This window comes from Solibacillus sp. FSL K6-1126, assembly GCF_038003445.1.
GTDB classification, from domain to species: Bacteria; Bacillota; Bacilli; order Bacillales_A; family Planococcaceae; genus Solibacillus; species Solibacillus silvestris.
Genome location: NZ_JBBOPD010000001.1, coordinates 2304935 through 2420277, shown reverse-complemented (window position 1 = coordinate 2420277; position 115343 = coordinate 2304935). Strand labels below are relative to the sequence as shown.

The following is a 115343-nucleotide window of genomic DNA, read 5'->3' as shown; positions in this document are numbered from 1 at the left end:
CAATTATATGAACATATATTCGAACATCGCCTATGCAATCTTGGCCGTGCTGTTCATTATTTTAGTGGCGATTTATGTTAAAAGGAAAACAAAAAAGAACAGCAACTGATAGGGGTGATTGTACGTGGATACAGTAAATGTAATTGAACTTCATACTGCTCTTTAGTTGCTTCCTATTTTTTGTTATAGTGGTTTATTAATATTATGCAAAGAGGGAAACTTGGTTACTTTTCAATCTACTGTTTTGTAGTTGGAATAGCAGTCATTATTTTAAGGTAAATAAATCTTCTACTCCACTTAAAGGGTGGGGTCAGATTGTCGACAAAAGGCATCGAGAGCCCGTCTCTCGATGCCTTTTGTCATTTCTTTTATCAAATTAGTTCCTGGAATTCTGTAAAAGAGTCTCCTCTTCGAGGAAATATGCCTCTATTAAGCCCCTTGCCAAGTCCATGTGGCAAGTTTCTTCAAATTCATGGCAACAAAAGTAGCATCGCCTGCATTGACAATTTTTTAAGGCCCCTTAAAGTTGTCCATCGCATACCATGCTTTTCTTTCGCATCCGCAAAGACACGCTCAACCGTTTCTTTACGTTTCGCATAGATTGATTTAATTAGGTGGAGGAAATAGTGGAGCTCAAATCGCAGTAGAATTATCAAAGGAAAAAGAAACATACTTAGCAATTAGTAAAAAATTATCCTTTACCTTTAGTGTTTTTAAATAAAAGTATGTACTGGTGGTTAGATCAATTTGGAATATTAAAAGTGAGTTCGAATTCCTTCTTAGGAAAAGTAATTCAAAAAAAGGGAGATCCAATATTTGGATTTGAATTGAGAGAAGCAATTAAGAGAAAAGAAATTTTCCTAATACCTCGGGTAATGAATGGTGTACATAACGAAATTACCTTTAAAGAGTTTATCTATTGAATTCCTATTTAATATTTGCGAGGTATTAAGAAAATATTTGTTGGTAGGCAGGGTTTCTTATTCCACAAAACCAGCTAATAGTTGTCAAGATTTTTCGATAAAAATATTAAATCCTACATGATATACTAAAAAAGGGTACACCAAATAAGCCTTCCTCTTTAAAATTGGAAGGTTTTGTTTAATCTACTTAGATATACTTTTTAAACCGCATTTTGGAAGGTTTCTTTCCTTTTAAGTAGGGCATATATCCAATGTAAAAGCTTATTAGCACATGCAATGATTGCTACTCTAAATGGCTTTCCTTCTTCGCGTTTTTTATCGTAGAACTCTCGTAATTTCTTATTTCTAGGGAGTATTTCATCACTTGTTTTTTGCTTACGTGCATCTCTTATACCGCATTGTACAGCCATAAATAACGCTTGTCTTAACCTGCTGGAACCTCTTTTGGTTATACGATTGATGGAAGCAGTAAATCGACCAGAAGAGTAAACGCTAGGATCTATCCCGGCGAATGCTACTAGCTTTTTAGGATGGTTAAACCGTTCTATCTCTCCAATTTCAGAGATGATTGTTGCCGCAATCTTTTCTCCAACACCAGGGATAGAATGGATTATCTCATATTCTTCAATTTCTTTAGCGAGGGCATCTATTTCTGCTGCTAACTTTGATAGATGCTCTTGATATTGAAGAACAATGTTAATAAACATTCTTAGGTTAAAGATATGGCTTTGATACAAGTTGTTTTGAAATGGATTACGTAATGCAGCCTCTCTCAATTTAATTGCCTTTTCTTTTGCCCATCTTTCTGAACGGGTTGTACATAATTCCGCAATTTTATTAGTAAGTTCTGATTCGCTAACACTTAAAACCTCTTTGGAGGTTGGGAAGATGGATAGAATCTGTAACGAAATTTTTGAATAGAGATTTCCAAAGACACCTCTGTATTCAGGGAAAACCTGATCTAAGATGGACTGTAGCTGTAACTTTGTTTGTGCAGCTGTGCTTGATACTGTTTCTTGTTGTCTAGTGAGATTACGAAGATTTAAGAGTTGTATACCTCTCTTTTTATATGGCTCTAACTCTTCCTTGTAATACAATTCGCATAGATGATAGGCATCAATGGCATCGGTCTTTACCTTGCGTAAATTTGTACTTCTAGCTCGATGAGAGATAAGTGGATTAACAATAATATAGACGTATTGTTGCTCCTCCAAAAATTGAATAACGGGCATATGATATTGACCTGTAGATTCTAAAATAACCGAAGGTTGCTTACCATCAGCCAATTTCTCTACTTCCCTTAGAAATTCTAATAAACTATCTAAACCATCAAGAGTATGTTTAATACTAAAGCTCTTACGATATGGTTTGCCTTTATCTAAAAAGGCTTGAACCTGACTTTCTCCTTTTGAAACATCCAGACCTACGACTGGATTCATAATTACATCTCCTCCTCAAGAATATAAATTAGTCGGTAACCCCTAAAGCTGCTTGTAATGTCATAGGTTCGCTTGTTAAACGGGATCCTTGTCCCAACCAGCTCGAAACATGTTTATACAAGTAGGGGGTGAACAGTTTTGCGGACGGGATCAAGTCCCACGGGCGCTACGTTCTACCCCGACTACCGTTATAATAAGACCTAGACAAAAAAGGTCAACCAGAAAAATCTGGCTAACCTCATATTACGATCGGGCGCTTTCCTTGAATAAGGAAAGGCTCTTTTTGCATTTAAGGGCCCTATTGTTGAACAACACCTAAATATCTATCTAGGTTAAACTTTGAAAAGTTGTAAAAATGTTTCCTTAACGTTGCAGGTTCATATTTTGTTTACAATTATACACTTACAAAGTAGAATATGTGAGGATATAACTTATTTAGGATAAGGAGTTGAATTTTTATGAGTAGTCATAATTGTAACGAACCAGAACCGGATTCTGGTAAAAAGGAAGACATAAATGAACTATTCTGTAGAATTTTGAAAACTGTTAAAAATTCAACTTTGAATGGTATAGATTTTTGACTTCCTGAACAATGAGGAGGTTTTACCAATGTTAAAGATTTACTTATCCAATAAGCAAGGAGTTCTTCAAGAAATAACAAAAATTCAAAATGGGTGTTGGGTTAATTTAATAGCACCAAACGAGCAAGAAATTATTGATATTTCTAGTGAATTGGAAGTACCTTTAGAATTTTTAAAAGATCCGTTGGATGAAGAAGAACGTTCAAGAATTGAAAAAGACGGTGACAACATTCTAATTATTGTGAATGTTCCCTTGGTGTCAAAGGATGAAAATGAAATACCTATCTATGACACGATACCATTGGGAATGATTATAGCCAAAAATTGCTTTGTCACTGTTTGCTTAAAAGACAATCCGATTTTTCATAATTATTCAGATAATAAAGTTAAGAATTTTTTCACTTATAAAAGAACAAGATTTTCATTCCAGATCCTCTATTCAATGGCAACTTCATATCTAAAATATTTAAAACAAATCAGCAAAAAAACAGATGCAATTGAAAAAGAACTACATCAATCCATGAAAAACAAAGAGCTTTTTTCATTACTAAATTTAGAAAAAAGTCTAGTGTATTTTACAACTTCATTAAAATCAAATAATATTGTAATGCAAAAAATGTTGAAAAGCAATTACTTAAAAATGTATGAAGATGATCAGGAATTGTTAGAGGATGTCATTATAGAAAATCAGCAAGCAATTGAAATGGCTGAAACACATACTTCAATATTAAGTGGAATGATGGATGCTTTTGCATCTATTATTTCAAATAATGTAAATATCGTTATGAAGTTCTTAACATCAATTACTATTATTTTGTCTTTACCAACAATGGTTGCGAGTTTTTACGGTATGAACGTTTCAATTCCATTTCAACAATACCCATATTCCTTTTTTATCGCACTCATTATCTCTTTCATTTTATCAAGCTTGACTGCAGTGATATTTTGGAAAAAAAGGTTTTTTTAAACTAAAATCATTGATGAAAGTGTTAGTCCAAAAAGGATTAACACTTTATTTTATTGAATTTATTTTAGTAATAATACAATTGAGTTTAAAAGAAATGAATGATATTTAAATAACTATTAAGAAGGTGTTAATACAGTGATTAACTTCATTGGAATTACGGATGAGAATAATTTGAAAACGGAAATTTCTATAAGCAATATTAATTTTTCTAATTATAAATGGTTTTGGGTGGATTTTAATCAACCAACTGATGAAGAAATAAGACATTTAGCAGATACTTTTAGATTTCATCCGCTTGCTATTGAGGACTGTATACATAGACTTCAACGTCCAAAATTAGATTATTACGATGACTATACTTTTTTTGTTACACATATAGTTCGAGAAGAAGAAAAAAAAATTATAAAAGAAGAATTAAATTTTTTTGTTGGAGTAAATTTCATTGTCACATTCCATCTTAAGCCATCAAAGGAAGTTGATGAGATATGGGAAAGGGTGTTGCAAAAGAACATTGAAAAATGGGACCCCTTTTATGTATTTTATCGAACTTTGGACAAAATTGTAGATAATTACTTTCCAATAATATATAAAATTGAAGATGATTTAGACAAAATTGAAAATAACATAAATCATAAATCGATGAACTTCCTAATGACTGAACTATTCGACACAAGATACATGTTATTAAATCTAATGCATACAGTTAATCCGATGCGGGATTTACTCTACCGTATGTTAAATTCCCATCATTTAATTAAAATAAGTGAAAGAAGAGAATATTTTTCTGATATTTATGACCATCTTTTAAAACTATCAGACACAATTATGTCAGATAGAGAATTAACAGCTGATATAAGAGACAGCTATCTCTCCTTGAATTCACATCAAACAAACAGAGTAATGAAAATTCTGACAATTATAACTTCCATTTTTGCTCCTTTAACATTTATTGCAGGGATTTATGGGATGAACTATGAAAATATGCCTGAATTAACGTGGAAATATGGTTATTTTCTTACGCTTGGACTTATGGGGATAACGGGAATATCAATGTTTATCTGGTTTAAGAGAAGAGGCTGGTTTAAATAATACGCTACTAAAGATTAATTGTTTAAACATTTTTTGATATTCAACAATCGGGCGCTTTTCTTGAATTGAACTGCACCCCAAATGTTAGACACAAATCTATCATTTGGAGGTGCTTTTTATATGACAAGGATTACTTTTGAACAAAAATTGGATACGATTTTTCGTGTTGAAAAAGGTGATGAAGGCATTACTTCAATTGCTAGGTCACTCAATTTCACTAATACTGAATTGATACATTTCTGGATTGGCAAATATAATCTTCATGGACCAGAATCCTTGAAAAAGAGCTATACACGTTATTCTATTGAAGATAAACTATATATACTCAATTATATGAACGAGAATAGGTTGTCTGATATAGAGACTGCAGTACATTTTAATTTGCCTACTCCAGGTACAATAAGAAAATGGCGAATTAGTCTCAAAAATGTGAGTGTGGATACCCTATTTCTTAAGGAAAAGGGGCATAAACAGTTGAAAAAAGACAACTCAAAAAAAGGTAAAAATCAAAACTTTAAAGAGGGTTCATTAGAGGCATTACGAGCAGAGAATGAACAGCTACGTATGGAGAATGCATTTTTAAAAAAGTTGAATTCCTTAGTTCAAGAGAAGGAAAAATTAAAACGAAAGACTTGGCACAAGTAGTATTTGAACTAAGGGATCAATTTAGTATAAAAGATTTAATAAAGTTAGCCGGCATTAAGCGTAGCACTTATTATTATTGGACAAGTCGCTTTGACCAACCTGATAAATATGAGAATATGAAATCGGTGATTTCAACTATATATCACGACCACAAGGGACGGTATGGTTATCGTCGTATAACGTTAGAATTACGCAATCAAGGCTTCCTAATTAATCATAAAACTGTTCAAAGACTTATGAAGGAAATGGGTTTAAAATCGCTTGTACGTATTAAAAAATACCGTTCTTATAAAGGTAATGTAGGTAAAATTGCGCCAAACATTCTTAGTCGTAAATTCATTGCGACAAAACCAAATGAAAAGTGGGTAACGGACATAACTGAATTTCATTTATTTGGTGAAAAGTTATACCTCTCCCCAGTACTAGATTTATTTAATGGTGAAATCATTGCTTATAATATTCAAAGCCGACCTACATATAAACTTGTATCGATAATGTTAGATAAAGCTTTATTTTGCTTATCCGAAGGAGATGCCCCTATCTTACACTCGGATCAAGGTTGGCATTATCAAATGAAAGAATACTCTAATGCCTTAAAACAAAATGACATTACCCAAAGTATGTCTCGTAAGGGGAACTGTTTAGATAATGCAGTAATTGAAAACTTTTTTGGCCTATTAAAATCGGAACTCTTATATATGCAAGAATTTGAAAGTATGAATCACTTCAAGCTTGAACTTGAATTGTATATTGAATATTACAATCACAAACGTATTAAAGGAAAATTAAAAGGATTGAGTCCGGTACAATACCGAATTCAATCCTTCCAAGCTGCTTAACTTAATAATGTCTAACTTTTTGGGGTCACTTCAGAATAAGAAAAGTGCTTTATTCAATTATAGGGCCATATTGTGGAGCAACATTTTTTCTCTAAGGGGAAGGGGATTAGAAAAGGTGTAGATTTATAACGATAAAAGAATGGCTATACAAGTTTTTATGCAAATTAAAGATCCTGCCCAGCAGGTATAAAAGCTACTCTAAAAATGTTTCATTGATATGCATAAAATCTCGTATAAACAATGTTCCAATAAAAAATCGGTTAACGCTGGAACAACAACGTTTACCGATTTTTCGTATATCTCCAAACTTTCATTTGAGGAACGTTATTTAGGTTTAATTTGTATACGTTATAAACCCTTTTTGAACTTAATTTTTATTCTTTAACTCTCAATAATCTTAAACTGTTTAACGTTACAAGCAGTGTTGCGCCCATATCAGCAAATATTGCAATCCATAGCGTTAACCAACCAGGCATAACTAACAGTAACGCTACTAATTTAATTGCTAAGGAGAAGGTAATATTTTGCTTGATAATGACTAAAGCTTTACGGCTTAATTTAATTGTATATGGTAATTTGCTTAGGTCATCAGACATTAATGCGATATCAGCAGTTTCTAACGCTGTATCCGTTCCAGCACCACCCATAGCCACACCAACTGAAGATGCTGCAAGTGCTGGGGCATCGTTGACACCATCTCCAACCATAGCCACACTCTGATGCTTTTCACGAAGTTTTTTAATAAAGTTTAATTTATCCTCTGGCAATAAATCGGCTTTAATATCTGATACACCAACCTGTTTTCCAATGGCTTCTGCTGTTCGTTGATTATCACCAGTAAGTATTACTGTTTCTACTCCCATATGATTCAGTTTACTGATGACTTCTTTTGAGGATTCTCTCATTTCATCTGCAACGGCAATCAACGAAAGAATTTCTTTTTCTGTTCCCAAAACCATTACAGTTTTACCTTGAGTTTGCATACGAGTAATATTTTCTGTAATGGATGTTTCAATACCATTTCGAAGGGTTTCTTCAAACAAATTCGGACTTCCTACATAGTACATTTCATTATTTACTTGGGCTTTAACGCCTTTTCCTGTAATAGATTGGAACTCTTCAACCACGATACCTTTAAAGTTTAACCCTTTTTCTTCAGCTTTTTTCATAATCGCTGAAGCTAATGGATGTTGGGAACCATTTTCGATGGCTGCTGTTATTGTCAATAATTCATTTTCGTTCCCGTCAAATGTTACGATATCTGTTACAGCAGGAACACCTTTCGTAAGAGTTCCTGTTTTATCAAACGCAATCGCTTTTAAGTGTCCAGTTTCTTCTAGATGGATGCCACCTTTGATTAAAACACCCTTTTTAGCAGCATTCCCAATTGCCGTCACAATGGCAACTGGCGTTGAAACAACCAATGCACAAGGACAACCAACCACTAATATTGCTAATCCTTGATAGATCCATTCACTCCAATCTCCACCAAACAGTGGTGGAAGAACTGCAATTAAAGCAGCCAAAATGACAATTGCAGGTGTATAGTATTTCGCAAATTTATCGACAAACGCCTGGGAAGGTGCCCGTTCTGCCTGTGCTTCTTCTACAAGATGAATAATTTTCGAAAGCGTCGTATCTTCAACTCGTTTTGTTACTTTTACTTCAAGCAAGCCTTCTTCGTTTAAGGTTCCCGCAAAAACCTCATCATTTATTGTTTTAGTTACTGGAACACTTTCTCCCGTAATTGCAGCCTGATTTAACGTGGAAGTTCCCTTGATAACGATTCCGTCCATTGCTAATTTTTGACCAGGTTTTACGATCATAATGTCGTTAACTTGAATATCTTCAACATGAACCATCATTTCTTCAGTTCCACGGCGAATTAACGCTTCTTTTGGAGCAATATCCATTAATGATTCAATAGATTGACGAGCCTTATCCATTGAATAACGCTCTAATGCTTCACTAATAGCGAACAGAATGACAACCATTGCCCCTTCGCCCCATTCACCAATCACAGCAGCTCCTAAAATAGCAATCGTCATGAGCGTATTCATATCGAACTTTAATCTGCTTAGATTTTTAAACCCTTTAATGAATAGTGAATATCCACCAATTAAAATAGATGCTGCATAACCGATTGTTGGAAGGATATGTTCTTCTCCATATTGCTCCCCTAAAAACCAACTAATCACAAGCAAAACGACTGAAATATAAACCTTAATATTTTCTTTTTGCTTCCAGAATGGTTCACGTTCCACTTTTTGTTCTTTTTCATCCCGAATCTTTAAATTCTCAAATGCGCCTGCTTTTTCTAGTTCCTCAATTGTTGCATCGCCTTTCACATACACTTTAGATGCACCAAAATTAACCTTTGCATCCTCAACACCTGGCAAACCTTTAACGTTACTTTCAAAAATAGCTGCACAATTTGTACAAGTAAACCCTTGTACACGATAGGTTTTCATTTCTTCTTCTGTTAGTTTGCCTTGTTGCTCAGACATTGACCTTCACCTCTTTCTTATGTGCTAATGCAAGGGTAAACAATTGCTTGATATGGTCATCATCGAGTGAATAAAAGGCTAATTTGCCATCTTTTCGATACTTTACAATCCCTTGCTTATGAAGAGTTCGAAGGTGATGAGAAGCTGTTGCAACAGAAGAACCAATAATATTGGCAACATCACAAACACATAACTCATCATCTTGGCATAAAGCAAAGGAAATTTTTGCTCTATTTTCATCTGCAAGTGCTTTAAACAATTGGGCAACACTAGAAAGGTCTTCTTTTTCTAATTCACCTTGTATTCGATTGACTTTTTCCTCGTCATAACAATAAATTTCACACGTATCTTTTTTACTCATTAATATTACTCCTTCTTATTCAAATATCCATTTGATTATAGTGTACTCCTTTTTCTTTATTATTCAAGTGAATGTTTGAATGAAATAATAAAAAAAGAATTGGACTCTTCCAATTCCCAATAACGTATATTATTTTCCAATATAAGATTCCCAAAGCGATGTTTGGTAATATTGCTGATGATAACCTTATAATGGCATGCGCTTTAATTGAATAATCGCATATCGAAATAATCAAATTCTTTTATAAGAACCAAAATAGATAAGTAAAGAACCAACTGTTTTGATTAAAACTTTGTTTCAAAACAGTTGTTTCTTTCTTTATAAAATCAGCGTTTTGCAACTTATTTTTAATCAAACTTTATTAAATGCTACAAATTCCACTTATTTTTCCCCATATAATTTGGGGGAAAATATGTACAAGTAAAGGTAATATACACTATTATGTTTTTATCCCGATAAATTTAGATGTACAATATACTTTAAAGGGGAAAAAGATTGTTGATAAATTTGACAATGTGAACCCTGATGAAGTAAACAAATCACTCGGTTTAACAGGTAATGAACCTTCCAAACCAACGAATTCAAACACAAAAGGTGATATTTCCAGTGTTGATACAAATGGGAATGGACAAGTGACGATTAAAGAAGCAAAAGCAGCAGGTTTCAGTATGCCGATAACGAGTGATCATTGGTTATATCCCTATATGCACGATGCCGATAAGGACGGTCTTGTAGGGGAGTAAGCTTCCTGGCTCTATCTGCTTGCGGGTACAGGATTTATTGTAAATGTATGTGTTTTATTATGCGCTAATCTATTATTCTCAACTATAGGATTATAAATATAGCCACAAAAGAATATTAAACTGAAGAAATGCTTTAGTCTCTTATTAACCATTGTAAATATTTTGTCAAAAAAAAACACCCCGAAAGTTAGTTTTTATTCTAACTTTCGGGGTGTAGCTTTAATGGTTTAAATTTGGGATATTTTCATTTTTTATTAAGGTGTCACTGTTAAGTCTGCATCTTTTAAATTCGGTGTTTCTGTTAATTCTTCTTTAGAAGATTGTTCCTCAGCTGCTGCATCGCCAGCTCCTTCTGTAATTACTGGTAAATTAATATATAATTTACCTGCAGCTTTTTGACGAGTTTCGTTATTGAAACCATCGATTGCAATTACTTCAATCACTGCACCGTTTGCAACAGTATCAGCAGGAACTGTCCAATAGCCCACATAATGACCATTTCCTTGTTCCATCATTGGTAATTCAGTTGCATTTTGAACTACGTTTGTTAATGGCATATGGATCACAAAAGTAGGTTTTAATCCTGGCTCACTATCAAACTCAATTTTAACTGTCTTACCCGTTGTAATTGTAATGTCTGTAGCTGGTTTTAAGTTTGAAATTATTGGTGCATCGAAATCAGCAGTTACAGTAACTGTCTTAGAAACACTGTTGCCAGCTTTGTCTGTAGCTACTACTGTGATTTCATTCGCTCCATTATCTAGAATAATACGGTGCGAATATTTTCCATTACTAATCTTTGCGTTAAAGCCATTAACAGTTACTGTGTCAATATTTTCATCAGTAATTAAACCTTCTACAGTTACTGTTTCACGATTTACTTTTTCACCATTAGATGGTTTGTCGATTGTTAGTTCAGGAGCTACCGTATCCAAAGTCACTAGAACCGGAGTTGATTCACCTGTTACACGACCATCTAATTTTGAAAGAACTGAAAATTCATTAACGCCTTCAACTAGGTTTGCTTTAATTTCAAATTTGCCATCGTCTCTAACTACTGATGATGTAACTACTTCGCCATTTTGTTTTAACTCAATAGTTGTTGTTGGAGAGGCTGTTCCAGTAATTGTTGTTTCAGGCTCATTTGTAATCGAATTTGTCACTGGAGAAGTGATTACTGGGCCAACTACTTCATAGCTAACGCGTGCGCGAATCATATAGTTTCCTTCGCTTGCAGGAGCTGTAGACCATGCACCTGATACATGCTGATAGCTTCTTGCTGCATTTTTGCCATCTTCATCCGTTGCAAGACCTGGAGTGTTCGGGTTTGCAACTGTTTGGCGGTAAACCATATAGAAGTCATCATTGACAACAATATTATGTTCTGTAAGGTCTACTACTGTCCATTCACCATTTCGAAGAGCCGTTGCATTAATCGGACCAGCTAATTGTTTACCTGGCGTACCGTCTGCACCGGTAGCATCCCAAACTTCAACTGCAAAGGCAGTTCCACCTGGGTTAGGCCATTCAGTTGTCCAAAAACGGAATACACCATCTGTTACAATACCGTTTTCTTTACCTTCAGGAAGAGACATTTTTACTGCCCATGCATTTCCAGCCGCATTGAATGCGCGCGCATTTTCAGGAGTGCCATCATCATAGCCAATTTCTCCACCTGGATATGTGTAGAAAGGTTCAAGAGAAATGCTTAGAGGTGATAATTCACCTGTAAGAGAAACAGGGATTTCTTTTCCATGGTATCCGCGAGCAATTACTTTAAGTGTGTACGAACCTACATATGCTGTAAGGGCAAAGTTACCGTTAGCATCTGTTTGTACAGGAGCGATATTTGCGTCTTCAACTAGAATAACTGTTGCACCTTCAATCGCTTCTCCAGTTGATTCGTCAGTAATTGTACCGCTTATTGTATTTTGTTCAATTTCATCTAATGTGAAATTCGCAGTAGAAGTGCTATCAGCCTCGATTGTGACTGATTGTACTTCTGATGTGAAACCGTAAGCCTCTGCTTTTACATTAAATGTGCCCGTACCATGTGTCAGTTTGTATGAACCGTCTGCAGGGCTTGAGTAAACCGAGCGTCCTGACTCTATTACACTGACTTGTGCGCCTAATGGAAGAAGTGTTGGATTGTTGATTACTTCAATCTCAGGTGCCTTATCTTTTGAAAGTACATCAGGTTTAATTGTCTTTGGATCTACAGCTTCTTTTAATGCATCTTTTTCTTTCCCGTTACCTTTATTGCCATTATTACCGTTGTTGCCATTGGTATTACCTTTATTGCCGTTGTCATTTCCTTTACCATTTCCGTTGCCATTATTATTGTTTTTACCTTTAGAAACTTTACCAGTTTGAGATACGCTAGCTAATGCCACATCATCAATATACCAGCCATCTCGTTGTACACTAGAATCTGAAAATGCATTGAAACTAATATAGATACGTTGTCCAGCATAGTCTGATAAATCAACCTCTGCGTCTAACCAACTATTTGATATACCTTGAACCATTAATAATTGTGTCCAGTTTTCTTGGTCTGTTGACACGAATAAATGTCCATAATCATACGCTCTACCAGAACTAGCTTGTTCGAAGTTATGCCAATGTTTAAATTGTAAATATGAGTTTCCTTCAGGCAGGTCAATTGGAGGTGCAACAAGTGTCGCGTTCATGCTGTTTGCATATGTGCCAGATAAGTTTGTTGCATACACCTTTTCACCTGAGGCAGCATTTCCTGGACCAGATGTTGGTACACCCCAGTCCCAGCTATCATTCGTACCAAATGAGTACCAGCCAATCGGTTGAGTTTCAAAGTTTTCAGAATAACCAACAGTGATCCCTGGTTTTACTTCTACAACGTATTCATCACTATTTACTTCATTGTTACCAAAGTCATTAATTGTCCATTTGTACATAAATGAATTACCAGAAATTAATTCGCCCGGTATAACAACAGCGAATTCACCAGCTTTATGATCGCCCGATTTACGTCCAGCCGGGATTTGTTGCCACGTATTATTTTCATCTTTGTAGTTAAGTAATACTGAGGAAACACTAATATTATCACTTACTGCAACAGTTAAATTTAAATCCATCCCAGCATAAGTTTCATGTGGGGCTGTATGATCGAATTGAGGTGCTTCAGTATCAGTTCCTGCTTTTGTGACTTGACCTTCAAGTGTACCTAATCCTGAAATAATTGAAGAAACAGCTTCATATGCGTCCACTAATCCATAACCATATCCATGGTTAGGTGTAGTAGGGTATTGACTATCTGTTAATGGATTGGCAGTGTCTAGAAGAATCTGTTCCATTTCATCTACTGTTAAATTTGCATTCACTTGACGTAAGAGGGCAGCCACACCTGATACAGCAGGACCGGCCATCGATGTACCATTCCAACCACCTTCATAACCTCCACCCGGAACAGATGAACGAATGTTAACACCAGGAGCAGAAATGTCTGGTTTAGTTTCAGCATAAGGGGAAGGACCACGTAGAGAGAAATTACCAACTAAGTTATTAATGTCCGTTGCGCCTGTAGCAAATGATTCCGGATAGTTGGCTGGTGCAGCAACAGATCCAGCTCCACCTGGATTTGTGAACGTTGTATTACCTGCAGAGAATTCGGGGAAGATTTCTGCTGCACGCCAGTTAATAACAACATCACGGTACCATTCGTCTAATCCAGCCCCACCGCCCCAAGAGTTATTCACGACATCTGGCGCCATATCAACGCGCGGGTTTCCGTTAGCATCTGTAGGTGCTAAAATCCATTGAGCTGCCTCTAATAGATCGGCATCTGTTCCACCGCTTGCAGTGAAAGCTTTAACAGCAATATATTTCGCCCCTGGTGCAACTCCAATTTGATTTGAGCCATTTTGTTCACTACCGACCATTGTACCAGTAACATGTGTCCCATGGTCTACGTCGTCATATGGAGTAGCTCTTCCTGCAGAAGTCGAATCATACCAGCTATAATCATGAGAAACTTCTCCAGTGGCTTTGTTATAGCCGCGGTATTTTTCTTTTAAAGCTGGATGATCCCATTGAACGCCCGTATCAATACTTGCAACTACTGTACCTGAACCATCTATGCCCATTTCCCAAACTTCAGGTGCATTGACCCGTTCAATATTCCACTCAACGTTTGCAACTTCTGCATTTGGGGTTACAGCATTTTCAGTTTTGGTTGTAAAGAGCTGACGTGTTTCATTAGGTAAAATTTTCTCCACTTCTTCGAATGTAGCGATTTTTTCTGCCACTTCCTGAGTTGCTGTAACAGCAATTGCATTTACGATATAAAAGGATGTAATATCTGTTGCATTGCCACTAGCCGCTTCTTGATCAAGGAATTGCATTACTGATTGTTGAGATTCAATAGAAGTCGCCTTTAATTCAGAGACAACAGCAGAACGTTGAATCAACTTTGCATTTAGAGCAGATAAGTTTGATTCATCCGCCTTTTGGCGAGCAGCCTTAGCAACTACGGTAGAATTCGCCTTATCTTTAAATTTGACTAAGAACGTTACTTTGTTCTCCTCTTTGAAATTTTCAAGTAAGCGTTTATTCAATTTTTCGCGTGCAGAACTAAAAGTACCGCTCGAACTCGAATCTCTAAATGATTCATAGAGTTGATTGGAAGTTGTTTGTGCGCTAGCAACACCTGGAGTCAATAAAGAAAATGTCATCGCTGCAGTAGCAAAAATACTAAGTGCTTTTTTAGAATTTTTTTTCTTCCTCATTTGTATTCCTCCTTCGATTTTTAATTCACTTTGTACCTCTAATAGTAATTTGAAGCTGTAGGTTGTACTTTAAGAACAACCTTTCCTCCTTTCTTTATGCTTTTTAGGGTAGAAATTACTAATTTGTGAATTTAAATTCTCTAGATGTAAGTACTATGTTAGATTATCGAAAAAAGTTTGTTTATCGTATTATGTCGAAAATTTTAGATGAAAAATTTTTTGAAGTTAATTGACTATTTTTTTAAGGGGAAAGAGGGCAATGAGACATAGTTGGACAATTATGGTAATCGGTAATAGTAAGGTTTAGCTGATTACTGAGATTTCGTAAAAATAATAAATCATATCTCCCATTTCGAAAAAGGATTAGTTTAACCTATAAAAAGGACAATAGGTCTAAAGGTTAATTTTTTATTTTAGGTTGTAAGAGGGACTTTTTGTTCACTTAACTAATAGTTAAGTATTATTCTTAAGTAGGAAAAGGTGACAAATATTCATCGATTAATTTGTTGGAATGTTCAGTATTTTAATTAAGATAGAGAATTAGTGGTTTAAACATTTAAAAAATAAAGTAATCAAAATGTTATTTCCGACTAATTTATCGATAAATTTGAGGGGGAATAAAGTCTCGTGAGCTATCTGTATATATTTCACTAGTGTTTAGGTTTTAGTTAAAATTTCGCTTTTTTATAATGAAGTTATTTTTTGGAATTGTCGAAATTTGTAAATAGGATACTGGGTATTTCCATTATGTTTTTGTTATAACAAATCAAGTGGAATTGGCGATTAAGAAGAAAGGGATAGGAGGTCTTATTATGGCTAGCCAAAATAAAAAAGCAGAACCAATTCTGCTTTTTTACAACAACATTGTTATCCAGGTAATGTGTAGAACGAATATTCCGCTATATAAGAACATAACGAAAGAAAGGACTATACGCCAAACATTTGTTAACCTTGTAGGGAAATTTGACTTCCATAACAACCAAATTAACCCAGATAAGATAACTTTTGTACCGAGAATCATTAAGGGCGAAAGTGAACTCAACAGGGGATTTGCTTCTTCAATCCATTCGTTGCTGAGTCCCCAAGCTGTACAAATGCCATCAATGAGATTTAATACCATAATGACCAACAACATCCGTTTAATATCAAACAAACGTTTCACTATACGTCACTCTTCGCTCGAATCGCAATCTCTCCTTTTATTCTTTTTCGGTAGCTACAAATTTGCTTCTTACGAACATTCCATCTTTAGATAAGCTTTTACAAAATTGTATATTTTATACTGAATTAATAGATAAAAGATCAACTTCTTCATTTTTACCTATTATTTGTATTTTTTATTATCTATATTCTCCTTGAGTGATGTTTATAGGGCAAAAACGAGCATAAATTGAAAACTTTATGGCTGACCATATTTAGTAATTGTGAAAATAGGGTATATGTAAGATGTAATATAGGGGGAGTAAAGATGAAACTTGAATTTTTAAAAGTTGAAAAAATCGTAGAAACAGATAAAAACAAAATCATTTATATTCCAGCTGGGGGCATCCAGTTTGGTTTTAAAAATAAAATCATTTCTTTAAAGGATCCATTACGAATTGGTATAACACATGGGGGCAGCTTCCTCAATATTGTTCGCTACATCGATTTCGTAGTTTATGATGACCTATCAATCTATACAACAGGTGAGATTAAGCGAGAGAGCTTATTTGGCATCGTAGCGAATGAAGAAGTGCTATTAGCCATCCATAAAGAGCTGACTAAAAGTTGCAAGGAAGTTCCGTCTTTCAAGCCATTGGATGTTAAAGAAATTTTGAGCCGTGAATTTGAAGATGCTCATAAACAGACGAGTTAATTTCGAGATTTATATAATACATAAGTCGGAGCATTTGTTGAGTAAAATGCATAAAAAAAGAAGTAAGATAGCACAATCTATTAAAGAAAACTGAAGCACCGTTTGAAAAAATATTTCCTTCGGTGCTCTTTTATTTTTTTTATTAAAGGATCTTCATATTATTGAGAGCTATTTATAAATATTTGGTAATAAATGGTGTAATATAAAACGAGGGAGTTTTGTTATTGGGGAATCGAATTGAAAGCAAGTGATGAACTAATTGGAGAAATCGATTTGTATGATTTTGACAATTCAACTGGTAACTGTGAGGTATGTTATTCAATTTGTTATAATGGTACATGAACATACATGAAATTTATGCAGCACATAAAACAGATAATCCTGCTTCTGGAAATATTATGAGTAAATCAGGGATGGTGCAAGAAGGCATAATGACAATTTGATTAATCAGTAGCTACTACTAGCAGGTGTATTTTATTTGGTGGATTAGGAATAGCACTATTTTTATTTATTATTAAGGATGCCTTTGCGATATTTTACGGTTTGAATCTTGCCGGTTACTTACAAATAAATAGTCTTATCGTATTTATTCTTGCATTTTTAGTTACTATAATAAAAAAGATAACAGTCTAAAAAAATGGATATATTCAAATGCAGTATGGGTCAAAGATAGAGGAAAGAGGGGGAAGCAGTGCCGTATTGTAAAGTTCGTCAGGCAGAGATTTATTATGAAGATATAGGTGAAGGTAAACCTATTTTAATGATACACGGATTTACACCTGATCACAGACTAATGAGTGGTTGTATGGAGCCAATATTTACTTTAAGAGAAGGATGGCGAAGGATTTATATTGACCTACCTGGAATGGGGTTAACAAAGAATTATAACGATATAAGTAGCTCTGATGATATGTTAAATACGCTTACTGATTTTATCGAAGCTGTACTTCCAAATCAAGAATACATAATTGTAGGAGAATCTTATGGTGGCTATTTAGCAAGTGGACTTATTAGAATGCAAAAGGAACGAATAATTGGAGCGGCATTTATTTGCCCTGTTATCATTCCTCAGCAAGACGTTAGAACGATTGAGAAACATAGAATATTAAGAAGAGATGATGAATTTATCAAAAAATTGTCGAAAGTAGAATTAGTCGACTTTAGCAGCAATCAAGTTGTACTGGATGAATATAATTGGATACGTTATAACAAAGAGATTTTAGCTGGGTGTAAGCTTGCAGATGCACAGTTTTTGGCAAAGATTAAGAACAAATACGAATTTTCATTTAATGTTAATCGGACTATTTTTAACAGACCCAGTTTATTTCTTTTAGGAAAACAAGATTCTTCTGTTGGTTACAAAGATGCAATTAACATAATGGATTATTATCCAAGAGGGTCATTTGCAATATTAGATATTGCAGGCCATAATTTACAAATTGAACAGCCTCAACTATTTAGTTCTTTAGTAAACGAATGGTTAGATAGAACAGAGGAAATATTATAAGAATTTGAAAAAAGCTTGTTCAGATGCAATTTTTTAGAAATAAGTTGTGCCATTCAATAAAAAAAGAGCCTACAAACATTGATATACCAATGCTTATAGGCTTTTAGCAATGTCTCGACAGATCAGTTATTTGTATAAATTGAATATCCATTTACAGCTAAATAAATTAGAGGTAAAAAATTTTTCTTTCACGTATTTTATTTGGCTATTCAGTATCTTGATAAGTATACCCTGGGAATTTAACAACAGCCCATTTCTCTTTACGTAACGAGTCCATTAATTCTGGTCCTACATTTAAGTTGCTACTAACGATTTGTTTAGGGACCAGCGCCATCCATTGTGTTAATGAAATATCCGCATAGTTGGGACTTTTAAATACTTCTATATACCATAGGGTTTCATTGCCTGTGTTCTGAATATAATGTCCATAACAAAAAGGGATGTAGCCTACATCTCCTGCCCTCACATCAAAAGTTCGAGCAACCCCGTTAGCGGCGTATGCTGTCATCCGGCCTTGACCAGACAAGAAATATTGGAATTCATCATTATTTGGATGCCAGTGTAATTCCCTCATAGCTCCTGGTAGAATTTCAACAAGTGCAATTGACATATCCTGTGCAACTGGGAAATTTGTTGAATCTGCAATACGAACTGATCCTCCTGGTGAAAGAATTGGCTCCTGACTAAGCAAACTATGTGTAAAATTTCTTGTACCGAACGGATCTGGAATTGCAACTTCTTCAATAGGTCCTGGAACCTCTCCTTGATAAATATATTTTTCCTGCCTAGGAATATTTCGGAAGGCACTCTCAGGTACCCCAAAATTGGACGATAGAACCTCTTTAGGGGTATGGGCAAACCAGTCGGAAATTGTGAACGTATCTAAATCTGAAAACATACCATTGTCAAACATTAATAAAAATTCACAGCCCTCTTCAAGTCCTTGAATGGAATGGGGAATTCCTGGAGGAAAATACCATAAATCACCCACTCCTACATCGACAATAAAGTTTTTTCCATTCTGATCGACCGCGGTAATTCTTGCTCTTCCTACGGTCATAAAACAAAATTCCACCTCTTTATGCCAATGTAACTCTCTTACACCGCCAGGAGTTAAACGCATATTAACGCCAGCAATCGTTGTCGCAACTGGCAGCTCACGCATCGAAATTTGTCTCGACCAGCCACCATATTTTAAAGTCATATGTGTATCGGAAAAAGAAAAGCGTAGATTCGGCACCGTTCCCGCATCTGTTTCAGGTGGTACAAGCATATTTGGATTTTCTAATGCGCGTAAAATATCACGTGGCCCAGGATCAGTCGCACCGGCTCCGTCTTCCCGAATCGGTTCAGGAATTTCGTCAGCAGTAATCCTGAATTCAAATGGTTCAGACAAACATTTACCTCCTATAAAAGAAGATGCATCATGGCAATTCTATGTTGAAATTAGAGGAAACAGAACTTAGACGCAAAATCAATTCCCTAGAATAAATTTTGGAGATTTAGAAAAACCACTTCAACAATCTGACCCTTTCCTTGAATAAGGAAAGGGTCTTTTTCTATTAAGGGTCAGATTGTTGACTAATATTCTATTATAAATTGTTAATATACGAAGCTCTGGGAATTCTCCTATAAAAAATTCCAAAAGTGTATAATGAGTTTGTTAGAATATTACAATCTGAAACAAGAGCAAGAGGATGTGTCAATGATGTGGGAACAAAAATTAATTGAAACACCTAGTGGGACTTTTGGATATTTTGTAAAGGGAAGCGGTCAGCCACTTGTATAACGCATTATTCCATGGCTTTTTATAAAAATGGTAATTGGTTTGCTTCTTCATTCACGAAACATTATCAAGTATTTTTAATTGATGTCCGAGGTACCGTTAATTCACCTGTCATTGAAGCGGATTCTTGATTACCTGAAGAAAGGATTGACTGATATGCAATGGAGTAAGACTAAATCATTACTTGAAAGTTTTCTCAGTGATAAGTTACAAGGAAGAATCAAAATATACGCAACTGTATATCGGAAATTTCATGATAGTCCAAGCAGAGTCTGGATTTCATTTGATAACAAAGAAATTATAAGTGCATCTGATATTATTTATGAAAAAAAACACGAAGAATTGTATCGTAAGATAAAAAAGGAAGAAAACCTAAAAGACATTCCATTCAACGAAAATTGGTATGTAATGTTCAATTCTCCTGAACGAAAAGAATTATTAACAGCATCTGATAATGTAGAAAAATGGATGATAAACCAAAATATTTTTAACAGTTATCATTTTTATCGATCTTTTATGAAATATAGTTCTTTGACCATTGATGAAGCATTAAATTCCGAAATTATAATAATACGGGCATATGCAATGCTGGATAGAAGGCTAGGTAAAAGAAGGATAAAAAAATTGAACTTTAGCATCGAGGACACTCATCCATTAATTTTAGACTTTTATAAAATACGATGTGACGTTGAAGGAATCTCATTAATAAATAATGAGACTTTATCAAAATTATAAATAGAATCGTAATTGTAATTATTTGTTGGGCTGCTTTTATTGATTTACTTTCATGAGTACAAAAATAATAGAAATAGGGAAGGAGTTTTTACAAAATGCCAATTTCTTTAGTGCCAATTTTAGAATCAGAAAAAACTATTTTAAGAAACCTTTACTCATTGTATCTACATGATCTTTCAAAGTTCTCTTCAATGATTGACCTTGGAATAGACGGTTCTTTCAAATATGAAAGCCTGGATAAATTCTGGTACATTGATGGAATTTCACCGTATTTTATTAAATTGGAGGAGAGTATTATAGGTTTTATCTTACTATTGGAACGGCCGTTTTTGACTGAGGAGAATGATTTAGGGATAAATGATTTTTTTATAATTAATAAGTACAAGGGGAAAGGAGTAGCAGCAAAATTATTTGAAGCGAAACAAGGACAATATTTTGTGATACAAGTTATTGAAAATAAACGTGCTGTTTCATTTTGGAGAAATTTATATATTGAATTAAACATTAACATTACTGAAAAACAAGAATTAATTGATGGTGAGCAATGTTTAATTCAAACATTTAAGATATGAATCATTAAACGTATCGGCTAATAACACACAATAATCTCATTGAAATAGGGTAACAGATTTAGACTAGCGGAATAGGTAGTCGTCCCTTTTTAAAGATATCGATAGTTAAATCCGACTGCACAATCATAAAATATAGGTTTTCTCCGTCTGAACCTGCTGCACCTTCTCCATTATAATAACTAAACTTGCCCTCTCTAACTGTTTCAGCCTCAGCCCTTTGAAGGGGCTGAGGTGGAATTGGCTCCAATATTATGTGATAGGTAGATCTCCAGGTTCTGGAATTTTACTTTATGATAGTATCAGAGATGAAAAACCGAATACAAACGGTTTCAGTACTTCGCTTGGCTCATTAACTTTAAATATATAAGAAATTGGCGCACCAAAGACCTTATTTTCAAAAATGGATATGAGAATTGTTCGTTCATTAAAATCTATTTGTCTAAGTCAAAATCCTCTTTTGGAATAAAAATGCCACTGCATGTGTTCGATTTGACGTATTTGTTTTTGACATGACACTTTTAATATATTGTTTAATGGTCGTTTCACTAATTTCTAATAGGTGGGCGATTTGTTTTGAACTATAACCAAACGCAACGCATTTCATGACCTCAAATTCTCTTTTGGATAGTTTGATTTCATTGTTTTCTACATAGCATGGATGATTAAATAACATTTCTCCTACTTGACTACTAAATAAATTTGCTTCCATTAATAATTGAGGGTCAAAGTTTTTATGGAAATGGGTACCCAAAAAGTATCCAACAACTACATGATTAAAAGTAATCGGCACAACCAAGAGTGAATTTTGGTTTTCAGCGATAATATATTTTCTTGGGATATTTAAATGAAAATCATTGCTTTCAAAATATTGCGCACTTTTCTTTTGGATTGCCTCAAAAATGGCTGGAATCGTGGTTACATCATCACGAATGGATGAAATACATTTAAATTCATTTGTATTAGCACAGACAATACCTTCCGCTAAATGATCAATGGGAGAATATCGGAAAAGCATTGTTTCTTCTATTGAAAAGGTCGATAGGAAACATTCTATTATCATTTTAATTTTTTTATCTACGTTTTCTACGGAATTGATTTTAGCTAAGTTTTGTTCCCAAGTATTCCTTCCAATCACCAAAAAGAGCACCCCTTTTATATAAAAACGGTTTATTAGTTTTATATATGCTTCCCATACTCCGAAAAATCATAAAAAATCCATTCTTCGCCTAAAAGTATATATTATTTTCCCTAAAAGTAGGAATATCTATTAAACCGAGCAGCGAATAAAATAAAAGTGTCTTAAATTTTTATGTGAGAAAAGGGAGGAATTAAAATGGCAAATTTAACTGAACAAGCAAAACAATATTTAGAGAGCTTTTACAGTGGGCCGAAAATGGAATCTTTTAATCCGGTGGAATTGAAGGCAATTATGGCACAATCTCCAGTACCCCCTCATAATAATCTACCAAGCATTCATCAAACAGAAGATCGTTTTATTAAAGCAAAAGATGGTGAAGAAATTAGACTTCGCGTTTATACACCAGAAGGAGAGGGTCCCTTCCCGGCACTTGTATACTATCACGGCGGTGGCTGGGTAATTGGTACTGTTGAGATGTTTGAAGCTGCAAACCGTTTCGTTGCTACAGAAGCTAATGCTGTTGTCGTATCGGTTGATTACCGTTTAGCACCGGAAAATCCATATCCAACTCCAATTGAAGATTGTTACGCTGCACTTGAATGGGTAGCCGAACATGCAACGGATATCAGTGTAGATCCAGCAAAAATTTCAGTTGGGGGCGATAGTGCAGGAGGAAATCTATCTACTGTTATTGCAAAAAAAGCATTGGATAATAAGGGGCCCGCAATCCAATCTCAAGTTCTTATTTATCCAGTAACGAACTTAGAATTTGACACAGATTCATATAATGAATTTGCTCAAGGGTACGGACTTGACCGCGATCTGATGAAATGGTTTGGCATTCACTATGTTGGAAACGAAAAACTATACAATGAGCCAGATGTTTCTCCTTTAAAATATGATTCTGTAAAGGGATTACCTCCTGCAATTATTATTGCTGCAGAAAATGATGTGTTAAAAGACGAAGGGGTCGCTTATGCAGAAAAATTAAAACAAGACGGTGTGAACGTTCAGTATGAATTAATCCCGGGTGTTGTTCATGGTTACTACAGTAATATGGATTTCTTTGCGGATGAAACGAAACAAACGGCACAACTAATTGTCAATTTCATAAACAAAGTCGAACAAAAAGCGTAAAACGAGATTATGGGAACATGGAGGATAAAACTTCCTCAATTCCTTATAAATAAGCATAAACAAAGGAGGATCAAGCTTATGGCAAATCATGTTGATGCAATCGTTATTGGTGCTGGTTTTTCTGGAATTTATATGACGTATAAGTTACGGGAAGAAGGTTTCACGGTTAAAACGCTCGAAAAAGCAGCTGGTGTTGGTGGGGTATGGTTTTTAGCACGTTATCCAGGTGCTCGTTGCGACTCTGATAGTATTTACTACAATTACATTTTCTCAGAGGAACTATATAAAAAATGGTCGTGGTCATCACGTTTTGCAGCTCAAGATGAAATTTTAAGCTATTTAAACTTTGTTGCTGATGAGTTAGACGTGAAAAAAGAAATGCAATTTAATAAAGAAGTAAAGTCCGCTATTTGGGATGAGGATCAAACGAAGTGGCTTGTCACAACAGCACAAGGAGAAGTGTTTACAGCTACTTATTTGATTTCGGGCGTTGGATGTTTATCAACTTCAAGTATTCCGAATTTCCAAGGTCGTGAAAGCTTTAAAGGGGAGAGCTATCACACAGGGAATTGGCCACATACACCAGTCGACTTAAAAGGAAAGCGTGTCGGCGTGATTGGGACAGGCTCAAGTGGTGTGCAATCAATTCCTGTAATTGCCGAAGAAGCGAAGGAAGTCTATGTATTCCAACGTACCCCACAGTATTCCGTTCCAACACGGAATCGTCAATTTACAGAAGAAGAAATCGCTCAATTTAAAGAAGCGTTTTTAGATGCCCGAGAAATTATGTTAAATTCTCCTTCTGGATTACCCATTCCAAGATCGACAAGATCAGTAGTAGATACACCAGAAGAAGAGCGTATCGTAATTTTAGAAGATGCTTGGGAAAAAGGAGGCATGATTTTAAATAATGCCTTCTATGATATTGTCATTGATCCTAAGTCAAATGAATTGGTTTCGGAATTTCTTCGAGGCAAGATTCGTGAAAAAGTGAAAAAATCTGATGTAGTCGAACATTTGCTTCCATATTACTATTACTCAACGAAACGTCCAATTTTAGATACAAATTATCATGATACGTATAATCAAGACCATGTTACATTAGTGAACTTACGACAACAGCCAATTGAGTGTATTACAGAAAACGGTATACAGACTACAGAAAAAGAATATCCACTAGACATTATCGTATTTGCTACAGGCTATGATGCGATGACAGGTACTTTATTAAAACTTGATATTAGAGGACGCAATGGCGTATCGCTGCAGGAAAAATGGGAAAAAGGGGCAAAAGTTGAAACATATTTAGGGCTTGGGCTAGCAGGATTTCCAAACTTCTTCACGATTACTGGTCCACAAAGTCCGTCGGTTTTAACAAATGTACCAACAGCAATCGAACAACACGTGGAATGGATTTCGGATTGTCTGAACTATTTAAGAGAACACAATGTGAAAACAATTGAGCCAACAGTAGAAGCGGAAATACAGTGGAGTAAACAATGTACAGAAATTGCCAATGGTACATTGTTTACTAAAACGGAATCCTGGTATACAGGTTCTAATATCGATGGGAAATCGCGTGACTTCTTAATTTACTTAAATGGTTTAGATAATTATCGTCAACTTTGCAATGAAGTCGCTGAACATGGCTATAAAGGTTACCAATTACAGTACGAAGAAATTAAAGCATAAACAGGGGGAGTATGAATGGTGAATACTACTTTATTGATCAATGAAAAAGTGCAAGTGTTTCTGAAGGGTACTAAAGAAATGTTTATCGATGGGAAGTGGGTTCCTGCAGTTAATGGGACTCTCTATGAATCCATTAATCCAACAACAAATGAAGTCTTAGCCAAAATTTACGAAGGAGATGAACAAGACGTTGATCTTGCAGTAAAAGCAGCAAGACGTGCATTTGAAGGTGGATGGAAAAAAACGGCACCGAGAGAACGCGCTCGACTATTAAACAAATTAGCTGACTTAGTGGAAGAAAACTTGGAAGAAATTACACAACTGGATTCGCTTGAATACGGTGGGACACTCGCTGTAGCAGGGGGCTTTGCGCAAAATGCAGTTCATCATTTGCGTTATTATGCTGGTTGGGCTACAAAACTTTATGGAGAGACAGTCGAATTAACGGGTGGCGGCAATATTCATGCGTATACAAAGCGTGAACCACTTGGTGTATGTGGACAAATTACTTCATGGAACTCCCCGGCATTAGTTGCATGCTGGAAATTAGCAGCACCTCTTGCAGCAGGGAATACCGTTGTATTAAAACCTGCCCAACAAACGTCTTTATCTACATTGTATATTGGTAAGTTAGTAGAGCAAGCTGGATTCCCACCTGGTGTTGTAAATATTGTAACGGGTGCAGGCAGCAAACTTGGTGAAGCCATTACATCTCATCCGGATATCGATAAAATTGGTTTCACTGGTTCGACAGTTGTCGGCAAACGGATTATGGAGAAAGCTTCCGATTCATTGAAAAAAATTACTCTTGAGCTAGGTGGCAAGTCACCAAATATTATTTTCGCAGATGCGGATTTAAATAAAGCGGTTCCTGGTGCCATTACCGCTATTCTGATGAACACCGGGCAAGTATGCGCGGCAGGATCACGATTATATGTGGAACGTTCTGTATATGATGAAGTAAAAGAAAAACTTGTGGAAATTGCCGAAAGCTTTGTATTAGGGAACCCATTAGATCCGAACGCTCAAATGGGACCACTCGTTTCAAAAGCACAAGTTGAAACGGTTGAAAAATATGTTGAACAAGCAAGAAAAGATGGTGCCAATATTTTAACAGGTGGCAAACGACCTGAAAATCCAGAATTAGAAAAAGGCAACTTCTATCTTCCGACGATTATCGAAGGACTTGATGAAAATTGCCAGGCAGTTTATGAAGAAATTTTTGGTCCAGTACTATGCATCCTGCCATTTGATTCGATTGAGGAAGTGATTGAACGTGCCAATTCAACAGAATATGGACTGGCTTCCGGTGTATGGACAACAAACTTACAAACAGCGCACACAATGATTGAATCATTAGATGCAGGTTCCGTTTGGGTCAACGAATATTATTTAACGGATGATAATATCCCACTTACAGGATTTAAACAAAGTGGGGTTGGTTCTGAATTGGGATTAGCAGGGATTGAAGCGTATACAAAAGTAAAAAGTGTTGCCATTAAATTAGGATAAGGGGTGTACACAAATGAAAGCATTAGTAATAGAGGGTGTAAAAAAAGCATTTGTTCAAGAGGTAGCGGACCCAACAGTCGATGAAAATGGTGTCATCGTCAAAGTAAAAGCAAATGGTGTTTGTCGTAGTGACTGGCACTATTGGGCCGGGGACATTCCAATCACACAAAAAATATTAGGACATGAATTTACAGGGATAGTCGAAGAAGTAGGAAAAAATGTAAAGAACTTTAAAAAGGGCGATAACGTAATCGTACCATTCTCCGGCAGTGACGGTACTTGTCCATATTGCCAACAAGGGCATTCAAACCTTTGCAACACTTCATTTATTCCTGGTTCCACTTATGATGGCGGCTATGCAGAATATGTGGGAGTACCATTAGGAGATCGAAATATCATCCATTTACCAGAAGAAATTAGCTTCTTGGATGGTGCAGCATTAGGTTGTCGTTTAATGACTGCTTTCCATGGTATTGTTGATCGAGCAAATGTGGCGCCTGGTGAATGGGTAGTCGTTTATGGGTGTGGTGGTGTTGGGCTTAACGCTATTAATATCGCCTCATCCATTGGTGCTACGGTAATTGGCGTCGACATCAACCCTAAGAATTTAGAACTTGCAAAACAAATGGGTGCACACATTGTCATTAACAGTAAAGAAGTAGATCCAGTAGAAGCGGTAAGAGAAATTACTGGTGGTGGTGCGAACGTTTCAATTGATGCATTAGGTATTGCCGATACTTGTTTAAATGGAATCAATAGCCTGGCGAAACGAGGTCGTCATCTGCAAATAGGTGTAACGACAAAAGTGGAAGGCGGAAAAGTTGCTTTACCTATCGATCAAATGGTCATGCAAGAAATCCAATTTATCGGGACATTGGGAATGCCAAATCATCGTTTTGAATCGTTGCTTCCTTTAGTTAAGCAAGGGAAAATTACACCGGGGAAAATGATCACTGCAGAAATTGCATTATCGGATGTAACGAATATATTCGAGGAAATGAGTAATTTTAATACAACGGGAACGTATATTGTAACGGAATTTAGTAATAGTGCTGTAAGAGTATAAAATATTGACTGCTGATATTGAGGGTTACGCATTATTTTTGTTCTTTTAATAAACAAAAAGGAAGGAACCTGTATTCAGGATTCTTCCTTTTTAAGCATTCTGTAACGGTTATAAAAAAAGATTCAGCTCACTACACTATTTTGTAATTGTTTTGTAACAAATGTAATAGTAAAGCGCTAATTTAATAAGCTTAAAATCTGTCAATAGTTTTTCAGTGGTAGTATAATTTTAGGTTGGCTGATTTTATGAAATTATTAGTTATTAAACCTTTGATTTAACGGAGTTTAGTAGTGAATTGTTACTCCTCCCAGTTTATGGGCCCTTTATTACAACTTTTGTACTGTAACATTGGTGTCGTAGAGGAGGAATACAAAATGAATAAAAAATGGTTAGCAACATCATTATGTGCAGCGACATTATTTGCAACATCTATTACTGCAGCAGATGCAGCAAGTTTAAATATAGAGGTGAAGAGTGTTTCAAATCCTCAAAATGCCCAGGTTATTAAAGGGGATAACATTCAAGGTTTTGGTTTAAAAATAATCGATCCAATCGCCTTATCAAATGGAGAGTTCGATTTAAATAAATTTAAAAGTTTAATTAACAAAACTATTAATAACTCTAAAGATAATAAAGTAGTTGAAGAAGGCAAAGTAGTGCATAAAGAAAAGGCTACAACTAATAAAGAAAACACTAATACTAATAAAGAAACACAAAAAGAATCTACTGATAAAAAAGTAGAAAAAGAGGTTAAGGCACCTCAAACACCTGCAAAAGAGGTTAAGGCACCTCAAACACCTGCAAAAGAAAAAGCTACTCCGGTTACAAATAACAATAATACAAAAGCACCTTCAAGCTCGAAAAACCAACAAGTAGAGGCACCTGTAAAAACACCTTCTAACAATGTTAGTCAATCGGTTTCTGAATTCGAGAAACAAGTAGTAGATTTAACAAATGCAGAACGTGCAAAAGAAGGACTAAAACCGCTTGAAATGCATTCTCCTTTAATGGAAGTAGCTCAGGCAAAATCAGAAGATATGGCGAAAAATAATTATTTTTCACATACTAGCCCAACTTACGGAAGCCCATTTGATCAAATTAAATCTGCAGGAATTTCATACCGTTCTGCAGGAGAAAATATTGCACAAGGTCAAAGAACACCACAACAAGTGGTACAAGCCTGGATGGAATCACCAGGACACCGTCAAAACATCATGAATGCAAATTACACGCATATTGGTGTAGGTTTTGTTGAAAATGGTTACTATTGGACACAACAATTTATTCAACTTTAAACATAAATCACTTTTATTTAGGCTACTTGGCGACCAAATTATTTTGGCGTTAAGTAGTCTAACTTTGTATTAAGGATACCACCAACCGACTTATTACTTCATATAGTTTATTTTTACATAATGAAAATCTCTCGATTTAGATTTGATTGACAATAAAAATTAATACATAACAAATGAGATTTTTTAAATCAGCAAAAAAAATAATTTTGTGTACCAAAAGTATAAATAAGCGATGTATTATAGATACCTGTAATACCCGTTTTATTATGTGTTAGACAGACTTTTTGATTGATTGCTTAAAGGATTAGAGCGCATAACTAACGTAAACCAGACAGCAAACCCCAGATAAACTAATGTCAAAATAGCGAATATGAAATGAAACTGCACAGCCAACTGCCGGATTAGGGCAAAAAAGACAACGACGCAATGCATCAGATTTCCCAATATGACAGGTTTGTTATAGATGCCCCCGATCAGGGCAGAACGTGTAAACCAATTTAACATTGCAAACCCTAAATATAGTCCTCCGATAATTTGCAGCAGAATTAGAGTAATAGGTAAAGGGTCAATCCCTAATATATTTGAAATTTCTTCTGGAATAAAGGTTCCTGCCAACCCCAATAAACCCATCAATACAGCGCTACTACTCAAAAGCCATTTCGTTTTCATTTTATTTCTCCTTTTCATGAATTTTCTAACTAGCAACCAGTGAATTTTAACAAGGAAAGTGTGACTTCAAACCGATAAAAACCGTGAGTCCAGTCCAAAGTAATTTAACAGGCTATCATTAAATGGCATACAAGAGAGATCAAATTGCCTCCGTTTAGATAATCGATGAAAGTTATAGACATTTTGGCTGTAACATCAAATATTAATTTAAAAGAGTTTTTTTATCCATAAAATTGTTTCTCCTCAAAACAGTATTTTATTATATTCGACTAACCTCACTTTTACCTTTATGTAAAGGCTAGCATCAACAAATTTTATCGACACCCTATTGGCTTATGGGTTGCCGCTTTTTATTCTGAGAAAGAAAGTTGGTAAAAGAAAAAGGAGCTTTTAAATTGTTAATGCTTGTTCGAATAGCTAAAAAAGAATTAGCTTAAATAGTTTGAATGAAAAAAATATCGGGCAACTAAGGTATAAGTTAACAAATCAAATTCAAACAAAAAGGAGCATTCATTATGACACAAACTTCGTATAATAATTTATCGACAACAACTGAAAATGATAATAATGGTAAGCTTTTAAGAGGGATGATAATAGGGGCAGTTATTGGTGGTGCGCTTTCAATGCTTGACTCAAATACAAGAAATAAAGTAACTGAGACAACCAAAAATATGAAAGATACGACAATGGATATGTACAGCCAGGTTAAAAACAATCCTACAGAAGTAAAGGATGACTTGCAGGAGCGACTGAAATCGGCTTCTTCCGTCTTAAAAGAAGCAATAAGTGACGCTCAAAAACTTTACGAAAAAGTAAACGAGAACATTATTCTTCCAGTTACTATGGTAAAGGACGAGTCAAGTGAAATTCTTTCCCATGCCAAAGAAGCTACAACTGATTTAAAAGACATCGGCGGGAAAGTCAAAGAAGCCGGCGAAGAAGTGAAGGGAAGCAGTAATGGGTAAAGTCAAGGTCCTTATGTTTAAGATATTTTCATATCAAAGGCAATAGTATTTAATTACTATCAGTAATCTGGACAGTAATAATAGTGCACTTTTTCAGGCCTAATCATTACATTGAGAGATTTAACTAAATGATTTGAATAAATAGTAGCCCTTTACCAGTAAACTTCTGGTAAAGGGCTACTTTGTTAATGCATCAATTTAGTTGTATGAATTGTTATGATCAGCCCTAAAGGGAGACTGTAAATTTATTATTATTTATTGTTGTTTTTGTTTTTCTCGTTAAAGTTGTTGTTGTTGTTGTTGTTGTTGTTGTTTCGGTTAATTTGATTTTGATCATTTAAATTGTCGAAGTTGAAATCTTCACCGAATTCAAATTCATTATTATTGTTCTTATTGATATTGTTATTTCGCTGACGTTTAATATTAAGGTTATTATTTTCCACAGCTGCTCACCTCCTTAACAAAAGTTAGAATGGCTTAAACAGCTATGAAAAATACTTGATATTCAGTTGAAAGTTTTTCTTTCAGCCAGATTCCTTCAGTCATAAAAATTCAAAGGTTAAACTCATTATTACAAGTTAAATCCAGTATAATGAGCTATTTTAATTTTGTATCAAGTATACAAACAAGTGTTCTTGTATAGAATAGATAGTGATAAAACTTTATGACATATTGAACGAAAATCACTTACAAATAGGTGAAGAATAACGATTGGGGGAAATTAAGTTGAGAAAGAAACTGAGTAAAGCGATGCAACTTAACCATATCAAAGAAATTATTTATATAAACAAAAACGACTTGGCGGTAAAGAACAATTTTATTTTTCCACCTAAACGAACAATATATCCATTTTTCAGTAAAGCGAGTGTACTAAATGCATAAAGAATTCATGAAGCTTAGCGATGATATTCACCGGTACATTGTATTAGAATTATTTTTAAAAACACTGGAGCGGGATAGAGAATGCATATCTGAACTAAAAATGAGGGACGTAGTGGAAGAATGGTATGATTCCAAAATCAATGAAACGTTTCATGAATTTAAAAAGTTAAGGGATTTTTTATATAAGCAAGGGTGTAAAATTGAAAAGCAAAAATCTGATGACTTTATGACCTACTATTTTATATTGTTTAGGGGATACGATGAAATAAGAAGCTATGGGAACATTGCATTACGAAACTGGGTGAGCGAGGAGATGAAACGTATATTAGGAATGAAGTATCTAACACCAGCAGATAAAAAATAATAATTTTCAAGCTAAGATCTAGGTTTGAGCGGGAATATACGGATATTTAAAATGTAATACAAATTTTAGGGATATAAAAAAATTTCCCAATAATTTATGTCAAATATTGCCCACTCGAAAATATTACAAATCTTGTTGTAAATAGATGGCCAAATAAAAACTGCACCTCCAATTTAACAATTAAAAGCGACACTTTAATGTAAAAAGAGATGCCTCTTATTTAGAAGCACCTCTTTTCTGTTTTAGCCTTTAAATTTAAGTAATCTAATTGAATTTAATATTACAATTAAAGCAGCGCCAGTATCACTTAATACAGCCATCCAGAGTGTAAGATATCCAGGGAAGATTAATGCTAGAGCTGCGACTTTAATGATGATAGAGAACCAAATATTTTGTTTAATAATCCTTAACGCTTTTTTACTTAACTTCATTGTATGTGGTAGTTTTTCAAGATTATCAGCCATTAAAATAATATCAGCCGTCTCCATAGCAGTATCCGTTCCGGCACCGCCCATTGCAATACCTAAATCGGCTGTTGCGAGTGCAGGAGCATCATTTATTCCGTCACCAACCATTGCTACTTTATGACCTTCATTTTGTAATTGCCTAACCGCATTTACTTTGTCCTCGGGTAATAATTCTGCAAAATATCGGTTAATATTCGATTCGGATGCAATCAATTTTGCTGTTCCTTCATTATCTCCTGTCAACATGACTGTTTGCTTAACGCCGCTTTGTTTTAGTGCGTTTAAGGCAGTTGCAGATGTTTCTCGGATTGTATCAGAAACTGCAATAATCCCCATGATCCTTTGTTGGGTTCCGATGATTACAACAGATTTACCTTTACTTTGGATTTCTTGAACATGAACAAACACATTTTCTAAGGAAACCTGGAGATCTTCGAATAGTTTTAGATTTCCAGCGTAATAGGTTTCTTCTTGAATCGTCGCTTGAACACCTTTCCCTACAATACTCTTAAATGAATCACCATTTTTCGATATGATTCCTTTGTCATTCGCATGATTTACGATTGATTTTGCAATAGGGTGTGTTGAATATTCTTCTAGCGTGAGTGCAATTGAAAGTAATTCCTCTTCTGAATCGTTGAAGGTTTTTATTTCAGTTACTTTCGGTTTCCCTTCAGTCAATGTACCAGTTTTGTCGAATGCAATGGCAGTGATTGCACCTGCTTTTTCAAGGAACGTTCCGCCTTTAATCAAAACACCATTCTTCGCCGCGTTTCCAATTGCTGATACGATGGCAACGGGAGTAGAAATAACTAAAGCACAAGGACAAGCAACAACAAGTAGTTCTAAACCTTTATAAAACCATTCCCCCCAAGCGCCAAGACCCAGTAGTGGTGGAAGTACAATCATGACTAATGCCACAATGAATACAATCGGTGTATAGATACTTGCAAATTTATCAACAAAGGCTTCTGTTGGTGCCTTTTTCTCTTGTGCCTCTTCGACTAATTGAATAATTTTTGATATCGTCGTATCTTCAGCTAGCTTCGTTACCTTAATATCAAGGGAACCGTGTTCGTTAATCGTTCCCGCATAGACAGCATCACCAATCGTTTTATCAACTGGAATTGATTCTCCTGTAATGGGGGCTTGATTAATACTAGATTCTCCAAGAATGATTTCACCATCGAGCGAGATTTTTTCGCCTGGTTTTACAACTATAATATCACCAACGCTAACTTCTTCGACCGATACTTTCGAGATTTTAGTTCCTTCTTTAATCCATGCTTCTGCAGGAGCTAAATCCATTAAATTTCGAATTGAATTTCGCGTACGTTCAATTGAGCGGTTTTGCAGATAGTTCCCTATAGCAAATAACCAAACAACGGTTGCACCTTCAAACCATTCGCCGATAATAGCAGCACCAATAGCTGCAGCAGACATGAGTACATTCATATCCAATGAGCGGCTTTTAATTGCATAGAAAGCGCTTCTAACAGGTTTAGCGCCACTAATCACCATTGCAATAGCATACAGAATGGTCGATAGTAAAGGAGGTAATCCAGTAAATGATCCGATAAATCCAAATCCCAACAATACACCAGACAAAACTACGTAAGTATTGTCGTTAAATTTTTTACTTTCTTGTTCTACGGGGTGCTGTTGGTTATTTCCTAATAATGATGCTTGATAACCAATTTTAGAAACCTCTGAAATAATCTCCTGTACACTATTGGAATGTTCAATTTTCATTTTTCCTGTAGAGAAATTGACGTTTACACTTTTAACCGATGGAAGGGTATTTATATGATTTTCGATACTCTTTGCACAACTACTACAATCCATCCCAATAATATTAAATGTTTTTATATTGTCTTTTTGGTTTAAAGATTCTGCGGAAAAGCCCAGTTTTTTAATTTCTTTTTCTATTGGAAGTAATGCTTCGGCAGTAGTTGCGGAAACCTGCATTTTCCCTGTGCTAAAATTAACCTTAACTTCCTCTATATCCTTAAGTTTACTCAAGCCCTTTTCAATAGTTGCGGCACATGCGCCACAATCCATTCCATGAACACGATATGACATTATTTCTAAAGATAATAAAGATGCTAAATCAGACTTATTAGACTGTTGTTCAAGTGCGCTCGAACAACTCGTATTAGCTGGTCCAGTCGGTGCTTTACTACAACAACCAGCTTCTACTGTTTTTGAACTATTGTTTGAACGACAGCTTTCTTTAGCCAATGTAAACTCCTCCTAATCTATCTGACGATCACAACATGAGATATCATTTTCAACATCTTCAAGAACAGCATCAAACATGCTTAATAACTCTCTTATCTGTTGATTTCGTAAGCTGTAGTAAATGTATTTTCCTTCGTTTCGGCCCACAATAATTCCACAGCCTTTTAAACAAGCGAGGTGTTGTGAGATATTTGACTGATTTCCATTAATTTCTTCTACAATTTGTGAAACTGTTTTTTCTTTAACCTTTATACTTTCAAGAATTTGAATCCTCGTCTTGTTGGAAAATCCATGAATTAATTTAACTTTCATGTCAACATCTATAATTTTCAAAAAATCCCTCCTAAATATTAGTGGAAACGAATACGTTTTAATACCAACATATTAGCTTTTTCTAATATATGTGTCAATTTTTTTCAAACCAATTTTCGACGATATAAAAAAGCAATTAGGGATGGAAAATTCAGAGAAAAATAAAGGAATGAAGAAAATAGAAATGAAAATGTTTAGTAATAAAAATTAAGATCAAAAGTTAATTTTACAGATGCAATTTGGTGTTGGTTACCCCTTGATCATGTTTTTTCTAATAAGGATTCTAATATTTTTTAAAGCTATATTTTAACGGAATTCTGGATATACTAGGGAAGCTGCAGTAGTTGTTTAATTTTTAAATTACAAATTTAAGCTGCTTCAAAATCAGATGATTGGCAAATGAAACCTCCTAGATTTTTTACATAAATAATGAACCTTCACACATTCTATATAGAGGAGGTGTGAATATGGGGAAGAAAGTTTCGAAGGCGAATCATGGAAAGACAGGAGTCGAACTAATAAGTGAAGCATTTGGCATGTCCAAAAACGATAGCGAAGCATTATTAGCACAGGCATCCGAAGTTCAAACTACGGATATTCCTTTTGGGAAAGAAGATGTATATGCAAGGGATAGTACTACAACTACTTTGAACAACTTACATGAAGATAATACATCCGCCATTTTAGATCGAAATGGGCCGAGGTAATTATTGTAAGTGAATCAATTGTGACTTAAGGCAATTCTCCCTTTAGAGTAAGTATAGAACTATACACTTCCTTAACTAAGAGCTGGTACTTTTAGTTTAAGGAAGTTATTATTTTAAAATCTATCGAACTAATTCATATAATGAAATAATGGGGTACCGACTCCGCACACCACATTAAAAGCAGGCATACTCAGCATGTCTGCTTTTTGTGATGCATGAAATCCATTTGAGCTCGAGCCGCTTAAAATATATTCAAACTGCTAAAAAGGAATTACATCGATTTTCAACAAAACCAACTAATAGAAGCTAATCGTTATTTCACAATTGGGCGCAATTCGTTACCGCACCTCAAGAGTAGTTTTTTACTCTAACTTTTGGGGTGCGTACTATCTTGAATTAGGAAAGCGTGTTATGCCTTGCAGAAAGGAGAATGATATATCTATGAAAATATATCCATTTTCTTCTTTTTCCATATTATTTTCCCTGCAAAGCGTAGTATAATAGATTAATTAATGCGAACAAACGTTCAATAATTGCGGTATGCACGAATTCGTTAAGGCAATGCCGGTCTAGATAATACAAAGAAAATTATAATGAATCGCTTTCCCAAAAAAATGGAGGACAACTATGATTGCCTTTTTTCAAAGTTTGACACTGTCTACAAGATTACTTGTGCTAATTTCTGTCTTCTTTTTTACCGCTCTGAATCTGCAGGTCGATTTTTTTACGACGCTCTATGAGCCAATTCGCGCCAACCATGTAGCGATTCACAGTATTCTTGAGGTGGCTAGCATTTTTGTGGCGCTCGCCATTGCGCTTCATGGCTGGATTTCCTTTAGGGAAACGATGTCGGCAAACTGGCTGATGTTTTCGGCGATGTTTGTGGCGGTGGCGGTGCTGGATGCACTGCATACAGTCTCTTTTGAAGGGATGCCGTATTTTATAATTGACAGCAATTCGTTGGTGGCTGCTTGGTTCTGGATTGCTGCACGCTTGACTGAGAGCATCATTTTCTTGGTTGTCGTACTTTTTCCATTAAAAAGCAGAGTGAAGCTATTTGTTCGAAATTACGTTTATCTGCTTGCATTATTGTATGCAGCGTCTGTGGCCTTCTTCATTTTTAAATATTATGCGGACCTGCCGCTTCTTATCGGGGAAAGGGGTCCAACGTCATTGAAGAACGGCTTTGAATATGTAACGATGATTATTCATGGTGCGGTGCTGATTAAAGTGATGTCGAGCAAATTTGACATGAATTTCAGGGACTTTTCCTTTGCTTCGTTTTACTTGATCCTGTCTTCATGGCTTTTTACTTCCTACGAGGCTATAACGGAATATCGGAATATGGCTGGGCATGTTTTTAAAGTACTGGGTTATTACTATTTGCTGAAGCATATATATCACCGTAAAATTGAAAAACCTTATACAGATCTGCATAATTTGAGTGCAAGGCATAAACTTTTACTGAATTCGGTGGCTGAGGGAATCTATGGAATCGACAAGGAAGGCAAGGTGACATTCATCAACGACTCTGCTATAAAGATGCTGGGCTATAGGCAGGAGGAAATTGTGGGCTTGGATTTGCATGATCTCATTCACTGTACCTCCGACGGCCACTGCTTATCAAAAACGGCTTGCCTCGCATGGCAAACGTCCTATGACGGAAAGTCGCGCATCTCAAAGGACCAATTTTTCCAGCATAGGGATGGACATGTGTTCCCTATATCGATGAAAACAGAGCCGATGCTTGAAAATGGAGAGCAGAGGGGGACGGTCATCACTTTTTACGATCTTTCTCGGGAATTGGCTTTTGATGAATTGCAACGGGAGAAAAAGGAAATAGATCTGGAGCTGCAACTGGCCGTTAAACTCCAGGAATCGCTCAGTATGCAGCAACGTAAATGGAAGCTGCTCGAAGATGTTGGTGCGGTGAGCGTTCCTTATCGTGCACTGAATGGCGATTTTTACAGCATCGTGCCGCAGGGCGATTTGCTGATGCTGGCTATTGCCGATATTTCAGGTAAAGGTGTTCCGGCAGCTATACAAAAATCGATGATGGTCTATGCGCTGGAGGATTTCAATAGCCGCTATGAGGAGCCGCATGATGTGCTGACCAGTATGAACAGCTTTGTACATGACTATACGAGCGACTATTCCTTTGTCACTTTGACGATGGCGAACTACAATAAGTCATCCCGGCTTTTTTCCTATTCGACCGGTGGGCATGAGCCGATTATATGGTACAAGGCTGGCATCGATGAATTTATTAATTTGCACACGAGAAACCCTGCGCTTGGCATTATGGCGGACAGCATCTACACGACACACAGTGTGGAGCTTGAGCCAAATGACCTCATTATCCTTTATACAGACGGGGTGACCGAGTGCAAGGAAGACGATGCATCCGATGGGATCGACTTGCTGCATAGAGCAGTAATGAAAGCCGACATTTCGCTGCCAGGGGAATTGCTCGCCAAGCAAGTGTTAGAAAGGGTAAACGAACTGAGGCCATCGGATATTCATGATGACCAAACCATTCTTATATTGAAGGCTTGACCAGGTGCTGTTGCGTACCTGGTTTTTTTCTTTATTGGAATAATAATGCAACGTAAAAGCGGATAAGGCTTGATTCATCGGTGGAGGAATGGTCACGATATTTGAAGAATCGGAGCTGATTTAAGAACTACGAGGGGGTATTCATATCGAAATTCAATCGACTTAGATTTTTACGATCTCTGTCCGGATTTATAATTCGGGCTTACTTTTTATTGTTAATAATATTATAGACTGAAGCTTTTGCATTAATTATATGAAGTTACCCCGCTAATATCTCATTCGAATGAGTGTTGTAATCCAGAAATGTTTATAGGTTCTCAAAACCTAGTAGACTCGTATATAAACCTCTCATTTAAGTTGAATTTTCAAAATTTATTTACAAAGATAGATTTTATGTGTTAACCTAAATTTGTATTTGGTTAACGTAAAAGAGAGGTAGTAATGCTGCTAAATTTTTGGATTGTCGGTACAGATACCGATTAGCAACGGTAGAAGCACCGACAAAAAACCATTTTATCGGCGCAAATATTGTGGGATTATTTCTGATTTATGCAGTTGCTGTACCGTACTTGTATGTGTCATTAAATTTTTGGCTAAATGTAAAAGCCAGCTGGTCACATATTTTGGTAATAGGTTTCTTAAATAGTATTGTAGCGGATTTTTGCTTATCACTACTTGCTGCTTTATTAGCACAGCGACTGTACCCGGTATTCCAAACTGCACGAACATTAAAAATTGTCAGAGTAGAAAAGGAGCATATTTAATGAATTGGTTACAATTGGCGCAAGAAGTTATTGGAGGTAAAGTACTTAATAATGAAGAGGCACTAGCAATTTTAAATAGTGAGGATGATGAGCTATTAAAATTGATGGATGGGGCTTTCGCTATCCGTAAGCATTATTACGGTAAAAAAGTAAAGCTGAATATGATTATGAATGCGAAGAGTGGCTATTGTCCTGAGGATTGTGGCTATTGCTCACAGTCTTCAAAATCAACGGCTCCGATTGAAAAATATCCTTTTATTACAAAGGATGAGATTCTAGAAGGGGCAAAGCGTGCATTTGAAAACAGGATTGGTACATATTGTATCGTAGCAAGTGGACGTGGCCCAACACGGAAAGATGTGAATACAGTAAGTGAAGCGGTGACAGAAATAAAAGATAAATATGGTTTAAAGGTATGTGCATGTTTAGGAATATTAAAGGAAGAGCAGGCGCAGCAATTAAAAGAGGCCGGTGTCGACCGTTATAATCATAATTTAAATACATCCGAGCGCCACCATTCGTACATTACAACATCACATACGTATGAAGATCGTGTAAATACTGTGGAAATTGCTAAAAAGCATGGTATTTCACCTTGCTCTGGAGCGATTGTCGGTATGAAGGAAACAAAAGAGGATGTAGTGGATATTGCAAGAGCGCTTAACAAATTAGATGCGGATTCCATTCCGGTCAATTTCCTGAATGCAATTGATGGTACAAAGTTAGAAGGTACGAAGGAGTTAAATCCTCGCTATTGCCTAAAAGTATTAGCGCTATTTCGCTATATGAATCCTACGAAGGAAATTCGTATTTCAGGTGGTCGTGAGGTGAATCTTGGTTCACTTCAACCACTGGGCATGTATGCAGCCAACAGTATTTTTGTTGGCGACTATTTAACGACAGAAGGGCAAGAAGCAAATAGAGATTATCGTATGTTAGAGGATTTAGGCTTTGAAATTGAGCTATCCAAAAAGCAGGAAGAGGTATTTTGTTCCTGACTTTAATTAGAACCGATTTTTGCTATACGAAAACGAATAATGAAAAGCAAAGTGTCCGATCCTTGATTAGGTTCATAGCTAAAAGTTCTTTAGAACCCCCCGCATAGCAGGGGGGTTCGTTTCCATAATAAAAAAAATCGGTAAACACTGCTACAACAACGTTTACCGATTTTTCTTATGCCCCCAACTTTCATTTAGGAACAAACCCTTTAATAATAGCGTCTGTTTGGTGAAAAAAGTCTTTATGCATTATAGTGAGAAGTATCACATTTAAATATAATCTCATTTGTTACACTGTCTATTTTAAGCAAAGTTAAACTTGTTGGAGGAATAGGTGAAGAAGACCATAAATTTTCAAGCGTATTGTTTTCAAAGAAGTCTAACAGTAATTTAAGGGCAATAGAATGAGAAACTACACAAACAGTTTCGTTAGGATGTTGTTTAACTATGTAGTTTATTGTTTTAACCATTCTTTCTTGCACTTTACTAAAGCATTCTACAGTATTGCTTGAAAAAATATGAGGAGTTTCCCAAAAAGCACTCCATTCTTTCGGGCTTTCCCTTTCGTTTTCATCAAATGTTTTTCCTTCCCAATTTCCAAAAGAAAGTTCTCTTAAAGTATCAGTTTGAATTACTTGCAAAGGTCTTTTCCCTTTAATTATTTCAGCAGTTTTCACAGCCCTATCACTCGTACTTGAATAAATAGCGTCAAATGGTACTTCAGACAGGCTTTGAGCTAATTGTTTTGCCTGTTTTATCCCCTTATCTGTTAAAGATGAGTCCTTCCAGCCTTGCATGAGTTTTTTTGTATTCCACACGGTTTCTCCGTGTCTTGTTAAATATACGAGTGTACTCATTTTTTCCTCCGTTTACTTATTTTCCTTCACAGACATGAACGATTTTAGAATAATGAAAATACAGCCAAAGCGATTTTTGGAAATGATTTTGTTACACTAAAGCAACCATTAGGGTTAATTTAGATAGAAATTCCTCCACTATACCATCCTTTAATAAACTCTTCTAATGAAGATGCAATAATTTTCTGACTACCATCTTCATGATTCCAACCATAAATGTTTTCATTTTGAACTTTCCCATCCACTATTAAATAACCAAATAAATCGCCATTACCTGCATCAACAAAGAATAATAAGTTATCTGGCTTCTTATAGTTTTCATATTCTTCAATATCCCAAACAGATAAATTTTCCCTTACCATTTGATCCGTTGACCAAATATAAGAGTAGTATTCGCCATCTACTCCATTTGTCTCCTTGTATAATTCAGTCAATTTCTTTGGTAATTCAGTGTTTAATTCTTTTTTTATCGAAATTATCTCTTTTTCTGTTGCAGGTGCTTTAAACTGACTGTCTTTTATAATACTGCTCAAATAATTCTTCCACATAACTTAACCTCCATGTTAAAAATCATCTACCCTTTAGCGTTATTCTAGTTTAATTAAGCTGCTTCATCAGTTAAAGTATAACCTTTCCAAAGAGTCGTTTGGTAACATTAATTACAGTCCATTCCCGTTCCCAAAATCGTATTTGGGAACTTCCTTGTATGTATGGTAGAACGGTCTTATTTGGAATAGAAGAGGAATTGTGATATTACTTAAAATAATAATCATTCTTATGATGTTACTGTTAGAATTGATATTCCTTCAGAACAACTTAACGGGAATGGTAAAGAAGATTTGGTTAAGGTAAGAATATCTCCGTACTGTGATAGTGAAAAATAAATAAGCAAATATGTAAACATGAGTTTAAACTAGAAATATTAGAGTACAAACATATATCACAATAAAAATAATTTTCGACAATACTCTTATTTTGATATTCAACAATCGGGCACGATTCTCCAATAAGAAGATCGCGCTTTCCGTAAAGGGCCATATTGTTGAATAATAATCTTTTATGCATAGTACCAAACGACGCTTCAGGAACTTTCAGTATTTCAATTAACGATAGCGTTAGTTTAAGTACATTCTTTCACAATCCATACTTTAACAACTGGAAAATTTATGGAATTTTGTTATGATTTATTGAAGAGCTACACATTATTTATATTCAGTAAAAAAGGGGATATCTTAATGGGAACTAAAATTTTTAACGGCAGGTATATAGCTAATTGTAAGGATAAAGAAATTGTTGTATTTATTATTGGTATGCGTATTAATCATCTATTAAAATTTTGGAAGTGGGTACCAGTTTTTAATGCTATGGGACCTATGGTTAAAGAATTGTATCAAAACCCTCAATGGGGTTTCTTACAAACCGAATTTTTATTTAGTTGGAGAAAAGTAATCTTAGTTCAATATTGGGTAGGATTCGAAGAATTAGTAAACTATGCTCACGGAAAAAATCATTCATATGCTTGGAAAACATACAATAATAAGATTAAAGATAATGGAAGTGTCGGTGTTTTTCACGAAACCTATCAAATAGAAAAAGGTGCTTCTGAAGCAATTTATGTTAATATGCCCAAAACAGGTTTATCTAAAGCTACTGAACACATACCAGTATCTAAAGATACTAATACTGCTCAAAAAAGAATGAATGGCTAATTTGGAATACCGAATAATTATATTAAAAAAGCTGATATTCAATATAATAAAAGCCACGTTTGGTAAATCCTTTTTGTTTATTGTATATGTATAAATCTGATGCCACCTTTATGCAACAATCTGGCGCTTTCCTGGAAAAAGGGAGAGGCCCTTTATTTGAATAAGTGTTCTATATACGGATTCTTGGAGGTACATAATGGAGTTTTATAAAATTAGTAAAGATAGTGGTAAGAAGATTTTTCATTTTAATTCAAATTTTATAATGTCTCGAGTTATTCAAACAGATAAAACAACCAATATTGGATGTATGCACTTAGAGGAAGGTGGCGTTATAGGATATCATCAAGCAGTAGTCCCCCAACTTTTATTAGTAATAGCAGGAGAAGGGTATGTACGTAACGATAAAGATGAGTATTTTAAGGTTCAATCTGGAGATGCGGTGTTTTGGGAAAAAGATGAATGGCATGTGAACCGAATGAATTTGAAAAAGTTATATACTGAAATATTCAATAAAATTGAAGAGGTCACTATATAATTATTTTATCCACGTTACGTACTAGAATTGTATAAATAATATTCTACCTATGTTAACACAATTCCCAACTTCGGATAACTTATTTTAAAGTTCTACTTATAGGAAATGTACAATACGAATTAACAAGGTCTTGAAGCTTTATTTCAATAATAATCTTCAACAATCGGGCGCGATTCTGCAATAAGAATTGTGCTTTGCTCTTTAGTAAGACCCTTTTATGAATAGTGAAATACCTTTTTAACGGTCTATATATTGGGGATGTATGGTAAAACCTAAATAATCGTTAGTAAAGGAGGCGGTATATTATGAAATTCACGAACAAATTAAACGGGGTGCATCTATTTTAAGGGATAAGCGTATAAATCCCCTATAAACTACGTGGATCCTAAAATCCGGAGGTATAAAAGTGATTATTAGAAACTATAGTGTTACTGATGAAACTGGTTGGGTAAGATGCCGTACACTTGCATTTTTACAGACGGCTTATTTTGATAATGTACTAAATAAGAAAGAACACTATCAAAATCCGGCAATTGAGCTAGTCGCAGAGTTAGATGGTCAAATTGTTGGGCTTATTGATGTTGAGTTTGAAAAAGAAGAACGAACAGTTTGCTCTAGAGGAGAAGGATTAGGTGGAATGATTTGGCACATTGCTGTTCATCCAGATTTTTCTCGACAAGGAATAGGGCAACAACTACTCTATGCTGCTGAAACTAAAGCAAAAGAAATGAATATTAATCGTTTTGAGGCGTGGACAAGAGATGATCTTTGGGTTCAAAACTGGTATGAAAAAATGAAATTTAAAATGGTTGATTCCTATTACCACGTTTATTTTGAAGGAAGCGAAATAAAACATACAATTCAAAGTAACATACCTAATCTCTTTTTAGTTAAAACTTTCACTCATTACGTTGGGAACGATATTGACCAATTTAAAAATAATAAACGTGTTCACAAATGTGTTTGTTTTGAAAGATCATTTTAATAAATATTAAGATTCGATAGAGATATATCCTATACTATTCAACAATAGGGCGCGATTCTTCAATGAGAAGATCGCGTTTTTTCATTATAGGGCCATATTGTGGATTAAAAAGCCTTTTATGTAATGTAACCAAAAGCGGGGTGGGAGTATTTATTAAAGGATTTTTTTATATCGAAGTAATATATAATAAGAAATAAATGAAGTGAGGTATTTTCTTGAATTTCAAAGACCTGAAATGGCTAACTATATGGATATTTATTATTAAATCGATGTACCATTTTTTTTTAGCACGTACAGAGGAACCTAGAGCTTACTTAGGATTATTAATGATCATACCGTTACTAATATTTTTGATACAACAAATTGTTATTTGCAATAAAATTGAAATGCAGCAATTTGCAATTAAAAAACCTAAAATTGCTCCACTACTTCTCTCAATTGTTTTACCTATCGTTTTAGGTTTGTTTGTTCATACATATTTCTTTTTAACTAATCAAGGGACATTTTTATTAGCAGAGCCTAAAGAATTATTAATTTTATTAGTACTAGGACTTACTATCACAACGATTTCAGCACTAATAGAAGAAATAATATGGCGTGGCTATTATCACAACAGATTGAGAAAAATCTATTCATTCCATAAAACAGCCTTTATTATCGCCTTAATATGGAGTCTTTGGCATTTTCCAATTGCCCTTTTATATAAAGGTTATACAAATCTTATAATCGGCATAATAAGTTACCTAGTTATTCTTTTTTTCACTTCCTATTTACTATCCTATCTAAGAGAGTGGAGTGGTTCTATCATTCCAGCAACTTTTTTTCATGGTCTAATGAATGTATTTTATTTTACTGATGGTGTTCAAATACATCTATCATTACATACGATCGAATTGACGAAGTGCATCATATTAAGCTTATTTTTCATAGTTATCTATATAAAAATTCAGTATTTTAAACCAGGTATTCGTGGACACTAGATATTTGAAATTACAATTTTGACCCGTTCCCAAAATCGTATTTGGGTAGACAACCACACGAATATGACGATCCCTTATTCAACAAATCGGGAGCGATTCTTCAAAGAGAAGATCACGTTTTTCCGTTATAGGGCCATATTGTTGAATAACTAATTTATAGTGTCACAGGTTTGCAAAAGAAGGATTATTAAACGGCAGTAAAGAAAACCGATAGTGACCAGAAATATTAAAGGAGTAAGCAAAATGAAAAATCTTTTATTAGAATCACACTGTATATTTCCGACATCGGATATATTAAAAACTGCTGAATTTTATGAACAAAAAATGGGATTTAAGGCTGTACGATATTTGGACGCAACCGAACCCCATATATGTTTGTATCGTGATACAACAGAAATTATATTAACTAAGACTAACGGACAAAAAGTAATTCCCAATAGGGATTTATATGGCTACGGGTACGATGCTTACTTTATTACAAAAAATCAAGAGAATCTTCAAAAAGAGCTTATTAATTCTAATGTGAAAATAATCCGTTTATTAAATAATACCGATTACAACAATAAAGAATTTGTAATTGAGGATATAGATAGAAGATGGATAGCATTTGGCATTAAAGTAGATTAAGGCTTATGAAGCGCGGATTTTTAATAATCAGGTGGAAGTATTGAAAAGCAATTTTTCCTTTTCAGTAAACTTGCCATATCGTTAAATTACCTCTGAATTAGCAAACGACGCTTGGAGAATCCAGTAACTTAAAAGTCAGGGAGGATAGTAATAAGATTGAACTTAGAAAAATCACGTTGGAAAACCGACAAAGACAAACTTCTATGAATTAGTGAAAAAAACCAAATTAAATCACAATGTATTTACTCTTAAAGTGAGTGATTCTAATGATGGACCAGAATGGTAAAAGGTTAAGGTTGTTGTTTCATTAAACTAGCTAATAATAGCTGATACTTATTTCACAAAAGGGCGCTATTCTGTATAAGGATTAGCGCTAATTTTTATTATCAAGAAAATAACAATCTCTTTAAAAAAATAACCAATGGTCACTTCGTAAAGTGATCATTGGTTACGCGATTCATTCTTTATCAAATTAAAGTGATTGAATAATATAGTCATTTACAAATGCTTTTATAAAAAATAGCTCATCATCATTAGGAGTTCTGTTATTTTCTAGATTGAAAGATTCTAATGCGTCTTCTAATGAGGAAGAATTAACTGCTTTACTTGCTGCTCTTAAATCTCTCCAAAAAGTCGTCATTTCTTCCATATCACAAATTGATTCATGGCCAAGGAGGAATGCTTCTGCATTATATTTTTGAACATCTTCAATCATCGGTAATAATAATGATTTTTTATAATGGAATAAAGAGTTTTTCGTTGTACCATATACACAATCCCCTAAAAAAATGACTTTCTCATCAGGAACATAAATGATTGTAGCGTCATCAGAATGTGTACTGTTTATTTTTTCAAGTACACATAATTTATTCCCTAAATCGAGCGTTAATGTTTTTTCAAAGATGATGTGTGGAGCGTTTAATTTAAATTGATTTCGATTTGGGATTTCTGTTTGAATAATCTCGATGCATTTATCGCCCATTATTTTAGACTGTTTATACGTTTGGAGTGAACTGTCATCAAATTTGTAACTTTGCCATACATTTAGCAATTCGTTTGTTTGACTATTCACTATAATAGTAGCATCAAATTCATTCATGCCCAGTAAATGATCCCAATGTGCGTGGGTAATTACCACATATTTAATTGGGGGTACATTTAGCTTTTTAATTTCATTTAAAAAATCCTTTGCATGTTGAGTAGAGTTACCACAATCTACAATTAGGCTATATTGTTCTCCACTAACCAGGCCCAAAGTAGGGCGGTCGTTTTCATCTTGATTAGGCATATAATATATATAATCACTGAATTTATTTAACATGTTTTATTTTCCCTCTTTTCTAGGTAGTTGTATGTCGAAGAGGAAATCTACTTGTTTATCGTATATTTAATAAAATAAATTAAGATTTTCTCTCATTATTAGTTTACCACCAGGTTGATACCACATTCCATTTATGGAAAATTATAACACAATTGTTATAATATACAGTAGTATATAATTGAGGATTTATTTGAGTAATAAAATATATCCACACGATATTCATTTATAACACCATTACTTATAAATCTTACCAAAGTTAATTTTTTTACAGTTTATCCCTTCATCAAGTGCGCATTTAAAAATAAACTTTTACTAGTGCGCGATTCTAAGTAATTGGTATGGTATGTGATTAATGGGATATTGGTTGAAGGTTCTATATATTTTGGAAGGAATGATTATCAATGGGTTATAAAGCAGTAGTATTTGATTTAGATGATACCCTTCTTAATAGGGATAATGCTATAGATAATATGTTTCTTATCATTTTAGAAAAGTGTTATGTTGATGTAAAGAATTCTGAAAGAAATCAAATGTTACAGAAATTCAAAGAGTATGATCGAAGAGACTATGGTAAAAGTAATAAAACAAGAGTCTTTGTATCTTTTTTTAATGAATTTCCGCCAAAATATAGACTGCCAAGTAATGATATTCAAGATTTTTGGAATTATAATTTCCCGAATTGTTTTTCAATAAATCAAAGCACTATAAATATGGTAAATATAATAAAGCAACGAGCTAAAGTAGCAATTATAACAAATGGGACAACTCAGAGGCAGAGAGCTAAAATAAATAATACTAAACTAAATAGTTATTTTGAAACAGTAATCATTTCAGAAGAAGTGGGATTTAGCAAACCAGATAAACAAATTTTTGAATTAGCATTAAATAGTCTTAATATGCATCCTGAAGAAGTATTATTTGTTGGAGATGACTTAGAAAAGGATATTAGGGGATGTCAAAGTGCTAATATAAAGGGTATTTGGTACAATCCATTAATGGAAAAGAATCGGACAACTATAAAACCATTTGCAGAAATCCATTCAATTGATAGTTTATTAAGTTATTTTACTTCAGAATCTGATTAGCTAATAGAAGCAGATACTATTCAGCAATCGAACGTGTTTTTAGAGTAACGTAAAATTTAGCTTTATACAGATAAAGGAGCAACAAGTATGGTTAGAGAGAAGCTTAAAATTCTTTTTAATAGTATGGAATGGGTTGGATTTTCAACAAGTCAGCCATGGAGAGCTTATAATGTAAAATTTAATAAATACTTCAATTATCCTGAAAAGGATATACGGGCTGGAACACTTCTTGCTTTTTATGGTATGTTGCAGCAGTGGATAGATGAGTCCAGTTTCGTATTTGGATTTTATGATGATCAAAAAGATGCGATTTTCAGCTTTGAGGAATATATACTAGATTTTCTAAATTACGCAGATGAAATAGCTGAAGAATTTCCCGGTATATATGGTTCAATTGGGTATGCTTTAAAGGATTTAGATAATGAAATAAGATTTGAAGCAAGATTTCCATCAATTAATCCAACAATTTTTGAGGAAATGAGAAAGGCTTTGTACACGGATAAGGTATTAAGTGGAGAATGGGAATCAAAATTCTATGAAGATGCGTTCAAGGAAGTTGGCTTAGGGAGAGAATATATGTAATTCTGTCCAGAAGGAAGGTTCCTAATGAAAAGCTCAAGAATGTTGCTTTATAGCATTATTGAGCTATTATTCTTGTTGAAATATCGAGGGTCACAAAAAACAAATTCAACAATCTGGCGCGATTCTTCCAAAAGAAGATCGCTTTTTTCCGGTATAGGGCCACATTGTTGAATAACGTCCTTATTAAATGAGAAAATACACTTAAACTAAAGCAACAGGTTAATTTAAGAAGATTTTAAGGAGATAGGTGATTAAATGAAATCCAATTATAATTTAAAAGACCCTTCAAAAAAATATATTGATGTTGTAAAGCAAGCTAATTCTTTGTACGGTTTGTTTTCGAGGAAGAAAAAATTAAGAGCGGTAGAGTTTTTTAAGAGTAAATTAAATGACGAAGATTTCGTAGTAGAAGAATTAGCTAGTGGATTTATATTCATAGGCTATTTATATCAAGAAATCAAAGATTATGAATCTGCAGCATTTTACTTTAATAAAGGTTACAGCTTAGGTAAAGATGTTCAATTTCCTTATAACTCTCGTTTAAAAAAAGTATTAAAAACTTTTCTAAAAGCAAGTCGAAAAGATTTATATGATTATTGGCGTTCAGATTTTTTAAAGCGAAGTCATTACGATAAAAAATTTAACAAATTAATGGACGCGTAACTTTTCTTTTTAAACTAATAAATTTCAGGGGGTATTTTATGTTTGTAGTAAATGTAGAAGGGGCAATTCGTCGCAATGAGAAATGGCTTTTAATCCGCAGAAGTGAAAAGGAGGAGCATGCTGGTGGAGGTCTCTCATTAGTAGGAGGAAAGTGTGAAATTGAAGGTGATTCGTCTGATATTCTGGAAAGAACATTAAAACGAGAAGTTTTTGAAGAAGTAGGTAGCGAAATTACAGGCATTAAATATGTAAATAGCTCCTCCTTCGTTACAGAATCAGGAATAAATGTAATCGATATCGTTTTCCTTTGTCATCATAAATCTGGAGAACCTTACGCTAAAAGTACTGAAGAAGTGGATGAAGTTATTTGGATGACAACATCAGAGATTCTTACACATACGGAACTACCTTTATTTCTAAAAGAAAACATTAAACTTGCAGAGAAAATACTACAAGATAATATGCAGGTGAAATATTAGTTATACATATTCCATAATAGGGCGCGATTCTTCAAAAGAAGATCGCTTTTTTCCGTTATAGGGCCATATTGTTGAATGAGATCTTTTTGGGAAAATCCAGGCATAGGGTAGGAAATTTTATGAAAATAAAAAACCCGTAAACCTTAATATACCAAGGTTCACGAGCAATTATAATAATGGTCTTGATAAGTCAAGAATTTTAGAACCTCACCTTGTCGAAAGCATAAGGCCAAATTAAGCTAGTTCAGCTCAGTTAAATAAGTATGCGAAACATTAATTAACAAGGTTTTCATCAATTATAAAATCAACTGAATTAAATAAAAAAAGCTAAAAAAGTAATTCTGTGAGCATTTTAGTAAGCAAATGATCTTTGAATTCCACTAACGAGGGGTATTAATCCAAGAAGGCTTTATACCCTTTTAATGTACGAAATGTGAAAAAAGAGAAGATTGTTCAGTTACAAAAAGATTATAAAGATCTGTGTCAAAAATTTAAAGATTATTGAATTTCCATACGTAAATCCCCAGTCTTAGCTAGTCCTCTAGCTTTTAGTAAATGATAAACAGTAAGAGAAATGACAGCTGGTAAAATGACACCTAATACAATATACATCATTAGAACAATCACACCTTGGTTAGCAAGAATATTTAAAGGTGCAATAAATGAGTTTAGACCAAGTCCCGCTAATGCATAAGGGACTTCAAAGTGAAACATTAGTATTGCGATTGGCGCACAAATGACGGAAGATAGAAATGGCCCTATAACAAGAAGTGGGTTTTTTACGAGATTTGGCACTTGTACTTTTGGTGTTAAAAATGATTGGGCAATATTGGCGCCTAAATCGTTTTGTTTAAAAGACATCGCCGTAAATCCGGCAAACTGAGCCGTACATCCGATTAGTGCAGCGGCACTCGAAACTGGGTCAAGTTGTAAGGCAATGGCAATTGCTGCTGAAGAGGCCGGAGACATTAGGAAAATACTCCAGACTAGTGCGATAACTATGGACCCTATCACAGGATATCCTGAAACAGAGTTTGCGATAAATCTGCTTAACTGTTCCAAAAGTGGGGTAGTCACTGCTGCTAATCCTACACCTGCGACACCTCCGATAAATATAGATGAAAATGGAATAGCAAGCATATCTAACTTCGTTCTACCAGCAATTCGTTTCCCAACCCAAACAGCAATAATGGTAGCTAACACGGCACTTATCGGTTGTCCTGTAGTAAGAATCCAGGCTCCTTCCGCATTCATATGTAGGGCATTTGCACCAATTGTACTAGATGCCATCGCACTGAAAATCACTAATGTATTTCCACCTAATTGATAAGCGATACCAGCACCGATTGCAGGCGCAAGCATAAGTTGTGCTGCCTTACCGATAGTTGTAAAGCCTTCCCAACCAGTAAAAGTTCCGAACGTCTCAATCAGAAGGCCAATACCTAATGTGACAAGAACTGCGTTTGCAAGCCCTTGAGACCCCTTATACATCCGCTCAACAATATATTGTTTTGTCGTTTGTTTCATTTCTTAATACCTCCGAATATATAATGTTGAATATATTGTGAATTTTCTAAAAATAAAAAGCCCCGAAAGAATATGTAGCTTACGAATAGAAATAAGCTTTGTTTAATTCCTTTCAAGTTGTAAATTGTTATAATATTAATATAATTTCTGAAAGTGGTCAATACTATTTTGGTATAAGAGTGAGTAAGAAAAAGACAAAGATCTTATGATGTCTTGGGTTTAATGAAGATAATGATTTAGCGAATATTTTTGATAAATCACTGAAAAAAAACTTGTGAGCAATTTGTAAGCATTGGACAATAATTCGAGGTTTAGTACACGAGTTGTTCCAAAAAAAGTTCGCAAACGTTGATATAACAATATTTGTGAGCTTTCTAAAATAATGGTCTCGACAAGTCTCGAACTTGCGACTGCCAACTTGTCGAATCTATCCGGCTAATAAACCGAGTTAAATTAAAATCAATTAAGTTAAATAAGCCTGATATAATAAGGTTTTTGAGAGAGAATAATTTAATTCAGTTAAATAAAATAAGCACAAAAAAATAGTTCTGCGGACAAAAGAGTAAACAAGTGGTTTGTATTACTCTTTTTTTGTTTTTCTGTATTAACTGTAATATAAGTTTTATGTATATATGGGTAGGGGTCTCTGGATGAGCTATTACTAATTTAAAATCAGATGGCTTTTTAAGGGAAGTAAAGGTTCAAATATAATCAAGTTCTGTAAAATTATTATTTTTGAACAAGGATAAAAGTACTTAAATTTGACCTTTGCTTTATTCAACAATCGGGCCATATTGTGGAGTAATGTATTTAAAATTTCGATAAAATATAGGTAAGATTGTTAGCAAGTCAATTAAACTAACAGGAGAATATTGAAAGAAAATAGTATTATTGAAATATGCATTAAAAGGTTTGGAGCGATTAGGATGGAATTTCCACAATGGCTGCAAGGCGGCCCTTTCCTTGAAGTTGGTTTCTTATTGGACATTAAAGAAAATAAAAGGAAAACAATCCAGAATATAATAGAGTTGCTTTCAAAGATCAGATACACAGTTGAAACTGTTGACAAGAACATTGAAGAAATTATTGATTCTTTTGATAGAGGCTATCCTTATGACGAAGAAGACCCACAAACAGATTACATACATTCTTTAAATTTAAGGTTATATGTCTATTTAACAAGGAAACGAAAAGGAACATTACAAATAGAAAAGGTTTCTTCAAATTCTATAATGGTTAATTTTTTGTTTGAAGGTTCTATTTTTGAGGCTTCAGGATGGGAACAAATTGGGATAAAAAATGATGAAATTAATGACTTTACAAGTTTCCTGATAGAATTGTATTCTGTTTATGATTTCATAATTGGTGGATGTGCAATCGAGAATGATGTTCTTGAATTATTTGAATGTGGAGAAACTTACCCTAACGAATGTTATTGTTTCGAGAATGTGTCTCCAGATTATTTTCTTAAAGAACCATCTTATTTCATAAATATTATTTGGAATGAAAAGTATAAAGAATTAAGTTATGTTCCTTATAATCATAAAAGGCTTGTTAGGAAGGGAATTATTATTGAAATTTCGGAGGAGTAATAAAGGATAACCTTCTTTCAAGTAAAGTGTGCAAAATTTAATACTTATATTCAACAATAGGGTGCTTTTCTTGAATAAGAATTCAAAGGGCTTATTGGTAAATTATTAAAAGGCTTTTGGATTAATTTGGATGAAGCGTACCATAAGTGAGTGGAGTTTTATGACAAATACCACCTAAAACGTTTAATGATAGGCGCTCTAGGTGGACTTTAGCACTGATTTGCATCTCTAATCGTTTAATTATTTTATTATTTATCTAAAGAGATATAAGAGGAGGTTGTGTATTTGAAAGCACTTGTATTTAATACATTCGGAGGACCGGAAGTACTAGAATATGTTGAAATTGCGGATCCGGTTATCGGTCCTGATGAAATATTAGTAAGGATGAAAGCAATTGGCTTGAATTTTGCAGATATTTATAGAAGAAAAGGGAATTATCATCTTACTGGCAATGCCCCGTTTATTTTAGGTTATGAAGGGGCGGGAGTTGTTGAAAAGACTGGAGCTAATGTCCAGGGAATAAGTGTTGGCGACCCTGTTGCATTTGCCGATGTCCAATATGCTAACGCGGAACAAGTGGCAGCTCCAATGGAAAAAATAATTCCACTTCCAGAGAACGTTTCATTTGAAGAGGCGGCTTCCGTTTTGCTGCAAGGCTTAACTGCCCACTATTTAACAAAGGATAGTTATGCTGTTAACGAGAACGATATTATTCTAGTTCATGCGGCGGCAGGGGGCGTTGGACAGTTGCTTGTTCAAATTGCAAAGGTCCTTGGAGGAAGGGTCATTGGTTTAACTTCTTCAACGGAGAAGGCGTCCGTAGCTAAGAAGGCAGGAGCGAATCAGGTTTTCCTGTACTCGGATGATTGGAAGAGAAAAATTTTAGAGGAAACAAACGGAAAAGGTGTGGATGTAGTCTATGACTCAGTAGGATCGACACTTGAAGACAGTTTTGCAGTCACGCGCATTGGGGGAACAGTTGTATTTTATGGGATGGCAGGTGGTGACCCTGTTCCAGTTGACCCAAGAATGTTGATGGATACGTCAAAGACTTTGACTGGTGGGGATCTTTGGAATGTCCTTACTTCTCGTGAGGAACGGGCAGTCCGATCAGCCGAGTTGTTCCGTTGGATAGAAGAGGGGAAAGTGACGGTATCTGAGCCTACAGTATTTGCACTGCGAGATGGCCGCGAAGCACATCGTTTTTTAGAAAGCCGCAAAAGCACGGGAAAAATTTTATTAAGACCATAAAATGAGTAGCTATGTTGGTGAACAGATTTAGGAAACCTCATTTAGATGCGTTGAGTTGAACCGTATCATAAGTAAATGGGGTTTTGAAAAAAGCTTAAAGAACACGAATTATTCATGTTCTCTAAGCTCTTTTGTTATATGCTAACTGTAAGATTTAATGGTTGCAAATGTGACTTTGAAATAAAGTTGAACTGTTTATAAAAAAGATGAACCGGAATTTCCTATTTCTATAAAAAGGAATCTCGGTTTTTCTTGTGGATTAAGAACCTTTTAAGTAAAAATAAAGTTTATCCACAATCGGGCCATATTGTGGAATAGCAATCTGTTAAGGGGAGTTATTAAACGATACTTTGCTAACTTTTTTGTTCAACTAACAGCATTTAGTTATTGAAGAAGGACTTAATGGGGAAATATAGAATTTTTAACTTATACAATAAATCCGAATAGTATATAGGTAAAATTAAAATAACAAAAAGAGGTGAACATAAGATGAAAATAAAGACAATTTTATTTGTAATTATTTGTACTATGTGGTTAGTAGCTTGTGACAGCACTAGAGAAACAATAAACACTATAGAAATTCAAGAATTAATTAATTTTGAAGAAGTAAAACCAGATACATTACAATTAATATCTGATGTGAAGGATATTAAAATTATAGAGAAAACATTTAAAAAGGCTAGAGAATTTGGTGAAGTAGATAACCAAATAGTTCCGCAATATAAAATCAAACTAAGCGATGGTGAATATTATTTGTGGATAGACCATACAAAAACAGGAACAATAGCGAACATAAAAAGTAGAAATATGTTTTACAATATAAGAGCTAGCGAAGAATTTAAAGAGGCCATAAATTATAAGAATAAGTAACTTTTCCGAGAGGATTTATTTGGAAACAATACACTTACAATTACTGATAACTCTTTTTCACATTTATAAATGGAATTTAATTAAAGGGCGCTTTTCTTGAATGAACTGCACCCCAAATGTTAGACACAAATCTATCATTTGGAGGTGCTTTTTATATGACAAGGATTACTTTTGAACAAAAATTGGATACGATTTTTCGTGTTGAAAAAGGTGATGAAGGCATTACTTCAATTGCTAGGTCACTCAATTTCACTAATACTGAATTGATACATTTCTGGATTGGCAAATATAATCTTCATGGACCAGAATCCTTGAAAAAGAGCTATACACGTTATTCTATTGAAGATAAACTATATATACTCAATTATATGAACGAGAATAGGTTGTCTGATATAGAGACTGCAGTACATTTTAATTTGCCTACTCCAGGTACAATAAGAAAATGGCGAATTAGTCTCAAAAATGTGAGTGTGGATACCCTATTTCTTAAGGAAAAGGGGCATAAACAGTTGAAAAAAGACAACTCAAAAAAAGGTAAAAATCAAAACTTTAAAGAGGGTTCATTAGAGGCATTACGAGCAGAGAATGAACAGCTACGTATGGAGAATGCATTTTTAAAAAAGTTGAATTCCTTAGTTCAAGAGAAGGAAAAATTAAAACGAAAGACTTGGCACAAGTAGTATTTGAACTAAGGGATCAATTTAGTATAAAAGATTTAATAAAGTTAGCCGGCATTAAGCGTAGCACTTATTATTATTGGACAAGTCGCTTTGACCAACCTGATAAATATGAGAATATGAAATCGGTGATTTCAACTATATATCACGACCACAAGGGACGGTATGGTTATCGTCGTATAACGTTAGAATTACGCAATCAAGGCTTCCTAATTAATCATAAAACTGTTCAAAGACTTATGAAGGAAATGGGTTTAAAATCGCTTGTACGTATTAAAAAATACCGTTCTTATAAAGGTAATGTAGGTAAAATTGCGCCAAACATTCTTAGTCGTAAATTCATTGCGACAAAACCAAATGAAAAGTGGGTAACGGACATAACTGAATTTCATTTATTTGGTGAAAAGTTATACCTCTCCCCAGTACTAGATTTATTTAATGGTGAAATCATTGCTTATAATATTCAAAGCCGACCTACATATAAACTTGTATCGATAATGTTAGATAAAGCTTTATTTTGCTTATCCGAAGGAGATGCCCCTATCTTACACTCGGATCAAGGTTGGCATTATCAAATGAAAGAATACTCTAATGCCTTAAAACAAAATGACATTACCCAAAGTATGTCTCGTAAGGGGAACTGTTTAGATAATGCAGTAATTGAAAACTTTTTTGGCCTATTAAAATCGGAACTCTTATATATGCAAGAATTTGAAAGTATGAATCACTTCAAGCTTGAACTTGAATTGTATATTGAATATTACAATCACAAACGTATTAAAGGAAAATTAAAAGGATTGAGTCCGGTACAATACCGAATTCAATCCTTCCAAGCTGCTTAACTTAATAATGTCTAACTTTTTGGGGTCACTTCAGAATAAGAAAAGTGCTTTATTCAATTATAGGGCCAGATTGTTGAATAGGTATGATTTATTTTTTATAAGAATTTACAGGAAAATAATGGAATGGCTAACTTAGTTAGCCCTTGATAAAGGAGTGCAAAGTTGTTGTCTCTTTTATGAGGAGTATATAAATGGGGGTAGTTGCCATTAAGATATCCTATTTTTATTTTGTTTTAGCCAATTAATTGGCTTTCAAATTATGATAGGAGTGTTAATTATGCTAGGCATAACCACAGATAGGTTAAAGATGATTCCCCTAAAAGCAGAAAACTTGGGATTATTAATTAAAGATCAAAAACAACTAGAATCAAACTTATCATTAAATGAATCGAGTAGTATTCTTAGTCAAGAACTTAAGCAAGCTATGGAAGTTAGACTTTCAAAGGTTTTGACTGATGAGAAAAATTATTTTTGGTGTACCAATTGGATCATTGTTTCAAAAGATATAAACGAGATTGTCGGAGGAATAATGATAAAAGGAACTCCCAATGATAATGGTGAAGTAGTAATTGGGTATTACACACACTTTGAACATCAAGGAAATGGTTTTATGACAGAAGCTGTTACTAATTTGAAAAATTGGTTGTTAAAACAGGCAAATGTTATTTATGTTATTGCTGATACGGAAAAAGATAATATTGGATCACACAGAGTATTAGAAAAAACTGGTGCCGAAATGTATAAAGAAACTGAAGAATTATTTTTTTGGAGATTTTTTACAAGTTAATCCTGCTAGTTTCCAAATTATAATTAAATGTTCGTCAATTAAAAGGTGTTGTACCTTCTTTAAAAAAGAAGATTATTTTTTTCAGTAATAGGGCCATATTGTTGAATACCAAAAGGTGCAGATTAATACAATAAGAAACTTGCTATACAAGTTTTTATCCAAATTAAGAACAAACTCAGCAAGTATAAACACCGTTCCATCTAGGGTTTGCATCATCTGTATAAAATGCTGCACAACCTAATGACAAAAGGGCACGAAACGCTGATTTAACAACGTTTCGTGCCTTTTTTATGTGCCCCCAAACTTTAATTTGGGAACGTTATTTTGTATGAAGTATACCAAAATGAATAACCTACTATATTAAAAATTTATATCTTGAGGTATTTTCAAAAAATTAATATCTTCACTATCCACCCAATGGTATACTTCTATTTTTAGAGTAGTGCCTAGGTTACCATCAACTTGATTCTTAGTGTAAATATACTCAATACGTATAAGTTTTCCGTTCGGTTTATAATATGGAGTTATATCTTGTTTATGCCAATCTCTATCTGAAAGTGGGAAAAGTACATTCTCCTCTAAACAATTATTATGCTTACATGTATACCAATCAAAATTATTTTCAGTAGCAATTTTCAAAAATCCGCTCTCAGAGCTTTCTTCCTCCAAAATACGAATAACCTCTTTTGAAGTGAGTGACTCGAATGGTGGAGATGGATAATGCCAGTAATTACTGAAAAAGATCCAAATAAATATTGATAAAGCAATAGCTAAAATAAATGATTTGCTGTCTTCAATTATTTTTATTTTCTTTTGCAATATTCTATCCTCCTGTTCAGTAGTGAAAGAATGTTATAAAGTTTTCCGTTCTAAAAGATCATCCTCAATCGAGTGGTCGCTGCCGCGGATGGCGACGTATAGTTAATAAATATTCCTAAAGCGTCGTTTGGTAACATTAATTGTATCTGAATAGAATTATGTACTACTAGTTATCCCAAAAATAAATTTAAATTCATTACGATCTTTCTTTTTCAATTTTATACCTTCTTTTAAGTCAACTATTAAAACGTTTTGCTTTATCCAAATTCTAATATAAATTGATTGAAATGTATGGGTCCTTTGATACCTTTTTCTTCAAATTCTGAACTCAATGTAAATGGATGATTATGTTAAAATAATTAGAAGTAGCGAAATACTAAAATTTCCTCTGGAGTGAGAATAATGAAAAAATCAAAATGGGCAAAAGGCATAACTTTTATAATTATTGTTTTACTAATTGTTTTATATTGGAATATTGATTCTAGCGAAAAAAATCAAACTGACTGGCTGCTACCAATAATATCTATAAGTGAAGCCTTACTAATAGTAAATATCGCACTTTTGATACAATGGCAAAGAAATTATGAAAAGGATAACTCATGGTCCTATGAATTTATTATTTTTGTACTTTCCCTAAGTATTGGTGCATTAGCCTGGGTTTCAGGTCTCTTAATTAATTTTTAATACATATAAAAAAGTACGAGAGGTTGAATATAAAATTGGACAAACTAACAAAATACATTATTGCAATCGCATTGGTCATTTTAGCTATAAATAGTTTCTTTATATCTTCATATTTAAAAAATATTGTAGAATTAATGGCAGGTCTAGTTAATACACACTAAAAAAATCTTACTTGGGGGACACAAACTTTACGAAAAAAAAGCCCTAAACATTGTTTAGGTGCTTTTTAATTGAAGTAGATAGTCATTATTATTAGATATACATGTGCAACAATTAACAAAATTAAAGTAATTATTCCTATCCACTTTATCAATTTAATATTATTATTGGAATACATAATGAATGCGATATATACCACTATCGCCAGCAATGCGATAGGCAAATGATAAAACCAAATACCACCAAACAGTAGTAATTTTGTCAATGGAATGCTTAGAAGTAAAGATAAAAAACCACCTAATACATAACTTAGCGTTCTTGAGAACTTCTTATAAATTAACTTATAAAAAATAAAGCCACCAATAGCACTAATGATTACCGCTAACATAAACATATATATAATAGTTAAATAGATCATTAACATACCCTCTACAAATTCATATTATCATAATTGTTCGATATATTCGTAAACTTGTCTGTAGTTATTCATTCAACAATCGGGCGCGTTTCTTCAATAAGAAAATCGCGTTTTTCTGTTATAGGGCCATATAAATGAACAATACTTTCTATGGGCAAATTGAAATGCCGCATCCGGAAGCTAATATATCAAAAGCAGCGCTATATCGTAACGTTTCAACTCGTGAGCGAAATTCTTTGTTGTTAATTGTCCTTTATTCAAATTTATATAAATGATGCTAGCAAAAAAATAAGACTAATCCATACACAAAGGGGTGAATAGAAGGCGGTATCTTGTTTTGCGAATCTAGTATGTTTTATTTTCTTGAAAAAACCTACATATTTTCCTTCACCAATAGCACGTAATAAGAAAACAATTCCTCCAGTTATACAAAGCCACTTTGAAAGGGGGGAGGGTTGGATGACTGTAAACAAATCTATTTGAACTAATAGTAGAACAGATGCAAAAAAGCAAAATAAACCGATAAAAAGTGTACCTAACATTCTTGGTTGTAAAACTGGAAATTTACTGTCATCTTTAGTCGGAAGAACCGCTTTTACTCCCCAAACTCCACCAAATGCCCAAAAAACGAGTAACATTCCAATAATTATAAATATTAGAGAAGTTACTCCTATTAAAATCTTAAACAATTTACCACCTCTTCTTATGTTATCGTCCTCAGTATCTAAATTGGTCATATTATTAGTGCATTCATTTTATGACATTTTATTCCATAACGCTAGATAGTCGTTGAGTTTATTTAACTAACGGGTAGTTAGTGAAGAATTGTCTTTAGATGTTATTCTACAATCGGGCCATATTGTGGAATAACAATTTTATTTAAACGGATTATTTGTGTGAATATTAACAGAAGTTTGAAACAGTCCAACATTTTTTGAACTACTAAATATCCAATAAAGCAACACTGATTTACTAATGAATAAATAAGAATGATTCTTATAATGGTTCTTTCAGAATGTAAAATAATTGGGAGTGTTGACATTTTCAGTGATTTTATATGATAATATATTCAACGTTGAATATAGGAGCGATAAAATGATTAAGTTATTGGTGCTAGAGCTGTTAAATCGACGCCCCATGTCAGGTTATGAGATGAAACAAATACTTGAAAATACTGATGCCAAACGGTGGAGTGGTGTATTACCTGGTTCGATTTATAATGCAATCAAGAAATTGGAAAAGGAAGGATATATCATCATTTCAAGCATTGAAATGACAGGCAATCGGCAACGTTCTGAATTCAAAATTACCCAAAAGGGTAAAGATTATCAACAATCACTTATAAAAGATGCCCTATCCTCACCCGTTCTTTACAATGGTGATTTATATTCAGGGATTGGTTTTGCGTATCAATTAGATCATCAGTCTGCGATTTCTATACTTCAGAACAATATCAGCGCTTTAAACAAAGAAAAAAAAGAAATTATTGCTGGAAAGAAACAGAAAGAAATTGCGACTAACGGCGAGTTATCTGAACTATCCTCAATTGTGATCAATCACATGATAAAAACAATTGAATTGCAGAGTCAGTTGATTGAAAGTGTTATTGGTGTAATAAAAAAAGAAAATAACTCCGATTAAATCGGTTTTATTTTTAACAATATATTCAATGTTGACTATATAAGGAGGAACTATATGGAACAGGTTTCTAAACTAAACCCATTTTCTATCGACCATATTGTGGTAAATGTCGATGAGAAATATCAAAAAAATATTCAATTTATTGAGGAAGTTAATCGGTTAGGATTACCTTATATACCCTCAAAAGGTAAAGGAAATAAAGGATTCAAAGCCTCTAATTTATGGATAGGAGATGAATATTTCGAGTTTATCTATATTAAATCGAAAGATGGCGGTGGCTGGATCAAAGACTGGGTTGATAAGTATAATTCTGGTCACAGAGGTGTCATTGGACTATTTCTCAAAACAAATAATATTGAAAAAACTACTGAGTTATTGAAAAGTTTTGGCATATCAAATCCTGAAAGAATAAGTTTTCCTTTTTTCTTTAAACTAATTAATTTTTCTGCTAAGTGGCAAAATGCATATCTCCCGTATTTTGACGAAGTACCATTTCAATTAGGTTTTCAGCAAGTCGATACTCCACAAATTGAAGAGAAAATGCGTAAGCGAATGGTACCAAATAGTAAAGCTAATGGTATAGATGGAATAAAATCAGTCCAATTTTTCGGCCCGTTTACAAGTCGAGACTTCGAATGGTTAAAAAATGTGTTCTACTGCATTAAAGAAAATACCAATCAACTTAATATTCCACTTAAAAATGATCAATCAATACATTTTTATATTAGCGAGACTATAGAAACACGCGTGTTACTTAATTCTAAGGGTAAATTATTAACCCCGTTACTGATAGAAAACCTAAGAATACTGAATTTTTGAAATTGATATGTCTTTCCGGAAAAGGAGAAAATCCTAAACACGCTTTGTGAATGTTTTATGAGAATACAAAATTCGAAAAAACGATATTCCACAATCTGGCGCTTTCCTTGAATAAGGAGAGGGTCCTTTTTCGCCTTTTCCTTTAAAGGGACATATAATTAAACCAACATAGTTATCTAGATTACAATTTAGAAGATATTGTTAAAAGTATTCTTAAATTGACGGGTAGAGATATTGGAATTAAGTTGAGAAATTTAAATATTGGGGGAGTACAATGAAAAAAGCTTCAATTTTAATGATTACACTCGTTTTATTAGTTCTCGCATCTTGTGGAGGACCTTTCATATCAACTACTTCGATGTTGATTGTTATTGAAAAGGGGTGTTCAAGTGACTATAAAGAGTATTGGGTTAAAGCATACGACCCGAATAATCAAACTAAAGAAGAAGCATTTAAGATTGTAGTTCAAGAAAAAATGGTATGGAACTTAATTGAGGAAGATAAAGAGTATTTTTCTTTTTATACAAAAGAAGGAGATAAATCCTGGGTTTTAGAACAAATTGAGCATATAGAAAATCAAAAAGATTAAATTATTTAAGACTACTTTTATTCCACAATCGGGCGCTTTTGGGGTGCAGCACCTTCTTCAATAAGAAGATCGCGTTTTTCCGTTATAGGGCCATATTGTTGAGTAACATTTTTTCTTGGGGGAGTTTTAGAGAAGATGCAGATTTATACCGGTAATAGAATGGCTATACAAGTTTTATGCAAATTAAAGATCATGCCCAGAAAGTATAAAAGCTGCTTTAGTACGTTTCATTGACTTGCATAAAATCTAGTATAAACAATGTTCAATAAAAAATCGGTAAACGCTGCTACAACAACGTTTACCAAATTTTCTTTTGACTCCAAACTTTTAAATTGTTATGAATAAATTATAGTTTGTAATAATAGTTGTCTGTTATAATAATTCTCATTATATAAATATGTAAACTTAAGAAATGAGGAGATACTTTTGATACCATTTAGCGTAGGTATTACAGTAATCGGGATTATTTTAGCTATAATAAGTAAGAACATAAATGTGTTTTGGATAATGCTAATCGTTGCTGGCATTGCATTAGTATTTGATTTAACTCAATTTGCACTTAGATTTATAGATAATTATTGGGTATCTCAGTTAGTTATTCCTTTCATACTCACTATGGTAGTTTTTTTCTTTGCAAAAAAATTCATAAACAAACTCGAGATATAACCTTTATAAGAAAAAATGCTTTATTCAATTATAGAGCCATATTGTGAAATAACTCTCAATAAGAAACATTTGGTTATTTATGTTAAAGTTTAATTAAGTTTGTGAAGCAATGTACTTAAACAACGGGGCAGGTTAGTGCAACAGATGCAGCGAATTTATATTTTCGGAAGTAGGGAAGAGAAATGATTGAATTAAGAAAAATTACCCACGATAATTTTGAGGCAGTGTTGAAGTTAAGCCTAACAGACGAGCAGAAAGGAAATGTCGATTCCAGTATATATTGTTTGGCTAAAGCCTATGTAAAGATACTCAACGACGAAAAACCTCCTTTGATTTTCGCTATATGCAACAATGATGAAGTCATAGGATATGTCGATATTGGATTTTTCGAACTGGCGGAAAGTGCATTTTTATGTGAAAAATATGGAGATAAATCTACTTATGGACTTAATCGCTTTATGATTGATAAAAAGTATCAAGGCAAAGGTTTTGGCAAACAAGCAATGATAAAAGTTATTGATTACATAAAGTCGTTTCCACAAGGAAAAGCCGATGCAGTTGCTACATCATATTGGATGGTAAACGAAGTCGCTCGGAAGTTGTTTGCGTCTGTCGGTTTCGTTGAAACAGGAGCGATATGGGACGGACAAACAGGGGATAATTGGAATGCAGAAAGAAAAGATATAGAGTATGCAGAAGTAGGTGCCAGACTCGGATTATAAAGCTAACCATTCTGGGATTAAAGGTAGATAATTTACTTACAGAGGGCTTAAAACAAAAACAAATAGCCAATGAGCAGCTAGGGCTTCAACAATCGGGTGCTCTCCTAATAAGAAAGGTGCTTTTTATTATATGGCCATATTGTTGAATAAGAGAAGATACTGATAAATAACGATAAGAGAATTGCTATACAAGTTTTTATATAAATTAAAGAACAAGTCCAGCAAGCACAAACACCATTCGCAAACAATTTCCGAACATATATAAATCTTGTTCTTTGGATGTAGATGATTACATCTAATAAACTAATTTAGATTTAGTTAAGCAGGTGTATCTAATTAGTGGAAAATAAGGAGAATTGCTTCATACTTTAGTCATAATAATCATAAAATAAAAAAGCTGCTTAGTGCTGGAACACTAAACAGTCGGTAGCAAATAAGGCAATTGACAGGACTAGTAAATCACCCTGGTGTAAGGTAGAGAGGGTGTTTACTTTCTTTGGAAAAGTAAATGACAATGCAAGAATCGTTTCAATAAGTGTAGCGAAATTAACATGAGTGTTTAGAAACATAAACGGTAATGGCATAATCTTCTTCACCTTCGTTTGAAACGAAGTTTTGGAATAAATGATGACCAATCACCTTTAATACCTAGACCTACTACATATAGTAATTATACCATTATTTTCATTTAATATAAAAAGCGAACACTAATTCTCTTGTGCTTTTTTAAGGAAATTAGTGTTTTTTAATTTGTTACGATACTTTCTGCAATCTCTGGAAAATCAATGAATGGGTTCCGATTGCCTTGAAGTTCTTGGATAGCTTGATTGCGATGCTTTTCATAGATTGATACTGGAAAAGAGTGATGCCATTTTAACAATAAAGAGACATTCGCTAGTTCTTTTTTTATGGTGTTCGGATAGCGAATTAGGAAATAGAGTGTTGCTCTAGCAACGATTCCTTTGCCGTATTCGGGTTCGAATTTACTTTCTTCAGTTTTGCCGCAGCCATCTTTGATTCCTAAAATTAATCCTTCAGGGTTATAATTGTAGAAATCATAGTAGGGGTAGTTGCTACGACTGCTATTGCAGGTGGGTTCGCAGGCGAATAGATGATGCAAGTCTCCTCTCATCGGTTCTTTTTTATCGAACCATGATTGAGGCACTACATGTTCACAGTTAAATAGATTATCCGAGAAGTTGCTGATTAACCCTTTTGCCTGCATTTCATGGAGCCGAATGTCCTCCTCTATGACAGAAAGTGGATCCATCCTATTTCCAGAATAAAGGCTTTTTAATAAACCGTTTTCCTGCAAATCAACCCAAGGGTACACATAACGGTGTGGGCTGTAGTTTAACCGATTTATATGTGTTTTTTCAAGCAGTGTGTGAAGGCTATCTAAAAGATTGGCGTCTGTGAATGAAATGCTCTGATAGTATTGATTTCTGACTTCCTCATCTTTCTTTTCGTCATAATAAGGGTCGAATTTCCTTATTAAAAAGTTTGACTTGGCCGTTTCCCATTCACAATATAGCAAATTTAGTTTTTCCATTATATTTTCAATGCCTTTGCTGATAATTCTTGGTTGAACACCTCCGATAAGTATTTCTCTGTTGTTAAGTACAGCAATCCGTTGCCTTCGAGTTTTGGCGAGTTTCCTAAAGGAATGGTTCTCTTTATTAATTGTGCATACAGCTCAGTCTCTGTCAGATTTCGTTCAAAGTTTCTGTTGGCATTCACTTTTATGAGTGCAAGTGCACCGGATACATGCGGTGTTGCCATCGAAGTTCCGCTTAGTTTTGCATAAGTTCCGTTTAAATACGTTGAAAGGATTCCTTCACCAGGGGCTACTAAGTCGACTTCATTATTCGAATTTGAAAATTCAGAAGAACTGCGTTGCAGGTTAATGGATCCGACGCTGATGACTTCATTGTAGCAGGCGGGAAAGGCAAATTCATTTGAAGAACTCTGTCCATCTCCCTCATTACCAGCGGCACAAACTACTAGAATTTGATTAGTGATTGCATTTTGAATAGCCTGGTGTAACTCAGGTACATCGACAGAACCTCCGAGGCTCATGGAGATGATATCCACCTTTTGTTCAACTGCATAGTTAATACCATTTATGATCCAGTCGTATTGCCCTGATCCACTTTTATCAAGCACTTTTAAAATCAATAAACTTGCTTCAGGTGCAACACCAACTACTCCCGTGCCGTTATGAATTGCAGCAATTGTGCCAGCCACATGGGTTCCATGGCCATTATAATCGATGTATACATCAGGTTGTCCATCATCATCACGAGTGAAATTCCGTCCGCCGATAATACGCTCACTCAAATCAGGGTGGGTGACGTCGCAGCCTGTATCCAATATCGCAACAGTGATTCCCTTCCCTTTAGAATTCTCCCAAATTTCTGGTGCTGCAATAAGTTCAATACCTTTTGGCACCACTTCGACCATTTCGACCACTTCATCCACTTGATATGGTAATAAGTGTAACTTTTTCTCCATTTGTATCCCTCCTGAAAGAATTAAGTTTTAAGTGTATTCATGGTAGTTGATAATAGTCTAACAATTCTGAATAATTATTAAAAGTTACAATAGATGTGTTTTTATCTAACTATCTGAATTTTAAAAGTGAAAATAGTATTGGGATCTATTAGTCAATCAAGCATGATAAGGGATCTCTGTAGCATCACTTTTCGGCAATATTAGTAACCTGGAAACTTAGAGTTCATGTACAGATACAATGAAGAGGTTTATTGACAATAATAATAAATGGTATTTATTCCCTTCAACTAATCGGTCGCTTTCCTTGAATAAAGGAAAGCCTCTTTTTCCTTTAAGGGTAATTTAATTGAATAAAATACAATCAATAAATTGGATATTTATGTTAAAGTGAGGGGTGAATGTTTATTATACTTGGCTACGGAGGTACTTATGAAAACTCACTATTATTTAGGGTGGTTTAACAATTTTTTCCCAGAGCATCTGGGCAGGGTATTACAGGAGGATATTACTGATAGAAAATCACTTGCAATGATTAGCTCGAATCCATCTGTTTATAAAGAGATTGGTGCGACTGAACGCTCGTGGCTTGATCAGGCTGGCATTATTTTTGATGACTATCATTTAATTAATTATCACGTACAGAAGGAAGATGCCCAAAAGATAATTCAAAATGCTTCAGTCATTTTCTTGTTGGGCGGGGATACTATAAAGCAAAACGGGTTTTTGATGGAATATGAATTATCAGATTCGATTAAAAAAAGCAGCGCTGTTGTCATAGGAGCAAGCGCTGGTGCAATTAACATGTCTGCTAAATGGTTATGTTCCCAAAAATTTGGATATAAAGTTGAGGAGAATTATGTTTATGATGGAATTGGCCTTGACGATTTTTCCATTCTATCTCACTTTGATCTTGAAAATAACATAGCGCTTGTTCAAAACGAATTGTCTATTTTATCGGAAGGAATAAATATTTATGCGTCGAACAAAGATTGCGCTATACGTACGAAGGGAGACAAAATCGACATTTTTGGCAAAGTATATTTAATTTCCCACTCAAAGATTCAGAGAATGGATGAAACACTCTAGTTATGATGAGTGGAAATGGCACATATAGAATTTAATGGTTAAATGTACCTTCTATAACAAAATTAGGTGCTTGTTTTCATTAACCGATTAGTTTGAGGAGCAACAAAAATTAGTTGTTAACCTATAATTAGGAAGGTGGAATAGCGTTACTATTTCAAATCGTAAGAGGTAAATTCAATTCTATAAGCGAAATGTCTATATAAACATATCTTATGGTGGTGGTATTTTGAAAAAGACAATTTACAAGAGAATTCATATTATTGGATCAGTTGGAAGTGGTAAAACAACTTTAGCAAAAGAAATATCTTCATGGTTAGATTTACCGTATTACGAATTAGACAATGTTGTTTGGATAAGGCTTGAGTCCGGAGATATTAGGAGAACTGAACAAGAAAGGGAAGAGTATCTAAACAGTATATTACAATTACACAGTTGGATAATTGAAGGCATACACAATGAAGATTGGGTAAGCGATTGTTTTCATAGTGCAGATTTGATTCTCTTTTTAGATACAAAATATTCAATCAGAACTTACCGAATTATAAAAAGGTTTATTAAACAAAAACTACGAATAGAGAAAGCAAATTACATACCAACATTAGCTATTTTTTTAAAAATGTTTAAATGGAATCGTTATTTTGAAGAAGTTGGTAAAATAAATTTTTTCAATAAATATGGGGTATATAAAGACAAAATAGAAGTTATTAATAATACAAAAGGTATTAAGAAATACTTCAATTAAAAAGCGACATTCTTAATTTTATTTTTAATATACCCTAACAATTAAAAACTTCCTTCATATTAGAACTTATATTAAATAAGGGAGGGTGTTAAATGTTAGTTAAAAATAATGAAGAATTATATGAATTACTGGATTCATTATTAAGAGAGCCAACAGAATTTTGGGATACATTTCCTCTCTAATTTATCACAAGAAAAAGCTGATCTCCAAAATGTAAACATTCAATTTTTTTGTAAGAATATCTTTAATTTAAAGCTGGAACCACAATCGTTTGATTACATATTAATTTGGATATTTTCATCACCTTTCACCTCATCGAAGAGAGTCCTACATACAATTTAAATCTGTATTTTTAAACGTTCCTAAATTTCAATAACAATCTTTAAAGAAGGTTTATTAATGACGGAATTTGGTAATCTATTAAAATCAATAAAGAAATAAGGTGGAAATACTATGTATATTCGTTCAATGACCTTAAAAGATATTAATAATATGGATCTGTTAATGAAACAGCTAGGTTATCCTTCTTCAAATCAAAAAATTCAAGAGAGATTTAATAAAATTTTAAATATACCAAATTACGAAACATTTGTTGCAGAAGTTAACGGAGAATTAGTTGGTTTTGTAGGAATGTGTAAGCAAACAGCATACGAATTTGATGAGCCATATGTAAGACTTTTAGCACTAGTAGTTCACGACGATTATCGTAGAAAAAATATTGGGCAAAATCTTATGTTAGCAGTTGAAGACTGGGCAAAAAAGAACGATTGTATAGCAATCATTTTAAACAGCGGGAATAGAGAAGAGCGAATCGCTGCACATAAATTTTATAAAAGTTTAGGATACTTAGAAAAAAGTACGGGGTTTAGCAAAAGTTTAACTAATATTTAACTAATAAAGATTTTCAACAAACTGGTGTAATACTTTAATAAATATGAATCACTGAGAGGTTACGATTAATGCGAAATAGAGGATCGGTAGTAATAGTAGAAAATGATAAGGTAGCAATAATTCGTAGAGTTAGAGATGGCATTATTTATTATGTTTTTCCTGGTGGTGGAATAGAAAAAGGAGAAACGCCAGAAGAAGCAGCAAAAAGAGAAGCATTTGAAGAATTGGGAGTAGAAGTAGTGGTCAATGAGTGTATAGCAAAAATTGAATATAACGGAACCCAATACTTTTTCTTATCCGAAATCATTAATGGGACATTCGGAACTGGTCAGGGTGAGGAATACACAGACAAAGAGAGAAATAAAGGAATATATTTGCCTATGTGGATAGATATAAAAAGGTTATCATCACTTGGTGTTAAACCGAGAGAAATTGTTTTAAAAGTTCAAAACTTATTAAATAACGAGAGATTTAGTTAAATCCAAAGTAATACTAAATAATTAGAAAAATCCTGCGGACAAATTGCGGACAAAAGAGTAAACAAGTGGTTTGTATTCCTCTTTTTTTGTTTTTCTGTATTAACTGTATTAAAATTCTTTTGTCTCGATAGGTAGGGATCTCTGTATTAGCAATTGCTAATTTAAAAACAGATGGATTTTTAATGTAACTTAATGTTCATAAATAATCAGTTCTGTAAAATCATTAATTTTCACCGTCAGGATATAAATACTTAAATTTGTCCTTTGCTTTATTCAAAAACGGGCCATATTGTTGAATAACATAAAGAAACAATAGTATTTAGATAATATGAAACAAATAAGAACTTTTATTCGTATATTAGTTACTATATACTTTGAGGCGGTGTTGTAAGTGGATTGGATAACTATAATAATAACTTTGCTTATACCATACGGTATTATCATTTGGATTTATTTAAATCCCAAAGAAAGCTTATTGATGGGAAGGCGAGGAATATACAAGGAAGAACCTGAAATAACTGAAAGTGCAATTAGAAATATGAAAGCAAAAGCTTTAATCACTATAATCGTCTATCCTATAGTTAATATTATATTTTTTGTTTATATGTTCAGCTTGTGAAAATATATACCTTACTTCAACAATCGGGCGCTTTTCTTGAATAAGGAAGGGTTCCTTTTCAGTTATAGGGCCATATTGTGGAGCAACATTTTTCTTGGGGGAGTCCTAGAGAAGATGCAGATTTATATTGATAAAAGAATGGCTATACAAGTGTAACCGCTAAAATAAACTTAACAGTTTTTGCTCATTTCAATTGAACACTTTTTCACCAATTTAATAGTTTCCTGTAAACTGGAAATATCAGTTTATTAGGAGGCTGTACTAATGGAGGAGAAGCTTGTGTTACATATCGAAATTCATCAATTGCGTAATCGTCGATTAAGGGTTACACAAATCGCAAAGCGACTAAAAATATCACGTAATACTGTTTATAAATATTTAGATATGTCTTTTGAAGATGCAGTAAATGAGTTTAGCCAGACTGGGCGTAAGAAGAAGCTAGATGAATACCAAGATTGGATTGTTGGTTGGTTACTTGAGCATCCTAGCTTAACGGGGGCACAAGTTTTTGATTGGCTACAAGAGAAATTCCCAACAATTGATGTTGGTGAAAGTACAGTTAGACGTTATGTAAATGAAATTCGTGAATTTTATCAAATTGAAAAAATAGATGAACCTCGTGAATACGAAGCAGTAATTGAACTGCCTCCAGGTAAGCAATTACAAGTAGATTGGGGACAAACCATTCAAAAAACAACAGCTGGTAAAGAAGTGAAATTATATTTCGTCGCTTTTGTTTTAGCTCATTCTCGACATAAATTCACAGTGTGGTTAGATCGGCCTTTTACGACAAGAGATACAATTGAATGTCATGAAAAAGCCTTTCAGTTTTACGAAGGTATAACGGATGAAATTGTGTACGATCAAGACAATTTAATTGCGGTAAGTGAAAATGCAGGCGATCTCATTTTAACAAATGAGTTTCAACAGTATGTAAAAGACCGGAAATTCAAAATCTATCTCTGCCGCAAGGCAGATCCCGAGTCCAAAGGCAAAATAGAGAGTGTTGTAAAATACGTAAAATATAACTTCGCTAAAAATCGAATTTATACAACACTTGAGGACTGGAATCATCGGTCTTTAAAATGGTTAGAACGAACAGGGAATTATAAAGTGCATAATACAACAAAAAAGAGACCTTTCGAAGTGTTTCTCCTGGAAAAGCAACACTTAAGAAAAGTCTCTACACCGCTTCCTCTATTAGGAAGCAACCATACAGAAATTATAACAAGGAATGTCAACAAGGACAACACAGTTCGGTACGCATCTAATCGATATTCCGTTCCACTGGGAACATATACGAAATATCCAGTCATACAAATAGTGCCCCAAGGGCAGAAATTAAAAATATTAGTACCGCATACTGGCGAAATTCTTGCGGAACATACCATTAGTTTAGAAAAGGCAAGCTGATAAAAAATCTAAATCATGGACGTGATCGCTCTAAGTCGCTCGATGAGTTACAACGTAATGTGCTCACTTTATTTCCATATAAAGGAGCCGAGCAATATATTCAAGATGTTTGTCATACATACGGTCGATATCGTAGAGATCAATTATTGTTATTCCAAAAAATTGCGAAAGAGAACCCAGAATGGATATCTGCAGCAATTGATAAATGTATTCAAGAAAAGTTATACAGCGCAAATGAGTTTCGAGATGTGGTCGCCTATTTTAAGCGAACAAAAATTGAACCAGAGCAGCCAATAACTACTGTAAAAGAATCAAAAGAATCGCTAGCAATAGCAGTTCAAACGAGAGATTTAAAAGAATACATTCAACGTATGGGAGGCAAATAATATGAGCAAAAGTGTGGCAGATATCCAACAGGCATTTAAGCAATTACGTTTAGCAGAAACGGCTGAGGGGCTCCCAGAGCTTCTCCGCCAAGCGGAACAAGTATCGTGGACGTATTTAGAATTCATTGATGAGCTAACAACATTAGAGCTTAGAAGACGAGAAGAAAAGAATATCGAAAAGCGTTTATCGTGGGCACGTTTCCCATACCATAAGCCGTTGCATATGTTTCAGTTAGAGGAGCAAACAGCGATTACAGAGCGCCAAATGAAACAGCTGCAGGAGTTCCAATGGTTAGAGCAAAGTTACAATTTAATTCTTTTAGGACCACCGGGTGCAGGGAAAACGTTATTGGCCGTAGGCTTAGGCATTGAAGCCATTCAAAAAGGCTTTCAAGTCTATTTCATTACAATGGGAGAATTAATTCAGTTATTGAAAACAGAGGAATTTACACATCGCTCACAAATCCAATTAAAACGGTTGAGAGCATCGGATTTAATTATTATCGATGATGTGATGTATATGGCTTTAGATCAACGGGAAGCCACTTTATTCTTTCAGCTCGTACATCAGCTATACGAGCAAAGTTCGCTAATATTGACATCAAATCGAAGTCCAGAAGAATGGACAGAGTTAGTGGATAACCAAGGGATGATGACTGCTATTTTGGATCGCCTGTTACACAGAGTCGAGGTCATTCATATGAACAATGAAAGTCATCGTTTAAAACATTAACAAAGAATCTTTAACGAATAAAAAGTGTTCATTCTTAATGAGCAAAAAATGTTCAATTTGGGTTGACGGTTACAACAAGTTTTTATGCAAATTAAAGATTATACCCTGCTAGTATAAAATCCTTTATATCAAGGGTTTCAGCTGTATAAAATATCGTATAAATAATGTGATACAAAAAAGTCGAGAACGCTGTTAAATTAACGTTTTCGACTTTTGTAACCTGCCCAAACATTGATTTGGGACCGTTATTAGGTTTAGTTATGTGTACGCTATAAAAACTTGTTACTAAAATACTCATGAAAGAAAAGACTTATTTAACTCCAATTACAAAGACATAACCCGAACTTCCCTTTTCCCAATTTGCAGAAACACTATAAATATAAACACCCTTTTCTTTTGGCACTACTAATACATTGTCATTTAATGGGGCATTTTCCGTTTCCCCGTTACTAAGCCATAAAGATGCATTCAACGTATTTTCTAGAGGTTTACGATTAAATTCTATTTTTAATTTAGCTTCAGGTGATACAATAACAGGTTTAAGTTCGTGATGTTTAATAATATCTGGTGGCGAAATCATATCAACACATTGTGCATTAATAAGCCCACGCCAACAATAAGAACCTTGTGCCACTTTTACAGTATTATTTTCAATAGTTATGGTTGGTTTAGGTGGTTTAAGGTTAGATCCAAAATAAATACCACCTACTAGCACAACTATAGCTAATAAAGAAATTAATATCTTTTTCATACATTTCCCCCCTCGTAAACATAGACGTGTAGAATTCCCCTAATGTTACACATATCGCTTTGGGATGTTATTGTAAGCTGATCATAACCTTATAATGGCATTCGTTATTCCACAATCGGGCGCTTTCCTGGAAAAAAGGAAGACCCTAAAGTGATTTTATAAGGAATTCCAAGAGCAATAAGATAAAACAAAAAACCACTGATGATATTATCCCCTTTAAGTAGACAATGTTAAAAAACCTACAGTACGCTGTAGGTAAACATTTTACTTAAAGGGGATTTTTCTGTGTCGAGAAAAAATAATATTTATTCAAACGAGTTGAAGTTAGAGATTGTACAAGCTTATTTAACAGGCAATGAAAGTATGCAAAAAATTGCGGATCGATATGAGATTCGTAATGTTTCTCAAGTAAAAGCTTGGGTGAAGAAATATAAAGAAGTCGGATCCATCGAAGCTTTTAATCGTATCGCATCTACAGGTTCTGGTGCGAAAGGTGAGAAGAATCCTTTAAAAGGAAAACGGGTCCACTTTAAAAATGTAGAAGAAGAACGTGATTACTATAAGGCACAGGTCGAATACTTAAAAAAGCAGTATCCAAATCTGTAAATGGAGGAATGCCTACTTATTCAGATCGTTATCAAATTATTGAAGAAATGAAAGATCGCTATCCCATTACATGGCTTACTAAAATGGCAAAATTGGAACGTTCAGGCTACTATAAGTGGCTTAAAAATGGCAAAGTATCGTTACGCAAACATAATGATATTGTTTTAAAGGAGCAAATTTTAGCGATTCATCAAACGCACAAAATGTATGGATATCCACGCATGAAAATCGCTCTACGGGACAAAGGCTTTCTTGTGAATCATAAGAAAGTCTATCGACTAATGAGTGAGTTGGGTATTCAATCGATTATCCGTAAAAAGCGTCGCGTATGGGGCAACCGTCTCTCACGTGTATTTGATAATGTGTTGGAGCGTCAATTTAAAGAACGTGTAGAAAATGAGGTGCTCGTAACAGATATTACGTATCTGCCAACGAAAAATGGATTTCTCTACTTGTCAGCTGTACAGGATTTATATAACAACGAAATTGTCGCTTGGCGTATTAGCAAGCGTAATGATTTAGAATTAGTCATGGATACCCTCCAGGAATTGACCGCAAAAAGAAATGTGTATCGAAGCATCATTCACTCAGATCAAGGCTACCAATACACATCCATAAAGTATCATCAAACAGTAGAGCAGCTTGGCATGATTGGCAGTCATTCTCGCAAAGGAAACTGCCATGACAACGCTTGTATTGAGTCCTTTTTCTCGCACTTTAAAAGCGAGTGCTTGTATCTGTTACATGATTATTCAGAGGAAACGGTAAGACAAGCTGTTGAGCAATATATCTACTTTTATAATTACCAGCGCTTCCAAAAACGACTCAACCATCTGGCACCGATAGAATATCGTCACCAGATGGCTGCTTAGTCTTTTTATAGGCTGTCTACTTGACAGGGGTAAGTTCATGAGATCATTATTCAGTGGCTTCTTCTTGTTTCTTTGATTCAAGAATTTTACGGTTTTGCTCTATTACTTCTTTATTTTTCTCTATTGTAACCTTGATGTTTTCAAGCATTTCTTTATCTTCATTACTACTAATTTCAGAATTATTCTTTAGGTGTGCATCTAAATGGGATGATTTATTATCTTTAATAATCACTAAATTCACCTCTCAGAATGACTATATTTTTAGTATAAATGATTGAAAGTAACTTTTATATTAAATTTATGTATCATTTTCAGAATTTTGATTATTCTACTCGTTTACTGGGTAAGGGCTTGCTGTTTTCGGTGAACGAAATAGCTTCTTTTCCAATCTACGACTCTCTGCTCCTGTCCTTATATGCTCTATGAAATATGGGAAAATATTGATTTGACAACGGTGATAAAACAGCCCTTTTTTAATTGGTTCGTATTATCAACTACGTTTTTAAAATTGTATTTGGGAAATCTTTGTGCTTATAGATTTGATGCTACCCTTATCAGATAAAGGGCCATATTGCGAAGTAATATCCTTTCAAGAAATGTTACCAAACGTCGCTTTAGGAATGTTTTCATGATAGACCTTCCAAAAATTTAAAATAAAAGGATGAATCAAAATGAATGTTTTCATATTGAAATGGTGTTTAGTCAGCATCTCAAATGGATATTTTAATTAGGATATGTTAAATTTCAACGTTGAAAATTGAGAGAAGATTTTAAATGGTAATTAGTAGTAGATTTAATTTTCTTATTAAAGAATTATGGATAGCCGTAAAGGAGTCAATCACTCTTTTTCTTAACATTCAATTTTAACAGAGCTAAGGTCTTAAAAATTTTACGGTTTGTTAGAATGTGAGGGTTATCATTCACATCTTGGAGTTAATGGTGCTGGTAAAACGACCGTTATCAATATGTTAACTGGCCTTGCCAAACCTACTTCAGGAGATGCGCTTGTACTTGGGCATTCGCTTAGTAAAGAGTTGCCAAGTATCCGGGGATTACTCGCTGTGTCACCTCAGGAAACGTCCATTGCACCAAATTTATCTGTGCGCGAAAATTTATTATTAATGGCACGTATTCACGGCTTTTCGAAGGAGAAGTCCATTGAAAAAACAGATGCTTTAATTAGCCAGTTTTCACTACAGCCTTACGAACATCAACGTGGTAAAAAATTATCCGGTGGTTGGCAACGAAAGTTAAGTATTGCCATGGCTCTCATTGCAGATCCTAAAATTTTATTTTTAGATGAACCTACTTTAGGGTTAGATATCATTAGCCGCCGTGAGCTATGGGCAATGATTAATAAACTAAGAGAGACGACTACAATTGTACTTACAACTCACTATTTAGAAGAAGCGGAAAGTTTGTGTGATCGTATTTGTATTATGAAAGACGGCGATGTGAAGGCACTTGGCACAGTAGACGAGTTCCTTACAAAAGCAAGTAAATGAAACTTTGAGGATGCATTTGTGCATTTCGTACAGGGGGCAAATTATAATGAGAGCATTGGCATTTGCTGGACGTTGTACGAAAGAAATTGTACGTGACCCGATTTCATTATTTTTTGGTATAGTCTTTCCAATTATTTTAATGATGATTTTAACTGCGATTAATCGCAATGTTCCAGAAGCACTTTTTAATATTGAACATTTAACACCTGGCATCGCAATATTTAGCCTTTCTTTTATTGCTTTATTTGTAGCACAAACGTTAGCGAAGGACCGTTCTACTTCTTATTTAATAAGGTTGCTAACGACTCCTATGAAAGCAAGTGATTTTATTATTGGGTATACGCTTCCTTTAGGAATATTTGCTGTGCTTCAAAGTATTACGTGTTTTATAACGGCTTACTTTTTAGGTTTGGAGCTATCTTTCTACCATTTATTTGCATTGATTGCCTTACTCATTACGTCTACTATTTTCATAGGAATTGGACTGTTATGAGGCACTTTATTTAATGAAAAGGCAGCGGTAGGATTGTGCGGGGCTTTATTAACGAACTTAACAGAATTTTTATCTGGCGCATGGTTAGATTTATCGTTAGTTGGAGGCGCTTTTGAAAAAGTCGCTTATGCTTTACCATTCGTCCACGCTGTTGATTTAGTTCGAGCAATTGTGGCAGAAGACTTTAGCGCAATGTTTCCCCATTTATATGTTGTGGTAGTTTATGCAGCATTTGATATATATAATATGTTTGAACTCTTTAAGCCTCTTTTAAAAAATCCCACTAGTCGTTTTGGCATCGATTAATGGGACATCTATTTTAAATTATTTTAATGGAACCCAAATTTCTGAATAGCAATCTGGACTGAATGGATCATCTTCTGTATACATTTCGAACTCTGGTGTACCTGCATGTTGATATCCGTTAGCAGGGAACCATTCAGAAAAAATTTGTTTCCAAACTTTTGTCATTGCATCAGGCATTGGACCATGTACTTCAAAAACACCCCATTTAGAAGCTGGAAGTTCGATTACTTCAAATCCTTCTTTAACGTCACCTGTATAGTCTGTAGCAACCCAATAGTCAATTTTCTCATTAGGTTTTGCTACACATATACCAAGAACTCCTTTAATTTGTCCATTATTAATTTGTGCTAGCTTGTCAGTAGTACCATCACCATTTAATTCATCCCACATTTTAGGGATTCCGATTAAATTGCCATTATTCTCAAGTAAAAATTCTTTTTTTACACCTATTGCTTGGAAGCCTTCACGTTCTACGATTTGATATTTCATTGGTTCTGCCCCTCTCAATCTCACCTCTATTACAAGGCGGTTATATGATTTGATCTTTCCAATATTTTTCCTGACGTCACTTGGTGAAACCTCATGCTGACGCCTAAAGGCTTTTGAAAAAGCCTCGGGAGTGTCATAGCCGTACTTAAATGCAAGGTCGATAATCTTACTGTCTGTTCTTTTTAACTCGTCTGCTGCCAAAGTCAATCTTCTTCGCCGAATATATTCACCTACTGAAATCTCTGTTAATAATCCAAATGTTCGTTGAAAATTGAATGCAGAAGAGTTTGCTTCATTTGCAATGTCCACTATCGAAATTTCTTTTAATAAATTTTCTTCGATATAGTTAATTGCTTTTTGTAAAGATTCTAACCAAGCTGACATACTTTTTCCTCCTTAATTAAATAGTAAAATTTTTTCACTTTAAATACCTGTCTTTAAATGCTCTGTTCTGTCAGGATTTATTTCTATAAATAATTTTATCGTTTAATTCACCAAAATAAATCATAAAAGTTATATTGAAATTAATTTTTTAAGTAATGTGTAAAAACAATCTACTAGCTTTTGACTGGTGGGCAATACTTACGAGTGAGATTGTTAAATAGTGTACTAAAACTATCAGATTAAGTTAGTTGAACAAGGGAAATCTAAATCGCTTGGAGAAATAGGATAGAAAAGAAGGGGATGAAAGTAAGGAAAAAATATGTAGATTGGGGACGAAAGAATGAAAAGGACAGTAATTGGAGGTTTTATAATGTTAGGGGGATTATTTACTACATTAACTATAATTGTGGTGGCATCAATATATATTCCCTGCATGACTAGTTGGAGGATTGTTGTTGTCAATTTTGGGGCTAGCAATACTAGTAATGGAGTATTTTGACAAGTCCTTTTTTTAGTGAGGTTTTTACTAACGGAGTGCTTTAGCTGAATAACGATGTTCAACAATCGGGCGCGTTTGTGGAGTAACACAGGCAGAAAATGATCAAACTTTTTTATAAAAACCAAATTAAAATTACTTAAGGAGAATCCATTTTGAACAATCTTTTTTAAAAATGGAATCTTCTTATTTATCGTAAAATAAGGGTTTACGAGTTATTTTTGATGAATCTTTATTATAAAGCTACAGGTGACATTGTATTGTTTTGGACTATTGGAGCGGGTCACGAAATGGTAGCAATGTTATTTAAATATTAATAAATAAATTAAAGGCGATAACCCGAATGGTGTATTTATGGGTTGTCGCCTTTAAACTATTTAATAGCCTTTTAGAGTTATTTTAAACCGTTTAAAAGTATTGGATAGGTTTAAACCATTGAATTAGCGAAGCAGCATTAACTTATTCTTAAAAAGAATATCTATTTTTGTTTTAAAAAAATAGTTTCTGATTTCCCATCCCATTCAATTATTGCTTCTATTTGAGTATCTTTTTTTATATATTCATTACAACTTTCAGGGTTAATTGGTGGGCCTGCACATCCACTATTACCAGAATTAATGTTTTTACTCGGATGATTAAATTTTTCATCAATACTTATCAATTCAAACCCATCACTCTTTAAATTATATTTAAATTGACTAGGGGCATCATCTTCTCCTATATATTCAAAGGAAAATTCAGCCCAACTTTCTCCCTCACTTACTTTAGTGTTATAAACGATATCCCAATTATTGCTTGTTCCATTAAAATAATAATGGTTCATATCTGGAATAGATGGAATTAGAGTTAAAGAAACAAATATTAATACAGTATTTATAATTTTATTAAACATTTTAGACCCTCCTTTGAATTGATTTCTCATTAATTAAGTTATTCATTTAGAACCCCTAACTTATAAAAGTTACCATAAAAATGTTTATTTTACAGTTTATCCCTCCATCAAGTGCTACATTAAAAAATAATTTACTTTTAGTGAAGGGTACTTTAGACAAAGTACAATTGTAATTAATCGGAGAATGAGATTATATTCAAGTTGTTCAACAATCAGGCGCTTTTCTTGAATAAGAAAGGAGCTTTTTTCAATTATAGGGCCATTTAATTAAATAACACTACACAAAAATTGATATTAATGTTTAAGTACAGATAAAAATTAACAGACTACTAGGATAAAATATTTTGTAACTTTATTTTGAAAATGTCTACTAATTTAAAAAGGAGGAATATTATGAATATATTAATTCGAATGGGGTTTTCATTAATGATGTTATTCACATTATTAGGGTGTAGTAATGTCGAAGAGGATACATCCAAAAGTGCAAGTAATAATATAATCACAAAGTCAAATAATCGGGAAGAACCACCCGCTATAAAATTAAAAATTGGCGAAGACGAGATTATAACTTACCGAGGAATTTATAGTTGGAGTTATTTTGATAAAAGTACAGGGCAAGTAGTAACTGTGGAGGCAGATCATGCTCCTCCAACCGAGATGGTAAATATCGAACAGGGTGTTAAAGTTAATCTAGCCGAAACTGTAAAATTAGATTTTGAAAAGGAACCAACTCATTATGAAATAAAACTCTGGGACAATAATAATGTGATTGCAACGTATAATACGTTTGAAGAAATAAAAGAAAAAGGGAAGTATATAGTTGAAATAGTAGGAACATGGGAAGGTAGTACTGCTACTTATGTAACTGCATTAGATATTCAATAATAATGCTCCACTCTTACCTCAGAATTAACCATTAATATTAGACTTAGTTATTCAATTAAAGTGCGCGATTCTTCAATATGAAGATCGCGTTTTCCGTTATAGGGCCATATTATTGAATAACATCCCTTTAAAAATGGCTATTTATGTTAAAATCTATGTAAAGAAATATTGTATTAAAACAGAAGCATTTAAGTTTATTAGGGGTGTTGGTAACTAAAATAAAGGGGTGCAAGTAATATGGATGGATTGTTTTTTTTCTTATATATTGTAGTTAGTAATGGGTTAACCTTGTATTTATACCGAAAAAAGAAAATTCAAATATGGATTTCTGCAATCGTTATGGCTCTTTTAGTTCCAGTAATAGCCTATAGTTTTATATCATTAGAAATTTATTATAGTAATAAAAATACCGTAGATGGTTATAGTGATGCATCTTTTGGGGGAGGTACTATAGCAATAATCCTAGCTCTCAATGCAATTGTTATGTTTGTCATAGGATTTATTTTAAATATTTACACATTCATTAAAAAGAAACTAAAAGCAAGAGAAAGCCAAGTGTTTGAACGATAAAAATACACCCAAAAAGGTATCGGATTACAGATTTCCAACTGTGTTCGATGCTTTTTATTTTTAGCAAATACATACGGATTCAATAGCGATCTTTTAATTTTTTCCTTTCTAAATCTTGTTAGAATGAAGGTTGATACAACAAATGGAATTCAAGTTCAATCATCACCTTTTTTCCAATCCCTTTAGAACGAAACTCATCCTTGAGATAGATCTCATATAAAAAAGCACTCTTGTTTTCTTCTACTACCTTCATCCATACATAACCTACGGCTTTTTCATTTTCTATAATATTATAGAATTCATGAGATTTAGAAGCCATTCGTGAAGCATTAAATTTCCCCAAATGGGCTTTTGCAGGCCATTCAATTGGCGGCATGATAGCATTAAAATATGCCGTATTAAAACAAAAATCTCTATTAAAATGCATCTGCGGTTGTAGTGCAGCAAGTAAAGCATACGCAAGTCATCCAAATAGTATTTACTGTACTGAAAATAAAAATTTTAATCGGATTATCGAAATCATGGAAAGTTTAAATAATCCAAACACGCCACAAGTGAAACGAAAAGAATTAGATTTTGAATGGGCAATGATGTCATTTACTAGTGAAGAAAAATTAAAAAATGCCCTGACAATACCGAATAGTGGGCGTACTGTTGGTCGAGCGCTTGATTACTTTAGAAAAGTAGCAGTAAAGTCATTCGATTTACGTAAAGAGTTGCGGACAATTCAAATAGATACCTATGTATTTGGCGGGAAATATGACGCGCAATGTCCAATTGAATTTAGTTATGAAATTGCTGATCTCATTCCTACGTCTGAATTAACAATCTTCGAACAATCTAATCACAATCCATTTGTTGAGGAAGGGAAAGCATTCAGAGATTTTGTTAAAGAAACTACTAAGACACTTAAGCATGTATAGTATATAAAGTGAAATTTACCAAATTATAGTTAAAAGAAAAATAATCTTCCACAATCGGGCGCGATTCTGTAATAAGAATCAGCCCATTTTTATTATAGAGTCATATTGTGGTGTAAATATCTGTAACTAGAATAATAGGCTTTAGAATATTGACAAATGAAACTTATAGTGTAATATTACACGAAAAGGAACTATTTGATATATATAATGTAGTGGTAATTAAAGATAATTTATAAAATTTGGAAACGTAGGTGAGCTTCATTGAAATCGGTTGCTATTAAATTATATTTATATACATTATTTTCTTTATTATATGCAGTTGGATTATTTTATCTCAGTATTAAATTTGGAGAAATGGCATATTGGGGAAACGGGTTAACGTGGTATTGGGTAGGGGTTACTATTACTTATTTAACAGGAATATTAGGTGTCATTTTCATTATCCTATCATTGAAAATAAGAGATGATAGTAAAAATGGTTTCTATTCCTATTCAATTAATTTACTTAGGACACTATCTATTTTAGCGTTAGGATTGGGTTTCTTATGGACCACTTTCTTAATTATAGCCGGAATGTCCGGTATGTAATTACAGTTATCCGGTGCATTTCACTAAAGACTGATAAATGGAATCACAAAGCGGGGTGCTTAAATATGCAGAAAAAAACAAAATTAATTTTAATCCTACTTTTTATTAGCTTTGTATTAAATTTTTATTTGGGGATTAGTAGTTTTATCAAAAATACATATACACCAAACTTAGAAGATCAAATCATTTTAGGAGAAATGACTAAAATGGTGCTGGAAAATGAACAATATCAGGAAATTGCTGCAAGGGAGAATGTTTATGCAATTAAACAAGGAGTAAGTCGATTTAATGTTGCTAATCCATCTTCTATTTTCCATTATGAAATAAATGTCCAAACAGAACAGCAAACTTATATTTTTTCCTGTACGGATAATTTATGTACGGGAGTTTCGAATGAAGGTTGGTCTTATTCAAGATATAGTGAAGAAAAACCGGTGCTACCATTGAAAAAGATTAACTAATGTAATACAGCGTTGAGTGACCGGATATTTATATCATGATATTCGTCACACACATGCATCAATTCTTATTTCAGAAGGTGTAGATATCTTTAAAATTTCAAAGCGGTTAGGTCATGCCAACCCTAAAATTACATTAGAGTTTTATGCACACCTATTGCCGAATGCAGATAATGACATTGCAGACATTTTTCACAATGCCATCCAAAATAACACTAAATAATTGGAAAAAATCCTGCGGACAAATTGCGGACAAATCCAAAAATTCAATAGTAAGGTATAAAGTCTCCTAAAAAGAAAAAGCCTGTAAACGTTGATATAACAACGTTTACGGGCACTTGAAATGATGGTCTCGACAAGTCTCGAACTTGCGACCCCCACCTTGTCGATTCCTATCTGTATATATCCTATAGTTATCTTCTAACTCCTAAAGTGTTTAATATCAAGGGTTCTAGCGGAATTGTATTCTCCGCTAGTATCCTCTTTTCATCACTAATTATTTAGAGTGCGTGACCAATTATGTGACCAAATAAAATAACGTTGTGTAAGTGATTTATATTAGCGAAAACCTCACCGACATATTTAAGATGAAAGCTGGTACCTAAGTGACCCTACTGCCACTTCTTTTTCATCAGAACTTTGTACGGGCGTGGAATATGCCTCAGAATATTAAACTTCTGTACACCTAATTGAGTAAGTCAGCATTTTCATTTAAGCATTCACCAGCTTTTGTACTAAATTGGCGAGGTATCGTGAAATGAGGTTGAAGGTGTTTTCGGTAGAAGGAGTATGTCGAGTATCAAAAGAAGAGATTAATCGCTTTTTAGAATTATACAGCAACTAAAAATGCAGGTATCGATGAATGATCATTGATGCCTGCATTTTTGTTTAATTAATTGGAAGATAAATGTATCGGAATTTTTCTATATTGAATTGCGTGAAAGGGTTAGAAGGCTTATCAGCATAGAAATTTAAGAGGTGGGAAAGTGATAGTTTTTCACCTACTTTAATTGCCTTCATCGCTTTAACAAAATCGACATATTCTCTAATTGATTCGAAAGGAAATTCAATTAGAAATACTCCAGTTTTATTATTTATTTCACCGTCAAAACGGACAACGGCAGAGTTAACTTCCGAATATTTTATGCTAGTTATTTTGCTTGTAATCATGTCTAGAGCGTCTACAGAGGATTTAACAAATAAAGCTTTATTTTTACTGGTAGCTTCGATATGTGGGAAGTATGTTAAATCTAAATCAACACGTCTGACAAATTCAGCAGATCTAGTTTCTGTAAGTATCCATCGTTCTTTTATATCGGACTTAGCAGCACGTTGAGGAGGGGATGAATGCATTAATATCCTTACATCAACCTTGCTGCGAGAAATTGCAGCTAGCTTTGTTAAGCTTAAATTTAAAATATCAAATTGCTTTACTGTAATTAAATTTTCATTATCCATTGAATCACCTACGATTAAATAATCAGCGCTGTTGTTAATAGTATATACATCATTCTAAGAGTTTGTCGATGTTAGAGTAGATGTAATTTCAATTAGAAAAAATGTAATGTACTATATATAAAATGTTGCCAAAACAATATTCTCTTAAATTGTATAGGCCGAACAATGAGAAATTAACACATTAAAAGAAAACAAGAGATAAATGTATAAAAAACAGATGAGGTAAATATAAATACGTAATAGGCGATTTGTTAAATATGTCGAATTTATGTAGGTGATATTTTTATTTAATTGAAAATCTTAAAGTAACAGCATGTATAGGTAAAATCTCAATTTACAGAAAATTAAAGAAAAGCATTTGAGACACAGCAAAATCAAAATAAGTTTGTTGAGTCAATTTTAATTTAGCTGACTGTAGTAAAAGTATAAACCTTATCGTTAATTTTAGAATAAAGGATAAATAATAATGTGTTATGATTCGAGAGAGGGTACCTTCCTTAATAAGTATTGATCTTGATAGCATGTACGATAACAAGCATGGAACTTTGGGCGAGGTCTGCCCTTTTTTAAAAAGTCCACAAAACAGGCTAATCATGGGGAGTTATTGGGTTTAGGGAGAATAGTCCTCTTGATATGAAAGCATATAATAATAGCCTAGTAGAGAATGGGTTGTGCGGCGCCCGTTTATTACTGTTTAGTATTTATGGTGTGTCAAATGAAAATAGATGCTCTATAAAATTGAATGAATTTGAGTCTTGCTTTAACTGTGATCAATTCCATGAGTAGAACATTTTTCATATGCATAGAGGAATTATTTGTTATAAAGATCATACTTTTCTAAGAAAATTGTTAACACTCTACTTGCTATGTGATTTTCGTACATAGGGTTAAAATTTTATAAAAAAATTCTGCGAGGGAGTACCTTCCCTTTCAGTTAATCATTTACGGCGTTAGTCGCCCCCTGGGTTATAAAAGTAAGTGCTACATCTGTGTAGAAAAAAGTAACAAGTATAAAAAAAGAACACATTCTACGGCCTTTTAAGAGCTGTAGGGGTGTTCTTTTGTTCTAATTATGCAAAGCTCCTAGAATTAGATAAGAAGCACTCTGCGGGTAGCTATGCTAGTTATTTGAACCATTCAGCCAGTGTAGAAACGACTGCTTGGGAATTTTAATAAGGGGGCCGATACGAACAGTATGAAAAGAACCTGACTTAGCTAATTCATATGCTTTTGATGTGCCGATACCTAAAATCGTTTAATGTCCTTGACGCTTAACACGTCAGAATAATGTTGCAAGTTCTCCATAGAATTCCCTCTGCTTCCTTGCTCCTTCGGCTTGCGAGCTGCTGTATACCTTTATTTTAAGGTGTTACAGCAAAGAAAGCGAACTTACTCAAGTAGCGTAAGAAGCAATCTCCTACGAATAAAAGCAATTATCGGTAATACTGTGTGAGTAGATATAGTATTACTAACAATTGCTGTAGGTAGCTTTATGCTGTTGGTTGTGATTCTTTATTGGATGTTCCTATATTCATTGACAAGAATAATTCCATAGTCTTTATCAAAGATTTCATACGTGAAGTATTCATCGCAGTCTAGTAATTCATGCTTCTCAATAAATCTATCAGCAACTTCGTTATGGGCCACCCTCGGCTTTTTTAATTTATCTGAAATAAATACACGTTCTGTAGTAACATCTGTTGTGGATTGTATAGCTTGGGCATACTGATCTAATAAATCATCGTATGGTTGGTGATCTATTGTAACTTTATTACCCCAGATTTCATTAAATTGTTGCTCAGAGAGATTAGGTTCTTTGTTAGTTATTAAGCGAACACAAGGTTTCTTATTGGACAAATCTAGTACAGCCAAGTATCTAAAACCTCTTTTGTTAAAATGCTGTAGAAATGATTGTAGGCGGTTCTGTAAAGATGGTATATCTTGCTCGCAAACCTCCAATCGCATGTACCTTGTAACGTAGTGCTCTACAAAGTTAGTTAAAATAATGCGTTTGAGCTGTACTACCTCATTTTCAAAAGAAAATCTTGCTGCATTTTTCCAGCTGTTGTAATCGTAAACATAAGTGATGGTATTACAGTGTACTAATTTCGTAGGCATAAAAACTCCTCTTTTCTAATTTTTAGTGTGTTGTATATTTTGTGTTTTTTAAATTTAAGCTGAAGCTTTCATTCTTTCCTTTGACAAATCGCACTAAAACACAAGCGTTGAATCCCTTATTAGTCTAGTAATAGTGATGTCACAATTGTTCTCATTGCTACATTTAACAGTGCCGTTCCGCTGTAAAAGAATACCGATTATTTTATAAGTATTCAATTTTAGTAGGACTTGTCGCTAAAACTCCTACCATCAAAGAAATGTTTCTTACCTAATAGAAACCATTAGTCATAAATTTATTTCAGCTTAAATTACACAATTCTCATTTTACACAAAGGAGTGATGGTGGAAAATTGAACTCTAAATGATGGGACCCCCAGGTTTATTAGGATATTTGCTATTATTCATTTAGAGTTACCTATTAGAAAGTACCGGTATATAAGCTTTTAGTTTCATCCCTGGTCTTTTTCGCATGGCTTCTAAAAGTTTTTTCTCCGATTAGTCAATTCAAAATTAAAATGATGTTAATTGGAGAGGAATTCGTGTTTTAAGCACGTTTACTTTAGGTTTATTCAATATGTTATCCTATTATCAACAATTTCCTAAACTAAGTGGTAACTGCTAAATTTCACCTTATGAGACGTACATTATGCTACGGGTTCTATTTGTTGAATCATTTCCATTTGCTCAATTAAATAGTGTAGCTTAGCATCATTTGCACTTTCTACATACGATTGAATTTCATCTTCAGAGAGTTGTGTGATGAATTGAAAGTACTGAAAAGCATACTCGCTATCTTCTTTATAAAGTAATGTACTATTAACCTCATTAATCCAGGTAGGTAATCCTTTGCTAATGTACTTATATATCGTTGGTTTATTAAGACCTCTACTTGCAAGGTAGCGATGCTTTTCGTTATTTAGGCGAGAGTCATAAATACCCTTTTTCATATAGCTAGCAATCTTTTGTATATCAAGTGGATCTTTATTCGAGCGTTTAAAGTCTAAGTTACCATGTTGCCATTTCTTTTTTAGTAATGCTTTATACTGATGTGGAATATGACAAAGTACATGAAAGTGGATAGAGCCATCTTTATGATATTCTTGTACACCCAAATATCTTACATCTACAGTGTCATCTAAGCATTCTCCTTTTTTCGTACCACGCTTCAAGTTCTTCCAATAATTTGTGAACTTAATACGACAAATAGTTGAATCTGTAATATCGAAATCACAGCTTTTTTTATCGAATGTGATTGTTAAAAAGGTGTAACCATTGGAGAAGTTTGCATAAAGTAAACGTTTAAAAGTGCGAAGTGTATTGGCAATTGAATGTGCTCGTACTTCAGCTTGATGTTTTATTTCTTCCTCGGAAAAGCACATACCTAATTTAGAGGCATTACTTTTACGGCCACTATTTCGATTGTGTACTTTTTGGAAAGCAGCTCGTACAAGTACCTCTGCGTATATACCACTTAATCTAATTAAAATCTCATTCACTATTAAAAACCGCCTAAATTTATAATATTTTTTTGACTCTTATTAAAATTGTCCGTAATTAATTACTTATATCAAGTCTAGAGTAAGGTCACGACTACTTCTTAAATCTATTATTATTGGGTATTACTTTTTGTCGGTAGAACACTTATAATTGTAGGTAATGTTAACTATTTTGGCGAACTGCATTTCGGAGGCTGTGCTTTGAAAATTAGAGAATTAATAGAGTAAGCGAATGTCTAGTAATCAAATTCATATAAATACACTATTTTGCTCTAGCCAGCTGAACAAGAAGTATATTTACAAATAAATTTTTGAATTAGATATATAAGATGATTAACTTACAAGGTAAAGTAAGCTTCAAATAGTCATTCACAGAAATTTTAGGCGGACTATATAAACTAAGGGACTACGGTAAAATTATGTTACCTTAAGCTGCGATGATCATTACACGCAATGCGAGGATGCGAGTATTTAACAAGACATGCTTAAAATAGATGTTATTTGGATTGTACAGCTGGTGGTGGTGGAATGAATCTGAAACGACTGCTATTTATAAAACTGACTTACTTAGTAAAGTTTAGGATGCACGAATATTCGTCATGGAAATACGTTGTCGTAAAACAAATTTCCTCGTGAACACTTTGACTATTTTTTGAATACATACGGAGTGGACTAGAAAATCATGTGAGAAGCCGATTGGTCACGTAAAAAATTCTTAAGGGCTCTAGTTTAGCTATCATTTGAACGACTCACCATTATTTACGGATGATACAGGTTCTGGTGAAAGTGAAATTCGTAAGTATGTACTTGAGAACGACTTAATAGAAGGTATCGTGGCACTAACAAACTATTTATTCTATAACACAGGTATTGCAAAGTACTTTTGGACTTTAATGAACAATAAAGCCCAATAATCCCTAAACAATCCAGCCAAATAATAATGTATTTTTTATAGAAAATTTAATTGAGAGAAGAGTGTATATGGACAAAGAATTACTGACATTACTAATTTCAGCTTTAACTGAAATGGAAATAGTAGAATTATATAAAGTGAAAAAGGTTAATAACTTTGGATTTCGAGTGAATACTATTGATGATGTTCGAAAAAATAGGAAGATATTAGAGGATAATCTACTTAAACCTATAAATATGAAGCGTGTACAAGATTATTTTGTACTTAAAGCAAAAATAATTGAAATTAATATTGAAGGATTAGAGTTGAATGAACTTAAAGAATTATGTGAGACTGAAGGATACACCAAGGTATTAGTTACACTATATGTTAAAGATAGTAAAGAAGATTTCAGAAAAATAGTTACTGATTACTTGGAAAAAACTAATGAAGAATCAATAAAAAGTATAAATAACACTCATGTTGAAGAAAGCATATTAGAAAATAAGTTAAATAAAACGATAAGAAAATTAGAAACAAAATTAAATAACATAACTGAAGAGCTTAAAAAAAAGGAAAAGAACTATAAATTAGAGCTAGATAAAACAAATAATTTAATAATAGAACTAAGAAAAGAAAATATGCAATTGAAACAAGACTTAAATCATATTAGTAAAGAAAACGATCATTATAAAAATGAAAACCTAAACTTGAAAAATTGGAATGATATGTTACAGACACAGAATGAAAATTATAGTAATGAAATAAAAGAATTAGAAAAAGAAGTAACCTCTCTAAATGAGAAAATGAACTTATTAAGCGAAAAAAATCTAGTATCGAATGATACTAATTCTTTTAAAGAAAATGAATTGGAAATGATAATAACAAATAAAATTGCAGTTTTAGGAGAGTTTAATGAATTAATAAGTGAGATAAGCGGTATTCATTTTGAATTTATTGAAGGTAAAGCGATTAATGAATTTACTATTGATGATATATCACTTGACTACAACGAGATATGGATTATTCATTATGACTTAACGCAAAAAGAGAAACGAATTGTTCAAATGAAGAACTTTGAAAGTAATTTTGAATTAAAAATTAGAGATATTTTTAGTTTAAAGGAACTAAATCAAGCAATTATTAATCTTAAGGAAAATAGGTAGGGTGATTAGACATGGCGAATAAATGGTCAATTGATTTTGCAGGTGTATTAGCAACAAGTGATGAAGTCTTAAGGAAAAAAGTTTTTGTAAATAAACATGGAGCATTACAATTTTATTTAAAGATTATATCTGTGCCGCCAGAAAATTTTCCATATAACGAGATAAAAACAGTTACATGTTATGCAGAAGAGATAGATTATCCGGATGTAGAATTCGAAGATAATGAGGTAAGAGAACAAAAATTTATTGATTTTCTTGAGAAATATATATTTATATTCAATATTGATGTACGTACAGGTGTAGGCTCATCTGGGGGAGTAGAAAATTATTATATTGCAAGAAACGTAAGTTATGTAAAGAAAAATGATGAATTTAAACGTGATGAAGAGTTGAATATAATTCCGATTTTTACAGGTGATGCAGAACAAACAGATAAGAATATTTTTGAAAGTAGATTATTAAATAATAGATTTGTTGGTAACAATAAGAATATTTCAACAGACGATGATGATACACCAAGTTTGATTTGTTGGAAAGAACCCGATACTGGAGAATTAAATTTATACGGAATAATGGATTCTCATGACCATGCGCATGGGGGGTTCCGTTTTAAATTCAATGAGTCTACATTTTATAAGCAAAAACTTAATGAGGAAAATTTTTATAATTACTATGAAATTAGAAATGTATTATATATTCCGTATACTGAGTTTAGAAAATTAGAAAAAGAATTAATAGATAAAGGTACACCTATTATAAAAGAAGTAATTCAAGAAAATGTTATTCATTCTACTAATGAAAATACATTGATTATAGATAAAGAAACACAATTTATAGAGATTTTTGATCAAAAATGTAAGTCACAAGATTTATATTATGTTAAAAAAGATCTATATAACTTCCATACTGCAATGAAAACAGGGAATTTAGTAATATTAGCTGGAATGAGTGGAACAGGTAAATCTAAACTTGTTCAATGTTATGCAGATGCTTTAGATTTGAAAAAGGAACAGTTACTATTTATCCCTGTAAGACCTTATTGGCAAGATGATGCAGATGTTATTGGTTATTTAGATATATTAAATAATGTTTATCGACCTGGAGACTCGGGATTAGTTAATATCTTAATCCATGCTTATACTAATCCTGATCAGATGCACATTGTATGTTTTGATGAAATGAATATTGCACGAGTAGAACATTATTTCTCGCAGTTCTTATCGGTACTTGAAATGGATGAAAATAAAAGAATATTACGTTTATACAACGATGAATTACAACATCGTATTTATAATAACAATGTATATGAGCCTACGATTAAGATTGGTAATAACGTGTTATTTGTAGGAACTGTCAATCTTGATGAATCTACTTATCAATTCTCTGATAAAGTATTAGACCGTGCAAATGTAATTAATTTAAATATGATTCCTTATTATGAGAAATTATCTTCTACTCCACCTACATCAAATGATCCAGAAGATAAGCTAAATAAAATAGATAAGATAGAGATTTCTACAACAACGTACAATTCTTTTAGAACAAAGGATACCAAAGTAGGATTATTAAAAGAAGAATCACAATGCTTATGGGGAATTCACTTGGAATTACAGAAGGCGAACCGAAATCTAGGTGTAGGTTGGCGTATTGCTAAACAAATAAGTAACTATCTTAATAACCTTCCGTTAAATAGCGAATTATCACGAGAAGAAGCATTTGATTTACAATTAGTACAACGTGTCTTAACGAAAATACGAGGTTCTGAAGAACAATTTAGAGAGTTATTGGGTGTTTATGATACGGAAAATAAAGAAGTGAGTGATAGTAGTATAATTACGACTTTAGACAAACTTCCAAATGATTATAAGATGGAGAAAACTCGTCAGTTAATACTTGATAAATCAAGGGAGTTAAAATTACATGGTTATACCGTTTAAGATTGAGTTTAAACAAAATAAGCCTTTTCTTGTTGATAAGTTTGTAAGAACAGAAGCCGAACTGTTTAATTTAACAGACGAAGAAATTCCTGTAGTTAAGGAAAATAAAACTTTAGAATTATTTTTTTCATCTACTAACCCAGATGATAAACTTTCTTTTGATTTACTTGATATTGTTCAAAAAGATGATAGATTTGATGAATTAACCTATATTCAACCATCCATTGACCCTATTAAGATTTATGATAGTAATGGTACATATACGGGTGCATTAATACCAGGCTATTATAAGATTACGGTGACAAGTAATAATGAGAGATATTATTCATGGTTAAAAGTAAAACCTAAGCAAGTAACGGAAGAGCAATGGATTGTCATGCGTGAAGAAGTAGAGTCTGAGATAACAGGACTTGCTAGAGATATTCTATTTAAAAGAACTGGAACACAAATAAAAGAAGATTCTGTATTACCTCTAAGTCTACTTAATAAAGTTCAATTGATTAACTCACATTTCAATAAGTGGAAATTGGCTATTAATCAAGTTATGTCTAATCCTCGATATAGTTTAAAAAGGAAATATAAAAAAATAAATAAATCCGAACCTAGTGTAATTGATCATGTGGCATTTAAAAAGATGACCATTGATGCACAAGCTGCAAGTATGGGCAAAATATATACGGTAAAAAATGAGTGTTCAAATAATACATTAGAAAATCGATGGTTGAAATTCTATATTACCAATATAATGAAAAATATACGTTCATTATTGAAAGAACTAGATAGTTATGTAGTGCAGGTAGAATCGGCAATAAATAGTAAGAGGATTTTTTATAGGAGTAATAAAAAGGATTTAAATTATCATAAATTATTGGCAGCAAAAGAAGATTTGCAATCACATCGATTTAGAATGACTGCTATATTACAAGATTGTTATCAATTTTTGAGTTTGGATTGGGTACAAGATTTAACAGATGGCAGACCATTACAATATTCCATGGTTGTACAAGCAGATATGAATTATAGAAGTATCTTTAAGTTTTATAAAGACTTAAAGATAAATAACTATGAAATTAATTTAAATCGTGAATATACTTACTATTGGAAACGCACTGACTTATTATATGAAATATGGGGTTTTATTCAATTTATAAAAGCACTTACATCTGAAGAAATTGGGTATCAAATAAAAAAAGGATGGATTTACAATCAAACTTTATCAAAATCGAGTGAAAATAAGTTTGAAGTTCCTTTTTTGAAACAGGGAGAAACTATTGAATTAATTAAGGGAGATACAGAACTCCACCTTATTTATGATCAAGTGATAGATAATGATGTATCTAAACTTTTATATACTGATGCAGGCAATAAACGACCAGATTTGCGATTGGATTTCTTTAAGGAAGGGGAATATATTAATTCAATTATTATTGACTTTAAATACCGCCCTTTAAAATATATTTGGTCCGAATTTGGACGTAACGAGGTAATGGATCAACTTACAGCTTATCGAGATAATTTTTATTCTCAAAAAATTTATTCGAAGTCATTCCCAGGTATTTGGCGGGCATTTAGAGCAATTCAAGAAGTCTGGGCTGTTTATCCTTATAACGAAAATAATGTGAGAAAACCACAACCACGTGATATGAGTTTAGTCGAATTAACTCCAGATATGGATAAAGTAGCATTTGTGAACAAGTTAAAAGAATCAATTGAGGCAATCCAGCTTGCTTGGAGAACGTTAAGTGATGGTAAAAAGCAGATAACATAGATTTATAAGAAATACTAATAATTAATAAAGCATACAGCATCAATAGGTTGCAATATAAAGTCCCCACTTTCCAAAGTAATTGCATGGTTGGAATTAGAAAACTAATTTTTAAAATGTAGGTTATATAAGTAATATTTTGGCATTTATATTTGGAATTTAAAAAGACTATCGTTTATGGAATAAGTACCACTTTTTTCAAAGCCACATTCTTTGAGAATTAGCCGTCTATAGTAAAGTCTAAAGTAAGCCCGTTATCAAATAACGCATATAAATAAGTTGGCACCTCCAGTACGACAGACGTATCCATTAAGGGAGGTGCCATTCTTATGTCCACAAACAAATTCGGCCCCTACTCATAAAAAATAAGTGCTATAACTGTATTGTATAGAAAAAAGTAGTAAGTAAACAAAAAGAACTCATTTTACAACGTTTTAAGAGCTGTAGGGGGTGTTCTTTTGTTTTAATTATGCAAATGCAAAGCTCCTAAAATTAGATAGAAGCACTCTGTGGTAGCAAAGCTAGTTAGATAGTTTAATATTGGGGAGATTTTAAAGGGATGTCATATAGAGAAGCTTTCTTGTTTTGTAGAATAGAGCAATAGGTTATATGTCTAAAGAATTAAAATTAAACAGTTAATATCTTCCTATTTGTTGAAGGTTGATTTAAACTGTAAATATAAGCTAGTCCAAATGGATTAAGGTTAACAATTATAACAGCATAGCAAAGTCTATATGATGCATATGAGTTAACTAAACAAAATGCATCTGATTCAATAGAGTATTTAGTATTTGTGTATTAAGTGAGATGAATAAAAATTATTTACTTCTGAGTTTTATGATTTATGAATGTATTTCATGAAGGAAGGGGAAGTGGCTTGGATGAGTAAACTTAGAATTAATGAAATTCAAATTGCAAATTATCGTTCATTTGGAAATAAACTTCAAACGATAACGTTTCCGAATGAAAATTATAAAAGACCCGTTACGATAGTTGGTTATAATAATGCAGGAAAAACAAATTTATTGAACGCTATCTTGATCGGCTTAACTTCGAAATATGTTGGTAAAGAAACATTTAGTCTAGATGATTTCCATAATCGATTTTTAGCTAATAAAATTTCAATAAGTTCAACGCTTGATAGTAGTACTGAAACAACTGTAAATGGAAGAGAAGTCAATTTAACTGGGGAATTTTTTTTAGAAATGCAGGTTGATGAAACAGAGATACTAAGTGCTAAAATGAACAGTGAAAATAGTATATCATCTGGTGCTATTAAATATTATAAGATATTTTATGTTAATTTTCATGAAATAAAAAAAGAACTTTCCATAAAGAAAACTAGCTGGGGGAATTTAACATCTTTTTTAGCTAAATTTATCAAAAGTTCAATTACTTCAGACCCTAATATTATAGACAAAAGAATATCATTTAATAAGAAAATGAAAAACTTATCTGATGAAATGATTAGTGAATCACTTCTAATAGACTTTATAGATAGAATTAAGGGGAATTATTCAAAAAATTTAAGGGATAATGCGTGTGTAATTGAATTTGGCTTACCAGAATATGAAGATATCTTCTTAGAGATGATATTTAAAGTAGGTCTTAATGGTGATCGTGAAAATTTAATTCCAATAGAAAATTTTGGTGATGGCTATATCTCAATGTTTGTTATGTCAATAATACAAACGATAGCGGAAACAAACACAGATGATAAGTGTGTATTTATATTTGAAGAGCCCGAAAGCTTTCTACATGAAAATCATCAAGAATATTTTTATAAGAAAGTATTATGTGAATTAACAGAAAAAGGGCATCAAGTTATTTATACTACTCATTCACATAAAATGATAGATATTTTTGATACTAGAGGTTTAATACGTTTGGAATTTGACGAGGGTTCAAAACAATCGGTAGTAGCTTTTAATAATTATAATTGTGATTTCAATAAAAAAATGAAAGAAGAGTTTTCGTTAGATGAAATAGCTGATTATAATAACTACATAAAAATTATCGAACCGAACTTAAATAAGATAATTTTCAGTAAAAAGGTATTGTTAGTTGAAGGACCAAATGATTTGATGGTATACAAACAACTGATTTAAAAAAGAGTCCTTAAGCTAACCAACGACGAAAAATACGCTGAAACATATTTGAATTATAAAAACATCGCTATAATACCACATCATGGCAAGACGACGGCAATAATTTTAGCGGGGCTATGTAAGCATTTAGGGATTGATTATTTCTTAATTAATGATTTTGATTTACCAAAAGAGATATTAGAGAAAATTAAATTCTCTAGTATAGAAGAGCTTAAAGAAAGTCAATTTTATAAAGAAGAAATTGAATCAACTACAATATTAAGTCTAGTCTCAGGTAAACCCTATAATAACGCAACTAAAAGATCGATGGTTACAAATAATTATAATTTAATAAAAATTGCGGGTGAGAAAAATAAAATTCATTTTAATATACCTAAGCTAGAAGTCCTGATTGGTTATAGTAACAATGATAAGAACAGTATTGGAATTTGGAAAGTGATTAATAAAAAAGATTTTAATGATGAAATGTTGTTTTCAGAGGATTTAATTAAGTTTTTAGAGTTATAGCGAATAATTTATCCATTCCGAAAGTATCAAAGAAACCTTACAATATGTATTACTTTACCCGCACAGCATTGCTTAATAGGAAGGTATTTTTGAGTATTATCACAATTTCGTGTAGCGTAAAATCGGTGAACGTACAAAAAATGATGGTTGTTACAGCGAGTCGATTATAGGAGTTGCGCTATAATGATACATTGGACAAGTACATAAATGATATAGGCTATGATAATTTAAAAACGGGTTGCCTTATCAGGTACAGTTAAGAACTTCGAAATTGGTTTTACAGAGCCTGACAAGAACAAGTTCTCTGAAAGAGACATTCCAGAAAAGTTCCACTCAGTTGTATATCAGGTACTGTAAGTAGCAGAGAAATATCAAACAGACTTTGATGAGTTGCTGTTAACATACAACCTATGTCGAGAAGCCGATAAGCGGTAATAAAGAAGTACATAGATTATCTCGCTTAAACCTTACATGTGCAGGTAAACAGAAGTTTATAAGTGAAGAGATATTTTACTATCCAAAGAACTTAAAATAATTATTGAAATGCCATGGTACATAGATATCGAGCGTTTAACGAGGTAAGAAATTTAATCATAAAATGATAATCTAAACTGATTAAAGAAAATATAGAGGAGGAATTTCTTATGGAAGAATCAGAAAAATTAAGATTGTTAAATCTGGGTAAAGCGGTTGTCAATGAAAAGTATCCGAATTTTGGTGTAAGCAAGCCTACTTATTTAAATGGAATAGCATACACATTGGCATTAGAATTAACAGCATATGATATTAGTAGCATGTCTGATGAACATATAAAAGACTTAATGAAAATTGATTTAGGGGAGTTAAAAAAATCGCTAAATAAGCACATCTAATAGACCCTTTATAAATAAAATACTGTTTTTAAAGGAGGCTAATTGGAACGGTAACACTTTTAACAACATTTTTTAGGTAGTTAGGAGGCTCTCTTAAAGCATAAACGATGCACAAGTTGCTCGACATGGAGCCTCGTTTAGCTAAAGCCAGCTGAATAAGGCTGGCTTAGCTAAATGAGGCGATCATGCCAATTGCTCCATATAAAGCTCTTCTTCGTTGATAGACATGATAATTTCCCTTAATCACTTATAAAAACTGTTCAACTAAATGTAGCCGATCCACTTACTCAAGCAATCAGGATTCCACTTATCATTTCACTTGCCTCAAATACCTAAGGATCAAAGTGTATGTTGAAACCGCAGTCCTAAGATTATTGAGAATTTCGCTCTATATTAGCTTTTAAAGCCATTTTCGAAGGAGTTGGAGCAATTCTAAGATTGTTTGAGGTAAATAAAGTTTAGTAATGTCCATTTTAAGTGAGTAATGAAATACAGTTGCTGAGCAACTTTGCAGTAAATCTTGATTAATCTTACACTGACATTATAAATAACTACAGGATACAACTTGTAGAAAAACTATTATAATGAAGGTAGGAAATAGAGATGACAAACATAGAAATGAATTATCCTGATCTGTTAGATGTGAAGGATGTGCAGAATATTTTACAGATAGGTAGAAGACAAGCGTATGAATTAGTAAATTCAAATGTCTTCCATAGTGTGCGGGTCGGTCGGAGAATCAAAATTTCAAAACAATCATTTTTAAAATGGTTACTTGGATAGTATTTTGATTGGAGGAAACGATTGTGGCACAAGGCTCTATAAAGAAAGAAAATAATAGTTGGTACTATGTATTCGGCTATTCTGATCCCTTTACCGGGAAGAGAAAGCAAAAGAAGAAACGTGGTTTTAAAACAAAGAAAGAAGCTCAGGCTGCACTAACAAAGGCGCTTAATCAATTGAATGAAGGCACTTACGTAGAACCGTCTAAAATGACATTAAATAATTTTCTTGATATTTGGATAGAAAACAAAAAACGCACAGTAAAAGTGAATACTCTGCAAAAATACCATTATATCTTAAAAAATCATATCCGCCCATTCTTGGGGCAAATGCCAATAGCAAATATCAAGCCTTTAAACATATCACAGCTATATTCGGTGCTTCATGAAAAAGGTCGTAGTAATGCAACCATCCAGGACACGCATACGGTGCTAGTAAATATATTTAACGAAGCTGTGAAATTACAAGTAGTGATTCAGAACATTGTTGTTGCTGTTTCTAAACCAAAGCATAAGCCGAAAGAAATGAATATTTGGCATCAGGAACAAGTGCAACAATTTCTTAAAACAGCTACAGATACTTCATTCGAATTAATATATGTTTTAGCCCTTAATACAGGTATGCGTCAAGGAGAGTTACTCGGTTTGTTATGGGATGATATTGATTTTGAAAAGAAGGTAATAAAAGTACGACATACAATTATAGCAGGCTCAAAAGAAATTCAGGAGTCTACAAAGACTGCTTCAAGTCGCCGAGTAATTGAGTTATCGGATACTGTTGTACATCTTTTAAAGAAGCATAAGACTAAACAAGCAGAGCAGCGTCTAAAGCTAGGTACTGGCTATCAAAATATGAATTTAGTGAATGCTTCCCTTGTAGGAACACCAATTAATCCTAAAAATCTTCGCCGCAATTTTTATAATCTTATAAAAAAGGCATCTGTTCCTCAAATTCGATTTCACGACTTACGTCATACACATGCATCACTTATGCTTCAATTAGGTGTAAATGTAAAGGTAATATCTGAAAGATTAGGACATGCTAGTACTAAAATTACATTAGATCGTTACAGTCATTCATTACCGACGATGCAAAAAGAAGCAACAACAGTGTTTGATAACTACATCTATGCTACACAAAATTAGGGTGTGTGACCAGACTGTGACCAAACAGCTTTACTACACAAAAAAAGACCGTAAATAGATTTGCTCTACAAACGGTCTTAATACGTCTGAACCCTTGATACATCAGGGATTCACAAGCTTACTGAAATTATGGTCCCGACTGGTCTCGAACCAGCGACCCCCACCTTGTCGAGGTGGTGCTCTCCCAACTGAGCTACAAGACCGTGATAAGAAACAGATAAAGTCATGTTCTTAACTGTTATTATAGCATTTACAGAGGGGGAGGTATATAGGGAACTGTTATATTTTTACTTTATATTTAGAATAGTTACCCTAGTTTTCTCATGTTCCTCAACGTCTTTTCTTTTTATCGTCTTTCAATACAGCTTGATTTTTAATTATTTTTTCTAAGACGACATGCACATGATATTTACTTTCTTCGATTTGAACGACATTTAAAACTTTTCCTTTACGACCTTTAATTTTTATATCCTCATCTACCTTAGGAATACGTTCTAGACACTGACTTAGGACAGGTGTTTTATTTTCCAAATAATGAACAGCAAACAACATGATTAAGCGCTCCTTGTTAATTCAATTTAAGATTGAGTCCAATTTATGAAGATTCCAAGACATATAGAACCGTCAAAAAAGAAGTATGACCAACTTGGCAGAAATGATTTCCGCATTTCAATAATAGGATATGGTAACGAATGAATTGAGGTGTAGAAGGAATGACAAAAAAATGGGGTTTACTGGCTGTTTTTGCATTTGGGCTTTATGTTGTCGCAATGTATTTGTATTTTTTCCATGGACAAAATAGTGGGATTCCAGCCGCTCTTCAAGGAACGGCTGCAGATCCAAGCACTTTTCTTACAACGCACGAGTTGTTATTAAGTGAAGAGTTATCAAAAGTAAGGAATTTCCTGTTCTTTATTTCAACGCCGTTGGAATGGCTTCTTTATTTCTTTATTTTAATTATGGGTATTTCACGTTTGTTCGAAAGTTGGAGTTCTGAACAATTTAAATGGTCTCTTTTCAGAACTTCGATGTATCTGTTTTTCCTGTCCTTGCTACTTTTCATCATCCAATTCCCACTGGACTATTTCCGCTATAAGCTGAGCAAAAGCTATGGCATCAGTACGCAGATCTTTTCATCATGGATGCGGGAAAATGTAATTGATTTTTGGCTTGAGTTAGGGATGTCGGTAATCATGGTAGCGGTACTTTATTGGCTCATCAGAAAAAGCCCGAAAAAATGGTGGCTCTATGCATGGGCTTTAACTGTGCCGTTTTCAATTTTCCTCATGTTCATTCAGCCTGTCGTGATCGACCCGATCTACAATGATTTCTCACCATTAAAAGATAAAGCGTTAGAGACGAAAATTCTTTCTCTTGCAGAGCAGGCGAATATTCCATCTGAACATGTGTATGAAGTGAATATGTCGGAGAAAACGAATGCTTTAAATGCCTATGTAACAGGGATCGGTGAAAATTCCCGGATAGTGCTATGGGATACGACATTAAACCGATTAACGGATGATGAAATCCTCTTTATCATGGCACACGAGATGGGTCATTACTTGCTGAAGGATATCTATATAAACATCGCGGTCTATTTATTTATGACACTTATTGGACTATGGCTAATCGCAAAGATTATGCCTTGGATGATTCGACGTTATGGACCAGTTTTGAAAATTAAAGATATGGGCAATATGAACTCCTTGCCGTTGTTTTTATTGATTTCATCATTTCTCGTTTTCTTCTCAAGCCCATTATCCAATGCGATTTCACGGTATCAGGAAATCCGGGCTGATGAATTTGCAATTGAACTTGTAGAAAATCCTGAGGCAGCGGTCTCATCATTTCAACAGTTGACGAAAGCCGGACTTAGTGAAGTTAACCCTCCAGCACTTGTTAAATGGTTCCGCTATACTCATCCGCCAATGTTAGAAAGGATCAATAAATTTGCCGAAGAAATTGAGGAAGATTAAACAAAAACATGTATAATTAGTTTACTATATTTATAAGTTATTCAATTTTTTTCAATAAAAATCTTTGATGTGTTGAAAGGAACTCGGCTATGGATAAAAACGAATGCATTGCGCTTTTTCATAAAGAACTACGCCAAGAAGCTGTAACACCAGGTTTTAGAAGAGAAGAAACCGACCATGTTGTTCGTCATGTTTCAAAATATAACGAAAGCGGATTTATTTTAAGTTCTAATGTAAATGAAAGTTCTGCTAGGGAAGTGATTCGAAATGAGTTAACTTATTTCGGTAACCTTAAGCAGAGTTTTGAATGGAAAGTGTACAGCTATGACAAACCTGATAATTTGACTGAAATACTTAAACAAGAAGGATTTACGATCGATAATCCAGAAGCATTGATGGTCATGAAATTATCGGGAAGTCATCCTTTCCTTACAAATTTCGATTTACATGTAGTAAAGGAAATAACGGATGAACAAGGCATCCATGATGTTATTGCGCTAGAAGATGCTATCTGGAATGGTTCTCATGCAGAGCTTGGAGAAAGACTTTGGAGAGACAAACAAAATAATCCTGACTCGCTCTATATTTATGGGGTTTATGACGACGGCCAGCTTGTAAGTGCTGCTTGGATGTACTTAGAGAATAATTCATCCTTTGCCAGCTTATGGGGTGGATCAACGCTTCCAGGATTCCGAGGCAATGGTTATTATTCAAAACTATTGGCAGTTCGTGCACAAAAAGCTTATGAGAAGGGGTACTCTTTCCTCACAGTTGATGCCAGTCCAATGAGTAAACCTATTCTTGAGAAGGCTGGCTTTAGTTGTCTTGCATACTCATATGGTTGCCAATCACCTACTATTCCTGTTTAAGATAAGCGATTTACATTTCCAAGTACAGAAAAGGTGAATTGAAAGTGGAAAAAAAGTCAGCATTGGAAGAACTGTTATTTCAACTAGAAAACAAATTGTTGGCACCTGAAATTCGGACATCAAAAGAGGAGCTAACGAACATACTTGCTGACAATTTTTTTGAATTTGGAAGCTCAGGGAAAGTATTGTACAAAGATGAGGAGATTAGCGAAGCGACTCTTGGAATCGTACAAATGACAATGAGTGACTTTGAAATACATTTATTGTCTGAAGAAATCGTTCTAGCAACGTATAGGATTTATAATGAGGTAAACAAACAGCATTCATTACGGAGTTCGATTTGGAAATTTGTCGATGGACAGTGGAAGATGCATTTTCATCAGGGAACAAAAATTTCTGGATAGTTTTCATGCGCTATTCTTTTTAAAGAATTAGCGCTTATTTTTTATTAAGCTATTTCAGTTTCGATAATTTCATTAATAATGTTTATATATGTTAAGTGGTGATGCCGAAATAATAGCATACAACAAACGAAACAATCACGGGCGGTTCTATAAAAACGGGTCGGAAATAAGGAGGCAGCGATTGTGAAAAAAACAGCAGTAATTTTGTATCCGCAATTCAGTGAATATGAATTAAGTATAGCGTTGTCTATTTTAATGCAAGGAAACAAGACCATGGTTACTGTAGGGTTGGATAATCACTCCATAAGAGGTGAGTCTGGATTAACGTGTGTAGCTGACACAACAATTAGGGAAATTAACATTGAGGAAATTGATAGTATCGTGATGCCGGGGTGTTTGGATATTAAAACGCTTCTTAATGAAGAAATATTATTTGAATTTTTAAAGCAAGCCGTTACGAAAGAGACAATCGTTGCAAGTATATCGTGTTCACCGTATCTATTGGCAAAAGCAGGTTTGCTGACAGGAAAGAAATATACTGTTGGGTTACCAATGGAAGCTATCGAAAAGTTATGTGTTTTTGATAAAGAAAAATACTGTGATGATCCCGTAGTACAGGATGGAAATATTATTACAGCAAGGGGGAGAGGATTTATTGAATTTGGGATACGTTTAGGTAAAGCATTAAATCTCGAATTCGATGAAGGCTGGTATGAAGGATAATAGATTCAAACTTTAGAAGTAGCTGTAAACACGAGAACTAAATACATAGATGATTCGGGGATGAAGAAAATGAAGATTTCCACAGTAGTAGAACACATAGAAGATTTGCTTAAACAAGCTAAGATGATTGGAATCGGCTCAACAAGAAAAGTTTATCGTTTTGAAAACCTTGTAATTAAAACCTTTTTGCATCCTATCGGATATGCTCAAAGTAAAAATGAATATGAAATGTATCAGACGTTGGGAATGAAGGGGTTAGAAAAGCATATCGCGCCCATTCTTTTTATGAATGATAAATATGTCATTCAGCCTTTTTATGAGCAACTTCCTTTAAACAATCATTGCTCATACGATATTGATTTGGAGACGGATTCAAGAATAACGGAAGATTTAAAAGCTGCACTCCATGTAATCGATCATGAATTGGATGGCTTTGATTTTAAAGATAGTGGAAATTACGGTTTGGATGAAGAGGGGCACCTTGTTTTAATTGACTATGGTATGACTAAAAAATTATATGAAGAACAATGGGTTATATTGGCTGAAGCCGGTAAACTCCCGCAAATCCGCTTTGAAAAATGTCGTGTATGTAATATTGAAAAGGAACTTCGGATGTATGGAGAAACTGACACGGATAACCGTTGTGTTTCTTGCGGGAAAGATTATTGAAAAGGGCATATGTACAATACTTAATTTAAATTGAAAATTTATAAGGGAAATAAAAGCAACTTAAACAAAATCTTTAAAGAGTATGTTTTGATTATCTTTTTCAAAACATGCTTTTTCCTTTTAATTTAAATAAATTTATTGTTTTTAAAAAAGGGGTTGTAAGAATTTGTAATTGTGTATATAATGTGTATATAGTATATATACATTATAACGGGTATTATTCTTTTAGTCTGTTCCAATAAAATAAAGAAGAGGTTTTTTGCATGCAAATCATAATTTCCAATAGTTCAAAGGAGCCAATCTATGAACAAATTACAAATCAGATGAAATCATTTATTTTATCAGGTGAATTACAGGAAGGGGCAGCAATACCTTCCATGCGTAGTCTTGCAAAGGATCTGCAAATTAGTGTTATTACGACAAAACGTGCCTATGAGGAATTGGAGAAGGCGGGCTTTATCTATTCAATTGTCGGAAAAGGCTCTTTTGTCGCAGAGCAAAATATAGAGGTAATGAGAGAGAAGAAGCTGAAGGTCATTGAGGAGCAACTGAGTGCTGTTATAACGAATAGCAGAGAAATGGGGCTATCACTTGATGAACTACAGCAATTACTAAAAATTTTATATGAGGAGTGAAAAAGTGGAGAATGTAATTGAATTAGTAAATGTCTCGAAAAAATTTAAAGGCTTTTCCGTTAATAATATCGATTTACAAGTGAAGCAAGGATTTGTTACAGGGTTTATTGGTGCGAATGGAGCCGGGAAATCTACTACTATAAAAATGATGATGAACCTATTAAAACCGGATGCAGGTGAAGTTAAACTTTTTGGACTGGACTACAAGACGCATGAGAAGGCGATCAAAGATCGAATTGGATTTGTATATGATGGCAATGTTTTTTTTGAAGGGCTGAATCTAAAAGATATTAAGCGTATAGTAAAACCAGCATATAACAAAACTTTCTCAAAAGGGATGCAAATGAAGGCATCATTAGCAATCGCACTCTCTCATAATGCGGAGCTGATAATTATGGATGAGCCAACAGCGGGGCTAGATCCCATTTTCAGACGTGAACTGATGGTTCTCTTACAAGAATTAATGATCGATGGTAATCGCACTATTTTCTTCTCTACACACATTACAACTGATTTAGATCGAATCGCCGATTATATCGCTTTAATACAGAGTGGTAATTTAATTTTTAATCAGTCTATTCATGAAGTAGCTGAAAACTATGCGCTCGTTAAAGGCAGATTGGAACTGCTGGATAGAGATACTGAAAAAGCCTTTGTGCATGTCCACCGCGCTACAACAGGGTTTGAAGCATTGACAGATAATATTAAAGCAGTAAACAATACTTTCGGAGATGCAGTTGTCATTGATCGTGCCTCACTGGAAGATATTATGTATTACTTGAAAGGACGGGTACACCATGTTTAATTTAATCAGACGTGATGTCATATTGCAGAAAAAGCAGCTATTTACCTTTATCCCTTTAATCTTTTTCTTTATCATTATGGACATACATCCAGTTTTGACTTATCTAATAGCGAGTCTTATTATTCCTTTTAATACTTATGTTTATGATGAAAAAGTAGAGACAAATATACTATTAAATTCATTGCCGTATACACGTATGGAAATTATCGCATCACGTTATCTGGGCGCTATTGTTTATATGATTTCAGCAATCGGATTGACAAGTATAGCATTTCTTGCCTTCAATAAACCATTTACGATGGCGGATATTTTAATGGGCAGTGGGTTGTTCTTAACATTTGCTTCAATTACCTTTCCATTATTTTATATATTTAAGCCCGGTTATATTTTTCCGGGAGTAATTATTGGTTTTCTTCTATTAGGGAGTGTTGGACCGGCTATTGTATTGTATGTTGCTGAACGTTTAACAGCAGTAACTGATATTATTGGCAGTTTATCCATGCATTCTTTATATACCGTAGCAATCATTATTATCTTGATTTTATATGTTTCTTCTTGGATGATTACTTCAGTTATTTACCAGCGAAAGGCGTTCTAAGAGTTATATTCCTCAATGTACATGCGCGATTCTTTAATTACGATAAGCGCTCTGGAATTATAGAGAAAGCCGGATGTAAGTAAACATGGTGGCGGCCTACAAGATTTAATCGGTGATTTTAGTTGGAACATTATTCTCATAATAATAATGCATTTGTTATTTATATAGCATTTTTCACCTAAAAGCGCATTCGTATAACAAGGAATGTGCTTTTATTTTAAGCAAACTTAGAATTCTTTTATAGAAGGATATATAGGTGGTTGAAATGAAAATTTATTGGTTAATAGTTATGTTATTTTTTTTGATTTGGATCGGGATATCACATGAATATCCAGATCCGAGCTGGTGGTCCATCTTTTCAGGGGACCGCTCAACACATACGCCGCTAATAGAGCAGGTGTCATTAATTAAGGTAACGATGATGCTACTCATTTTTGTGGGAGTAGCTTACTTTTTACATCGTTTTAATACTTAATTGTACAAAATGCAGGGGAAGGCGAGATGACTGGCAGCATACAGCTATCACAGTTAACCTATTACACGCAATTACCTTTAAACCTATAAGAACTTTACAATTCAGCATTCAAAAAGTGTTTACACAGTTATTTTAATTCCCTAAAAAATGCCAGATAAATTAAGGGCGTGATTCTATTTTAGTATCACGCCCTTTTTCATTAAAATAAGGGATATTGAAGATAATATTCTTTTAGGCATATTTAAATGAAGGCGCACGGTTCCTTGTTATAATTTCTAATATATTTCATTAACTATTAGGGGGGATTAAAATTACGACCAATTACTCGCCGCGGCTACTTTTATTAGTACTTGCTGGATTAACAATTATCAGTTTACCTTTCGTTAGGCTAATCTTTCCTGTTTTCTATGTCCAAACATTTTTGTATGATTCTTCAGCAATCGTGCTTTTTCCGAATGGTTTAAATTTCAACCTAGTTGTGGCTGCATGTTTATTATTATTTATTGGATTCATTATCCCGTTGATCAAACAAAACAAATTCACATATAGCCTATTAATTGTTTTTATTGCATGCGGGATCTTTGTTTTTTATTTATCGGTTTTAAGCTATACATATATAGGAAAAGAAAAAGTAGTTTCGCATAATTTGTTTGATGGAAAATCGTTTCAATGGACTGAAATCAAGGAAGTAGCGCTTGAATATTATGTCGACGACACGGGTAAATACGAAGAATACAATTTTATATCAAAAGACGGCAATTCTATTCGAATTCCTTTGAACAACCATTTCCTACAGGAAGATAAAAGCGAAATTTATCGAATAGCTAGACAAAACAATGTACTATTTATTGAACAGGAAAAGAATTAAGGCCGACTGTTTATTTAAATGAAAACCGTAAAATAATAATTATTGTCAGGAAGAGAATCTGAATGAAAGATTGTAAATTTTGTAATCTAGAATTAGAACCAACTCAAAAACTTATTTTAAGAAATGAATACTGTATGTTTCTGCAGTTGGAACAGGCACAACAGAAAGGAATTCGTCTTGAAGGTTCTGGCGTCATTATACCAATAGTACATAGAGCAACTCCATTTGACTTAACAGTAGAAGAATGGAATGCAACCTATGCACTTCTTCAAGATGTGAAAAACTACTTGGATGAAATGTATCAACCTCAAGGATATAATCTCGGATGGAATTGTGGAAAAATTGGGGGCCAGCATATATTTCATTCTCATCTTCATGTATTACCAAGGTATGCAGATGAACCGCTTGCAGGTAAAGGCATAAGGTATATGTTTAAAAGTGAAGAGAATAAAAGGGAAACAGTTATTAAATAAGTAATTATGCTAGTGCTTCTATTAAAGGGGTTACAAATGAAAAAATTAGTAATTATTACAGTGGGCAAAACCCATTCTGGAAAAACTACATTTGCACATGCTTTAGAGAAACATTTAGGTAGCTCGATTATAATTGACCAAGATAATCACGCGGGATTTTTAAATACTTTTTATAAAAAACTACTCCCGGTTCAAGGACCTAATACCCTCAAAACTTCTTTATCAAAGCTTATTGTCGATTATGCTAAAGAACATACTGATTTTCATTTTATTATTTCCAATTCGAATCGTAGTAGCAAAGGTCGAAAGTATTTACTAGAGGAAGTGTTCCCATCTGAATTTTTTGTTCGAATATTGGTTCACTTTGATATATCGGATGATGAACTTCATTCCAGAGTAAAACAAAGTCAAAGAAGTACAAATATATTTAGGGGATCAATTTCAAATTTTGAGGAACTGCTTTTTAAACAACAGGCAGAATCTCTAGGCGAAGATATTGTTGATCCAACAGTACATGAGGCCGACCATTTATTTATTATCAAGAATAAAGGCGATATCGATAATGTTATGGGAAATATTGTTCAGATTGCCCAAACGAGCTTGAAGAACCAAGCTCGTTTCCTTAAAAAGATTTCAAGCATTTCATCCACGATTCGAACTCACCAATTCCAGATTTTCATCAATTTTAACCAATACTCCATCCGATAATAATACCTCCATTGGGAAAACTTCAGCATTCTTATTTGAAAAGAACCATGTGCGGCCCTCATTTACGAATAACAGATAGGACGCATCTTTGCGTGCCCCCATAAATGTTAAACCTTCAGCCGCAATTTCTTTATGATCACGTTCAAAAATAGAAACTGCATGTAACGCCGAGACGGATTTTAACTTATCCTTTACAACAATACTCATCTCCGACATCTTTTGGAGGGATGAAGCCGAAAACGGTGCTGTACTTTGTTTTGCATCTGAAAGGCGACAAATAAATTCGACAATATTACCGGCCGGATCTTCAAAATAGATGGACTTTGCATCAATTCCTTCAAAGTAAACTTCATCATCACCCCGATTTTTTGATAAAGTTACTTTTTCTTTTGACCATTTTTTTGCTTCTTCAAATTGATTTGACGGGATAACGAAAGCAAAATGATAAAATGGTATTTCGTTTAAGGAAGCCTCAATGAAAGTGACCGTTGTTTTTCCAACATTCATTGTAAAGCGGTCCGAGTCTTCTGAAATTAGAGGGAATTGGAACTTATTTAAATAAAATTGTTTTGTTGCATCGAAGTTAGACGCATACATCGTAACATGTTTAATATTCATAACATTTTCCTTCTCTCAATCTGTGATAACTTTAAATTATCATGTTTTCGTCATATACGAATCGTTAAATAGACTGAATTTTCCACTGATTTTTATGTTAATATATGGATGATTAACTTTAGCAAGAATTATCAAATAAAATTTCTCTTCATTCGTTATGATAATTTTGAGGTGAGCAAGATGTATTACAGTGAAGTAACCCAAAGAATTATTGCATTTATTGAAAGTAATTTAACTGAAGAAATTCAGTTGGATAGTTTCCCGTCAGTTATTGGATACTCAAAATACCATTTGTTGCGTATTTTTAAGCAGGAGACAGGGAAGTCAATCGGTGAATATATCCGTGAGCGGCGTTTAGCTACTGCTGCAATACTTCTTTTGCAGTCAAATGAATCATTATTAACGATTGCCTTCTTATTTCATTTTCAATCGCAGGAAGCATTTACTAGAGCATTTAAAGAAATTTACTCCTTGCCACCCGGAAAATATCGGAAGCTTATGCAAGCTGTAAGAATGATGGAGGAGGAAAAAGAAATGAATGAAAGTCAAGAGATTAAAGGATGGAGTTTAAGTGGATCTAACCCTGAATTATATGAAGTGACGGTAGATTCAAATGTTTTTCATACAGGTACAAAATCCGGAATGCTCTATTCAAAGGGTGAAGTTAATGCGCAGCACTTCGCTACAATGATGCAAGGTTTCCAAGCACATGACTATAAGGGAAAACGAATAAAGCTTTCATGTTTCCTAAAAACAGATAATGTATTTAAATGTGGGGCTTGGCTTCGGATTGATAATGGCATGGGAGATACGATTCAATTTGATAATATGGACAACCGGTCAATACAGGGAACGTCAGATTGGAACCACTATTCAATCGTATTAGATGTTCCTGAAGATAGTTCTTCCATTTACTTTGGTGTTTTGCTTATTGGGCAAGGGAAGGTTTGGGCGGATGGCTTCCGTTTTGAGGAAGTAACGAAAAAAGTACCGACAACGAATATGCTTGATATCGAACATTTGCCTGAACATCCAAGTAATTTGGATTTTAGTGAGTAATACAAATCAATGACGCATCTCCTGAGTTATGGAAATGCGTTTTTTAACATGAAAAAAGCAAATAATAAATAATAGGGGGATCGCTTAATGAGATACATTTTTGTGCAGGGTTTAGGGCAAAGTTCTTCAAGCTGGGAGAAAACGATTTCTTTCCTGGGAGATAAAGAACAGTTTTCGCACCCGGATGTATTTCAGCTTCTAAATGAAGACTTACAGTAATCTTTATGATGCTTTCTCTGATTACATAGAGCAATTTTCCGAGCCAGTCATACTGATCGGACTTTCTCTGGGTACAGTTCTGGCATTAAATTATGCAACTGACCTCCTAAAAAGTTCAATCCCTAGTATTAATAGCACCACAATACAAAATGCCAAAATTATTATTGAAAATACAAAATCTTATTTTCCGGATTATGCCAGAAGCTCCTTTTCGGAAACTTAGCTCCAGCAAGAATAATTTCATTCAATTAACAACAGCAATAATGATGGAATTAAATTTTAGTAAAGGCTTAAAAGGAATCGAGTGTAATACTCTAGTTAGATGAGAGAGACAGGCCTGCAGCAATTAATTGTTAAAGGCAGTCCTTTTTTATTGCTTAAAAAACTTTGGGGTATGTTAAAATTGAATTGCCAAGTTTTGTTATTCCGAAAACCTCATTCGGAGTAAATTAGTTACCCAGTTTTTATCTATAATCACTCAAAATTAAAGGGGATCAAGATGAAAATGCAATTAATAAATGAAAAAGTAACTGCAATTATGAAAGAGATTGACTTTTCAGGTAATGTTTTAGTAAAACGAAATAATGAATTATTACAGCATTACAATAACGGTTTTTCGAATCGTACACATCATACTTTGAATAATGAGCAAACGCGATTCGGTATCGCTTCCGGGTGCAAAATCTTTACAGCAGTAGCGATATGTCAGCTTGTAGAGAAGGAGCAGCTTACATTTGAATCGAAGTTATCCGATGTTTTGGACATGCCGTTTCCCCATTTCGACGAGGGAATCACTATCCATCATCTGTTAACACATACTGCGGGGATACCGGATTATTTTGACGAAGAAGTAATGAAGGACTTTGCGGATTTATGGGTGAATCAGCCGATGTATCTAATGCGAAACGGCCATAATTTTTTGCCGTTGTTCCAGCATGAACCGATGAAGTTGGCAGTAGGTGAACGCTTTCATTATAATAATGCAGGCTATATACTGCTCGGTCTTATCGTCGAACAGGTGAGCGGCAAGGGCTTTGATGAGTATGTGACGGAACACGTATTCAAGCGTGCAGGTATGGGGCAGTCAGGCTACTTTGAACTGGATGCCCTACCTTCAAATACGGCACTCGGCTATATTGATGAGGAAGACGGTTCTTGGAAATCAAATATTTACTCTGTTCCCGTAAAAGGCGGTGCAGACGGCGGAGCATTTGTCACAGTAGATGATATGCATCGTTTTTGGCAAGCATTGATGAAGTTTGAGCTTTTAAATTCAGAGATGACAAAGCAAATGTTAACGCCATATATTCATACAGATGACGACTATGACCGATTTTACGGCTACGGGGTATGGATTGATAAGCGGGATGATATTATATCAAAATACCATGTGATGGGCTATGACCCGGGCGTGAGCTTCCACTCAGCATTTTATCCGGAAAATGGTGTGACGAGTGTCATTTGTTCAAATAAGAGTGAAGGCGCTTTTGATGTATTCAAGGAACTTGAGAAGCTTTAGAGGGGAAACCAACTAGCATCCACTAGTTGGTTTTTATTATGAGGTTAACATGTTTGGTGAGGGCATTGGTTTTCTAATATCTAGCACTGATCTTCTAATAAATCGTAAAAAGTACTAATATATTGCTGAGCTTCTAATATAATCGATCAATGTTCTAATAAATCATTCCACTGTTCAAATATCCTCCGTAGATTTTCTAATATCACTATCAAAAGTTCCAATATACCAACAGATTGTTCTAATAAACTTTAAAACAACATCTACTTGTCCTCAATCTTGCCAGAAAATTCACCGGAAGTCGTACTCCAAATGTGGGTTTTCTAATATCCAGGCGAATTGTTCTAATAACCCGTTCAAATTTTCTAATATCCGCTGTAATTGTTCTAATAAAATCAAAACGTCATCAACCAACCTCTAATATTTCCCGGAAATTACACCATGTCTTATCACACACCCGGGTTTTCTAACATTCCTATGAACTGTTCTAATATAACCACGATAACATCTAAAACCCGCTTCCGAATTCTGCGGAAGATTTTGTAATTCCGATGAAGCCTTACAAACAAAAAAGCGCCCGCACACTCAATGCAAGCACTTTCATTATCTAACGTCAATTGTCTTCTACTATTGCATCCTCAACTTTATCCAGATTCTCAACCTTCTGCGGATCCGCCTTCAATGCTATATAGATCATCATCACCAAAATCAACGAAGTTCCGAGCCATTGAAATCCACCGAACGGTTCCTTCAGCCATAACACGGTTGCCAAAACAGCAGTTAGCGGTTCAATATTGCCAAGAAGGCTCGTTTCCTTAGCAGTGAGAGTTTGAAGGCTTTCAATGTAAAACCAGAAAGCGAGCATCGTGCCAAAAATAATCACAATTACTAAATAAACTAATGTTGCGCCAGTCAAAACCGATACATCCACATCCCATGGAGGCTGCACAAAACTCATTGTCAATCCGGCAAGCAGCATCGCCCAGCCGACAACGACAAGTGAGTCGAATCGTTTTAAAAGTGGAATGACATAAAGCGTATAAAACGCAAGGGTCACACCGGACAATAACCCCCAAAGAATCGCAGGAAGTGGCACGGCAAACGCGGAAAGTGAACCGTTTGTTAATAAAAAGAAGCTACCGCTAAGAGCTAGCACAATCGTTACTGCATCTTTTTTCGTGAATTTGGATAGGCCACGCACTGTTACCCAAATAATAATCATAACCGGTGCCAAATATTGCAATAATGTTGCTACCGCCGCATTGCCTTCTTTAATCGAGGCCATATATGTGTACTGAACTCCTAGCATTCCTACAATTGCAAAAACGAGTAGGCGGAATGCATCCCGTCTTTCTCGCCAAATCTTGAAAATTTGCCCCTGATCTTTAAATATTGCCTGGGCAATTAAAAGAAGAATCCCAGCAATGATAAGGCGGGTTGATACAAGCCAGCTTACTTCAATGCCAAGAGAAAACAGTTGTTGTGCCATTGTTCCGCCGATTCCCCAGAAAAAACTGCCACTCACAACTAATAAAAATCCAATCATTCGTTTGTTTTTCATGCCTAACCCTCACACATTATGTATAATTACTCCATTGTAACGAATCAGTATTCAAAATGCTATACCGTTTTTTCTGCGATCTATTGCAACATGTAAAGTGAGGTTTTTATATTAATATAATAAAAATCGAAATGTCCCTTTTTCATTCCGCTATTAGACATATAGATTGAAAAGGAGATGAATTATGATGCTAACTATTAGTGCTGGCCATTATGGAAAGGGGACAGGTGCCTCTGGTTACATGGATGAAGGGGTGGAGACTGTTCTGGTTGTGCAGGAGCTCGGGAATAAATTGCAGCAAAAAGGGATTAAGGTCACTACAATTATCGATAAACAATCTAAAAGCCAGAAACAAAACTTAGCGTATTTAGTTAAGCGGCATAACGCAACAGTACGCGAACTCGATGTCAGCATTCACTTTAATTCCGCACGAAGTAAACAGAAAGAAGGAATTGGGACAGAAGTGCTTTATGTGAATCCAACAATTTCACCGTTTGCGGAAAAGATGAGCGCCGAAATCGCGAAAGCGGGGATGTTTAAAAATCGAGGTGCCAAACACCGTACAAATTTGGCATTTTTAAATGGCACAACGAAAAAGGCCATTATCATAGAAATATGCTTTGTCAATTCCGAGCAGGATGCAAAGTTATACCGATCAAATAAAGACCAAATAATTGAAGGAATAGCCGAGACGTTAAGAAGCTATTTCCTGAAAACTTCACTTCAAATGACAACAAAACCTTCAACACTGGTAGCACAACCAAATCTAATAACACGAATGGATGCTCAATCAATCACAAGTAGGGCGTTACAGCAAAAAGTGGAAGAAATTTTTAATGATAAAGAAGCAGTACGTGAGGAACTTAAACAAGGCATTCGATTAGGGGCATTTCAGCCATTGTGGTTGGAAAAATTCAATCGTGGTACATTAACGTTATATGATTATATCGCACTTACAGCATTGCTATATCAAAAAAAATAACTAGAACGTGTAACCTTTTTTCCTTTAAATCGACTAATGTAGTGAAATTACCGAAAGGATGGAATGATATGAAAAAAATTGCACCATTAGCATTATCTGTACTCTTACTCGGAACCGTATCTGCTTATGCTGAGCAGCCAACAACAGAAGGGACTGAGCAAGTGGAAAAAGCAGGTACATTTATCCAGCACAGAGGGAACATTACAGCAGTCGAGCAGCGGGAAAATGCCCAATTATTTACGGTTGGTCAAGATGACAATGTGTTCAACTTCTATGTAGATGACAAAACACTTGTTTTTGATGAACATGGCAATGAAGTTAAACTGAAAATTGGTGATACGATTTCATTATCCATTTATGCAGATCAGCCGATGATCTTAATTTATCCGCCGCAATATGCACCACCAGTCGTCATTGTTGAAAAGGACGATACAGCCAACTCAGTTAAGGTAGCGCAATTTGATGAAAACTTCTTAAGTGACGACGGACAATTAAAGCTGAATTTAAATGAGGAATCAGTCATTATCAACACTAAAGGCGAAAAAGTGCCTGCGAAGGAATTGCAAAACTACAACGCGATTGTATTTTACGGTCCTACAACAAGGAGTATTCCAGCACAGACAGCACCTGAAAAAATTGTTGTGTTCCCTAAACTTGAAGAAGAAGTAGTAAACCCTGAAATCGCACCTGAAATACAGGCGATAATAGGTGAAGACTATAAAGAAGTCGATGGCAAAATCATGGTGCCGTTACGAATGGTTGCAGAAGAGCTTGACTTCAAAGTTGCTTCAACAGGAAATGGCGCAATCATCTCAAAAGGTGCATTGTCTTACACAATTACACGTGGACAGACAAAATATGGCCATAATCGTGCATTAAAACATTTTGACGTTG

The 115343-nt window shown here is 34.0% G+C and carries 111 protein-coding genes, 1 tRNA gene and 5 pseudogenes (2 of these 117 running past the window's edge); 84 read left to right on the top strand and 33 right to left on the bottom strand.

The annotated features are described in order from the left end of the window. Together MHH44_RS11890 and MHH44_RS11885 are read left to right on the top strand one after the other, a co-directional pair. Positions 1–109: the final stretch of a DedA family protein gene (locus MHH44_RS11890; RefSeq protein ID WP_340798686.1), read on the top strand. It extends 509 nt beyond the left edge of the window; the window shows 109 of its 618 coding nt (coding positions 510–618); the start codon falls outside the window, past its left edge; the stop codon is at positions 107–109. A gap of 50 nt (positions 110–159) precedes the next feature. Next, a pseudogene (locus MHH44_RS11885) lies at positions 160–279 on the top strand (undecaprenyl-diphosphate phosphatase); the annotation flags it as partial. Between the two features lie 150 nt (positions 280–429). On the opposite strand, the pseudogene MHH44_RS11880 reads toward MHH44_RS11885, so the two are convergent. Both MHH44_RS11880 and MHH44_RS11875 read right to left on the bottom strand, forming a co-directional pair. Continuing rightward, positions 430–608, bottom strand: a pseudogene (locus MHH44_RS11880) (transposase); the annotation flags it as partial. 515 nt (positions 609–1123) lie between these two features. Beyond that, on the bottom strand, positions 1124–2362 hold the full coding sequence (locus tag MHH44_RS11875) for an IS110 family transposase (RefSeq protein WP_340798685.1): 1239 nt from the start codon (positions 2360–2362) through the stop codon (positions 1124–1126). Between the two features lie 609 nt (positions 2363–2971). Here MHH44_RS11875 and MHH44_RS11870 point away from each other — a divergent pair. The 3 genes from MHH44_RS11870 to MHH44_RS11860 all read left to right on the top strand — a co-directional run bounded on the left by MHH44_RS11870 (position 2972) and on the right by MHH44_RS11860 (position 6483). Then, positions 2972–3910 (top strand): magnesium transporter CorA family protein, encoded by a 939-nt coding sequence (locus tag MHH44_RS11870; RefSeq protein ID WP_340798684.1) that lies wholly within the window; start codon positions 2972–2974, stop codon positions 3908–3910. A 135-nt stretch (positions 3911–4045) separates the two neighbouring features. Next, complete coding sequence (gene corA / locus MHH44_RS11865) at positions 4046–4999, top strand: magnesium/cobalt transporter CorA (protein ID WP_340798683.1); 954 nt, start codon at positions 4046–4048, stop codon at positions 4997–4999. 120 nt (positions 5000–5119) lie between these two features. Continuing rightward, positions 5120–6483 (top strand): IS3 family transposase gene (locus MHH44_RS11860; protein WP_340798550.1). Its coding sequence is split into 2 segments (ribosomal slippage): positions 5120–5579 and positions 5579–6483, totalling 1365 coding nucleotides; the frame shifts between segments, so codons are not numbered across the junction. Between the two features lie 374 nt (positions 6484–6857). On the opposite strand, the gene MHH44_RS11855 is transcribed toward MHH44_RS11860, so the two are convergent. Both MHH44_RS11855 and MHH44_RS11850 read right to left on the bottom strand, forming a co-directional pair. Continuing rightward, positions 6858–8990, bottom strand: coding sequence for a heavy metal translocating P-type ATPase (locus MHH44_RS11855; protein WP_340798682.1), 2133 nt, complete (start codon positions 8988–8990; stop codon positions 6858–6860). Beyond that, positions 8983–9351 carry an ArsR/SmtB family transcription factor gene (locus MHH44_RS11850; protein ID WP_340798681.1) on the bottom strand — a complete coding sequence of 123 codons (369 nt, stop codon included), beginning with the start codon at positions 9349–9351 and terminating at the stop codon, positions 8983–8985. The genes MHH44_RS11855 and MHH44_RS11850 overlap by 8 nt, the downstream gene beginning before the upstream one ends. 470 nt (positions 9352–9821) lie before the next feature. On the opposite strand from MHH44_RS11850, the pseudogene MHH44_RS11845 reads away from it, so the two are divergent. After that, positions 9822–10094: pseudogene (locus MHH44_RS11845) on the top strand (DNA/RNA non-specific endonuclease); the annotation flags it as partial. A gap of 254 nt (positions 10095–10348) precedes the next feature. Here the strand turns inward: MHH44_RS11845 and MHH44_RS11840 are convergent. Further along, a complete protein-coding gene (locus tag MHH44_RS11840) occupies positions 10349–14857 on the bottom strand; it encodes a S8 family serine peptidase (protein WP_340798680.1) in 4509 nt (1502 codons plus the stop codon). Between the two features lie 812 nt (positions 14858–15669). Here MHH44_RS11840 and MHH44_RS11835 point away from each other — a divergent pair. The 3 genes from MHH44_RS11835 (at position 15670) to MHH44_RS11825 (ending at position 18219) form a co-directional block, all read left to right on the top strand. Further along, positions 15670–16113, top strand: a complete 444-nt coding sequence (locus MHH44_RS11835) for a hypothetical protein (RefSeq protein WP_008403951.1) — start codon at positions 15670–15672, stop codon at positions 16111–16113. Between the two features lie 212 nt (positions 16114–16325). Beyond that, positions 16326–16712: a molecular chaperone gene (locus MHH44_RS11830; protein ID WP_340798679.1), complete on the top strand. Its 387-nt coding sequence runs from the start codon at positions 16326–16328 to the stop codon at positions 16710–16712. A 691-nt stretch (positions 16713–17403) separates the two neighbouring features. Further along, positions 17404–18219 carry an alpha/beta fold hydrolase gene (locus tag MHH44_RS11825; RefSeq protein ID WP_340798678.1) on the top strand — a complete coding sequence of 272 codons (816 nt, stop codon included), beginning with the start codon at positions 17404–17406 and terminating at the stop codon, positions 18217–18219. 205 nt (positions 18220–18424) lie between these two features. Here MHH44_RS11825 and MHH44_RS11820 read toward each other — a convergent pair whose 3' ends face one another. Continuing rightward, positions 18425–19615, bottom strand: a complete 1191-nt coding sequence (locus MHH44_RS11820) for an oxalate decarboxylase family bicupin (RefSeq protein ID WP_340798677.1) — start codon at positions 19613–19615, stop codon at positions 18425–18427. 546 nt (positions 19616–20161) lie between these two features. Here MHH44_RS11820 and MHH44_RS11815 point away from each other — a divergent pair. Both MHH44_RS11815 and MHH44_RS11810 read left to right on the top strand, forming a co-directional pair. Then, positions 20162–20740, top strand: a complete 579-nt coding sequence (locus MHH44_RS11815; protein WP_340798675.1) for an SF0329 family protein — start codon at positions 20162–20164, stop codon at positions 20738–20740. Between the two features lie 95 nt (positions 20741–20835). Further along, the gene (locus MHH44_RS11810; RefSeq protein WP_340798674.1) at positions 20836–21312 is read left to right on the top strand and encodes a GNAT family N-acetyltransferase; all 477 of its coding nucleotides are present in this window, start codon (positions 20836–20838) and stop codon (positions 21310–21312) included. Between the two features lie 439 nt (positions 21313–21751). On the opposite strand, the gene MHH44_RS11805 is transcribed toward MHH44_RS11810, so the two are convergent. Continuing rightward, positions 21752–22447 carry a response regulator transcription factor gene (locus MHH44_RS11805; RefSeq protein ID WP_340799512.1) on the bottom strand — a complete coding sequence of 232 codons (696 nt, stop codon included), beginning with the start codon at positions 22445–22447 and terminating at the stop codon, positions 21752–21754. A 198-nt stretch (positions 22448–22645) separates the two neighbouring features. Here MHH44_RS11805 and MHH44_RS11800 point away from each other — a divergent pair, with 198 nt between their 5' ends. The 5 genes from MHH44_RS11800 to MHH44_RS11780 all read left to right on the top strand — a co-directional run bounded on the left by MHH44_RS11800 (position 22646) and on the right by MHH44_RS11780 (position 29152). After that, positions 22646–23587, top strand: coding sequence for an alpha/beta hydrolase (locus tag MHH44_RS11800; RefSeq protein WP_340798673.1), 942 nt, complete (start codon positions 22646–22648; stop codon positions 23585–23587). A gap of 78 nt (positions 23588–23665) precedes the next feature. Then, entirely contained in the window at positions 23666–25279 is a 1614-nt protein-coding gene (locus tag MHH44_RS11795) for a flavin-containing monooxygenase (RefSeq protein WP_340798672.1), read from the top strand. A gap of 15 nt (positions 25280–25294) precedes the next feature. Then, the gene (locus tag MHH44_RS11790) at positions 25295–26791 is read left to right on the top strand and encodes an aldehyde dehydrogenase family protein (protein WP_340798671.1); all 1497 of its coding nucleotides are present in this window, start codon (positions 25295–25297) and stop codon (positions 26789–26791) included. Positions 26792–26804: 13 nt separating this feature from the next. After that, positions 26805–27857 carry a zinc-binding dehydrogenase gene (locus MHH44_RS11785; RefSeq protein ID WP_008403940.1) on the top strand — a complete coding sequence of 351 codons (1053 nt, stop codon included), beginning with the start codon at positions 26805–26807 and terminating at the stop codon, positions 27855–27857. A 374-nt stretch (positions 27858–28231) separates the two neighbouring features. Next, positions 28232–29152 (top strand): CAP domain-containing protein, encoded by a 921-nt coding sequence (locus MHH44_RS11780; protein ID WP_008403939.1) that lies wholly within the window; start codon positions 28232–28234, stop codon positions 29150–29152. Between the two features lie 264 nt (positions 29153–29416). On the opposite strand, the gene MHH44_RS11775 is transcribed toward MHH44_RS11780, so the two are convergent. Then, entirely contained in the window at positions 29417–29821 is a 405-nt protein-coding gene (locus MHH44_RS11775) for a hypothetical protein (RefSeq protein ID WP_008403938.1), read from the bottom strand. Between the two features lie 515 nt (positions 29822–30336). Here MHH44_RS11775 and MHH44_RS11770 point away from each other — a divergent pair. Beyond that, positions 30337–30786 (top strand): YtxH domain-containing protein, encoded by a 450-nt coding sequence (locus tag MHH44_RS11770; protein WP_014823637.1) that lies wholly within the window; start codon positions 30337–30339, stop codon positions 30784–30786. A 251-nt stretch (positions 30787–31037) separates the two neighbouring features. Here the strand turns inward: MHH44_RS11770 and MHH44_RS11765 are convergent, their stop codons facing one another. Continuing rightward, a complete protein-coding gene (locus MHH44_RS11765; protein WP_340798670.1) occupies positions 31038–31229 on the bottom strand; it encodes a histidinol-phosphatase in 192 nt (63 codons plus the stop codon). Between the two features lie 551 nt (positions 31230–31780). Between MHH44_RS11765 and MHH44_RS11760 the strand changes: the two genes are divergently transcribed. Further along, a complete protein-coding gene (locus tag MHH44_RS11760) occupies positions 31781–32032 on the top strand; it encodes a hypothetical protein (protein WP_231918642.1) in 252 nt (83 codons plus the stop codon). A gap of 242 nt (positions 32033–32274) precedes the next feature. Here the strand turns inward: MHH44_RS11760 and MHH44_RS11755 are convergent, their stop codons facing one another. After that, positions 32275–34740: a heavy metal translocating P-type ATPase gene (locus tag MHH44_RS11755; protein ID WP_340798669.1), complete on the bottom strand. Its 2466-nt coding sequence runs from the start codon at positions 34738–34740 to the stop codon at positions 32275–32277. A gap of 12 nt (positions 34741–34752) precedes the next feature. Beyond that, positions 34753–35073 (bottom strand): ArsR/SmtB family transcription factor, encoded by a 321-nt coding sequence (locus MHH44_RS11750; RefSeq protein ID WP_008403931.1) that lies wholly within the window; start codon positions 35071–35073, stop codon positions 34753–34755. Between the two features lie 446 nt (positions 35074–35519). Between MHH44_RS11750 and MHH44_RS11745 the strand changes: the two genes are divergently transcribed. The 4 genes from MHH44_RS11745 to bioB all read left to right on the top strand — a co-directional run bounded on the left by MHH44_RS11745 (position 35520) and on the right by bioB (position 40077). Beyond that, positions 35520–35759, top strand: coding sequence for a hypothetical protein (locus MHH44_RS11745; protein ID WP_008403930.1), 240 nt, complete (start codon positions 35520–35522; stop codon positions 35757–35759). Between the two features lie 627 nt (positions 35760–36386). Continuing rightward, positions 36387–38315, top strand: a complete 1929-nt coding sequence (locus MHH44_RS11740; RefSeq protein ID WP_340798668.1) for an MASE3 domain-containing protein — start codon at positions 36387–36389, stop codon at positions 38313–38315. A 455-nt stretch (positions 38316–38770) separates the two neighbouring features. After that, a complete protein-coding gene (locus tag MHH44_RS11735) occupies positions 38771–39079 on the top strand; it encodes a biotin transporter BioY (protein WP_340798667.1) in 309 nt (102 codons plus the stop codon). Then, positions 39079–40077, top strand: a complete 999-nt coding sequence (gene bioB / locus MHH44_RS11730) for a biotin synthase BioB (RefSeq protein ID WP_340798666.1) — start codon at positions 39079–39081, stop codon at positions 40075–40077. Before MHH44_RS11735 ends, bioB begins: the two co-directional genes overlap by 1 nt. A gap of 242 nt (positions 40078–40319) precedes the next feature. Here the strand turns inward: bioB and MHH44_RS11725 are convergent, their stop codons facing one another. Next, a complete protein-coding gene (locus MHH44_RS11725) occupies positions 40320–40934 on the bottom strand; it encodes a histidine phosphatase family protein (protein WP_340798665.1) in 615 nt (204 codons plus the stop codon). Between the two features lie 119 nt (positions 40935–41053). Continuing rightward, a complete protein-coding gene (locus MHH44_RS11720) occupies positions 41054–41482 on the bottom strand; it encodes an SMI1/KNR4 family protein (protein WP_340798664.1) in 429 nt (142 codons plus the stop codon). 687 nt (positions 41483–42169) lie between these two features. On the opposite strand from MHH44_RS11720, the gene MHH44_RS11715 reads away from it, so the two are divergent. The 5 genes from MHH44_RS11715 to MHH44_RS11695 all read left to right on the top strand — a co-directional run bounded on the left by MHH44_RS11715 (position 42170) and on the right by MHH44_RS11695 (position 45770). Beyond that, a complete protein-coding gene (locus MHH44_RS11715) occupies positions 42170–42643 on the top strand; it encodes a DUF4188 domain-containing protein (RefSeq protein WP_340798663.1) in 474 nt (157 codons plus the stop codon). A gap of 196 nt (positions 42644–42839) precedes the next feature. Beyond that, complete coding sequence (locus MHH44_RS11710) at positions 42840–43178, top strand: cupin domain-containing protein (RefSeq protein ID WP_340798662.1); 339 nt, start codon at positions 42840–42842, stop codon at positions 43176–43178. 400 nt (positions 43179–43578) lie between these two features. Beyond that, a complete protein-coding gene (locus MHH44_RS11705) occupies positions 43579–44163 on the top strand; it encodes a GNAT family N-acetyltransferase (RefSeq protein WP_445683053.1) in 585 nt (194 codons plus the stop codon). A gap of 215 nt (positions 44164–44378) precedes the next feature. Then, positions 44379–45143, top strand: coding sequence for a CPBP family intramembrane glutamic endopeptidase (locus tag MHH44_RS11700; protein ID WP_340798660.1), 765 nt, complete (start codon positions 44379–44381; stop codon positions 45141–45143). A gap of 243 nt (positions 45144–45386) precedes the next feature. Continuing rightward, positions 45387–45770, top strand: coding sequence for a VOC family protein (locus MHH44_RS11695; RefSeq protein ID WP_340798659.1), 384 nt, complete (start codon positions 45387–45389; stop codon positions 45768–45770). A 472-nt stretch (positions 45771–46242) separates the two neighbouring features. Here MHH44_RS11695 and MHH44_RS11690 read toward each other — a convergent pair whose 3' ends face one another. Beyond that, complete coding sequence (locus tag MHH44_RS11690; RefSeq protein ID WP_340798658.1) at positions 46243–47091, bottom strand: MBL fold metallo-hydrolase; 849 nt, start codon at positions 47089–47091, stop codon at positions 46243–46245. 401 nt (positions 47092–47492) lie between these two features. Here MHH44_RS11690 and MHH44_RS11685 point away from each other — a divergent pair, with 401 nt between their 5' ends. The 4 genes from MHH44_RS11685 to MHH44_RS11670 all read left to right on the top strand — a co-directional run bounded on the left by MHH44_RS11685 (position 47493) and on the right by MHH44_RS11670 (position 49900). Further along, positions 47493–48176 (top strand): HAD family hydrolase, encoded by a 684-nt coding sequence (locus tag MHH44_RS11685; protein WP_340798657.1) that lies wholly within the window; start codon positions 47493–47495, stop codon positions 48174–48176. 87 nt (positions 48177–48263) lie between these two features. Next, on the top strand, positions 48264–48758 hold the full coding sequence (locus MHH44_RS11680; RefSeq protein ID WP_340798656.1) for a hypothetical protein: 495 nt from the start codon (positions 48264–48266) through the stop codon (positions 48756–48758). A 255-nt stretch (positions 48759–49013) separates the two neighbouring features. Further along, entirely contained in the window at positions 49014–49421 is a 408-nt protein-coding gene (locus MHH44_RS11675) for a hypothetical protein (protein WP_340798655.1), read from the top strand. 38 nt (positions 49422–49459) lie between these two features. Then, a complete protein-coding gene (locus MHH44_RS11670; RefSeq protein WP_340798654.1) occupies positions 49460–49900 on the top strand; it encodes an NUDIX hydrolase in 441 nt (146 codons plus the stop codon). A 498-nt stretch (positions 49901–50398) separates the two neighbouring features. On the opposite strand, the gene MHH44_RS11665 is transcribed toward MHH44_RS11670, so the two are convergent. Next, positions 50399–51427: a PTS transporter subunit IIC gene (locus tag MHH44_RS11665; RefSeq protein ID WP_340798653.1), complete on the bottom strand. Its 1029-nt coding sequence runs from the start codon at positions 51425–51427 to the stop codon at positions 50399–50401. A gap of 926 nt (positions 51428–52353) precedes the next feature. On the opposite strand from MHH44_RS11665, the gene MHH44_RS11660 reads away from it, so the two are divergent. The 5 genes from MHH44_RS11660 to MHH44_RS11640 all read left to right on the top strand — a co-directional run bounded on the left by MHH44_RS11660 (position 52354) and on the right by MHH44_RS11640 (position 57446). Continuing rightward, on the top strand, positions 52354–53019 hold the full coding sequence (locus MHH44_RS11660) for a hypothetical protein (RefSeq protein ID WP_156732597.1): 666 nt from the start codon (positions 52354–52356) through the stop codon (positions 53017–53019). A 285-nt stretch (positions 53020–53304) separates the two neighbouring features. Continuing rightward, on the top strand, positions 53305–54270 hold the full coding sequence (locus tag MHH44_RS11655) for a quinone oxidoreductase family protein (RefSeq protein WP_065215828.1): 966 nt from the start codon (positions 53305–53307) through the stop codon (positions 54268–54270). Between the two features lie 489 nt (positions 54271–54759). Then, positions 54760–55140, top strand: a complete 381-nt coding sequence (locus MHH44_RS11650; RefSeq protein WP_340798652.1) for a hypothetical protein — start codon at positions 54760–54762, stop codon at positions 55138–55140. A gap of 155 nt (positions 55141–55295) precedes the next feature. Beyond that, a protein-coding gene (locus MHH44_RS11645; RefSeq protein ID WP_340798550.1) for an IS3 family transposase occupies positions 55296–56659 on the top strand; the annotation gives its coding sequence in 2 pieces (ribosomal slippage) (positions 55296–55755 and positions 55755–56659; 1365 coding nt in all). A gap of 277 nt (positions 56660–56936) precedes the next feature. Continuing rightward, the gene (locus MHH44_RS11640; protein ID WP_065215829.1) at positions 56937–57446 is read left to right on the top strand and encodes a GNAT family N-acetyltransferase; all 510 of its coding nucleotides are present in this window, start codon (positions 56937–56939) and stop codon (positions 57444–57446) included. A gap of 360 nt (positions 57447–57806) precedes the next feature. On the opposite strand, the gene MHH44_RS11635 is transcribed toward MHH44_RS11640, so the two are convergent. Beyond that, a complete protein-coding gene (locus MHH44_RS11635; RefSeq protein ID WP_340798651.1) occupies positions 57807–58265 on the bottom strand; it encodes a hypothetical protein in 459 nt (152 codons plus the stop codon). 156 nt (positions 58266–58421) lie between these two features. Further along, positions 58422–58544: a DUF3977 family protein gene (locus MHH44_RS11630; protein WP_340799511.1), complete on the bottom strand. Its 123-nt coding sequence runs from the start codon at positions 58542–58544 to the stop codon at positions 58422–58424. Between the two features lie 123 nt (positions 58545–58667). Between MHH44_RS11630 and MHH44_RS11625 the strand changes: the two genes are divergently transcribed. Beyond that, positions 58668–58949 carry a hypothetical protein gene (locus MHH44_RS11625; RefSeq protein ID WP_014823690.1) on the top strand — a complete coding sequence of 94 codons (282 nt, stop codon included), beginning with the start codon at positions 58668–58670 and terminating at the stop codon, positions 58947–58949. An 840-nt stretch (positions 58950–59789) separates the two neighbouring features. Here MHH44_RS11625 and MHH44_RS11620 read toward each other — a convergent pair. After that, positions 59790–60215, bottom strand: a complete 426-nt coding sequence (locus tag MHH44_RS11620; protein ID WP_340798650.1) for a DUF3995 domain-containing protein — start codon at positions 60213–60215, stop codon at positions 59790–59792. Between the two features lie 406 nt (positions 60216–60621). Between MHH44_RS11620 and MHH44_RS11615 the strand changes: the two genes are divergently transcribed. From MHH44_RS11615 to MHH44_RS11600, 4 genes are all read left to right on the top strand, one after another. Continuing rightward, a complete protein-coding gene (locus MHH44_RS11615) occupies positions 60622–61167 on the top strand; it encodes a PadR family transcriptional regulator (protein ID WP_014823693.1) in 546 nt (181 codons plus the stop codon). 54 nt (positions 61168–61221) lie between these two features. After that, positions 61222–61986, top strand: a complete 765-nt coding sequence (locus MHH44_RS11610) for a VOC family protein (protein ID WP_340798649.1) — start codon at positions 61222–61224, stop codon at positions 61984–61986. Between the two features lie 274 nt (positions 61987–62260). After that, a complete protein-coding gene (locus MHH44_RS11605) occupies positions 62261–62575 on the top strand; it encodes a hypothetical protein (protein WP_340798648.1) in 315 nt (104 codons plus the stop codon). 848 nt (positions 62576–63423) lie between these two features. Continuing rightward, positions 63424–63963, top strand: coding sequence for a GNAT family N-acetyltransferase (locus MHH44_RS11600; RefSeq protein ID WP_340798647.1), 540 nt, complete (start codon positions 63424–63426; stop codon positions 63961–63963). Between the two features lie 745 nt (positions 63964–64708). On the opposite strand, the gene MHH44_RS11595 is transcribed toward MHH44_RS11600, so the two are convergent. Together MHH44_RS11595 and MHH44_RS11590 are read right to left on the bottom strand one after the other, a co-directional pair. Next, entirely contained in the window at positions 64709–65515 is an 807-nt protein-coding gene (locus MHH44_RS11595) for an endonuclease I family protein (RefSeq protein ID WP_340798646.1), read from the bottom strand. After that, positions 65515–66477 (bottom strand): S8 family peptidase, encoded by a 963-nt coding sequence (locus MHH44_RS11590; protein ID WP_008403874.1) that lies wholly within the window; start codon positions 66475–66477, stop codon positions 65515–65517. The genes MHH44_RS11595 and MHH44_RS11590 overlap by 1 nt, the downstream gene beginning before the upstream one ends. 429 nt (positions 66478–66906) lie before the next feature. On the opposite strand from MHH44_RS11590, the gene MHH44_RS11585 reads away from it, so the two are divergent. The 6 genes and pseudogenes from MHH44_RS11585 to istB all read left to right on the top strand — a co-directional run bounded on the left by MHH44_RS11585 (position 66907) and on the right by istB (position 72826). After that, a complete protein-coding gene (locus tag MHH44_RS11585; RefSeq protein ID WP_340798645.1) occupies positions 66907–67563 on the top strand; it encodes a Type 1 glutamine amidotransferase-like domain-containing protein in 657 nt (218 codons plus the stop codon). Positions 67564–67789: 226 nt separating this feature from the next. After that, positions 67790–68305: a DNA topology modulation protein FlaR gene (locus tag MHH44_RS11580; protein ID WP_340798644.1), complete on the top strand. Its 516-nt coding sequence runs from the start codon at positions 67790–67792 to the stop codon at positions 68303–68305. A 453-nt stretch (positions 68306–68758) separates the two neighbouring features. Further along, a complete protein-coding gene (locus MHH44_RS11575; RefSeq protein WP_008403866.1) occupies positions 68759–69196 on the top strand; it encodes a GNAT family N-acetyltransferase in 438 nt (145 codons plus the stop codon). Between the two features lie 68 nt (positions 69197–69264). Beyond that, complete coding sequence (locus tag MHH44_RS11570; RefSeq protein WP_340798643.1) at positions 69265–69675, top strand: NUDIX hydrolase; 411 nt, start codon at positions 69265–69267, stop codon at positions 69673–69675. Positions 69676–70573: 898 nt separating this feature from the next. Then, positions 70574–72093: pseudogene (gene istA / locus MHH44_RS11565) on the top strand (IS21 family transposase). Between the two features lies 1 nt (position 72094). Further along, on the top strand, positions 72095–72826 hold the full coding sequence (istB, locus tag MHH44_RS11555; RefSeq protein ID WP_340798640.1) for an IS21-like element helper ATPase IstB: 732 nt from the start codon (positions 72095–72097) through the stop codon (positions 72824–72826). A 310-nt stretch (positions 72827–73136) separates the two neighbouring features. On the opposite strand, the gene MHH44_RS11550 is transcribed toward istB, so the two are convergent. Beyond that, the gene (locus MHH44_RS11550) at positions 73137–73577 is read right to left on the bottom strand and encodes a hypothetical protein (protein ID WP_340798639.1); all 441 of its coding nucleotides are present in this window, start codon (positions 73575–73577) and stop codon (positions 73137–73139) included. Between the two features lie 285 nt (positions 73578–73862). On the opposite strand from MHH44_RS11550, the gene MHH44_RS11545 reads away from it, so the two are divergent. Together MHH44_RS11545 and MHH44_RS11540 are read left to right on the top strand one after the other, a co-directional pair. After that, positions 73863–74183, top strand: coding sequence for a transposase (locus MHH44_RS11545; protein WP_340798589.1), 321 nt, complete (start codon positions 73863–73865; stop codon positions 74181–74183). Positions 74184–74191: 8 nt separating this feature from the next. Next, positions 74192–75055 carry an IS3 family transposase gene (locus MHH44_RS11540; protein WP_340797581.1) on the top strand — a complete coding sequence of 288 codons (864 nt, stop codon included), beginning with the start codon at positions 74192–74194 and terminating at the stop codon, positions 75053–75055. Positions 75056–75101: 46 nt separating this feature from the next. On the opposite strand, the gene MHH44_RS11535 is transcribed toward MHH44_RS11540, so the two are convergent. Further along, positions 75102–75287, bottom strand: coding sequence for a hypothetical protein (locus MHH44_RS11535; protein WP_340798638.1), 186 nt, complete (start codon positions 75285–75287; stop codon positions 75102–75104). 664 nt (positions 75288–75951) lie between these two features. On the opposite strand from MHH44_RS11535, the gene MHH44_RS11530 reads away from it, so the two are divergent. Genes MHH44_RS11530 through MHH44_RS11520 form a run of 3 tightly spaced genes read left to right on the top strand, consistent with a single transcriptional unit; the run spans position 75952 to position 77359 of the window. Continuing rightward, positions 75952–76560, top strand: coding sequence for an ABC transporter ATP-binding protein (locus MHH44_RS11530; RefSeq protein WP_340798637.1), 609 nt, complete (start codon positions 75952–75954; stop codon positions 76558–76560). Between the two features lie 46 nt (positions 76561–76606). Next, the gene (locus tag MHH44_RS11525) at positions 76607–77053 is read left to right on the top strand and encodes an ABC transporter permease (RefSeq protein WP_340798636.1); all 447 of its coding nucleotides are present in this window, start codon (positions 76607–76609) and stop codon (positions 77051–77053) included. 33 nt (positions 77054–77086) lie between these two features. After that, positions 77087–77359: a hypothetical protein gene (locus tag MHH44_RS11520; RefSeq protein ID WP_340798635.1), complete on the top strand. Its 273-nt coding sequence runs from the start codon at positions 77087–77089 to the stop codon at positions 77357–77359. 18 nt (positions 77360–77377) lie between these two features. On the opposite strand, the gene MHH44_RS11515 is transcribed toward MHH44_RS11520, so the two are convergent. Continuing rightward, positions 77378–78232, bottom strand: coding sequence for an effector binding domain-containing protein (locus MHH44_RS11515; RefSeq protein WP_340798634.1), 855 nt, complete (start codon positions 78230–78232; stop codon positions 77378–77380). A gap of 974 nt (positions 78233–79206) precedes the next feature. Next, positions 79207–79620, bottom strand: coding sequence for a hypothetical protein (locus MHH44_RS11510; protein WP_340798633.1), 414 nt, complete (start codon positions 79618–79620; stop codon positions 79207–79209). A 393-nt stretch (positions 79621–80013) separates the two neighbouring features. On the opposite strand from MHH44_RS11510, the gene MHH44_RS11505 reads away from it, so the two are divergent. Together MHH44_RS11505 and MHH44_RS11500 are read left to right on the top strand one after the other, a co-directional pair. Then, on the top strand, positions 80014–80505 hold the full coding sequence (locus MHH44_RS11505; RefSeq protein ID WP_340798632.1) for a hypothetical protein: 492 nt from the start codon (positions 80014–80016) through the stop codon (positions 80503–80505). Positions 80506–80742: 237 nt separating this feature from the next. Then, on the top strand, positions 80743–81075 hold the full coding sequence (locus MHH44_RS11500; RefSeq protein ID WP_340798631.1) for a hypothetical protein: 333 nt from the start codon (positions 80743–80745) through the stop codon (positions 81073–81075). Between the two features lie 118 nt (positions 81076–81193). Here the strand turns inward: MHH44_RS11500 and MHH44_RS11495 are convergent, their stop codons facing one another. Continuing rightward, positions 81194–81451, bottom strand: a complete 258-nt coding sequence (locus MHH44_RS11495) for a GNAT family N-acetyltransferase (protein ID WP_340798630.1) — start codon at positions 81449–81451, stop codon at positions 81194–81196. Between MHH44_RS11495 and MHH44_RS11490 the strand changes: the two genes are divergently transcribed. The 4 genes from MHH44_RS11490 to MHH44_RS11475 all read left to right on the top strand — a co-directional run bounded on the left by MHH44_RS11490 (position 81393) and on the right by MHH44_RS11475 (position 83267). After that, entirely contained in the window at positions 81393–81998 is a 606-nt protein-coding gene (locus tag MHH44_RS11490; protein ID WP_340799510.1) for an alpha/beta fold hydrolase, read from the top strand. The genes MHH44_RS11495 and MHH44_RS11490 overlap by 59 nt on opposite strands. Before the next feature lie 261 nt (positions 81999–82259). Further along, the gene (locus MHH44_RS11485) at positions 82260–82586 is read left to right on the top strand and encodes a hypothetical protein (protein WP_340798629.1); all 327 of its coding nucleotides are present in this window, start codon (positions 82260–82262) and stop codon (positions 82584–82586) included. A 65-nt stretch (positions 82587–82651) separates the two neighbouring features. Further along, positions 82652–83047, top strand: a complete 396-nt coding sequence (locus MHH44_RS11480; RefSeq protein WP_340798628.1) for a hypothetical protein — start codon at positions 82652–82654, stop codon at positions 83045–83047. Positions 83048–83063: 16 nt separating this feature from the next. Further along, positions 83064–83267 (top strand): tyrosine-type recombinase/integrase, encoded by a 204-nt coding sequence (locus MHH44_RS11475; RefSeq protein ID WP_340798627.1) that lies wholly within the window; start codon positions 83064–83066, stop codon positions 83265–83267. A 665-nt stretch (positions 83268–83932) separates the two neighbouring features. Here the strand turns inward: MHH44_RS11475 and MHH44_RS11470 are convergent. From MHH44_RS11470 to MHH44_RS11460, 4 genes are all read right to left on the bottom strand, one after another. After that, positions 83933–84502, bottom strand: a complete 570-nt coding sequence (locus MHH44_RS11470) for a hypothetical protein (protein WP_340798626.1) — start codon at positions 84500–84502, stop codon at positions 83933–83935. Positions 84503–85622: 1120 nt separating this feature from the next. Beyond that, positions 85623–85745 carry a hypothetical protein gene (locus MHH44_RS21210; protein WP_445683052.1) on the bottom strand — a complete coding sequence of 41 codons (123 nt, stop codon included), beginning with the start codon at positions 85743–85745 and terminating at the stop codon, positions 85623–85625. A gap of 269 nt (positions 85746–86014) precedes the next feature. Beyond that, entirely contained in the window at positions 86015–86620 is a 606-nt protein-coding gene (locus MHH44_RS11465) for a hypothetical protein (RefSeq protein ID WP_340798625.1), read from the bottom strand. Positions 86621–87264: 644 nt separating this feature from the next. After that, positions 87265–88116 (bottom strand): rolling circle replication-associated protein, encoded by an 852-nt coding sequence (locus tag MHH44_RS11460; protein WP_340798624.1) that lies wholly within the window; start codon positions 88114–88116, stop codon positions 87265–87267. A gap of 717 nt (positions 88117–88833) precedes the next feature. Between MHH44_RS11460 and MHH44_RS11455 the strand changes: the two are divergent. The 9 genes and pseudogenes from MHH44_RS11455 to MHH44_RS11415 form a co-directional block, all read left to right on the top strand. Next, positions 88834–89024 (top strand): annotated as a pseudogene (locus MHH44_RS11455) (N-6 DNA methylase); the annotation flags it as partial. Between the two features lie 73 nt (positions 89025–89097). Then, positions 89098–90174: a hypothetical protein gene (locus tag MHH44_RS11450; protein ID WP_340798622.1), complete on the top strand. Its 1077-nt coding sequence runs from the start codon at positions 89098–89100 to the stop codon at positions 90172–90174. Between the two features lie 11 nt (positions 90175–90185). Next, a complete protein-coding gene (locus MHH44_RS11445; protein WP_340798621.1) occupies positions 90186–92111 on the top strand; it encodes an McrB family protein in 1926 nt (641 codons plus the stop codon). Continuing rightward, positions 92095–93879, top strand: a complete 1785-nt coding sequence (locus MHH44_RS11440; protein ID WP_340798620.1) for a DUF2357 domain-containing protein — start codon at positions 92095–92097, stop codon at positions 93877–93879. Before MHH44_RS11445 ends, MHH44_RS11440 begins: the two co-directional genes overlap by 17 nt. A gap of 878 nt (positions 93880–94757) precedes the next feature. Beyond that, a complete protein-coding gene (locus MHH44_RS11435) occupies positions 94758–95984 on the top strand; it encodes an ATP-dependent nuclease (protein ID WP_340798619.1) in 1227 nt (408 codons plus the stop codon). A 48-nt stretch (positions 95985–96032) separates the two neighbouring features. Next, positions 96033–96491, top strand: a complete 459-nt coding sequence (locus tag MHH44_RS11430; protein WP_340798618.1) for a hypothetical protein — start codon at positions 96033–96035, stop codon at positions 96489–96491. Positions 96492–97135: 644 nt separating this feature from the next. Beyond that, a complete protein-coding gene (locus MHH44_RS11425; protein ID WP_340798617.1) occupies positions 97136–97363 on the top strand; it encodes a hypothetical protein in 228 nt (75 codons plus the stop codon). Between the two features lie 603 nt (positions 97364–97966). Next, positions 97967–98146: a helix-turn-helix domain-containing protein gene (locus MHH44_RS11420; RefSeq protein ID WP_340798616.1), complete on the top strand. Its 180-nt coding sequence runs from the start codon at positions 97967–97969 to the stop codon at positions 98144–98146. A 23-nt stretch (positions 98147–98169) separates the two neighbouring features. Continuing rightward, positions 98170–99291 carry a tyrosine-type recombinase/integrase gene (locus MHH44_RS11415; RefSeq protein ID WP_340798615.1) on the top strand — a complete coding sequence of 374 codons (1122 nt, stop codon included), beginning with the start codon at positions 98170–98172 and terminating at the stop codon, positions 99289–99291. Positions 99292–99421: 130 nt separating this feature from the next. Here MHH44_RS11415 and MHH44_RS11410 read toward each other — a convergent pair. Together MHH44_RS11410 and MHH44_RS11405 are read right to left on the bottom strand one after the other, a co-directional pair. Next, positions 99422–99494, bottom strand: a tRNA-Val gene (locus MHH44_RS11410). Positions 99495–99621: 127 nt separating this feature from the next. Continuing rightward, positions 99622–99843 (bottom strand): hypothetical protein, encoded by a 222-nt coding sequence (locus MHH44_RS11405; RefSeq protein WP_340798614.1) that lies wholly within the window; start codon positions 99841–99843, stop codon positions 99622–99624. Positions 99844–100004: 161 nt separating this feature from the next. On the opposite strand from MHH44_RS11405, the gene MHH44_RS11400 reads away from it, so the two are divergent. The 12 genes from MHH44_RS11400 (at position 100005) to MHH44_RS11345 (ending at position 108494) form a co-directional block, all read left to right on the top strand. Beyond that, positions 100005–101267, top strand: a complete 1263-nt coding sequence (locus MHH44_RS11400) for a M48 family metallopeptidase (protein WP_340798613.1) — start codon at positions 100005–100007, stop codon at positions 101265–101267. A gap of 89 nt (positions 101268–101356) precedes the next feature. Then, complete coding sequence (locus MHH44_RS11395; protein ID WP_340798612.1) at positions 101357–102136, top strand: GNAT family N-acetyltransferase; 780 nt, start codon at positions 101357–101359, stop codon at positions 102134–102136. Between the two features lie 44 nt (positions 102137–102180). Then, positions 102181–102540 carry a nuclear transport factor 2 family protein gene (locus tag MHH44_RS11390; RefSeq protein WP_340798611.1) on the top strand — a complete coding sequence of 120 codons (360 nt, stop codon included), beginning with the start codon at positions 102181–102183 and terminating at the stop codon, positions 102538–102540. Between the two features lie 183 nt (positions 102541–102723). Continuing rightward, on the top strand, positions 102724–103263 hold the full coding sequence (locus MHH44_RS11385) for a DJ-1/PfpI family protein (RefSeq protein ID WP_340798610.1): 540 nt from the start codon (positions 102724–102726) through the stop codon (positions 103261–103263). Positions 103264–103323: 60 nt separating this feature from the next. Continuing rightward, a complete protein-coding gene (locus MHH44_RS11380; protein WP_340798609.1) occupies positions 103324–103932 on the top strand; it encodes a protein kinase in 609 nt (202 codons plus the stop codon). Positions 103933–104195: 263 nt separating this feature from the next. Beyond that, positions 104196–104567, top strand: coding sequence for a GntR family transcriptional regulator (locus MHH44_RS11375; protein ID WP_340798608.1), 372 nt, complete (start codon positions 104196–104198; stop codon positions 104565–104567). Between the two features lie 4 nt (positions 104568–104571). Further along, a complete protein-coding gene (locus MHH44_RS11370; protein WP_340798607.1) occupies positions 104572–105372 on the top strand; it encodes an ABC transporter ATP-binding protein in 801 nt (266 codons plus the stop codon). Further along, positions 105365–105970, top strand: a complete 606-nt coding sequence (locus MHH44_RS11365; RefSeq protein ID WP_340798606.1) for an ABC-2 transporter permease — start codon at positions 105365–105367, stop codon at positions 105968–105970. The genes MHH44_RS11370 and MHH44_RS11365 overlap by 8 nt, the downstream gene beginning before the upstream one ends. A 265-nt stretch (positions 105971–106235) precedes the next feature. Continuing rightward, the gene (locus MHH44_RS11360) at positions 106236–106445 is read left to right on the top strand and encodes a hypothetical protein (protein WP_008403826.1); all 210 of its coding nucleotides are present in this window, start codon (positions 106236–106238) and stop codon (positions 106443–106445) included. 520 nt (positions 106446–106965) lie between these two features. Next, entirely contained in the window at positions 106966–107313 is a 348-nt protein-coding gene (locus MHH44_RS11355; protein ID WP_339261965.1) for a hypothetical protein, read from the top strand. Positions 107314–107375: 62 nt separating this feature from the next. Further along, positions 107376–107786: an HIT family protein gene (locus MHH44_RS11350; protein WP_340798605.1), complete on the top strand. Its 411-nt coding sequence runs from the start codon at positions 107376–107378 to the stop codon at positions 107784–107786. Between the two features lie 36 nt (positions 107787–107822). Next, positions 107823–108494, top strand: a complete 672-nt coding sequence (locus MHH44_RS11345; protein WP_340798604.1) for an AAA family ATPase — start codon at positions 107823–107825, stop codon at positions 108492–108494. Here MHH44_RS11345 and MHH44_RS11340 read toward each other — a convergent pair. Continuing rightward, on the bottom strand, positions 108429–109112 hold the full coding sequence (locus tag MHH44_RS11340; protein WP_340798603.1) for a VOC family protein: 684 nt from the start codon (positions 109110–109112) through the stop codon (positions 108429–108431). The two genes, MHH44_RS11345 and MHH44_RS11340, sit on opposite strands and share 66 nt — an antisense overlap. Before the next feature lie 180 nt (positions 109113–109292). Here MHH44_RS11340 and MHH44_RS11335 point away from each other — a divergent pair, with 180 nt between their 5' ends. The 3 genes from MHH44_RS11335 to MHH44_RS11325 all read left to right on the top strand — a co-directional run bounded on the left by MHH44_RS11335 (position 109293) and on the right by MHH44_RS11325 (position 111909). Next, the gene (locus MHH44_RS11335) at positions 109293–110171 is read left to right on the top strand and encodes an AraC family transcriptional regulator (RefSeq protein WP_340798602.1); all 879 of its coding nucleotides are present in this window, start codon (positions 109293–109295) and stop codon (positions 110169–110171) included. Positions 110172–110258: 87 nt separating this feature from the next. Continuing rightward, positions 110259–110390, top strand: a complete 132-nt coding sequence (locus MHH44_RS11330) for a hypothetical protein (RefSeq protein ID WP_340798601.1) — start codon at positions 110259–110261, stop codon at positions 110388–110390. A gap of 499 nt (positions 110391–110889) precedes the next feature. Further along, entirely contained in the window at positions 110890–111909 is a 1020-nt protein-coding gene (locus MHH44_RS11325; protein ID WP_340798600.1) for a serine hydrolase domain-containing protein, read from the top strand. 610 nt (positions 111910–112519) lie between these two features. Here MHH44_RS11325 and MHH44_RS11320 read toward each other — a convergent pair. Then, positions 112520–113467, bottom strand: coding sequence for an EamA family transporter (locus MHH44_RS11320; RefSeq protein ID WP_340798599.1), 948 nt, complete (start codon positions 113465–113467; stop codon positions 112520–112522). A 184-nt stretch (positions 113468–113651) separates the two neighbouring features. On the opposite strand from MHH44_RS11320, the gene MHH44_RS11315 reads away from it, so the two are divergent. Together MHH44_RS11315 and MHH44_RS11310 are read left to right on the top strand one after the other, a co-directional pair. Then, complete coding sequence (locus MHH44_RS11315) at positions 113652–114449, top strand: N-acetylmuramoyl-L-alanine amidase (RefSeq protein ID WP_340798598.1); 798 nt, start codon at positions 113652–113654, stop codon at positions 114447–114449. Between the two features lie 68 nt (positions 114450–114517). Continuing rightward, on the top strand, positions 114518–115343 hold the 5' portion of the coding sequence (locus MHH44_RS11310; protein WP_340798597.1) for a stalk domain-containing protein. It continues 77 nt past the right edge of the window; only the first 826 of its 903 coding nucleotides appear in the window; the start codon lies at positions 114518–114520; the stop codon falls past the right edge of the window.

Coding starts and splice junctions, on each gene's coding strand:
- MHH44_RS11875 (WP_340798685.1), bottom strand. CDS start 2,362: ATGAATCCAGTCGTAGGTCTGGATGTTTCAAAAGGAGAAAGTCAGGTT.
- MHH44_RS11870 (WP_340798684.1), top strand. CDS start 2,972: ATGTTAAAGATTTACTTATCCAATAAGCAAGGAGTTCTTCAAGAAATA.
- MHH44_RS11855 (WP_340798682.1), bottom strand. CDS start 8,990: ATGTCTGAGCAACAAGGCAAACTAACAGAAGAAGAAATGAAAACCTAT.
- MHH44_RS11850 (WP_340798681.1), bottom strand. CDS start 9,351: ATGAGTAAAAAAGATACGTGTGAAATTTATTGTTATGACGAGGAAAAA.
- MHH44_RS11840 (WP_340798680.1), bottom strand. CDS start 14,857: ATGAGGAAGAAAAAAAATTCTAAAAAAGCACTTAGTATTTTTGCTACT.
- MHH44_RS11835 (WP_008403951.1), top strand. CDS start 15,670: ATGGCTAGCCAAAATAAAAAAGCAGAACCAATTCTGCTTTTTTACAAC.
- MHH44_RS11830 (WP_340798679.1), top strand. CDS start 16,326: ATGAAACTTGAATTTTTAAAAGTTGAAAAAATCGTAGAAACAGATAAA.
- MHH44_RS11815 (WP_340798675.1), top strand. CDS start 20,162: ATGCAATGGAGTAAGACTAAATCATTACTTGAAAGTTTTCTCAGTGAT.
- MHH44_RS11810 (WP_340798674.1), top strand. CDS start 20,836: ATGCCAATTTCTTTAGTGCCAATTTTAGAATCAGAAAAAACTATTTTA.
- MHH44_RS11800 (WP_340798673.1), top strand. CDS start 22,646: ATGGCAAATTTAACTGAACAAGCAAAACAATATTTAGAGAGCTTTTAC.
- MHH44_RS11795 (WP_340798672.1), top strand. CDS start 23,666: ATGGCAAATCATGTTGATGCAATCGTTATTGGTGCTGGTTTTTCTGGA.
- MHH44_RS11790 (WP_340798671.1), top strand. CDS start 25,295: ATGGTGAATACTACTTTATTGATCAATGAAAAAGTGCAAGTGTTTCTG.
- MHH44_RS11785 (WP_008403940.1), top strand. CDS start 26,805: ATGAAAGCATTAGTAATAGAGGGTGTAAAAAAAGCATTTGTTCAAGAG.
- MHH44_RS11780 (WP_008403939.1), top strand. CDS start 28,232: ATGAATAAAAAATGGTTAGCAACATCATTATGTGCAGCGACATTATTT.
- MHH44_RS11775 (WP_008403938.1), bottom strand. CDS start 29,821: ATGAAAACGAAATGGCTTTTGAGTAGTAGCGCTGTATTGATGGGTTTA.
- MHH44_RS11770 (WP_014823637.1), top strand. CDS start 30,337: ATGACACAAACTTCGTATAATAATTTATCGACAACAACTGAAAATGAT.
- MHH44_RS11745 (WP_008403930.1), top strand. CDS start 35,520: ATGGGGAAGAAAGTTTCGAAGGCGAATCATGGAAAGACAGGAGTCGAA.
- MHH44_RS11740 (WP_340798668.1), top strand. CDS start 36,387: ATGATTGCCTTTTTTCAAAGTTTGACACTGTCTACAAGATTACTTGTG.
- bioB (WP_340798666.1), top strand. CDS start 39,079: ATGAATTGGTTACAATTGGCGCAAGAAGTTATTGGAGGTAAAGTACTT.
- MHH44_RS11725 (WP_340798665.1), bottom strand. CDS start 40,934: ATGAGTACACTCGTATATTTAACAAGACACGGAGAAACCGTGTGGAAT.
- MHH44_RS11720 (WP_340798664.1), bottom strand. CDS start 41,482: ATGTGGAAGAATTATTTGAGCAGTATTATAAAAGACAGTCAGTTTAAA.
- MHH44_RS11715 (WP_340798663.1), top strand. CDS start 42,170: ATGGGAACTAAAATTTTTAACGGCAGGTATATAGCTAATTGTAAGGAT.
- MHH44_RS11710 (WP_340798662.1), top strand. CDS start 42,840: ATGGAGTTTTATAAAATTAGTAAAGATAGTGGTAAGAAGATTTTTCAT.
- MHH44_RS11695 (WP_340798659.1), top strand. CDS start 45,387: ATGAAAAATCTTTTATTAGAATCACACTGTATATTTCCGACATCGGAT.
- MHH44_RS11690 (WP_340798658.1), bottom strand. CDS start 47,091: ATGTTAAATAAATTCAGTGATTATATATATTATATGCCTAATCAAGAT.
- MHH44_RS11685 (WP_340798657.1), top strand. CDS start 47,493: ATGGGTTATAAAGCAGTAGTATTTGATTTAGATGATACCCTTCTTAAT.
- MHH44_RS11680 (WP_340798656.1), top strand. CDS start 48,264: ATGGTTAGAGAGAAGCTTAAAATTCTTTTTAATAGTATGGAATGGGTT.
- MHH44_RS11675 (WP_340798655.1), top strand. CDS start 49,014: ATGAAATCCAATTATAATTTAAAAGACCCTTCAAAAAAATATATTGAT.
- MHH44_RS11670 (WP_340798654.1), top strand. CDS start 49,460: ATGTTTGTAGTAAATGTAGAAGGGGCAATTCGTCGCAATGAGAAATGG.
- MHH44_RS11665 (WP_340798653.1), bottom strand. CDS start 51,427: ATGAAACAAACGACAAAACAATATATTGTTGAGCGGATGTATAAGGGG.
- MHH44_RS11660 (WP_156732597.1), top strand. CDS start 52,354: ATGGAATTTCCACAATGGCTGCAAGGCGGCCCTTTCCTTGAAGTTGGT.
- MHH44_RS11650 (WP_340798652.1), top strand. CDS start 54,760: ATGAAAATAAAGACAATTTTATTTGTAATTATTTGTACTATGTGGTTA.
- MHH44_RS11640 (WP_065215829.1), top strand. CDS start 56,937: ATGCTAGGCATAACCACAGATAGGTTAAAGATGATTCCCCTAAAAGCA.
- MHH44_RS11625 (WP_014823690.1), top strand. CDS start 58,668: ATGAAAAAATCAAAATGGGCAAAAGGCATAACTTTTATAATTATTGTT.
- MHH44_RS11615 (WP_014823693.1), top strand. CDS start 60,622: ATGATTAAGTTATTGGTGCTAGAGCTGTTAAATCGACGCCCCATGTCA.
- MHH44_RS11610 (WP_340798649.1), top strand. CDS start 61,222: ATGGAACAGGTTTCTAAACTAAACCCATTTTCTATCGACCATATTGTG.
- MHH44_RS11605 (WP_340798648.1), top strand. CDS start 62,261: ATGAAAAAAGCTTCAATTTTAATGATTACACTCGTTTTATTAGTTCTC.
- MHH44_RS11600 (WP_340798647.1), top strand. CDS start 63,424: ATGATTGAATTAAGAAAAATTACCCACGATAATTTTGAGGCAGTGTTG.
- MHH44_RS11595 (WP_340798646.1), bottom strand. CDS start 65,515: ATGGAAAAACTAAATTTGCTATATTGTGAATGGGAAACGGCCAAGTCA.
- MHH44_RS11590 (WP_008403874.1), bottom strand. CDS start 66,477: ATGGAGAAAAAGTTACACTTATTACCATATCAAGTGGATGAAGTGGTC.
- MHH44_RS11585 (WP_340798645.1), top strand. CDS start 66,907: ATGAAAACTCACTATTATTTAGGGTGGTTTAACAATTTTTTCCCAGAG.
- MHH44_RS11575 (WP_008403866.1), top strand. CDS start 68,759: ATGTATATTCGTTCAATGACCTTAAAAGATATTAATAATATGGATCTG.
- MHH44_RS11570 (WP_340798643.1), top strand. CDS start 69,265: ATGCGAAATAGAGGATCGGTAGTAATAGTAGAAAATGATAAGGTAGCA.
- istB (WP_340798640.1), top strand. CDS start 72,095: ATGAGCAAAAGTGTGGCAGATATCCAACAGGCATTTAAGCAATTACGT.
- MHH44_RS11550 (WP_340798639.1), bottom strand. CDS start 73,577: ATGAAAAAGATATTAATTTCTTTATTAGCTATAGTTGTGCTAGTAGGT.
- MHH44_RS11540 (WP_340797581.1), top strand. CDS start 74,192: ATGCCTACTTATTCAGATCGTTATCAAATTATTGAAGAAATGAAAGAT.
- MHH44_RS11525 (WP_340798636.1), top strand. CDS start 76,607: ATGAGAGCATTGGCATTTGCTGGACGTTGTACGAAAGAAATTGTACGT.
- MHH44_RS11515 (WP_340798634.1), bottom strand. CDS start 78,232: ATGTCAGCTTGGTTAGAATCTTTACAAAAAGCAATTAACTATATCGAA.
- MHH44_RS11510 (WP_340798633.1), bottom strand. CDS start 79,620: ATGTTTAATAAAATTATAAATACTGTATTAATATTTGTTTCTTTAACT.
- MHH44_RS11505 (WP_340798632.1), top strand. CDS start 80,014: ATGAATATATTAATTCGAATGGGGTTTTCATTAATGATGTTATTCACA.
- MHH44_RS11500 (WP_340798631.1), top strand. CDS start 80,743: ATGGATGGATTGTTTTTTTTCTTATATATTGTAGTTAGTAATGGGTTA.
- MHH44_RS11495 (WP_340798630.1), bottom strand. CDS start 81,451: ATGCCGCCAATTGAATGGCCTGCAAAAGCCCATTTGGGGAAATTTAAT.
- MHH44_RS11480 (WP_340798628.1), top strand. CDS start 82,652: ATGCAGAAAAAAACAAAATTAATTTTAATCCTACTTTTTATTAGCTTT.
- MHH44_RS11470 (WP_340798626.1), bottom strand. CDS start 84,502: ATGGATAATGAAAATTTAATTACAGTAAAGCAATTTGATATTTTAAAT.
- MHH44_RS11465 (WP_340798625.1), bottom strand. CDS start 86,620: ATGCCTACGAAATTAGTACACTGTAATACCATCACTTATGTTTACGAT.
- MHH44_RS11450 (WP_340798622.1), top strand. CDS start 89,098: ATGGACAAAGAATTACTGACATTACTAATTTCAGCTTTAACTGAAATG.
- MHH44_RS11445 (WP_340798621.1), top strand. CDS start 90,186: ATGGCGAATAAATGGTCAATTGATTTTGCAGGTGTATTAGCAACAAGT.
- MHH44_RS11440 (WP_340798620.1), top strand. CDS start 92,095: ATGGTTATACCGTTTAAGATTGAGTTTAAACAAAATAAGCCTTTTCTT.
- MHH44_RS11435 (WP_340798619.1), top strand. CDS start 94,758: ATGAGTAAACTTAGAATTAATGAAATTCAAATTGCAAATTATCGTTCA.
- MHH44_RS11425 (WP_340798617.1), top strand. CDS start 97,136: ATGGAAGAATCAGAAAAATTAAGATTGTTAAATCTGGGTAAAGCGGTT.
- MHH44_RS11420 (WP_340798616.1), top strand. CDS start 97,967: ATGACAAACATAGAAATGAATTATCCTGATCTGTTAGATGTGAAGGAT.
- MHH44_RS11405 (WP_340798614.1), bottom strand. CDS start 99,843: ATGTTGTTTGCTGTTCATTATTTGGAAAATAAAACACCTGTCCTAAGT.
- MHH44_RS11400 (WP_340798613.1), top strand. CDS start 100,005: ATGACAAAAAAATGGGGTTTACTGGCTGTTTTTGCATTTGGGCTTTAT.
- MHH44_RS11395 (WP_340798612.1), top strand. CDS start 101,357: ATGGATAAAAACGAATGCATTGCGCTTTTTCATAAAGAACTACGCCAA.
- MHH44_RS11380 (WP_340798609.1), top strand. CDS start 103,324: ATGAAGAAAATGAAGATTTCCACAGTAGTAGAACACATAGAAGATTTG.
- MHH44_RS11375 (WP_340798608.1), top strand. CDS start 104,196: ATGCAAATCATAATTTCCAATAGTTCAAAGGAGCCAATCTATGAACAA.
- MHH44_RS11365 (WP_340798606.1), top strand. CDS start 105,365: ATGTTTAATTTAATCAGACGTGATGTCATATTGCAGAAAAAGCAGCTA.
- MHH44_RS11360 (WP_008403826.1), top strand. CDS start 106,236: ATGAAAATTTATTGGTTAATAGTTATGTTATTTTTTTTGATTTGGATC.
- MHH44_RS11350 (WP_340798605.1), top strand. CDS start 107,376: ATGAAAGATTGTAAATTTTGTAATCTAGAATTAGAACCAACTCAAAAA.
- MHH44_RS11345 (WP_340798604.1), top strand. CDS start 107,823: ATGAAAAAATTAGTAATTATTACAGTGGGCAAAACCCATTCTGGAAAA.
- MHH44_RS11340 (WP_340798603.1), bottom strand. CDS start 109,112: ATGAATATTAAACATGTTACGATGTATGCGTCTAACTTCGATGCAACA.
- MHH44_RS11335 (WP_340798602.1), top strand. CDS start 109,293: ATGTATTACAGTGAAGTAACCCAAAGAATTATTGCATTTATTGAAAGT.
- MHH44_RS11330 (WP_340798601.1), top strand. CDS start 110,259: ATGAGATACATTTTTGTGCAGGGTTTAGGGCAAAGTTCTTCAAGCTGG.
- MHH44_RS11325 (WP_340798600.1), top strand. CDS start 110,890: ATGAAAATGCAATTAATAAATGAAAAAGTAACTGCAATTATGAAAGAG.
- MHH44_RS11320 (WP_340798599.1), bottom strand. CDS start 113,467: ATGAAAAACAAACGAATGATTGGATTTTTATTAGTTGTGAGTGGCAGT.
- MHH44_RS11315 (WP_340798598.1), top strand. CDS start 113,652: ATGATGCTAACTATTAGTGCTGGCCATTATGGAAAGGGGACAGGTGCC.